This window comes from Streptomyces sp. NPDC018026, from assembly GCF_044327745.1.
GTDB lineage: Bacteria > Actinomycetota > Actinomycetes > Streptomycetales > Streptomycetaceae > Streptomyces > Streptomyces rubrogriseus.
On the sequence record NZ_JBIRFY010000005.1, the window covers coordinates 1 to 113,594 of the forward strand.

Below are 113,594 nucleotides of genomic sequence, written 5' to 3' on the forward strand. Positions count from 1 at the left end.
TGGAAGAGCACCCACGGCACGGGCAAGGGCGGCGACGCCATCACCTCCGGCCTGGAGGTCACCTGGACCAGCACGCCCACCCAGTGGGGCAACGGGTTCTTCAAGAACCTCTTCGAGTTCGAGTACGAGCTGGAGCAGAGCCCGGCCGGCGCCAACCAGTGGGTGGCCAAGGACGCCCCGGAGATCATCCCCGACGCGCACGACCCGGCAAAGAAGCACCGCCCCAGGATGCTCACCACCGACCTGTCGCTGCGCCTCGACCCCATCTACGGGCCGATCTCCCGCCGGTTCTACGAGAACCCGGAGGAATTCGCGGACGCCTTCGCCCGCGCCTGGTTCAAGCTGACCCACCGCGACATGGGCCCCAAGTCCCAGTACCTGGGCCCGGAGGTGCCCGAGGAGACCCTGATCTGGCAGGACCCGCTGCCCGAGCCCGAGGGCGAGGCCGTCGACGCCGAGGACGTCGCCACCCTCAAGACCAAGCTCCTCGAGTCCGGCCTGTCGGTGTCGCAGCTGGTGACCACCGCGTGGGCATCGGCGTCCACCTTCCGCGGGAGCGACAAGCGCGGCGGTGCCAACGGCGCCCGTATCCGCCTCGAGCCGCAGCGCGGCTGGGAGGTCAACGAGCCCGACGAGCTGGCGCAGGTGCTGCGCGTCCTGGAGGGCGTCCAGCGGGAGTTCAACTCCGGCTCCGGCGCCAAGAAGGTCTCCCTGGCCGACCTGATCGTCCTCGGCGGCTCGGCCGCGGTCGAGAAGGCCGCCAAGGAAGCCGGCTTCCCGGTGGAGGTCCCCTTCGCCGCGGGCCGCGTGGACGCGACGGAGGAGCACACCGACGCCGAGTCGTTCGAGGCCCTCGAACCGGCCGCCGACGGGTTCCGCAACTACCTGGGCAAGGGAAACCGGCTGCCCGCCGAGTTCCTGCTCCTCGACCGGGCGAACCTGCTCACCCTGAGCGCGCCCGAGATGACCGTCCTGGTCGGCGGCCTGCGTGTGCTGGGTGCGGGACACCAGCAGTCCCAGCTCGGCGTCCTCACCCGCACGCCCGGCTCGCTGACCAACGACTTCTTCGTCAACCTGCTCGACCTGGGCACCACGTGGACGTCGACGTCCGAGGACCGGACCACCTTCGAGGGCCGCGACGCCGCCACCGGCGAGGTCAAGTGGGCCGGCAGCCGCGCCGACCTGGTCTTCGGCTCCAACGCCGAGCTGCGGGCGCTCGCCGAGGTCTACGCGAGCGACGACGCGGGGGAGAAGTTCGTGCACGACTTCGTCGCCGCCTGGGTGAAGGTCATGAACCTCGACCGTTTCGACCTGGCCTGATCCGCCCCGCCCCGCCCGGGACGCCCCGGGCGGGGCGGAATCCGGTGGCCGCGCGCGGCGCACGGTGCTGGGATGGTCCGATGCTCAGTGACACGCCGGTGACCGTGGACCGCGGGCGGTACCAGGACACCGTCACCCCCTGGGAGGAACCGGCCTGGCGTACCGAGGCCATTGGCTGGATCGAGGCCCGGCTGGCCGCCTGCGGCCTGCGGCCGACGGGACGGTGGCGGGTGCGGCTGCGGCCGTGGTCGGTCCTGCTGCGACTGTGCGTCGGGGGCGGCGGCGCCGTCTGGTTCAAGGCCAACCCGCCGGCCAGTGCCTTCGAGGGCGCGCTGACCGCGGCGCTGGCCCGCTGGGTCCCCGGACATGTACTGGAGCCGCTGGCGGTGGACGCCGCCCGGGGCTGGTCGCTGCTGCCCGACGGAGGGCCGCTCTTCCGGGACGTGCTCGCACGCGAACCGGTCGAGCCCGGCGACTGGGAGGAACTCCTGCGCCAGTACGCGGTCATGCAGCACGCCCTCACCTCGCGCGCGGGTGAGATCGAACGCCTGGGCGTGCCCGCCGTGCCCGCCGGTGCGGCGGCCGGCGTCCTGGACCGGCTCGACACCGCGCCGCTGTCCGCCCGGGACCGGGCCGCCCTGCGGGAACTGCGCCCCCGCCTGCTGGACTGGTGCGCGGAACTCACGGCCCTGGGTGTTCCCGACTCCCTCGACCACGCGGATCTGCACGACGGCCAGTTGTTCCGCCCCGCGCCCGGCAGGTTCACCTTCTTCGACTGGGGCGACGCCGTCGTCGCCCAGCCCTTCTCCAGCCTCGCCGTCCCCGCCCGCCGCGCCGCCGAACGCTACGGGCCGCAGGTACTGCCGCGCCTGCGCGACGCCTACCTCGAACCCTGGACGGGCGAGGGCCGTACCGCCGCGCAACTGCGGCGCGCGGTGAGCCTCGCCTGGCGGCTGAGCGCCCTCAACCGCGCCGCCGCCTACGGCAGGCTCTTCCCCGGTGCGTCCGGCGCCGCCGGTGCCGCGACGGCCGCGGCGGGCGCACGCTGCCTCCTCGGGCTGCTGGACGAACCACCGTTGTAGGGAGGGCTCGTCCGGAGGGCTGGTCCCCGGCGCTCGGGTGCCGTTGTCAGTGGCGGATGCGAGGCTTCGGGTCATGGATGAGGTGGAGTTCATGCGCGGCAGGGTCTACGGCGCGGACCACGACAACCCCGGGCCGCGCGCCGGACGCGTCTACGCGCAGCTGGTGGGCGGGCCCCTGGACGGACTGCTGCTGGACGTCACGGACCTCACGGAAGGCGAGCGCGCCCGCGGCGTGACGCTGGCGACGGAGATAGGCCGCTACGGCGCGGGCGGCCGCTCCGCCTACGCACCGAGGCCGGGCGACACCCGCCGCTTCGACTGGCGGGGCGACGTGCCCTGATCCGGGTGAGCCCCTTCGCACCGGCTGGACCACCAATCCGTTCGCCGACCGGTGTCGGATTACCGTCGTGAGCGACCACGGCACGACCCCACGGAAACCGCCCGCGAGGACCTGGACGCGCCTCGGTCCGGGCGCCCTGAGCGGTCTGCTGGCGGGCGGCGCCGCACTGGCCGTCGCCGAACTGGTGGCGGCGGCGGTACGTCCGCAGGCCGGCCCCGTCGTGGCGGTCGGTGCGGCGGCCGTCGACCGTACGCCGGCCGAGGTGAAGGACTGGGCGATCCGCACCTTCGGCAGCGACGACAAACTGGTGCTCCAGCTCGGCATCCTGGCCGTGCTGGCCCTGTTCGCCCTGGCCGTGGGCGCGTTCGCGGTCCGCCGGCGGCGCGCCGGAGCCGCCGGGGTCCTGGTCTTCGGCGCCGTCGGTGCGGCGGCCGCCCTCGGCAGGCCCGACGCCACCGGAGTCACCGACGCCTTCCCCTCCGTCCTGGGGGCGATCGCCGGCGCGGTGCTCCTCTACTTCCTCTCAGGTCTCCTTCCGGCACCGCCCCGGGACGTGCCGGGGGAGCCGTGGGAATCGGGGGAGTCGGGGGAGGACTGGGACCGGCGCCGCTTCGTGCTCGCGGCGACCGCCGCCGCGGCGGCCTCGGCCGGGGCCGGTGTGCTGGGCCGGGCCCTGACCGCCGCGAGCGGACGGGAGGCGGCCGCCTCCCGCGAGAAGGTCACCCTTCCGCCGCCCGGTTCGCCCGCCCCGGCGGTGCCCCGGCGGGCACAGGTCCGGGTGGAGGGTGTCAGTCCCTTCGTGACCCACACCGGCGACTTCTACCGGGTCGACACCGCGCTGGTGGTTCCCAAGGTGGACGCCACCGCCTGGCGGCTGCGCATCCACGGCGAGGGCGTCGCCCGCGAGCGGACCCTGACCTTCGACGACCTGCTGCGGCAGGAGCTGATCGAGCGGGACGTCACCCTCACCTGCGTGTCCAACGAGGTCGGCGGCCCGTACGTCGGCAACGCCCGCTGGACCGGTGTCCGGCTCGCCGACCTGCTCGAGGAGTGCGGCGTCCGGCCGCCGTCGGCGGGCGGACCGGCGGATCAGCTCGTGGCCCGCTCCGTGGACGGCATGACCATCGGCAGCCCCGTCGAGGACGTCATGGACGGCCGCGACGCGATGCTCGCCGTCGGCATGAACGGCGAGCCCCTGCCCTTCGACCACGGCTTCCCCGTCCGCATGCTCGTGCCCGGCCTGTACGGCTACGTCTCGGCCTGCAAGTGGATCGAGGACATCGAACTGACCACCTTCGACGCCTACGACGCCTACTGGGTCAAGCGCGACTGGGCCCGCGAGGCACCGGTCAAGACCCAGTCCCGGATCGACACGCCCAGGCCCTTCGCCCGGCCGAAGGCGGGCACCGTGATGGTCGCCGGAGTCGCCTGGGCCCAGCACCGCGGCATCGACAGGGTGGAGATCCGCGTCGACGACGGCCCCTGGCAGGAGGCCGACCTGGCCGCCGAGGACTCGCGCGACACCTGGCGGCAGTGGTCGTACGCCTGGCGGGCCGCCAAGGGCGGTCACACCCTCACCGTGCGGGCCACCGACCGGACCGGCGAGGTGCAGACGGACCAGCGCACCCGCACCGTGCCCGACGGCGCCAGTGGACGGCACTCGGTGGTGGTGACGGTCGACTGACGACCCGGAGCGGCCGACCGATACGTGTCACATGTTCCGGCTCTGTCTTGTCTACGTGCTGACTGAGACGAGAACAGAGGGAACCATGCGTGAGATCCTGATCGTTGGTGGCGGCTACGCGGGCTTCTACACCGCGTGGGGCCTTGAGAAGAAGCTGCGTCCGGACGAGGCGCGGGTCACCGTCGTCGACCCGCGACCCTACATGACCTACCAGCCCTTTCTGCCCGAAGTGACGGCCGGATCGGTCGAGGCACGTCACGCTGCCGTGTCGCTGCGCCGGCACCTGCGGACCACCCGGGTCGTCGCGGGGAGTGTGACCGAGATCCGGCACGCGGACCGGACCGTCACCGTCCGCCCGGCCGACGGACCGGCGTACGACCTCTCCTACGACACCCTCGTGGTCACCGCGGGTGCCGTGACCCGCACCTTCCCCATCCCCGGGCTGGCCCAGCAGGCCATCGGCCTCAAGCACGTGGAGGAGGCGGTGGCCATCCGCGACCGCCTGCTGACGGCGTTCGACCAGGCGGCCTCGATGCTGCCCGGTGCCGAGCGGCGCGAACTGCTCACGGTCACCTTCGTGGGCGGCGGCTTCGCCGGCGTCGAGGGCTTCGGCGAACTGCTGTCGCTGGCCACCGCGATGCTCAAGGCCTACCCGGAACTGAGCTTCGAGGAGCTCTCGTTCCACCTCGTCGAGGCCCGCGACCGGATCCTGCCCGAGGTGAGCGACAAGCCCGGAGCCTGGGTGGTGCGCTCACTGGAACGCCGCGGCGCACATGTTCACCTCAACACCCAGCTGGTCTCCGCCGAGGGCGGGCGCGTCGTGCTGTCGAGCGGTGAGGAGTTCGACTCGGGCCTGATCGTCTGGACCGCGGGCAACGCCGCGAACCCGGTCGTCCACCGGCACACGGACCTGCCGATCGACGACCGCGGCCTGGTGCAGGTCCGGGCCGATCTGCGGGTGGTCGCCGGCGGCGAGCCGCTGGCCCACGTCTGGGCGGCCGGAGACGACGCGGCCGTACCCGATCTGGCGTCCCCGGTGCCGGGGACCCGCACCGTGCCGAACGCCCAGCACGCCGTGCGGCAGGGCAAGCGCCTGGCGAAGAACATCCTCGCCGACCTGCGGGGCGGCAAGGTCCGCGACTACCGGCACAGCAGCCTCGGAGCGATTGCCACGCTGGGACTGGGGCAGGGGATCTTCCAGTACAAGCGCATCGTCGTCAAAGGCTTCCTCGCCTGGCTGATGCACCGGGGCTACCACGTGCTGGCCGTGCCCACCTGGGAGCGCAAGGTGCGTGTCCTCACCGTCTGGCTCACCGCCGCGCTGTTCGGCCGTGACCTGGTCTCGCTGGCTGCCGTGCAGCACCCGCGGGACGCCTTTGTCACGGGCGGGGAAGGAGCGCGCAGCGAGCACGCGGTGGACGGCGTCGCGGCCCGCTGAGGCGTGTGAACGATGCTCGACGGTGAGATACACTGTTCACAGTGTTTCTGACACTCCAAGACGCTCCGGACGCCACTCGGTCCCCCGCGAGGCGGCGTCCGGAGCCGTTCAGGGCTGCTGGGCCCGGTAGAGGCCGCGGCCGGCCCGACGGACACGGGAACTGCCGACGAGCCGGTCGAGTGTGCTGCGGACGGCGTTGATGCTGCCGCTGTCGGTATCGCGGCCCAGCGCCGCGGCGACGTCGCGGGCGCGTACCTCGGAGTCGCCGACACCGGCGAAGTACTCCAGGATCTGCTCGGTGAGCCGGCCGTAGTTGCGCTGCTCCTCCTCCGTGCGGGGGGTGCGGGAGGCCCGCTTCGCCGCCTCCGGCCGGGGCCCGGTACCGGTGGCCGCGGGAGTCCGGGGCCGCTCGGCCTTCGTGTCCGCGGAGGCGGAGGCGGTAGTGGTGGCGGTGGTGGTGGCGGCGTCGGTGGGGCCGGTGGGGCCGACCATCAGGACGTCGAGAGCGCCGAGCGCCCGCTGTACGGAGCCGAGGTGCGCCACGACCGCCGCCAACTCCCGCTCCAGGGCCTGCTTCTGGATCTCCAGACGGGCCAGATCCTCCTGAAGGCTCTCTGCGGTGATCTCAACATTGTGCGCCGCACGAGTTCCCGAGACCATGTGTTCCTCTCATCCTCAGCTGTTGTGGACATCATAAGCGGGAGCGCACTCCGCACAAAGATGAACCAATTGTTGCCACTGTCTCACAGAGAGTGCAATGGGTTCTCCGGCGGATTTCCGGCAGGGCACAGCGTTTTGTCACAACTTCACACGGCGTCCGGTCATATGGGAGACAGATGTTCTCAAGCCCTGTTCCAGGAGAACCACCGTGAAAGTGTCTGGTGAGAAGGTCGCCGAATGGGCGGGCGTGCGGCTGGGGTTCCGAGGCCGGGCCCGGGGCGCACTGCGCAAAGCGTTTCCCGATCACTGGTCGTTCCTGCTGGCGGAGATCTGGCTCTACAGCTTCGTCGTCCTCGTCCTCACGGGCGTGTACCTGAGCTTCTACTTCCACCCGTCGTCGGAGCTGGTCACGTACCAGGGGAGCTACGGGCCGCTGCGGGGGCAGCTGGTGTCGGAGGCGTTCGCCTCGACCATGCACCTCTCCTTCGACGTCCGCGGCGGCCTGCTCATCCGGCAGGCCCACCACTGGGCGGCGCTGATCTTCGTCGCCGCCCTGTTCGTGCACATGATGCGCGTCTTCTTCACGGGCGCCTTCCGCAAGCCGCGCGAGCTCAACTGGGTGCTCGCGTTCTCCCTGCTGGTCCTGGCCATGTTCGGCGGGCTCACCGGATACGACCTGCCGAACGACCTCCTGTCCGGCACCGGGCTCGTCGTCGTCAACGGAACGATTCTGTCCGTACCGATCGTCGGCACCTACCTGTCGATGTTCCTCTTCGGCGGGGAATTCCCGGGCGACGATCTGGTGGCCCGCTTCAACGCCATCCACGTCCTGATCATCCCCGCCCTCATGACGGTGCTGATCGTCGCTCTCGTGGCCCTCTCGCTGCGCAGACGACCCGCCCAGTTCCCCGGGCCGGGCCGCACGAACCGGAACGTCGTCGGCGTACCGGCCCAGGTGTTCCTGGTGAAGTCCGCCGGGTTCTTCTTCCTGGTCTGCGGTGTGATCTTCTTCGTCGCGGCCGTCGCACAGATCAACCCCGTCTGGGAGTACGGCCCCTACCGGCCCGACCAGGTCTCGGCCGGCTCGCAGCCCGACTGGTACATGGGTGTGGCCGACGGACTCCTGCGCGTCATGCCGGGCTGGGAGATCAGCGCCTGGGGCCACACGCTCGCCCTCGACAACCTGATCCCGCTGCTGGCGGGCTTCGGACTGTTCCTCGTGATGGGCGCCTACCCGTTCATCGAGGCGTGGGTGACCGGCGACGACCGGGAGCAGCACCTGCTCGACCGGCCGCGCAACCGGCCCGTGCGCACCGCACTGGGCGCCGCCTGGCTGAGTGTGTACCTGGTGGCGCTGACCGGAGCGGCGAACGACCTGATCGCCCTCCGCCTCCACGTCTCCGTCAACTCCGTGACGTGGGCCGTCCGCATCGGTCTGTTCGTCGTGCCCCTCGTTGTGTACTTCGTCGCGAAACGCTGGGCCCTCGGCCTGCAGCGACGCGACCGCGACAAGGTGCTGCACGGCCGCGAGACGGGCGTCGTCAAGCGGCTGCCGCACGGAGAGTACGTCGAGGTGCACGAACCCCTCGGCCAGGAGCAGCTGTACGCGCTCACCGCGCACGAGCAGTACGCGCCGCTCACACCGCCCGAGGGCGGCAACGGCGACGCAGGCGGTCCCACGCGCGTGCAGCAGCTGCGGGCCGGGCTCAGCCGCCGTCTCTACGGAGGCGGTTCGCAGATCCGGAAGCCGACCGAAGACGAGTACAAGGAGATCACTCACTCCTGAGGCTCCGGTGGTCCGGCCGGACGACAGGACGCAAGGGCGGGGTGGCGACGACGCGCCACCCCGCCCTTGCGTCCTGTCCGTTCCGCGGCGGGTCAGGCGGCGGCTGCCGTCCGTTCCTGCCGCACCGCGGAGATGTCGAGTGTCAGCGTCACCCTGTCGCTGATCAGAACGCCGCCGGTGGCCAGCGGGGCGTTCCAGGTGAGCCCCCAGTCGGACCGCCGGAGGGTGGCCCTGCCCTCGAACCCGACCCGGTGGCGCCCGTGGGAGTCGCGGCCGGCGCCCCCGAAGGCGATCTCCATGTCGAGGGGCAGCTCGATGTCCTTGATCCTGAGGCTGCCGACCAGATGGAAGGCGTCGTCCCCGCGCGCGACGACGCCCGTCGAGCGGTAGGTCATCAGGGGAAACGTCCCGGCGTCGAAGAACTCCGCCCCCGTGAGGTGGGCGTCCCGGTTCGGGACACCCGTGTTCAGGCTCTGCGTCTGCACGCTCACGTACGCCTCGGACCGTTCGGGACGGGCCCCGTCGAGTCTGAGGAGCCCTTCGAAGGCGCCGAACGCCCCCCGCACCTGGGAGACCATGGCGTGCCGGACGGCGAAGCCGAGCGTGCTGTGCACGGGGTCGACGGTGTAGACGCCGGTCACACCCTCGTACGGGCCGGCGTGGCGGAGGAGGGTGTTGCGCACGCGGTTCCTGAGCATCACACGCCGCTTCCTTCGTGTTGGGGAGGTGGGGCGGGCGGGCGCCGTCGTCCGGGCCCCGGGAAAGAGAAACGGGGTGGCCCCCGAAAAACAGGGACCACCCCGGCAGGACGGCTCAGCGCTGCTGCGCGGACCAGTCGGCGAGCCGCGTCTCGGCGAGGCTCGCGTCGGGGCCCGGCAGCAGGCTGTCCTCCTGGAGCTGGGCACCGTAGTACGGGGCCTTCGGGTCCGCCACGACCTTGCGGGGGTCGTTCTTGGCGGCGAGGGCCTTGCGGACGAGCTCGTCGAGCTGGAACGCCTCGGGACCGGCCACCTCCACCACGCCGCCCACGGGCGCGCCGACGGCCGTGCGGCCCACGGCGGCGGCCACGTCGTCGGAGTAGACGGGCTGGATCCGGACGGGCGCCAGGTGCACGGTGTCGCCCTCGGTCGCGGCGTCCGTGATGCCCTTCAGGAACTCGAAGAACTGCGTGGCGTGGACGATGGAGAACGGGATCCCGGACTCCTTGATCAGCTTTTCCTGGGCCAGCTTGGCGCGGAAGTAGCCGCTCTCCTGGAGCCGCTCGGTGCCCACCACGGAGAGCGCGACATGGTGCTTCACCCCGGCCTCCGCCTCCGCCTTGAGGAGGTTGGTGGTCGACGTGACGAAGAACTCCATCACGGCGTCGTCCGCGAACGAGGGGGAGTTCGAGACGTCGACCACGACGTCCGCGCCCCGCAGGACCTCGGCCAGCCCCTCGCCCGTCAGCGTGTTGACACCGGTGTTCGGCGCGGCGGGGACGGCCTCGTGGCCGTGCTCACCCAGCTTGGCTACCAGCTTCGAGCCGATCAGGCCGGTCCCGCCGATGACTACAACCTTCATGATGTGGTTCCTCTCCACTCTCTTCAAATCTGTTCACTCGGAATGACCGAAAGGTGTCCGCAGGTGTGACACGGACCGGCGGGTCACTCCGCCAGCTTTCCGTCGGTCGAGACCTCTTCCATGAGCGCGGCGATCTCGTCCGGGACGGGATCGATGCTCTCGTGGGTGACGCCGGTGGCCGGGGACCACACGAGGTTGACCCGCAGCGCCGGATCCGTCTCCGGGTAGTCGCTGCGGTTGTGGCAGCCGCGGGTCTCCCGGCGTTCGAGCGCCGCCTCCAGCGTGGCGCGCGCCGCCAGGGCCGCGGACTTCAGGTCGAACGCGTGGGCGAGGTCCTGGAAGCCCGCGATGTCGGGGTGGACACCCACGTCCTCCATCCGCTTCTCGATCGCGTCCAGCTCCGCGAGGCCCGCCAGCAGCCCGGCCTCGTCGCGTACGACGCCCGCGTGCTCGGTCATGGTGTTGCGGATCGCGCGCTGCAGGGCCCGCACGTTCTCCGGCCCGTCCGCCGCGAGCAGTCCGTCGACCTCCGCCCGTGCCTCGGCCACCGCGGCCGCCGAGCGCGGCTGCGCGGTGAGCCCCTCGGAGTAGGCGGCGGCCGCCCGGCCCACGATGCGGCCGAAGACCAGCAGCTCGATGAGGCTGTTGCCGCCCAGCCGGTTGGCGCCGTGCAGGCCGCTGGACGCCTCGCCGATGGCGTACAGACCGCGTACGTCGGTGCTGTGGTCGTCGTGCCTGACCCAGACGCCGCCCATCGAGTAGTGGGCCGTGGGCGCGATCTCGATCGGCTCGCGGGTGATGTCCAGCATCTGCAGGTCGAGCAGCGTCTGGTAGACCCGGGGCAGCCGGTTCATGATCGTCTGGCGGGGGAGGTGGGAGACGTCCAGCCAGACGCCGCCCTTCTCCGTGCCGCGGCCCTCCCTGATCTCGGTGTAGGAGGCCAGGGCCACCCGGTCACGGGTGGACAGTTCCATGCGCTCGGGGTCGTAGCGGTTCATGAACCGCTCGCCGAGGGAGTTGCGCAGGATGCCGCCCTCACCCCGTGCCGCCTCGCTGACCAGCGTGCCGGCCGCGTTCTCGGGCTCGATGATGCCCGAGGGGTGGAACTGCACCAGCTCCGGGTCGCGCAGCCGGGCACCCGCCTCCACCGCCAGCCGGAAGGAGTCGCCGGTGTTCTCGTCGCGCCGGGAGGAGGTGCGCCGCCAGATGCGGGTGTGGCCGCCCGCGGCGAGGACCACGGCGTCCGCGTGGATGACGTAGCGCCGCCCGTTCGTGAGGTCGAAGCCGTAGGCGCCGAACACGGCACCGTCGTGCACCAGGAGCCGGGTGATGTAGACGCTGTCGAGCATGGGGATGTCCAGCTGCTCCGCCCGCCGGATCAGGGTGCGCTGGATCTCCAGGCCGGTGTAGTCGCCGGCGAAGGCGGTGCGCCGGAACTTGTGCGCACCGAAGAAGCGCTGCGAGATCCGGCCGTCCTCCTCCCGGGCGAAGGCCATGCCGTAGCGCTCCAGGTCGTCGATGCCCAGCGCGGCGCCCTGGGTGACGATCTCGACGGTGCGCGGATCGGCCAGGAGGTAGCTCTCCTTGATCGTGTCGGCGGCGTGCTGCTGCCAGCTGTCCTCGGGATCCATGGTGGCCAGGGCGGCGTTGATGCCTCCGGCGGCCAGGGACGTGTGGGCGTCCTCCTTGGGACGCTTGCCGACGGCGAGGACGTCCACTCCGGCCTCGGCGAGTTCGATGGAGGCCCGCAGGCCGGCCCCGCCCGTACCGATCACCAGCACCATGGTGGACAGACGTTGTTCGGTGATAGCCACGATTGCTCCGATCGCTTGGGTCGTCAGTGATTACGACCGGTCGGTGTCACGGTTTGTGACACGGGACGGGGTCAGGGCAGCAGGCTGTCGAGGGGGACCGCGGGATCGGCGAGGCGCGCGTCGTCGACACCGGCCCGGGACTCGACCAGTGCGCGGATCGGGTCGACGACGTCCCACACGTTGACGTTCATCCCGGCGAGCACCCGGTTGCCCGACATCCAGAAGGCGATGAAACGGCGTGCGTCCCGGTCGCCGCGGAAGACGACCCGGTCGTACCCGCCGGGTTCGGTGTAGCCGGTGTACTCCATGCCCAGGTCGTACTGGTCCGTGTAGAAGTACGGCAGCCGGTCGTAGACCGCGTCCTGGCCGAGCATGCTCAGGGCGGCCGTCTCCGGCTGGTTGAGGGCGTTCGCCCAGTGCTCGACGCGCACGTGGCGGTCCAGGAACGGGTGGTAGGCGTTGGCGACGTCGCCCGCCGCGTGGATGCCGGGCACCGAGGTCCGCAGGTGCTCGTCGGTGACGATGCCGTTGCGCACCTCCAGACCCGCCTGTTCGGCGAGCCGCACGTTGGGGGTGATGCCGACGCCCACGACCACGGCGTCCGCCTCCAGACGGGTGCCGTCGGCGAGGAGCACCCCGTCCGCGCGGCCTCCGGTGCCCGTGATGCGCTCCACCTCCACGCCGGGGCGCAGCCGAACGCCGTGCTCCTCGTGGAGGCGGGCGAAGACCTCGGCCGCCTCCCGGCCGAGCACCTTCAGCAGGGGCAGCTCCCCGTGTCCGAGCACGGTCACCTGCGCCCCGGCCGTCCGTGCGGCGGCCGCGGTCTCCAGGCCGATCCAGCCGTCGCCGATCACCACGATCCGCGCACCCTCGGTGAAGGCGGCCTTGAGCCGTTCGCTGTCCCCGACCCGGCGCAGGTACAGGACGTTCTCGAAGTCCGCGCCCGGCACCGCCGGCCGGCGCGGGGACGAGCCGGTGGCCAGCAGCAGCCTGCTGTAGGACAGGCGGCTGCCGTCGTCCAGTTCCACCGCCCCGGCCCGCGGGTCCAGGGCCCGCACGCCGGTGCCGAGCAGGAGTTCCACGTCGTTGCGGGCGTACCAGTCGGCGGGGTGCACGAAGATCGAGTCCCGTTCCTCCTTGCCCAGCAGGTAGCCCTTGGACAGCGGCGGCCGGACGTAGGGCCGTTCCCGCTCGTCGCCGATGACGACGAGCCGGCCGGTGTGGCCGTGCTCGCGCAGGGCCTCGGCCGCCCGGCCCGCGGCGAGGCCGCCCCCGACGATCACGAAGGTGTTGTCTGGTGACACGGTGTTCCTCTTCTCGGATGTCGCCTGCTGCGGGCACGTCGCCCCGTCCGTCAGACCGGCTGCCCGCGCCTGCTGTGACAGCCGCTCGTCCGGCCGGCGACGGCCCGGCGGTGTCACAACACCACGATCTCTCCGGTCTGAACTGCTGGCCGGTAGCGCCGCGCCGACGGCGAAGGAGGACAGGATGACGTACGTCATCGCGCAGCCCTGTGTCGACGTCAAGGACCGGGCCTGCGTCACGGAATGCCCGGTGGACTGCATCTACGAGGGGAAGCGGACGCTCTACATCGACCCGTCCGAATGCGTCGACTGCCACGCCTGCGAACCGGTGTGCCCGGTCGAGGCCATCTTCTACGAGGACGACCTCCCCGCGCGCTGGGCGCACTACCGGTCCGTCAACGCCGAGTACTTCCAGGCCGCCGAGGACGCGGGGGAACCGCCGGTCACCGGCGGCGACCACCGTCTCGTCGCGGGTCTGCCGCCGCAGAACCGGGAGAAGAAGGAGATCGCCGCCTTCACCGTCCGCAAGGAGGCGGCCGCCGACGCCGATCTCTGGTTTCCCGACTGACCGGGCCGGCGTCCCCCCGTCCGGCGGGTCACGGGGCCAGGGTCACGGTCGTCGGCGTTCCCTCCCCGGCCATCCTCGCGTAGGGACACAGCGAGTCGGCCTTCTCGATGAGGGGCCCGGCGGCCTCCGGCGCGACACCGGGCCACCGGACCACCAGGTCGACGCGGAGCAGATACCCGCCGTCCCCCGGGTCCCGCCCGAAGGCGACGGTCGCCTCGACGGCGATCGTGGTCGGATCGAGTGCCTCCTGCCGCGCGACCAGGCTCAGGGCCCCGTGGAAGCAGGCCGCGAAGGAGGCGGCGAAGAGCTGCTCGGGATTGGTCCCGCTTCCGTCGCCGCCGAGTTCCGCGGGCATGCGCAGGTCGAGGTCGAGGACCCCGTCGTCCGACCGTGCCCTTCCGGAGGCCCTTCCGTGGGCGGCCGCGCCGCCGCGGACGGAAACCGTCGTCGTGTAGATGGCGGAGAAGGAATCACCGTCGAAGTCCTTGTCCGTGGACAGGTCGGGCAACTTGAAGTGTTCGGTCACCTCGTGACTCCCGTGCTCTGCAGGTTTCGGTCAACCAGCAGACCGGTCAGCGGCCCTCCTTGTGACACCGGGCCCAGGGCGCCGTTCCGCGGGGGCCGCGGGGCGCGCTCACGGGGCCAGCGACTCCACGTACCGCGACAGCTTGGCCGGGTTCATCACCCACATGATCCGGTCGATGCCGTCCGCCGAGACGTCGATGGACAGCAGGACCTGGGTGTCCTCGTCCACCTGGACGAGCAGCGCCGGCCGGCCGTTGGCCTCCACCCGGCGGACCCGCGACCCCGGCCAGAACCGGGGCGCGAACGCCAACAGGTACTTGGCGACCCTCGACCGTCCGACGACCGGAATCTTGGACGCGCCCCGCGCCCCTCCGCCGTCGGAGTAGCTGACGACGTCCGCGGCGAGGACCTCCTCCAGCGCCCTGAGGTCGCCGGTCTGCGCCGCGGTGAGGAACACCTCCAGCAGCCGCTGGTGCTCGGACCGGCTGACCCGCTCGCCGCGCTCGGCGGCCAGGTGCTTGCGGGCCCTGCTCACCAGCTGGCGCGTGTTGGCCTGGCTCGTCTCCAGGATCTCGGCGATCTGCCCGTAGGGGTAGTCGAACGCCTCCCGCAGGACGTAGGCCGCCCGCTCCACCGGATTGAGCTTCTCCAGGAGCTGGAGCACGGCCAGCTCGACCGCCTCCGCCCGTTCGGCCCCCAGCTGCGGATCCGTGCTGGTGTCGACCGGTTCGGGAAGCCACGGGCCGACGTACGCCTCCCGCCGCACCCGGGCGGACTGGGCCGTGTTGATCGCGAGCCGGGTGGTCATGGTGGCCAGGAAGGCCGCCGGCTCCACCACCTTGGCGCGGTCGGCGTTCTGCCACCGCACCCAGGCCTCCTGGAGGGTGTCCTCGGCCTCCACGGTGCTGCCCAGCACGCGGTAGGCGATGCCGAAGAGCTGCGGGCGCGCCGCCACGAAGTCCTTCGTCGCCTTGTCGAGCGAGTCGACGTCGTCCCCAGCGCGCATGGTGCCCCTTCCGACCGGCACGTTCCGGCCCGCAGGCCACCCATGCTACAACCGGCACATGGGTCACGCGTGGGCAGACCGGACGTGCCCGTGCACCGTGCGGCACACCGTGTCACCCGGGTCGCAGGGGCGGCCCGAGGGACACGGCGAGGATCTCGGGGTCCGTCCGGGAGGGCAGCGGAACGAACCCGTGCCCGATGAGGTCGCGCAGCAGTCCGGCGCGCGTGGCCGGCCACATCCAGAACGTCTCCGTGTGCTCCCTCAGCAGCCCCTCGGAACCCCGCACCCAGTAGTGGCACCGGGTGCGGACGCGGCCCCGGACGGCCGACATCACCATGTGCCCGCCGTACGCGTGCTCCCCGATCCGCTGCGGCGCGAAGAGGCGCACGACGTCGGTGTCCGGAAGGCGCGAGGGCGGGAGCTGGAGCACGAGCGAACCACCGGGAACCAGCGCACCGGCGAGCGCCGGCCACAGCGCCCGCCGGGCGTCGGGCGCGAGACAGGCCACGGTGTTGTGACAGACCGCCACGTCCGCGACCTCCCGCAGAGCCGCCTCGTCGAGGGCGTGCGGGTGCACCGTGACACGCTGCCGCAGCGCCGATGGCAGTGCGGCCAGCCGCGTCATCAACGGCGCCCGCATGGCCCGTGAGGGTTCCACGGCGTGCACCCCGGCCCGGGACTCGCGCAGGCTCATCTCGGTGACCCGCCCGGTCCCGGCGCCGATGTCGAGCACTCCGACGCGCGCGGCCGCCACGTCCCGGCCGTAGAGGTGCCGGACGCGTGCCGCGTCCTGTTCGGCCTGGAGCACGTCGTAGAACTCCGCGGTGACGGCGTAGTCGTCCGGAGCCAGGTCCAGCGGTGTCACGCCGGTTCAGGCCCCCGGGCCCGTACCCGTGAACAGGTCGCCGCCGAACGCGGCGGTCTCCAGGATCGCCTTGACCGAGGTCAGGTACCGGGCCGCGTCCGCCCCGTCCACCAGACGGTGGTCGTACGACAGCGCCAGGTGCACCATGTCGCGGATGCCCAGCACCGCCGAGTCCTCGTCGGTCGTGACCACCGCGGGGCGTTTGACGGTGGCCCCGATGCCCAGGATGGCGACCTGTCCCGGAGGCACGATGACCGTGTCGAACAGGGCGCCGCGGGAACCGGTGTTGGAGATCGTGAAGGTCGCGCCGGACACGTCGTCGGGGGTGAGGTGGCCACTGCGGGCCCGGGTGGCCAGTTCGGCCGTCGTCCGTGCGATGCCCGCGATGCTCAGGTCGCCCGCGCCCTTGATGACCGGTGTCATCAGTCCCTTCTCGGTGTCCACCGCGATGCCGACGTCCTCGTGGTCGAAGTACGTGATGGTGCCTTCACCCTCGTTGATACGGGCGTTGACGACGGGGTGCGCCTTGAGCGCCTGGGCGGCCGCCCTGACGAAGAAGGGCATGGGCGACAACTTGACGCCCTCACGGGCGAGGAAGTCCTCCTTGACCAGCTCGCGCAGGCGCATCAGCCGGGTGACGTCGACCTCGACGACGGAGGTCAGCTGGGCCTGTTCGAGCAGGGCCTTCTTGAGGTTCTCCCCGATGATCCTGCGGACGCGGCTCATCCCGACCGTCTGTCCTCGCAACGCAGACGCCTCGGAGACGGTCGCCTCGGGGACGGGGACGGGGACGGGAGTTGGGGCTGGGGCTGGGGCTGGGTTCACGGTAGGGGCAGGGGCAGGGGCAGGGGCAGGAACGGGAACGGGAACGGGCGCCTCCGCCGCGGGCGGCGCGGCGGGAGGCGGCGCGTCGGCGGGCGTGGGCGCCGCCGGGGCGGGCGCGGCGTCCGGCGCGCCGATGACCGCCAGCTCCGCGCCGATCTCCACGGTCTCGTCCTCCGCGACCGCGATGGACGTGAGCACGCCGGCCGCGGGGGAGGGGATCTCGGTGTCCACCTTGTCGGTGGACACCTCCAGGAGGGGTTCGTCGGCCTCGACGGTGTCGCCGACCTGCTTGAGCCAGCGGGTGACCGTGCCCTCGGTCACGCTCTCGCCGAGAGACGGAAGTGTTACGGAAAACGCCATGGTGTCGGTTGCTCCTCACACGTGCGCAGGGCGCCGCGGCACCCCTCGATCGTCGTTCCCGGCCCGCACCGCGCGGGCCCGGGTCATCCCTGCGGGCCGTACTGCTCGCGGGCCCTCGCGACCGTCTCCGGAGCGACCTCGCCGGCCCGGGCGAGCTGCTCCAGAGCGGCCACCACAATCGATGCGGCGTCCACCCGGAAGTAGCGGCGCACCGCGTCCCGGGTGTCCGACAGACCGAAGCCGTCCGTGCCCAGGGACGAGTAGTCCTGCTCGACCCACTGGCTGATCTGGTCCGGCACCTGACGCATCCAGTCGCTGACCGCCAGGACCGGTCCCCGCGCCCCCGACAGCGCGCTCGTCACATAGGGGGTGCGCTCCTCGCCGTTCAGCCGTGCCCGGTCGGCGCACAGCGCGTCACGGCGCAGCTCCGTCCAGGACGTCACCGACCAGACGTCGGCGTGCACGTTCCACCGCGACCGCAGGACCTCCTGGGCCTCCAGTGCCCAGTGGATGGCCGTTCCGGAGGCCAGCAGTTGGATGCGCGGACCGGCGTCGGGGGACTCGGCCGGCCGGAAGCGGTAGATGCCCCGGACGATCCCCTCCTCGACCGCCGCCCCGGCGGGCATGGGGGGCTGGCGCTTCGGCTCGTTGTAGACCGTCAGGTAGTAGAAGACGTTCTCGGGCCGCTCGCCGAACATGCGCCGCAGCCCGTCCCGGACGATGACCGCGATCTCGAAGGCGAACGCGGGGTCGTAGCTGATCGCCGCCGGGTTGGTCGAGGCCAGCAGGTGGGAGTGGCCGTCGGCGTGCTGCAGGCCCTCACCGGTCATCGTCGTACGGCCGGCCGTCGCGCCGACGACGAAGCCGCGCCCCATCTGGTCGGCGAGCGCCCAGAACTGGTCGCCGGTGCGCTGGAAGCCGAACATGGCGTAGAAGATGTAGAAGGGGATCATGGGCTCGCCGTGGGTGGCGTACGAGGTCGCCGCCGCGGTGAACTCGGCCATGGAACCGGCCTCGGTGATGCCCTCGATGATGAGCTGGCCGTTCTTGGCCTCCCGGTAGTAGAGCAGCTGGTCCGCGTCGACGGGCTCGTAGGTCTGCCCGTCCGGCGAGTAGATCCCGGCCGTCGGGAACAGGGACTCCATGCCGAAGGTGCGGGCCTCGTCGGGCACGATCGGCACCCAGCGCTGCCCGGTCTCCTTGCCCTTCATCAGATCCCTGACCAGGCGGATCAGCGCCATCGTGGTGGCGACCTCCTGGTTGCCGAAGCCCTTCTGGAGGGCCTCGAACGGCCGGGCCGGCGGCTGCTCGACGGGCCTCGGCACCACCCGGCGGACCGGGGCCGGGCCGCCGAGCTCGGCACGGCGCTCATGCAGGTAGCGCACCTCCGGCGAGTTCTCGCCGGGATGCCAGTAGGGCACCAGGTCGCCGTTCAACGCGCTGTCGGGGATGGGGAGTTCCAGGAGATCGCGCATCTGCCGGAACTGGTCCATGGTGAGCTTCTTCATCTGGTGGTTCGCGTTGCGCGACTTGAAGCCCGACCCCAGGGTGTGCCCCTTCACCGTCTGGGCCAGCACGACGGTCGGCGCCCCCCGGTGCTCGACCGCGGCCCGGTAGGCGGCGTACACCTTCAGCGGCTCGTGTCCGCCGCGCGAGTTCTCGAACAGCTCGGTCACCTGCGCGTCGGTCAGCCCGGCGGCGACACCGGAGAGCGCGTCGCCGGTGAAGAAGTCCTTGCGGACGTACGCGGCGTCGCGCGCGGCGTACGTCTGCATCTGGGCGTCGGGCACCTCACCGAGGCGGTGGACGAGGGCACCGGTGGTGTCGTGCCCGATCAGCGGGTCCCACGCCTCGCCCCACAGGGACTTCACCACGTTCCAGCCCGCGCCCCGGAACCGTGCCTCGAGCTCCTGCACGATCTTCGAGTTCGACCGGACGGGACCGTCCAGGCGCTGGAGGTTGCAGTTCACGACGAAGGTGAGGTTGTCGAGCCGCTCCCGGGCGGCCAGCGACAGCGCGGCCATCGACTCGGGCTCGTCCATCTCCCCGTCGCCGAGGAAGGCCCACACCCGCGACCCCGAGGTGTCCTTGATGCCCCGGGCGTGCAGGTAGCGGTTGAAGCGGGCCTGGTAGACGGCGGCGAGCGGGCCGAGCCCCATGGACACCGTGGGGAACTCCCACAGCCACGGCAGCCGCCGCGGGTGCGGGTAGGACGGCAGACCGTGGCCGTCCGCCTCGCGCCGGAAGGCGTCCAACTGCTCCTCCGACAGCCGTCCTTCGAGGAACACCCGGGCGTAGATCCCCGGCGAGGCGTGCCCCTGTACGAACAGCTGGTCGCCGGAGCCGTCCCCGTCCTTGCCCTTGAAGAAGTGGTTGAACCCGATCTCGTAGAGCCAGGCGGCCGACGCGTACGTGGCGATGTGACCGCCGAGCCCCAGGCGGGAGCCGCGCGTCACCATGGCCGCCGCGTTCCACCGGTTCAGGGCGGTGATCCTGGCCTCCATGGCGAGGTCGCCGTCGAAGTGCGGCTGGGACGACGCCGGAATGGTGTTGATGTAGTCAGTGGACAGCAGTCCGGGCAGGTGCACCCCGGAGCGTGCCGCGTACTCGTGGACCCGCCGGAGCAGGTACCCCGCCCGGTCGGGTCCCGCGTTGCGCACGACGGCATCGAGCGAGGCCTGCCACTCGGCGGTCTCCTCGAAGTCGCGGTCGGGCAGCTGGTCGAGCTCACTCATGACGGCCTTCCTGCCATGTCGTAGGGAGTGGGGCAGCGGTCACCGCTGGGCGAGCCACTGGTCGAGGGTGGTGCGGCCCAGGTGCGCGTCGGTCCCGGGGAGCAGCGCCCGCTCGTCCGGCACCGCACCGAAGAAAGGGGCGTTCGGGTCGGTGATCACACCGCGTGGATCACCGTTCGCCGCCTGGACCTTCGCGGTGAGTTCGTCCAGCCGGAACTGCTCGGGTCCGGCGACCTCCAGGACGCCGAACAGGGGGACTCCGACGGCGGCGTGGGCGACCGCGGCGGCGACGTCGGCCGTCGACACCGGTCGCACCAGCGCGGGCGCCACATGGACGCCGTCCGCGTACACGGTCGAACGCGACAGCGCGTCCACGGACTCGTAGAACGGCGTGGCACGCACGACGGAGTGCGGGATCGGCGAGCGCCGCACCCGCTGCTCCTGGAGGGCCTTCGCGCGGAAGTAGCCGCCCGGTACGCGGTCGGTGCCCACCACGGACAGCGCCAGGTAGTGTTCGGCGCCCGCCGCGGCGGCGGCCGGCAGGAGACGGCCGGCCGCGGTGTCGAAGAAGTCGACACTCGCCCGCTCGGCGCGGGACGGCGCGTCGGTGACGTCCACGACCACCTCGACGCCCCGCAGCGCCTCGTCGAGCCCCTCTCCGGTGGTGACGTCGACTCCCGTGGCGCGTGACACGGGAACGGCTTCCACGCCGTGGTCCCGGAGCCTGGCGACGGTCCGGGAGCCGATCAGCCCGGTGGCTCCTACGACGACGACTCTCATTTCGGGTCTCCTCCCGTCGGGGGCCGGCGACCCCGCTGGTGCGTTTGTGGCGGAGAAGGCGGAATCAGCCGCTCACGACAGGTACGACCGCGCTGGTGCCGTCGGTGTGACACCGCGGAACGTGATCGCCGGTGTCACAGATCTCCCCGGTCCCCGGTCAACAGGGCGAATCACCAACGGTTGTGGAACCCACGGAAGGTGCAACACAGTGTCCGAGAACCACGCAGCGCACACGCACGGAACCGGCGACCACGGGGAGGCGCCCGGCTGGACGACCGCGGCCAGGATGCTGCAGGACGCCTCGCCGATCACCGTCCCGGAGGGCGCGTCGGCGATGACCATCCAGGTCGACTGGGAGCCCGGCGACCCGGGAACCCCTCCGCACCGCCACTCGGGCCCGGCGTTCGGCTACGTCATCGAGGGGGCGGTGCGCTTCGAGCTCGAGGGCGAGCCCGAGCGCGTCGTGGAGGCCGGCGGTACGTTCTGGGAGCCCGGCGGCGACGTGATCCACTACCAGGACGGCAACGCCCTGGCGGACGCGCACACCCGCTTCGTGGTGACCATGATGTGCGCGCCGGGCAAGCCCATGCTCGAACTCGTCGACGAGGAGGAACTGGCGCAGCGCAAGCACCTGCGCGCTCCCCGGCCCGCCGCCTGAACCGCCGGCGTCCCGAGGGACCGGTCGAGACATGACCGTCATGAGTCCCGCGGACACCGTCTTCGGCCTGCTGACCGTCCTGTTCGCGGCCGCGGCCGGCCACGGGCTCCGGCAGCTCGTCCCGTCCCGGAGCGTGGGATGGACCGAGCGGGTCGACCATCTCCTGCACACCGTCATGGCCCTGGCCATGGCGGTGATGCCGTGGAGCTGGGGCCGTGCGCTGCCGGAGTCGCCGCAGACGCTCTTCTTCTCGGCCGCCGCGCTGTGGTTTCCGCTGACCGCGGCGGTCGGCCGGCCCCCCGGCAGCTGGCCGGGCGCGGTCGCCGGGCGGCTGCCGTACGCGGGCGGCATGGCCGCGATGGCGTGGATGAACCACTCCATGGCGGGCTCGCACCACGAGGCACTGGCCGGCGGGCCCCCGGCGCCGCACCACGCCGCCGGGGGCCACGCCGCCGGCGGCGTGGTGCTCGCCGACACGCTCGGCGGGGCGCTGGCGCTGTGGCTGCTGGCGTACGCGCTGTGGTCGCTGACCCGGGACATGCCCGGCCTGGGCCGGGCTCGGCGTACCGCCCCGGCCCACACCGCAGTCCTCGCCCCCGGACCCGTCGGACATCCCTACGGTCACTTCTGGGACGGCTCGATGGCCCTGGGCACGGCCGTGATGCTCCTGATGCCCCACTGAGCGCCCGGGAGGGGCGTCACAGGGCGCCGGCGACGGCCTTCGAACGCATCAGGAAGTCCGACAGATAGCTGTCGTGGGGCACACCCGGTGCCATCCAGTGGGTCGGACGGTGGCCGCCGAGGTACACGTTGGCGACGGTGGGTTCCGCCAGCAGGCGGTCGACCAGCGCGCCGTCGCGCGTCAGCGCCGACAGGACCAGCGTGTCGCGCAGCGGACCGATGCCGTCCGCCCGGCTCCACGGCGCCACCCACACGCAGGGGAAGGGGAGTTCGGTCCGCATCTGCGGGGCGTCGGCCCGGCCCACCAGGTGGACGGCCGGGCGCAGCACCGCACTGCCGTCCCCGAGGTCGTCCGCGATCCCGTCGCCGCCGAGCAGCGCACGGGTGCCCTCGGCCACGCCGCGCAGGTACGAGTCGAGGGCGCGGGCCCGCTCCAGCGGCTGGACCGGCAGTACCGCGCGCTCGTCCCGCGGGGGCAGGCTGGGCAGCGCGGAAAGACGGGCCGCGAGGGCCTCGGCGAGGGGAGCGGGGTCGCCCTCCACGAGCACCGCGGTCGTGTTGACGCACGCGGTGCCCCCCTCGCCGGCCACCGAGGCGACGATCACGTCGAGGTGCTCGCGCCAGTCCGTGTCCGCGGTGACGAGGATCTTCGTCCGGCCCGGCCCCTGCGGAAGCACCCTCGGGTCGTGCGCGTACCGGGCGACCACGTCGTCGCCGCCATACACCACGGCGCGGTCGGCGCCGCGCACCAGGGTGTCGGCGACGGCGTGGTCGGTGGGCAGCAGGACGAGCCGGTCCTCGCGCACCCCGGCCCCGCGCAGCGCCGCGACCAGCCGGTGCGGGGTGAACGGCTCGCGCCGGGAGGGGCGGACGGCGACGCGGTAGCCCAGCGCCAGCGCCTCCAGCCACAGCCGGTGGACGCCGGGGTGGTTGCCGGACGCGTTGACGGCGAACACGTCGCCCCGGCGTGCCCAGACGGCGCCGCCCCCGTGCAGGGACGGATCGCGCCAGTCGGCGACCGTGCCGCGCGGTCCGCCCTGCCCGGCGGACGACCGGGCCCGGCGCACGAAGCGGGCCGTCTCCCGCGTCGCGGTGCGCACCACCGACGCCGGGGTGCCCGAGACCCGGCTCACGAGCCGCTCGTACTCCCGCACGTCCAGGCCCCCGGCGGTGCCCGAGGCGAAGGCGTCGGCGCCCGCGGCGAGCAGGCCGTCCAGGTCGGCCGCGGGCACCGGCCCGGCCTCGCGCAGGGCGGCCAGGGCCCGTCCGACGTACACCGGCGGCACGAGACTCAGCCGGGCCGCCTCGGTGCCCGTCACGTCGGTGATCCGGGCCGCGGCGCGCGTCCGGTAGGAGCCCCGGGGGCCCAGCGCGTCCAGGTGCACGACGTCGGACACCGCCGCGGACGGCTCTCGCGGTACCTCGGCGACCGCCATCAGTAGACCCCCTCGATCACTGCCGTGCCCTCGACCGCGGGCACCGGGGCGACGTCCGCGACGGCGTCCCCCGCCTGGTCCCCGGCGGGGGAGACCCGCAGCGCGGTGTCCCGCTCGGCGTTGTTCGGGATGAGCATCGACCGGCTGACGTGGCTCACCACGACCCGGCCCCGCTCGCCGGCCGCCACCCGCTCCCCGGTGACCGGATCCACCACCGAGAGGAAGACGTAGGGGGAGACCGGGTCGAACACGCAGGGCTCGGACGCCGTGAGGCCGACCCGTTCGATCAGGGCGGTGAGCATCATCGTGTTGCCGTACATGCCGATCAGCCGCACGTCGGGGAAGACCTCGGTGCTCAGCAGCTCACGGGTGTCGGGATCCATGTGCGTACCGCCCCACACGATCGTGTCGACCCTGCTGTTGATGATCTCCAGCAGGTCGTCCTCGCGGGCGAACCGCTCCAGGAGCGGGGTGGTGGCCGCGAGGACACCGATGTCCTGGCCGACCAGCACGCGCCGGCACTGCTCGACGAGGTGGTCGGTGTAGGCCTCCGCCTCGTCGGCCCGGCCCCCGGCGACCAGCTTCCGTACCCACCGGGGGTCCATGTCGATGCTCAGCCCCGGTGCGCCGAGCGCGGCCGCCGCGCGCTGGAGCACGTCGCCGACCAGGTGCGGACCGGTGGGCGCGACGGTCAGCCAGTGGGCGCCGACGGGTACCCCGTGCGCCCGGAGCCGCGCGTCGACCTGCTCCGTGCCGCGCCGCATCCAGTCCTCCAGCTGGACGACCCGTTTGGGCGCTCCGGTCGTTCCGCCACTGTCGAAGACGTTCAGCAGCCGGGCCGCGGATCCGTATCCGCGGGGGACCAGGTCCGTCACCCGCACGTCCCGCAGCTCGTGCGTCAGATCGGGGAAGAGCGCCAGGTCCGCCACGGTCCTGACGTCGCGCCGCGGGTCGAAGCCGAGCTGCCCGGCGCGTTCCAGCCAGTACGGCGACCCGGTCGACGGGTCGAAGTGCCAGTGCATGGCCGCCCGGACGAACTCGTCCGGATCGACCCCGTCCGAGGGACCGGCGTCCAGGATGCTCGGCGTCCCGTACGGCACGGCAGGCTGTGCGTTCGACATGGAAAGGTGTCCTTCCGCACGGTGGCTTCGGCGGTCCGGGACTCCCGGCGGCCGGTCCGTGCACAGTGGGTGTGGTGGGCGGTCAGGAGAGTTCGAGTCCTCCGTCGACCGTGAGCACCTGCCCGGTCAGGTGTGCTCCCCGCGGGTCGGCGATCCGCAGGATCCAGTCGGCGACGTCCTCGGGCAGGCCGATCCGGCCGGCCGGGATGCGCTCGCGCTCCGAGGCGCGCACCTCCCGGATCACCTCTTCGGGGAGTCCGGCCGCCGCCATCACGTTCGTCTCGGTGGGTCCGGGAGCGACCGCGTTCACCCGTACACCCTCGGCGGCGAGTTCGAGTGCCCAGCTCCGGGTCAGCTGCTCCAGCGCGCTCTTCGTCGCGGCGTAGTGCGCGCCGCCCGCCAGCGGCCGGTGGCCGTAGGTGCTGGAGACGTTGACGATGGACCCGGAGGACCGCTTCAGATGCGGCAGGGCCGCGTGGGCGAGCAGGCTGGGCGCCGTCACGTTGACCCGGAAGAGATCGCCGATCACGGAGGCGTCCGTCTCCGCCAGGGGCATCAGCGCCAGTGCACCGGCGTTGTTGACCAGCAGGTCGATGCGGCCCCACCGTTCCACGGCGGTGGCGACGACCTTGCCCGCGGCGTCCTCGTCCCGGAGGTCGAGCGGCAGCGTGGCGATTTCGGGGTGGAGGCGGGCGGTCTCCGCCAGGGCGTCCTTGCGTCGGCCGACGCCGAGGACGCGGGCACCCGCCTCGGCGAGGGCCACGGTCGTGGCACGGCCGATGCCGGATCCCGCCCCGGTGACGATGGCGACGTGGTCCGAGAAGTGCTGCTGGGTGGAGCTGGGCATGGATTCCCCTAGGAAGTTCGATGTTCGTTGAACATCGAACAACGTACCAGACGTTTGACACTGTCTCATGGAACGTCGGAGTGTCAGGTAACACGGTGTGCGAAGTCCGCCTCCGCGCCGGAGGCCGGGGTGGCGCGGAGGCGGACCGTGGACGCCCGGCCGGACCGGGCGGCGGCGTCAGCCGAACTGACCGGGCTGGTAGCTGCCGGCCGGCTGCTGGTTGATCACGTTGACGCGGTTGTACGCGTTCATGATCGCGACGAGCGAGAGCAGCGAGACGAGCTGCTCCTCGTCGAAGTGCTTGGCCGCGTCCGCCCAGACCTCGTCGGGGACGCCGCCCGCCGCGTCCGCGATCCGGGTGCCCTGCTCGGCCAGCTCCAGCGCGGCCCGCTCGGCCTCGGTGTAGACCGTGGCCTCCCGCCAGGCGGCGACCAGGTTGAGCCGCTGCTGGGTCTCGCCCGCGGCGGTGGCGTCCTTGGTGTGCATGTCGGTGCAGAAGCCGCAGCCGTTGATCTGGCTGACGCGGATCTTCACGAGCTCCTGGGTCGCCGTGGGCACCCCCGACTCCGAGGCGACCTTGGCCGCCGAGTTGATGTGCTTGAGGATCTTGCCCGCGTAGGCGTTGCCGAAGAAGTTGAGCCGCGGTTCCATGTCGATCTCCTGGTCGAGAAGGTGGTTACGCCCTACTGACAGGACAGCCCGCGGATGTGTGACAGGGCCCCTCGCGCCGCGTGGACGGTAGCCTGGCGGTCATGCCCGCCCCCTCGTCCTCCACGGTTGCCGCCGACACCTCCCTGCCCCGCCTGCTGGGCGCGCTGAGCGACCCGACCCGGCTGGGGATCGTCCGCGTGCTCGCGGACGGCAACGAGCACGGCTGGGGCGAACTGCGTGCTCCCGTCGCCAAGTCGACCCTCAGCCACCACCTCAAGGTGCTGCGCGAGGCGGGCGTCACCGAGACCCGGCAGGAGGGCACGCGCTGCTTCGTCACCCTGCGCCGGGAGAACCTCGACACCCGATTCCCCGGGCTGCTCCCGGCCGTGCTGTCGGCGGCCCGCACCGACGGCATCGGCGACCACGTGACGGACGAGGGCGCCGCCCGGGACGCGTGACGAACGGCGGTCGGGCTCGTGGTCGGGGGGAACACCCCGTCGAGGGCGAGCGCCACATGACCGGCCGCGGGCGGCCTCCTTCGCCCGCGACCTGACCGACGCGTTCGACGTGCCCGCCGGGGAAATGCCGGTTCTCGGCCGTATGTCACAACCGGGCGGGTTGCGCGGTCCATGTGGTGTGCGGACGGCGTCGGCCGACAGCGGGCGCGACCGCACGGGTTCCCCCGCTTCCCTCTTGGAGCACACCATGGACGCCAGCAAGGAGGCCGCGCGCGGCCTGAGCGACATAGAGACCTTCCTCTACCGGGACGCCCACCTTCGAGCAGCGCGCCGGCGCGTGGCCGAGTTCACCTCCCGGGCACCCGGGCTGACCGAGGAACAGAAGTCCGGCATCGAACAGTGGTATCTCGACGAGCAGGTCCACGTCGCCCACATGGTCACGGACCACATCGCGGACAGCATCAGCACCCTCGAGGAGCAGCACCGCGGCCGGTTCGGGCGGTGGCTGCGCGGGACGATGATCGGGATGGCGCTGATCACCGCGGCGATGGGACTCGCCGTCGCGGTGATCCTGGGTACGTGGGGCTGACCGGAGTTCACCCGGGACCGGCGCGGTACAGACCGCGGCCCGTCCGGTGGATGCGGGAGGTGCCGACGAGGCGGTCGAGCGTGCTGCGGACCGCGTTGATGGTTCCGCTGTCGGTGTCGCGGCCGAGTGCCGCGGCCACGTCGCGGGCGCGTACGTCCACGTCGCCCACGTCGGTGAAGTACGCGAGGATCTGCTCGGTGAGCCTGCCGTAGGGCTTCGGGCCCGGCGGGGGCGCGGCGGAGGGCGCGGCGGGCCGCGGCACGGGGTCCGGCATCAGGACGTTCAGGGCGCCCAGGGCTCGCTGGACGGACGCGCGATGCGCCGTCACCGCGGCCAGCTCCCGCTCCAGGGCCTGCTTCTGGATCTCGAGGCGGGCCAGGTCGTCCTGGAGGCGTTCGGCCGCCGTCTCGGCGTTGTGCGCCGAGTGCGCCGGACGGGCTTCGTGCACTGGGTGCACTTCGTGTGCTTCGTGTGCTGAGCGGGGTACGGAGACCATGTGTTCCTCTCACCCTCGACCGGACACCGGAGTGGTCCCCTTCACATCATATGCGGGCCCGTGGGGGAGTACAGGCTTTACACGCACACGGTGCGGGAGAGTGAGAGGAACGCCGTGTCTACGAGAGGTCGTGCCCTTCGTCGCCCGGGTCGGACACCGAGTGACGCAGCTTGTGCAGACTGTCCGAAACCATCCCGATCCGCACGTCGATGTCGCGGAGTGCCTCGCTCAGCATGCCCAGGCGTGCCTCGAGCAGGGCCGCTTCGGCCGCCAGGGAGACCTTCGCGCCGGCAGGGTCGGTATGGACGTCTCGGCGATCGCGAGCTGTGGACATGCCTGGTCCCTTCCTCGTTGGACAGGCGCGCGCGGGCGTCACGCACGCCACCGGTCAACTGACCGGGCAGCCAGCGGGTTTGTGACAGCGGCGCCGCGGTGGCAGGCCGTCCGGGACCGGTCGTCCTGTGGCATAGTGTTTCGCTCTCACGGATGGCACATGCTGTCCAAGAGTGTTTCTACTGTGAAAGGTGCATCATGGCCGAGCTGTTCTACGACGCCGACGCCGACCTGTCCATCATCCAGGGCCGCAGGGTCGCGGTCATCGGGTACGGGAGCCAGGGCCACGCCCACGCCCTGTCGCTGCGCGACTCCGGTGTCGACGTGCGCGTCGGTCTGCACGAGGGCTCCAAGTCCCGGGCCAAGGCCGAGGAGCAGGGCCTGCGCGTGGTGACCGTCGCGGAGGCCGCCGCCGAGGCCGACGTCATCATGATCCTGGTCCCGGACCCGATCCAGGCCGAGGTCTACGAGAAGGACATCGCCCCGAACCTCAAGGACGGCGACGCGCTGTTCTTCGGCCACGGCCTGAACATCCGCTACGGCTTCATCAAGCCCCCGGCCGGCGTGGACGTCTGCATGGTCGCCCCCAAGGGCCCGGGCCACCTGGTGCGCCGGCAGTACGAGGAGGGCCGCGGCGTGCCGTGTCTCGTGGCGGTCGAGCAGGACGCCTCCGGCAACGGCCTGGCGCTGGCCCTGTCCTACGCCAAGGGCATCGGCGGCACCCGCGCCGGCGTCATCGGGACCACGTTCACCGAGGAGACGGAGACCGATCTGTTCGGCGAGCAGGCCGTCCTGGCCGGCGGTACCACGGCGCTGGTCAAGGCGGGCTTCGAGACGCTGACCGAGGCCGGTTACCAGCCGGAGATCGCGTACTTCGAGTGCCTGCACGAGCTGAAGCTGATCGTGGACCTCATGTACGAGGGCGGCCTGGAGAAGATGCGCTGGTCGATCTCCGAGACCGCCGAGTGGGGCGACTACGTCACCGGCCCGCGGATCATCACCGACGCCACCAAGGCCGAGATGAAGAAGGTCCTCGGCGAGATCCAGGACGGCACCTTCGCCAAGAACTGGATGGACGAGTACCACGGCGGTCTGAAGAAGTACAACGAGTACAAGAAGCAGGACTCCGAGCACCTCCTGGAGACCACCGGCAAGGAGCTGCGCAAGCTCATGAGCTGGGTCGACGAAGAGGCGTAGGGCCGTCCCTGCGGGCACCGCGAACGGGATGTCACAACATCTTCCCCGGTCCGGTCTAGGGGGTGTCGTTTGGATCAGGCCGGCTCCGAGCGACGGCGCCTTGTGGGCGACCCCGGCAAGATCCAAACGACACCCTGGCTCCTGAGTCGGCGCAGGGGGAGGACGGGCGGCCGCCGGGCTCCGACCAGCCGCCCGGGACGACTGCCACGGTCACCGTGTGACGCGGTGCCGGGCGAGAGGAGGGAAGTCGTATGGACCGTGCCGACGACGCGGTGCCGATCTCGGAGTTGCTCGACGAGCGGAAGCACCTGCTCGACGTCGCCTACTGGATGCTGGGCAGCAGCGGGGCGGCCGAGAGTGTGATCGACGAGACATACCGGCAGTGGTACGGGCTGTCCGACGCCGAACGGGCGCGGATCTCCGCTCCGCGTGCGTGGCTCGCGAAGGTGGTGGGCGGAATCTGCCTGGCGCGGCTGGCCCTGCCCGACCAGGAGGCCGTCGCCGAGGGCGACGGCACGGCGGACGCGGCACGCGGCCCGCTGGAGGAGGAGCTCAGCGCGGTCCTGCTCGACGCGCTCGACTCGCTCTCGCCGGCAGAGCGGGCGGCGTTCGTGCTCAACGGGGTCTTCGGGATGGCGCCCGGTGCCGTCGCGGACGTCGTGGGGCAGTCGGAGCCGGAGGTGGCGGAACTGACCGTCCGGGCCCGGAACAGCCTGTCGGCCCACCGCGTACGGCCCACGACCACCGAGGAGCACGACGCGGTGGCCCGGGGGGTCCGCCGGGCCTGTGCGACGCAGGACGAGGGACTCCTGGTGTCCCTGATGGCGCCCGACATCACGGCGTTCTTCGACGGTGGCGGCAAGGTCCGGGCCCTGATCAAGCCGGTGCACGGCCGTGAGCAGGTCGCCCGCAGCCTGCTGGGCCTGCTGCGGGGACACGCGCGCACCGTTCTGCGGGCCCAGTCCGTCAACGGGCGGACCGGTCTCGTGGTGCGCTACCTCCAGCAGGTGGTGGCCGTCATCAGCCTCGACACCTCCGAACACCGGGTCGCACAGGTCTGGGTCGTCCTCAATCCCGACAAACTCCGCTCCTGGAACCAGCCCCGCACCACGGCCCCTTGACCCCTCACACGGCGCCGGAACACGACTCGGCGAACGCGGCGCGCACCGGACTTCGGCCGGTGCGCGCGGGAGGCGGGGCGACGGTGTGCGGCGGCTGCCCGGCGCCGTCCCCTGCGGACGGTGCGACGCGGTCCGGTACGAGAACCGCCTCCAGCGTGACGAGGTCGCCCGTCCTGGCGGCCGAGAGGAAGGCGTCCAGGAGCCGGCGGTGCTCCGTCGCCACCACGGTCGTCCGCGGTGCGGCGAGAAGGTGCTTGCGGGCCCTGCTGACGATCTTCCGGACGTTGACCGGGCTGAGTCCGAGGATGGCCGCGATGTCGGCGTAGGCGTAGTCGAACGCCTCGCGCAGGACGTACGCCGCCCGTTCGGTGGGGGGCAGCTTCTCCAGGACCAGGAGCAGAGCCACCGCCAGCTCCTGCGCGCGTTCCGCGCTCAGTTCGGGGTCGTCGCCCGTGTCGACCGGCTCGGGCAGCCACGGGCCTATGTAGGTCTCGCGGCGGACCCGGGCGGACTGCGCCACGTTGAGGGCCAGCCGCGTGGTGGTGCTCGACAGGAAGGCCACCGGGCTGTTGACCACCGAGCGGTCGGTCTTCTGCCAGCGCAGCCAGACCTCCTGAACCACGTCCTCGGCCTCCACCACGCTGCCGAGCACACGGTACGCGATGCCGAACAGGCGCGGACGGAGCTCCACGAAGACGGAAACGGCCTCGTCGAGAGTGCTCTTCGCGGGCGACGGCTTGAGGTGCATGTCCTGTGGTCTCCGTTCCTCCGAGGGGGAAGCCGTTCGGCGGTGCGTCCACACGGTGTTTCCGCGGGCAGCGCTGTTCCGGGACAGAGATGTACGGAATGTAAGGAATTCTTCCCACTGAACGACACGGTGCTTCCATCGCATCCGCTTCATAGACACAGCAGGTCGGTGGGATGTGACAGGTTTGACCTGTCGAATTTCTTCGACACGGCTGAATCACCGGACGCGGGCGACGCGGCCGGATCTGATCACCCCCGGCACAACGTTGTGATCGTTCGTTATATCGTCTGCTGCGTTCAAGGCGCACCGACCGGATCCGGCGGCGACGAGCGAGCAGCCGACGCCGGTGCGACCCCCCTCGCCCAGAATCGAGAAGTTGATGAGCAGAGACACGGACTCACGCCCGAAGCACGCACTGCGACGGCGGCCCGTGGTGCTCGGCGCGGCGGCCGTGGCGGTGGCGGGTGCCATCGCCGTACCGGTGGTGGCGCAGGCGACGCAGGGTGACTCCACGACCGACACCGCGCTGCAGCAGGACTTCGCGGCAGCGGCGGCCGAGTACGACGTGCCCCAGGAGGTGCTGCTCGCCGTCGCCCACCAGCAGACGGCGTGGGACACCCACCCCGGGCGGCACAGCGCCTCGGGCGGCTTCGGGCCCATGCATCTGACCGACGTCACCCCGGAGATGATCGACGGAGGTGCCGCGGGCACGGCCGGACGCGCGGGGGCCGAGGAACTGGCGAAGGGCGAGGCCAAGCACACCCTGCGGACCGCGGCGGAGCTGACGGGCCTGCCGGCCGAGCGGCTGCGGACCGACCCGTCGGCGAACATCCGTGGCGGTGCGGCGCTACTGGCCTCTTATCAGAAGGAGTTGAACGGGGAGACCTCCGACGATCCCGACGACTGGTACGCGGCGGTCGCCCGCTACAGCCAGTCCACGGTGCGCCAGGGCGCGACCGCGTTCGCCGACCGCGTGTTCGCCACCATGAAGAAGGGTGTCGTCCGCAAGACGTCCGACGGCCAGCGCGTGCGGCTCGCCGCGGACAGCGGGATCAGCCCGGACGTCTCCCAGGTGAACAGGCTCGGACTGCCCGCCGCCCCGGTGCCGGACGCCGAGTGCCCGCCCACTCTGGACTGCGCGTTCGTCCCGGCCGCCCCGGGCAACGGCCAGGTGTCCGACCGGCCCGCCAACGGCATCCGGATCGACCGGATCGTCATCCACGACACCGAGTCGCCCTACGAGTCGGCCATCGCCACCTTCCAGGACCCGGCGAGCAGCACCGCCGCCCACTACGTGGTGCGGTCCGCGGACGGCGCCGTGACCCAGATGGTGCCCACCAAGGACCTGGGCTTCCACGCGGGCAACTACTCCACCAACCTGCACTCGATCGGCATCGAGAACGAGGGCTACGCCGCGCACGGTGCGACCTGGTACACGGAGTCGCAGTACCGTGCCACGGCGGAACTGGTGAAGTACCTGGCCGCGCGGTACGACATCCCGCTCGACCGGCAGCACATCGTCGGCCACGACAACGTCCTGGCCCCGGCGGACCGGTTCATCCACGACCAGCACTGGGACCCCGGACCGTCGTGGAACTGGGAGCACTTCATGGCCCTGGTGGGCGCGCCCGTCAAGGGGCGGCACGGCGTCGGTCCCGTCGGCTCCGCCGTGACCATCGCGCCGGGCTTCGCGCGGAACGAGCAGACGATGGAGCTGTGTCCCGAGGACGACGGCAGCGGCGCCACCGAGGAGTGCACCACCGTGCGCCGGGCGTCGAACTTCGTTCGCCTGCGCACCGAGCCGCACCCCGACGCGCCGCTCTTCGGGGAGCAGACGATCCACCCGGACGCCCCCGGCACCGACCGGATCAGCGACTGGGGCGCCACCGCCCAGGCCGGCCAGCAGTTCGTCGTCGCCGGCCGGAAGGGCGACTGGACCGCGATCTGGTACAGCGGCAGCAAGGTGTGGTTCCACAACCCGCACGGCCGCGACACCGTCCCGGCCCGCGGCGTCACGATCGTGCGGCCCGCCGGTTCCCGGGCACTGAAGGTCTACGGCACCAACTACCCGGACGCCGCCGAGTATCCGGCCGGTCTCTCGCCGTCGACCCAGGCTCCGCTGAGCATGTACGGCGTCCCCGCCGGCCAGGCCTACGTGGCGACGTCGGCCGCTGCCCCGACCGACGACTTCTTCCCCTCCGGCGGCGCGGTCGTCGTCGGCGCCAAGAAGATGTACACCATCCAGTACAGCCACAAGACGGCGCTGGTCTACGCCGACGAGGTGTCCGCCGAGGGACGTCCGTCCCACCACCGCGGCTGACCACGCGTCAAGGGGCTGCCGGACGGCGAAGCGGCCGCGGGCGAAGGCGCGGCCCGGGCCAGGAATCCCCTCCCCGCCAGGGAGGGGAGGATTCGACCTTCGCCGGTGCGGTTCGTCCGGCGCATCGGTGGTCACATGACCGATGCGCCGGCGGTTCAGCCCGCCGACGGCTCGGGGCCGCCGAACAGACCGGCGAGGAACGCGTCCGTACCGAGCCGGGACTGCTCCGTACCGGCCGGGACCAGCCGGTAGGTGGACGCGAGCCACTCCGCCAGCGGCGGCACGGGCAGCTGGAAGAGGGCGGTGGCGCCGTACGAGGAGATCTGCAGCCACGCGGACTCCTGCTCGGCCAGACACTCGGGCCACACCTGGATGTCGCCGATGCCAATCAGGGTGTGCAGCCCCTCGTGCAGCAGGTCGCGGCCGACGTGCCAGACGATCCGCGGACCGTCCTCCAGCACGAATGTGAGGGTGACCAGCAGCGGAGCGTCGGGGTCGTACTGGAACTCGGCCCGTACGTCCGCCCACTCGAGGGTGCCCACCACGCGAGTGAGGTTCAGGGGGAGAAGGGGAAGCACGTGCGAGTCCGTGTGCGGTGTCTGCACACCTTGGTGGTCGCCACTCATGACAGCGGTTCCTTCCGCGGGACGGGAGGGGGGAGGCGGCACCCACTGTCGTCCGGTACGGGGCCGGACACATCGGTCACTTGACCGCATGCGGCGACGGTGGCGCGCCCCGGACGGCAAGCGTTTTCTGTCGATTGTCTTGACGTGTACGCGGCGTAATGAGTTTCATGGGGTCGATGTGGGAGCGCTCCCACGCGCTCGCCGTTCCCCGTGTCCGCCTTACTCAGCCCCTGGAGTCGCCGTGCGCCCAGCGAGACGCGATACACCGAGAACCCTCCCGGCCCGCCTGCTGACCGGACTGGCCGCGCTGATCGGGCTGGTCGTCGTCGGCGCCCTCTGCCCGGGCGCGGCCCTGGCCCAGCCACCCGCGGTACGGTCCGCCGCAGTCCCGTCGGCCGGCGCGCAGGCGGCCGGCCTGCACATCAGTGACGGCCGGCTGCTGGAGGGCAACGGCAACGACTTCGTCATGCGCGGGGTCAACCACGCCCACACCTGGTACCCGGGCGAGACGCAGTCGCTGGCGGACGTCAAGGCGCTGGGCGCCAACAGTGTCCGGGTCGTCCTCTCCGACGGGCACCGCTGGAGCGAGAACGGCCCCGCGGACGTCGCCGCCGTCATCGAGCGGTGCAAGGCCAACCGGCTCATCTGCGTACTGGAGGTGCACGACACCACCGGCTACGGCGAGGACACCGCGGCCGGCACCCTCGACCATGCCGCCGACTACTGGATCGGCCTCAAGGACGTCCTGGCCGGCCAGGAGGACTACGTCATCGTCAACATCGGCAACGAGCCCTGGGGCAACACCGACCCGGCCGGCTGGACCGAGCCGACCGTCGCGGCCGTAAAGAAGCTGCGCGCGGCCGGGCTCCAGCACACGATCATGGTGGACGCCCCCAACTGGGGCCAGGACTGGCAGGGCGTCATGCGTGCCAACGCGCGGTCCGTCCACGACGCCGACCCCACCGGCAACCTGATCTTCTCCATCCACATGTACAGCGTCTTCGACACCGCCCAGGAGATCACCGATTACCTCAACGCCTTCGTCGACGCGAAACTGCCCATCCTCATCGGCGAGTTCGGCGGCCCCGCCGACCAGTACGGCGACCCGGACGAGGACACCATGATGGCCACCGCCGAGCAGCTCGGCCTCGGCTACCTCGCCTGGTCGTGGAGCGGCAACACCGACCCGATCCTGGACCTGGCGCTCGACTTCGACCCGAGCAGGCTCAGCGGCTGGGGCGAACGCGTCTTCCACGGCGTCGACGGCATCGCCCAGACCTCCGAGGAGGCCACCGTCTACGGCGGCGGGGCCCCGGACGACACCGAGGCACCGACGGCACCCGGCACCCCGAGCGCCACCGCCGTCACGGACACCTCCGTCACCCTCGGCTGGACGGCCGCCACCGACGACACCGCGGTCACCGGGTACGACGTCGTCCTGGTCGGCGACGGCACCGCGACCACGGTGGCCGCCTCGGCCACCACCACCGCCACCGTGACCGGACTCACCGCCGCCACCACCTACACCTTCGCCGTCCGGGCCCGCGACGCGGCGGGCAACCGGTCCGCGCCCTCCGCCACCGTGGAGGTCACCACCGACGAGGGCGGCGGCACCCCCGGCGGCACCTGTTCCGTCGGCTACCGCGTCGTGGGCGAGTGGCCCGGCGGCTTCCAGGGCGAGATCACCGTCCGCAACACCGCAAGCGCCGCCATCGCTCCCTGGACACTCGCCTTCGCCTACGCGGACGGCCAGACCGTCACGAACATGTGGGGCGGCACCGCCACCCAGGAGGCCGGCGCGGTCAGCGTCGCCCCCGCCTCCTACACCGCCACCATCCCGGCCGGCGGCACGGTCACCCTCGGCTTCACCGCACAGAAGGGCGCCACCAACACCGCTCCGACCGCGTTCAGCCTGAACGGGGCCGCCTGCGCCACGCCGTGACCGTGACCGAGGGGAGGGTGCGGGTGAGGAACGTCACCACGACACCTCGCGGACGTCGGCCCGGCTCTGCGGCTGCGTCGTGGCGGTGATCTCCGAGCGGTGACGGCTCGCCTCGAAGGTCACCGTCAGGGTCTGCGGCGCGCTCTGCTCCGTACGCACGGTGAAGCCCTGGTTCGGCACCGCCGAGATCAGGCACACCCCGCCACCGCCGAACCGCACGGTCGCCTTGCCGCCCTCGGAGGGCACCGTGTACACCCCCGCCCCGCCCTCCTCGCAGCCCGGGGCTCCCGCGCCCCCGGACGGCCGCGGCGCCGTGGTGCGGGGGCTCGGCGTCGGCGTGGGGGTCGACGTCGCCTCCGGCTCCGGCGGCTCCGCACTGGTACGGGACGGGGCCGGGCTGGGCGCGCGGCTGGTGGGCGACGGGCTGGGAGTCGCCGTCACGGTCTTGGACACGGTCGGCCGGGGCGGGGCCGGGAGCTCCTTCGGCGCCGTCTGCGCGACCGGCGCGGTCGGCCGGGTCGACCCCACCACGAAGTGGATCGTGATGATGACAGCCGTGGCACTGGCCGCCGTGCAGGACAGCCAGATGATCAGGTAGCGAAGGAGGCGGGACACGACACCATAGTGACGGACCGGCTAACGTGCCTGCCCATGGCCTCCGTACTTGTCGTCGAGGACGACCCTGTGATCCGGGCCGCGCTGATCGAGGTCCTCACCGGACACGGCTACGCGGTCAAGACCGCACACCAGGGTTTCGAGGCGCTGCGCGACATCACCCAGAGCCCGCCGGACATCGTGGTGCTCGACCTCGGGCTGCCCGACCTCGACGGACTCGACGTGCTGCGGATGATCCGTGGCATATCCCGCGTCCCGGTGCTGGTCGCCACCGCCCGGGACGACGAGACCGAGATGATCCGGCTGCTGAACGCCGGCGCCGACGACTACATGGTCAAGCCCTTCTCGGGCGGCCAGCTCGCGGCCCGGCTCGCCGCCGTGCTGCGCCGCTCCGCGCCCGCCGACCTCCGGGCGGCGCGTCCGCCCGTCCTTCAGGTCGCCGACCTCCGCATCGACCCCACCGCGCGCACCGCCCACCTCGCCGGCCAGGAACTCCCCCTCACCCGCAGGGAGTTCGACCTGCTCGCCTACCTCGCCGCCAACGCCGACCAGGTCATGTCGCGGCAGCGGATACTCGCCGAGGTGTGGCAGCAGCCGTACGTCGAGGACCAGACGGTGGACGTCCACCTCTCCGCACTCCGCCGCAAAATGGGCGAGAAGCCGCGAAAGCCGCGCTACCTCCACACCGTGCGGGGCATCGGCATCAAGCTGGTCAGCGCGCCATGAGACGTGCCCTCGCCGGGATCGCCCTGGCCGTCACCTCCATGGTGGCGCTGTCGTTCCTCATCCCGCTCGCCCTCCTCGTGCGCGAACAGGCCCGTGACCGGGTCACCACCGCCGCCGAGCAGCGCGCCGCGGCCCTCTCGCCGGTCCTCGCCCTCACCACCCGCCGCGCCGACGTCCAGCAGGCCGTCGCGGAACTCGGCTCCGCCGACCAACTGGTCGTGCGGCTGCCCGACGGCGGCTTCGTCGGCACCCCGCACGCACCCGAGGAGGCCCTCGACCGGGCCGTACGGGGGCGGGAGACGCTCGCGGTGGACACCGCGGACGGCTGGGCCTACCTGCAGCCCGTCGTCCTGCGGGGCGACCGGGTCGCGGTCGTCGAGGCCTACGTGCCCGCCGCCGACCTCACGCGGGGGGTGACGGCCTCCTGGGGTGTGATGGCACTGCTCGCCCTGGGCCTGGTGGGCGGCTCGGTGCTGGTCGCCGACCGGCTGGGCGCCCGGGTGGTGCGCTCCTCCCGGGGCCTCAAGAGCGCCTCGCTCGCCCTCGGCTCCGGTGACCTCGGGGTCCGGGTGGAACCGGACGGCCCGCCCGAGCTCCAGGAGGCCGGAGCGGCGTTCAACACCATGGCCGACCGGGTCGTCGACCTGCTCGCCGTCGAACGCGAGCTGGTCGCCGACCTCTCGCACCGGCTGCGCACCCCGCTGACCGCCCTGTACCTGGAGGCCGACCGGATGGGCGCGACACCGAGCGCCCTACGGGTCACCGAAGCCGCCGGGCAGCTCGAACGCGAGCTGGACTCGATCATCGCGGCGGCGCGCACACCCCTGGCGGCGGCACAGCTCGCCGGGACCGGGGCGGGCACGGCGAAACCGTGCGACGTCGCCGAGGTGGTCGCCATGCGCCTGGACTTCTGGTCGGTCCTCGCCGCCCAGCAGGACCGTCCGTTCGAGCGCTCCCTCACTCCGCGTCCGGCCCCCGTGGCCTTCCCCGAGGACGACCTCGCCGCCGTCGTCGACGCCCTGATCGGCAACGTCTTCCGGCACACCCCGCAGGGCACCCGCTTCGTCGTGCGCGTGGAACGCCGGGACCGGCACGTGCGCCTCACGGTCGACGACGCCGGGCCGGGCGTCGCGGACCCCGGGGCGGCCCACACCCGGGGCGTCAGCGTGGGCGGTTCCACCGGGCTCGGCCTGGACATCGTGGCCCGGGCGGCCCGTACGGCGGACGGCGAACTGACGATCACCCGCGCGCCGCTGGGCGGCGCGCGGGTGACGGTGTCGTTCGCGCTGGCGGACGCGCGGGCGGCCGGAGGCGGTGACCGGTGACGCCTCGGCGGTGGTGACCGGTGACGCGGCGGCGGCGGTGACCGGCGTCAGCGGCCGGTGCCGAAGTCCTGCGTCCACCAGGGTCCGCCGTCGCCGAAGTGGACGCCGACCCCCAGCTCCTTGAAGGAGCAGTTGAGTATGTTCTCGCGGTGGCCGGGGCTGTTCATCCAGGCCTTCATCACCGAGGCGGCGTCCGCCTGGCCCTGGGCTATGTTCTCGCCCAGCGCCGACCACTGGTAGCCGGCGGCCTCGACCCGGCTCGCCATCGTGGAGCCGTCGGGACCCGTGTGGGACATCACACCGCTGCTCGCCATGACGTCGCTGTAGTCGTCGGCGGCCCGGGTCAGCCTGCTGTTCGCGGTGACCGGGGAGCAGCCCGCCGCGGCCCGCTCCTCGTTGACCAGCGCGAGGACCTGCGCCTCGGCACCGCCCGTCGAGCCGGACCCCGACCCGGTACCCGAACCCGAACCGGAGCCCGAGCCGCTGGACGACCCCGAACCGCTGCCGGACCCGCTGCCGCCGGACCGGTCGCCGCCGCTCTTCGTGGTGGCCCTGACCGGAGCCTTGGACGCCGGCGCGGAAGCCTTGGGGGCACTGGTCGTGGGGCTCGCCGACTTCGTCGGCGTCCGCTTCGGCTCGGCACTCGGGCTCGGCGAGCCGCTCGCCGTGGCGCTCGGGCTCGCCGACTCGGAGGCGAGCGGTGCCGCACCGCCCGCCGCATCCTCGGCGTTCGACGCCTGGTCGGCGGCGTTCGCGGTGACCCGGTCGGAGGCCCCGCCGTCGTCGCCGTCGCTGACGGCCAGGGTGATTCCGACGCCCGCGGTCAAGGTGACGGCACCGAGTGCCAGCGCGGTACCGCGGTTCCGGAGTCCGCCGCGCGGGCGGGCGTGGGAGCGGGACGGGCGAGCGGCTCGGCGGGAACCCATACGCAGGACACCTCGGCTTGTCGGTCGGCTGACGGAGCCCCCGTACCCGGTGGACGCGACCGCGCCCACCGGGACTGTGGGGGGTGTTCGAGAGCCTAGGACGCGACCGGCGTGGAAACGCCCGTTCGAAGGTCATCTTCAGAAAGCCTTAAAAGAGCCGCCAAAGTCCGTTGAGGATGTCCGGCGCCCCGTTTCGCCCCGTCCGGTCCCTTACGCGCCCGCCGCCCGCCACCCTCGGTCGGGCCCGGGGCGCTTCAAGGTGAAGGGGGGACACGGGTGCTCGCAGGAGCCCGTCCCGTGCTCCCGATGCTCCGCCGTCCCCCCGACCCCGGCGCTTACCGCGCCGGACGGCCGGACAGCCTGTCGGCGTGCACCGGCAGGTCGCCGGACACCACCGGCGCGCCCGGGGAACGGGTCCTCCCGCCCACCGCCTCCGGGCGCGCCGTGCACCGACCGAGGAGGTACCGGACATGACGTCCAGCGCCGACGAACGACAGCTGCTCGACGAACTGCGTGACCTGCTGGCCGCCACGGTCGAGGACCTGGCCGTGGAGGAGATCGGACCCGACTCCTCGCTCCGGGACGACCTCGGCGTCGACTCGCTGGCCCGGCTGGAACTGGTCGCCGCGATCGAGGACCGCTGGCAGATCGAGGTCCCCCAGGAGCAGGCGGACCGGCTCACGACGGTGCGGCAGATCGCCGCCCACCTCGCCGAGGCCGTCGCCGCCCCCGCGGGCGGCACCGCGTGAGTCCACGACACGCGGCCGACCCGGCCCCCGAGGAGCGGGCCGCCGTCGTCACCGGGCTGGGACTGACCACCTCGCTGGGCGGCGACGTCCCCTCCACCTGGCGGGCCCTGCTGGACGGCGTATGCGGCGTCGAACGCATCGACTTCGGTGGGCCGGAAGGGCCCGCACAGGTGTACCTCGCGGCCCCGGCCGCGGTCGACCCCGGGACGGTCCTGTCGGCCGCCAAGGCGGCGCACTGCGACCGCTCGGCGCAGTTCGCCCTCGTCGCCGCCCGCGAGGCCGTTCGCGACGCGGGGTTCCCCGACCCGTCGGCGCTCGCCGCGGACGGCTCGCGGGTGGCCGTGGTCGTCGGGGTGGGGCTGGGCGGCGTCACCAGCATCCTGGAGCAGAACCACCGCCTGCAGACGCGGGGCGCGGGGCGGGTGAGCCCGCGCACGATCCCGGTCATGCTGCCCAACCACCCGGCCGCCGAAGTGGGGCTCATGGTGGGCGCGAAGGCCGGGGTGCACGCCCCCGTCAGCGCCTGCGCCTCGGGTGCCGAGGCCCTCGCCCAGGCCCTCGGCATGATCCGGGACGGCCGCGCGGACATCGTGGTCGCGGGCGGCACCGAGGCCGCGCTGCATCCGCTGGCCCTGGCCGGGTTCGCGCGGCTGCAGGCCCTCTCCCTGCGCCACGACGATCCCAAGGGGGCCTCCCGGCCCTTCGACGCCGACCGGGACGGCTTCGTGATGGGGGAGGGCGCCGGTCTGCTCGTCGTCGAGAGCGCCGCGCACGCCGCCGCCCGCGGCGCCCGCGTCCACGGCCGGCTGACCGGCGCGGGCGTCACCAACGACAGCCACCACGTGGCCCAGCCGGCGCCCGGCGGTACGGGCTGTGCGGCGGCCGTCGACGCCGCACTGCGCGACGCGGGGCTCGTGCCCGAGCAGATCCAGCACGTCAACGCCCACGCCACCGCCACACCGCTCGGCGACCTCGGCGAGGCGCGGGCGCTGCACAGCGTCTTCGCCAAGGGAGTGGACGAGGTGACGGTCAGCGCCACCAAGGGGGCCTTCGGACACACCCTCGGTGCCGCCGGAGCCATCGAGGCCGTCCTCACCGTCCTCGCCCTGCGGGACAGAACGGCACCGCCGGCCTGCAGCCTCGAACGGGTCGACCCGGAGATCGGCCTGAACGTCGTCGGCCGCGACCCGGCGGCACTGCCCTGCGGGCCCCTCGCGGCCGTCAGCACGAGCATGGGCTTCGGCGGGCACAACGTCGCGCTCGCCTTCGCCGACGCCTCATGAGGGACGACCCTCCGGCCCCCACCGGCGGCACACCGCGCACCGTGCTGATGTGCCCCGGCCAGGGGGCCTACCTCCCCGGTGCCCTGCGCCACCTGAGCGGGGTCCCGTCGGTCTCGCGGGTGCTGCGGACGGTCCACGCCCGCAGCACCGCACTGGGCGGCACCCGCACCCCCGTCGGCCGCCTCCTCACCGACGGCGCCGCGCCCGACCCCGACCTGCTCGTGCGTACCGACCCCCTCGCCTTCGACCTGGCCACGTACGCCGCCGTGGTCGCCTCCGCCGCCGTCCTGCTCGATCTCGCGACGCCGCCCGTCCACGCGGTGCTCGGGCACAGCGTGGGCGACCTCGCGGCGCTCACCGTGGCCGGGGTCATCACGATCGAACAGGGCGTGCGGCTGCTGCACGTCCGCGACCGGCTGCTGCGCGAGGCCGCGCTGCCCGCAGGGGGTCTGCTGGCCACCGACCTGACCGCCGAGCTGGCGGCCGACCTGCTGCGCGCCGGGGGCCTGGCGCAGGTGCGGATCGCCGCCCGCAACGCCCCCGGCCAGACCGTCCTGGCGGGACCCGACGACCAGTTGGCCGCCGTCCGGAGCGCGGTCCGGGCACTCGGCCGCCGCGCCACCCCGCTGACCAGCCGCACCGCATACCACCACCCCCTGCTCGCCGAGGTGCAGCGGGCCTTCCGGCGCCTCCTGCGGGCCCAGCCCGTGGCCCGGCCCACGCTTCCCGTGTACACGGCCGCCGCGCCGGGGCCCGCCCGCACCCCGGCCCAGCTGCGCACGGTTGCGGCCGCCCACCTCTGCGAGCCGCTCGCCTTCCACCGGACGCTGCGCGCGCTGCGCCTGGCCGGCTTCACCACCTACCTCGACAGCGGCCCCCGGGCGCTGCTGAGCAGCCTGGCCAGGGCCGGCCTGCCCGGCTGCACCACCGCCGCCCCCTCCCGCACACCGGCCGGCCTCGACCGCATCCGCCTGCGCCTGACCGCCGCCCTGCGGTGACGCGGCCGGGGAGTGGCCCGGCTCACATGGCGTACGGAGGGCGGCGCCGACACCATGGTCTCGTCACCCGGCAGGCTGAAGGGATCAAGAATGTTCCGCAAGGTGCTGGTCGCCAACCGCGGTGAGATCGCGATCCGTGCGTTCCGTGCGGGCTACGAGCTCGGCGCGCGCACCGTCGCCGTCTTCCCGCACGAGGACCGCAACTCGCTGCACCGGCTCAAGGCCGACGAGGCCTACGAGATCGGGGAGCAGGGGCATCCGGTCCGCGCGTACCTCTCCGTGGAGGAGATCGTGCGCGCCGCCCGCCGTGCGGGGGCCGACGCCGTCTACCCGGGCTACGGGTTCCTGTCCGAGAACCCCGAACTCGCCCGCGCCTGCGAGGAGGCCGGGATCACCTTCGTCGGTCCCAGCGCCCAGATCCTCGAACTGACCGGCAACAAGGCCCGTGCCGTGGCCGCCGCCCGCGAGGCGGGCGTACCGGTTCTCGGCTCCTCCGCGCCCTCCACCGACGTGGACGAACTCCTGCGCGCCGCAGACGACGTCGGCTTCCCGGTGTTCGTCAAGGCGGTCGCGGGCGGCGGCGGGCGCGGCATGCGCCGCGTCGAGGAACCCGCCCAGCTGCGCGAGGCCATCGAGGCCGCCTCCCGCGAGGCCGCCTCCGCCTTCGGCGACTCCACCGTCTTCCTGGAGAAGGCGGTCGTCGAACCCCGCCACATCGAGGTGCAGATCCTCGCCGACGGCGAGGGCGACGTCATCCACCTCTTCGAGCGGGACTGCTCGGTGCAGCGCCGCCACCAGAAGGTGATCGAGCTGGCGCCCGCGCCCAACCTCGACCCGGCCCTGCGGGAGCGGATCTGCGCCGACGCCGTGAACTTCGCCCGGCAGATCGGCTACCGCAACGCGGGCACCGTCGAGTTCCTCGTCGACCGCGACGGCAACCACGTCTTCATCGAGATGAACCCGCGCATCCAGGTCGAGCACACGGTCACCGAGGAGGTCACCGACGTCGACCTGGTCCAGTCCCAGCTGCGCATCGCCGCCGGTGAGACGCTGGCCGACCTCGGACTCGCCCAGGAGAACATCACCCTGCGCGGCGCCGCGCTCCAGTGCCGCATCACCACCGAGGACCCGGCCAACGGCTTCCGCCCGGACACCGGCCGGATCAGCGCCTACCGCTCGCCGGGCGGCTCGGGCATCCGGCTCGACGGCGGTACCACCCACGCCGGTACGGAGATCAGCGCGCACTTCGACTCCATGCTGGTCAAGCTCTCCTGCCGGGGACGGGACTTCACCACCGCGGTGAACCGGGCCCGGCGCGCGGTCGCCGAGTTCCGCATCCGCGGCGTGGCCACCAACATCCCCTTCCTCCAGGCGGTCCTGGACGACCCCGACTTCCAGGCGGGCCGGGTCACCACCTCGTTCATCGAACAGCGCCCGCACCTGCTCACCGCCCGGCACTCCGCCGACCGCGGCACCAAGCTGCTCACCTACCTCGCCGACGTCACGGTGAACAAGCCGCACGGCGAGCGCCCCGAGCTGATCGACCCGCTGACCAAGCTGCCGACGGTGTCCGCCGGTGAACCCCCGGCCGGGTCCCGCCAGTTGCTGGCCGAGCTGGGGCCGGAGGGGTTCGCCCGCCGACTGCGCGAGTCGTCCACCATCGGCGTCACCGACACCACCTTCCGCGACGCCCACCAGTCGCTGCTCGCCACCCGGGTGCGCACCAAGGACATGCTCGCGGTGGCGCCCGTCGTCGCCCGCACCCTGCCCCAGCTGCTGTCCCTGGAGTGCTGGGGCGGCGCCACCTACGACGTCGCCCTGCGCTTCCTCGCCGAGGACCCCTGGGAGCGGCTGGCCGCGCTGCGCGAGTCGGTGCCCAACATCTGCCTCCAGATGCTGCTGCGCGGCCGCAACACCGTGGGCTACACCCCGTACCCGACCGAGGTGACCGACGCCTTCGTGCAGGAGGCCGCCGCCACCGGCATCGACATCTTCCGCATCTTCGACGCCCTCAACGACGTCGAGCAGATGCGGCCCGCCATCGAGGCCGTACGGCAGACCGGCACCGCCGTCGCCGAGGTCGCGCTCTGCTACACCGCCGACCTGTCCGACCCCGCCGAGCGGCTCTACACCCTCGACTACTACCTGCGGCTCGCCGAGCAGATCGTGAACGCCGGAGCGCACGTGCTGGCGGTCAAGGACATGGCAGGGCTGCTGCGCGCACCGGCCGCCGCGACCCTGGTGTCGGCGCTGCGCCGGGAGTTCGACCTGCCGGTGCACCTGCACACCCACGACACCACCGGCGGTCAGCTCGCCACCTACCTGGCCGCGGTCCAGGCGGGCGCGGACGCCGTCGACGGAGCCGTGGCGTCCATGGCGGGCACCACCTCGCAGCCGTCGCTGTCGGCGATCGTGGCCGCCACCGACCACACCGAGCGGCCCACCGGCCTCGACCTCCAGGCCGTCGGCGACCTGGAGCCGTACTGGGAGAGCGTCCGCAAGGTCTACGCCCCCTTCGAGGCGGGCCTGGCCTCCCCGACCGGCCGGGTCTACCACCACGAGATCCCCGGCGGCCAGCTCTCCAACCTGCGCACCCAGGCCATCGCGCTCGGCCTCGGCGACCGCTTCGAGGACATCGAGGCGATGTACGCCGCCGCCGACCGGATGCTGGGCCGCCTGGTGAAGGTCACCCCGTCCTCCAAGGTGGTCGGCGACCTCGCCCTGCACCTGGTGGGCGCCGGTGTCTCCCCGGCGGACTTCGAGCAGGACCCGGACCGGTTCGACATCCCGGACTCCGTCGTCGGCTTCCTCCGCGGCGAGCTGGGCACCCCGCCCGGCGGCTGGCCCGAGCCGTTCCGCAGCAAGGCGCTGCGGGGCCGTGCCGAGGCCAGGCCGGTGGCGGAGCTGGACGCCGACGACCGCACCGGACTCGGCAAGGACCGCCGGGCGACACTCAACCGGCTGCTGTTCCCGGGACCGGCCCGCGAGTTCGACACCCACCGCGCCTCGTACGGCGACACCAGCGTCCTCGACAGCAAGGACTTCTTCTACGGGCTGCGCCCCGGCAAGGAGTACACGGTCGACCTCGACCCCGGCGTCCGGCTGCTCATCGAGCTGCAGGCGGTCGGCGACGCCGACGAGCGCGGCATGCGCACCGTGATGTCCTCCCTGAACGGACAGCTCCGCCCGATCCAGGTCCGCGACCGCTCGGCGGCCTCCGACGTCCCCGTGACGGAGAAGGCCGACCGGTCGGACCCCGGCCACGTTGCCGCGCCGTTCGCCGGCGTGGTGACCCTCGCCGTCGCCGAGGGCGACGCGGTGGAGGCCGGGGCCACCGTCGCCACCATCGAGGCCATGAAGATGGAGGCCTCCATCACCGCCCCGAAGTCCGGCACGGTGACCAGGCTCGCCATCAACCGCATCCAGCAGGTCGAGGGCGGCGACCTCCTCGTCCAACTCGCCTGAGCGGCCGGTTCCTTCACCCGGTGGGTGACGCGCCCCGCACCGAGCGGGGCGCGTCGTCCCTCACGGGAACTGGACGACCTTGGACGGCACGGTGTCCGTCCCCGACGTGGCCGCGCCGGTGTCGTTGACGACATGGCGGTACTGGCCCATGCCGCCCAGCGAGATCACCTGGAGGTTGCGCATTTTGACGCCCGGCTTGACCGGCACCTGGAACCCGTGGTGCTGGACGATGGTTGGGTCGGCGGTGAAGTTGCAGTAGCTGCCCAGCGCCACCGCGTCGTGCTCGTTCACCGAGTCGGCGACCTTGTAGGCCGCGTAGCCGACGATGCCGTCGTGGGTGATGGCGGCCTCGTTCGGGGCGTCGTAGGCCTTCTCGTTCTGGAAGAAGATGGTCCGGCCGCGTTCGCCGCTCCAGTAGACGTCGTACTTGTTGAAGTGCTCGACGAACAGTCCCGTCGCGAGCACGTCGTCGCCGTTGACCCTGAGGCCGTAGTCGGCGCGGTTGGTCTCCCAGCCGACCCCCTCACCGTGGTCGGCCCGCCAGATCCAGGTGTGGTCGATGAGCACGTCGTCGCTCTCGACCACGACGGAGTCGGTGGCCTTGCCGGGGCCCGCGCCGCCGACGCGGATGAACACGTCCTGCATGGTGGTGGGGTTGGCGGAGTGGTCGGCGTTGCCGTCCGGAGTTCCGATGCGCAGCAGCGTGTCGGAGTTCACCGGACCCGCGTCGATGAGGAAGCCCGCGAGCCGCACGCCGTCGACGTCGGCCACGTGCATGGCGTCGACGCCGCCGTCCGGAATGATCGTGGCCAGACCGAGGCCGAGCACGACGGTGTTGGCGCGGTCGACCTCGATGGTCTGGTCGATGTGGTAGACGCCGGGCGTGAACAGCAGGTTGAGGCCCTGGTCGAGCGCGGCGTTGATGGTCGCCGCCGTCGCGCCGGGCTTGACGACGTAGAACTGGCTGAGCGGCAGCGAGGTGCCGCCGGCGTTGGCGGGCCAGGACACGCCGCGCGCGTTGGTGCGCTTGGCGGGGACCCGCACCTTGTACTCGTCGCCGTCCAGGTACAGGAACGGCTTCTCGCGCGAGATCGGCGTGGTGTCGAGCGTGGTGTACGGGCCGGTCTCGAAGTTGCCCGCCGGAGCGCCCTCGACGCCCGTGAACGTCATGTTCCAGACGCCGTTGGTCCAGCCGCCGACCGAGCTGTCCCGGGTGTACCACTGCTGCTGGGAGTAGGGGCCGACGGTGCCGTCGATCTTCGAGTCGGCGATGTAGCCGCCGGAGGCCCAGCCGTAGCCGTTGGGCGCGAGGTTGAGGCCGCCCTTGACGTGGATGCGCCGGAACGGGGCGGCCTGGGCGACGGCCCAGCGGTCGGTGCCGTTGGACGGCGTGATGGCGAGGTTCTCGGCCGAACGCCAGAAGTTCTGCGTCGCGTTGCCGTTGAACCAGCCGGCGTCCACGGTGATGTCACCGTTGATCTGCGTGTCGTCCGGGTTGAGGCCGAGACCGGAGATCGAGGTGTAGAAGCCCAGTTGGGCGTTGATCCCGTTGTAGGTGCCCGGCTTCAGCAGGAACTGGTAGCGCCCGCTGCCGAACTGGTTCGACTCCTGCTGGGCGAAGACCTGGTCGAACTTCTGCTGGAGGTTCGGCGTGGCGGGGTCCACGACGATGACGTTCGGGCCCAGGTCGCCGCCGCCCTCGACCGGGGGAGTGCCGGTGGTGCCGGTGTGCACGGCGACCTCCCACAGCGAGTAGCCGTAGCCGGTGGCGCGGGCCGTGCCGTGGATGCGGACGTAGCGGCCCGAACCGCTGACCTCGTAGGAGGCCTTGCCGCCCGTCGCGCCGGTGACGCTCTTCAGCGTCTGCCAGCTCTGCCCGTCCGAGGAGGCCTCGATCCGGAAGTCCTTGGCGTAGGCGGCCTCCCAGTTCAGGTCCACCTTGCACAGGTCCCGTACGGCACCGAGGTCGACCCGCACCCACTGCGGATCGGAGGCCTGGCTGGACCAGCGGGTGGCGGCGTCGCCGTCGAAGGCCGCGGCGGCCGGTGTTCCGGCGTTCTCGACGGAGGAGGCGGCGGCGGGCCTGCCCTGTGCGGCGTTGGCGGTGTCGCAGGAGCCGCCCGGGGTGGTCCCGCCGGTGGTGCCGAAGACCTGGAACTCCCACAGGGAGTAGCCCCAGGGGGTGGCCCGGTGGACGCCCTGCATCCGGACGTAGCGGCCCTGGCCCGACACGTCGAGGGTGTCGGTGCCGCCGTCGCCGCCGGTGACCGTCTTCGCGTCGGTCCAGGTGCTCCCGTCCTGGGAGAGCTGGATCTTGTAGTCCTTGCCGTAGGCCGCCTCCCAGTCGAGCACGACCCGGGTGACGGAGGCGGTGGCGCCGAGGTCGACCTGGAGCCACTGGTCGTCGCTCGCGGCGGACGACCACCGGGTGTTCGTGTCGCCGTCGACGGCGTTGCCGGACGGCGTTCCGGCGTTCTCGGCCGAGGACGACGTGGCCGTACGGCCCTGGGAGAGGGGAGTGTCGGCCGCGGTGGCCGTCATGGGGGCGGGGAGGGTGACGAGCGCCGCCGTGGCGACGAGCGCGACACCCATGGATCTCAGTCTCATGCGTGAGCTTTCTGGGGATGCGGACAGGACCGACCAACCGCTGTGCGCAGCGGCTTAGTTCAAGGTGTGATTTAAGTGGTGAGGCTTCGATCCGGCAAGACTCCGCACAGGAGTTGTCGCCGTTCAGTGTGCGAGCGGGGCCCGCAGCGCGGGATCGGACGCCGCCCGCCACACCTCGGGCAGCTCCCGCTGCCGGGCTTCGGCACCGGCCCGTTCCCGGCCGTGCAGCACCCCCCACGTGAACGCCGACTCGCCCGCCCCGTGGGCGGCCACGGCCAGCCCGCGCAGGGTGTCCTGGGCGACCACGGCGTCCTGGTGCTCGCCGAGCAACTGCTGCACCGCCTTGGCCTTCTCGCCCAGCCGGGCGACGGGCTTGCCGAGCGCGGGACGCGCGACCTCGGCCGCGTAGCGCAGCCTCTTGGCCGCCTTGCGCGCCTCGTGCAGCTCCGTCTCCCGGGACCGGCCGGCCGGCCGCGCGAGCGCGAGGTCCATGCGCCCGGCGAGACGGCCGTACTCCTTGAGCACCGCCCGGGCCATGGTCCGGGCCGGCTTCCGCCCGGCCCCGGCGCGCAGGGGCGGACGCCGGACCAGTTCGTCCAGAGCGTCCAACAGGCGCAGCTGGCGCGGGCTGCCCAGGGTCTCCCGCAGCCGGGACCGCGCGTCCTCCTCCCGGGACACGTCCCACACCCGCAGCCGGGCGGCGACGGGGCCGAGCACCAGGTCCTCGGGGAGCCCGTCCAGCGCGGCGCCGATGCGTTCGCGCAGCACCTCCTGGTCCCGCGCGGCCCCCAGCTCGCCCGCCAGCCACCTGAGTTCCCCGGCCACGGGATCGGTGACCCGCCGGTCAAGCACCGACCGGTACGAGCGCAGACAGCTGCGCAGCCGACGGCACGTGACACGCATCTGGTGCACCGCGTCGGGCAGCTCGCGGCGGACCGCCGGGTCCAGGCCCACCAGGACACCGACCTGCTCGCGCAGGTAGGAGAGCACGTACGAACCGGAGGACCCGGCGACCACTCCGGCGGGCGGCCGGCGCACACCCGTCTCGCCCACGCCGGTGTCCCGCAGCGCCCGGGCGAGCTTCGACGGACTGCCGGCCCGGACGATCCCCTTCTTGCGGAGCTTCTTCTCGACGGCGTCGAGCAGTCCGGCGTGGACGCCCTCGGCGAGTTCGACCTCCAGCTCGCCCCACTCGGCACACCCGCCGCCCACCGCCGTCGCGTCCGCCCGCACCTCGTCGAGGCTCAGCTCGGCCAGCACCCCGCCCTCGGCGTCGTGCAGCCGCCGCACGGCCCGGGTGGACCGGATCCGCACCACCGGACGCAGCGGGGCACCCCGCGTACGGGACAGCACCAGCTCGCGCAGCGCCGCGGGCACGTCGTCCGACAGCGGGGCCCACACCTCTTCGCGGGTGTCCCCGGTGAGCGGCAGCTTCAGGTGCCAGCCTGCGTCGGGACCGCCCGTACGGCGGCGCAGCGTGGCCGAGGACCCGGCGAGCCGCAGATCCGCCGTGTCGTGGTACACGGCGTCGAGCTCCTCGGGCCCGGCCGCGGTGACCGAGGCGACGGGCCCGACGCCGGTGAGGTCCGGCAACCCTGCGAGGCCACCGGAGGGCGGCTCGTACTTCCGCTCTGTCTCGCGCTTCGACTGGGTCATGTTGAGGTTCTCGACACGATCCGCCGGATCAAACCCCGTTCGCGACGACCCAGGGGCGCGGATCGGTGTAGTACCCGTCGAGGATGACCTCGAAATGCAGGTGCGGGCCGGTCGACAGGCCGGTGGAGCCGACCCGTCCGATCGGGGCACCGGCCTCCACGGTCTGCCCCACCGACGTCCCCAGCGAGGAGAGGTGGCTGTAGGTCGTCTCCACCCGCTTGCCCTGGATGGTCCCGTGGTCGATCACGATCCGGTTGCCGTACGCGCTGGTGAGCGCGGCGAACACGACCCGGCCCCGCCGTGCCGCCACGACCTGCGCGCCCTGCGGCGCGGCGAAGTCCACGCCGGTGTGCAGCTTGGTCACCCCGGTCAGCGGGTGCTCGCGCGACCCGAAGGGCGAGGTGATGGTGAGCGGGCTCACCGGCGCGGTCAGCAGGGCACCGGCCGGTCCGCCCGCGCCGTCGGCGGAGTCCTCCCGGTCCAGCGCCTCGTACCGCGGCACCAGGGCCTGGACCTCGGCGAGGTACGTCTTCGCCGCCGCGGGTACGCGACCCTCCCCGGCCACGGCGTCCGGGCCCACGGCGTACGCGGCGAGGGTCAGCTCCACGAGGTCGCCGTTGACCCGGCCCTCGGTGCGCAGCCCGGTCACCTTCTCGGCCAGGGAGCAGTCCCGCCGGCCCAGCGCCATGATGGCGTCCGCCGGATCGCGGGGCGAGGCGTGCCCGCTGCCGTCGTCGTCCTTGCCCCAGGTCCGCCATTCGCTGTCGGTGAACGCGGCGATGCCCTTCTGCCCCGAGAGTTCGTCCGAGTCGTCGCTCCAGCCCGAGAGCTGGTCGATCTGCGCGGCCAGCACCGACGGCTCCAGGACGGAGCAGGCCGAGGCGGCCTTGCGCAGCCACGGGACGTAGGAGGGGTCGACGTCGGCCGCGGCGGACGGCGCGGCGTCGGAGTCGTCGGGCCACGGGTCCGGCAGCACGCCCAGCGCGAGGAGCCCGGCCACACCGGTGACGGTCACGAGAGCCGGCAGCAGCAACAGGGTGACGGGGCCCGGTCCGCGGCGCTTCCGCCGGGGGCCGGGCTCGGGGCCTTCCGGCCGCTCCGGTTCCTGCCGTGGGTCGTCCGTGTCGTCGGCCGTCGGCGCCACGGTCAGCCGCTCGTCGTTCATCTGGCCGCTCGCCGGGACGTGTTGCTCACGAGGCGACGCTATCGCCACCCCCGCTCCGGTGTCACGAGCCGCCGAGGCAGCGGGAGATGCCCGAACGGGCACCCCCGTCAGGGCGGCGAGGGCCGGACGGCGAGGACCGCGATGTCGTCCGCGCTGTCCGCCCCCAGGCCGATCAGCAGCTCGTCGCAGAACGTGTCGAGGGGCTCGCGGGCCAGGTCGGCGGCGTGCCGGCGCAGCCGGTCGAGGGCCTCGTCGAGGGCCTCGTCGCGGCGCTCGACGAGGCCGTCCGTGTACAGCAGCAGCGTCGAGTGGGCCGGCAGGGCGTCACTGGCCGTGCCGCGGGGCGCGTCGGGGTCCATGCCGAGCAGCAGCCCGGCACCGCCGTCGAGGAAGCGGGTCCGGCCGTCCCGGGTGGTGAGCAGCGGCGGCAGATGGCCGGCGGAGGAGTGAGTCAGCTCCCAGGGGCCCTCCGGAGGCCCCTTGATCAGGCCGTAGACGCAGGTGCCGGTCGCCTCCCGATGGAAACTGTGGTTCGCCAGGTCCAGCCGGCGCAGCACCTCCGCGGGCGGCTCCTCGCGGTCCACCGCGATGCCGCGCAGCATGCTGCGCAACTGGCTCATCGCGATGGCCGCGTCCAGGTCGTGGCCCGTGACGTCGCCGATGACCAGCGCGGTGTTCCCGCCGGGCAGCACGAAGCTGTCGTACCAGTCCCCGCCGACCTGCGCGGTGGTCGAGGAGGCGGCGTACCGGGCGGCCAGACGCAGTCCCTCGACCTTCGGCAGCACCGGCAGCAGCGAGCGCTGGAGCCGTTCGGCGATGGAGCGGGTGTCCTGGTACAACCGGGCGTTGTCCACCCCCAGCGCGAGGCTGTGCACCAGGTCGTCGACCAGCGCCAGGTCCTCCTCCGTGAACGGCCGCCCGCGGGGCGCGCGGGCGAGGGTCAGGGCACCGAAGATCTTGCGGCGGGCCCGCAGCGGAGCGACCACGGCGCTGCCCGCCCGCAACTCCCGGAACAGGTCGGCGTAGGCCCGGTCCAGCGCGCTGCCGGTCTGCCCCGGCTGCGGGGCGCCGGTGAGCAGGAGGGGCCCGGTGCCCCGCAGCACCCGGGCCAGCGGGCCGCGCGACTCCTCGGAGACCCCGGGGAGCATGCCCTCGTACGCCCCCGGGCGCAGCGCCCGGGGATCGCGGTGGACGACACACGCCCGGTCCACCCGGGCGTCGGGAGTGAACAGGTCCACCACGCACCAGTCGGCCAGCCGCCGCGTCAGCAGCCGGCCGGCGCGCTGGAGGCCCTCGTCCAGCTCCAGGGTGTTGTTGAGCTGCGCGCCCAGTTCGGCCAGCAGGGTGAGCCGGTCCAGCGCCGACATGCCGCCCCGGGAGCCGGGCGTCCTGGCCGCCGTCGGCGGCACGGTGGGCGACCGGCCTCCGTCGGGCTCCCCGACGGCCGCCTCCCGGATCCTGCCGGGAGTCCTCGGCCCGTCGAGGAACGTGGTTGCCCGCGGGACGAGCTGTGCGACGAAGACGGTGCGGCCGTCGGCCGTCTCCTGCGTCTGGATGAACAGCCGCACCGGAACGAGCCGGCCGTCACGGTGCAGCGCCGGAAGCGGCACCGAGCGCCCCACGATGCGGGTGCGGCCGGTGAGCAGCATCGAGGTGAACGCCGCCGTGTGCCGCTCGCGCAGGTGCTCGGGGATGAGGACGGTGAGGCGGCGTCCGACGAGTTCGTCCGGGTCCCAGCCCAGCAGGTCCGCCGCGGCCCCGTTCACCGCCACGATCCGGTTGCCCTCGTCGGCGGCGACGGTCGGCATCCTGCTGGCCCGCACCTGGCCGACGTCCCACGGGACGAGTTCGGCGGAGCTGACCTCCGGTTCGCGGGGGACCACGGTCCACGCGGTGGGCCGGCCCCCGGTCAGCTGCCCGGCGATCTCGTCGAAGAGCCAGTTCTGGAAGGCGCGGCCGCGGGGCAGGGCCGGAAGCGTGAGCAGCCGTTCCTCCCGGGCCCGCGCCTCGGCCAGGTCGAGTACGCGGCGCAGTGCCCGCACCGCCGGCAGGGCGTCGGCCGACAGCGGCAGGGGCAGGGCGCGCAGACCGGACTCGGGCACCGGTCCCTCCAGCGCGGCCGACACACCGGCGCTGATGACGTTGTTGACGTCGTTGGCCGCGCCGAGGTCTTCGGGCGGCACCCCGAGGAGGTCTCCCGCGGACGCGGCCAGGGTCAGCTCGCGCAGCACCGCGTGCCGGTGCTGCCGGCACGCGGACTCCAGGGCGGTCGGCATGTCGACCAGCGTCACCGTCCGTTCGGCGGGCCACGGCGGCACCGCGGTCTCCCACCCGGCCGACGGCGGCGGCGGACCGTCGTGCCACAGCTCGAACCACACCGTCTTGCCCGCCTCGCCGCCGTCCGCCCCGTACCGCGAGGCCAACTGCTCCACCAGCGCGAGTCCCTGCCCCGTACCGGCGTACGGCGAGCAGCGCTGCGGTACGAGACCACGGTCCGGCCGCCGGTCCGCGACCCGTACGCGCACCCGGCCCTCCAGGCGCGCCACGCTCACCTCGACCTCGGTGCGCGCGTGCAGCACCGCGTTGGTGACCAGCTCGCTGACCAGGAGCCGGGCCGTGTCCACCAGGTCACCGGCGGCGCCGTCCAGCGCGGCACGCACGAACCGGCGGGCCGCAGCCACGCTTGCCGGCCCGTCGGGGAAACGCCGTGACACCGCCGCCGGCGGATCGGGGCAAACCATGACCACAGTGTGTTGCCGCACGGCCCGCCCCGCAGCGCGCGCCCTCGCCGCGCTTCCCGCTCCCGGCGACGCTCCTGTCCGCCGGTCGGGTGACAGCACCCGGTGCGTGCCCGGGGCGGAGCCCGCCGGCGGCGGCCGGGTACGGAAGTTCGTACCGGCCGGGGGACGCGCCGGGTCTGGCAGGCGGCCGATTACTCCGATAGCTTGCTGATGCGGCCCCGCGTTCTCCCCCGTACGCGGGGCCGCACCAGCACGGCCGGGCGGCGGCTCAGGGGGCGAGTACGCCCCGCAGCCCCGGCTGCAGCCGGTCCCCGTGGGCCCGGACCATGTCGTCGCACAGCTGCCAGATCTCCTCGACCCGCAAGGCGGCCGCCGTCGCCGGGTCGGCCATCGCCGCGTGCCTGATGTGCCGCGGGTCGTCCTCCGTCGCCGCCCGCACCACCAGGTCGGTGGTGCTGAGGTAGGCCCGGTTGAGGGCGGCGAGCTGCGGGGGCAGCGCACCGACGCGGGTGGGCTGGAGGCCCGCGGAGTCGACCAGGCACGGCACCTCGACGGTGCCCCGAGCGGGCAGGTTCTCGATCAGGCCGTGGTTGGGCACATTGCCGTAGACCGTGCGGGGTGTGCCGGTCACCATGCTGTGGATGATCTGCGGCGCGTACTCCATGGTGCCCTCGACGGTGAGCGGCGCGCCGCACGCCAGCGCGTCGCGGGTCCGCTCGTACTCGGCCACGTTCTCGTCGACGATGCCGAGGTAGGCACCGACGGGCAGCCGCAGCCGGTCGATCTCGCTGTCGTGGTGCAGGTACCAGGGGACGTACTCGGAGGAGTGCTCGCTGGTCTCCGTCGGGTAGTGACCCAGCCGCCGGTACATGTCCATGCGGACCCGGCGGCGCAGCTGCGGGTCCTCGGCGATCAGGGCGTCCAGGCGCGGGTGGAGATCCTCGCCCCCGTGCTCCAGACGCAGTATCCACGCCTGGTGGTTGACGCCCGCGGCCCGGTAGGTGACCTCCTCGTAGGGGACCTTCAGCAGCTCGCACAGGCCCTGGACCGTCCAGTACACGGAGTGGCACAGTCCCACCACGCGCGTCAGGCCGGTCGCCTCGGCGAGGTACTGGACGTTCATCGCCATCGGGTTGGTGTAGTTGAGCAGCCAGGCGTCCGGGCAGACCTCGGCGATGTCCTCGCCGAGCGCCTTGAGCAGCGGGAAGGTGCGCAGGGCCCGGAAGATGCCGCCGACACCCAGGGTGTCGCCGATGGTCTGGCGCAGCCCGTAGCGGGCCGGGACCTCGAAGTCGGTACGGGTCGCCTCGCCCATGCCGACCTGCACGATGTTGATGACGAAGTCGGCGCCGGCCAGGGCCTCGCGGCGGTCGGCGTGCGCGGTGACCCGGGGCCGGGCACCGCGTTCGGCGGCGATGTACTCGGCGGCGGCCCGCGCGGTGGCCAGGCGTTCCGCGTCGATGTCGTGCAGCGCGATGTGCGCGGACTTCAGCTCGTCGAAGGCGAAGAGGTCGGCGAGCAGACCCTGGGTGAAGACGACGCTGCCGGCCCCGACGAAGGTGATCTTGGGTGCGGACGGGTGGGCGGTGGTGCTCATGCGGGGTTCTTTCCGTTGCGGGTGGCGGCGGACGGAGGGCGGGTGGTCAGCCCTTGAGTCCGCTGGAGGTGATCGACTGGATGAAGGTCTTCTGCGCGCCGAGGAAGGCGAGCAGGACCGGCAGCACGGTGATGACGTTGCCCGCCATCACGGCCGCCCACTGGGTGTGGTGCTGCCCCTGGAACGTGGTCAGGCCCAGTTGCAGCGTGTACTGCGTGTCGTGGTTGATGGCGATCAGCGGCCAGGTCAGGTCGTTCCACGTGGTCAGGAAGGTCAGCACGGCCACCGTGGCCAGCGCCGGACGCGACAGCGGCAGCACGATCCGCCACAGCACCCGCAGCCGGGAACAGCCGTCGATCCAGGCGGCCTCCTCCAACTCCCTGGGCAGCGAGAGGAAGAACTGCCGCAGCAGGAACACCGCGAACGGCGTGACCAGCGACGGCACGATCAGCGCGCCCAGGGTGTCGATGAGGCCGAGCTTCTTCATCACCAGGAACGTCGGGATCATCGTCAGCTGGAACGGCACCGCCATGGTGGCCAGCATCAGCCCCATCAGCACCCGGGAGCCCGCGAACCGCATCCGGGCGAAGGCGTACCCGGCCAGCGACCCGAAGACCAGGTTCGCGGCGACCGTGACGGCGGAGACGATCAGCGAGTTGACGAACCAGCGGGGGAACATCGCGTTGCCCAGCACGTACCGGTAGCCGCCGAGGTCGATGCCGGACGGCCACAGGGCCGGCGGGAACCGGTTGATCTCCGCGTTGCTCATCACCGAGCTGAGCACCAGCCACACCAGCGGCACGGCGAAGACCAGCGCGAGCGGCGCGAGCAGCAAATGCCAGGGACTGAACGGGAGCCGCGGGCGGCGCCGTACGGCGGCCGGGTGCGTCGCCACGGCGTTCGCGGTGGCCGGCCGGGTGGAGGTCGCCGTCATGATCGGGCCCCTTCGAGACGGTGGCGTCCCCGACGCCGGACGATGCGGACGGCCCCGGCGACCAGACCGAGCGCGACGGCCAGGACGTAAGCGGCCGAGGCCCCGTATCCCGCCGTGGCGTTCTTGAAGGCCTGCTCCCAGATGAAGTAGACGATCACCGTGGTCGAGCCGAGCGGACCGCCCTTGGTGGTGACGTACACCAGGTCGAAGACCTGGAGCGACTGGATGGCCTGCCACAGCACCAGGAAGACGGTGACCGGGGTGAGCGTGGGAAGCGTGACGTGGCGAAGCAGGTGCCGGCGCCCGGCGCCGTCCAGGCGGGCCGCCTCGATCAGCGACTGCGGCACGTCCTGGAGGGCGGCGAGGTAGACCACGACACAGAACCCGGTGCCGCTCCACAGCGTGATCGCCACCAGCACCAGCAGCGCCTGGGAGGGGTCGGACAGAAAGCCCTGCGACGAGACGCCGAGGCGGTGCAGCACCGAGTTCGCGGCGCCGAACTCCGGGTCCAGGATGAACGAGAACAGCACGCCCTGTGCGGTCGCCGACAGCACGAACGGCACGAAGATCAGGGTGCGGTAGAGGCCGACGAAGCGGATGCGCCGGTTCAGGACCAGGGCGAGGGCCAGGCCCAACAGCAGGCTCAGCGGCACGTACAGGACCGTGTAGAGCAGGGTGTTGCGGACCGCCTGGCTGAAGTTCGGGTCCTGGGCGAGGGCGCGGTAGTTGTCCAGGCCCACCCAGCGGCTGGGCGTCACCAGGTCACTGGCCTGGAAGGACAGCAGCAGCGACCAGAGGACCGGGACGATGCTCAGGCCGAGGACGATCAGGACCGCCGGTGAGACGAACGCCCAGGCGGTGCCGGTTTCGCGGCGGCGCTTGCGGCGCAGCGGCCGTGGGTCCGGCGGAGGGCCCTCGACGGTGATGGGACGGGGGAGGCGCGGCATGGCGGTGTGGCTCCTCAACGCGGAATGAGCAGGGCGGCGTTGGCTTCGTCGGCGCAGGCACGCAGCGCCTGCTTCGGACTGCTGCGCCCCAGGAGCACGGCGACGATCGCCTGCCCCAGCGCCTGCGAGACCTCCGGGTACGCCGCGTGGACGGGGCGCACCCGCGCCGTCTCCAACGCCGTGGTGAACACGTTCAGGCCCTCGGTGCGGGCGACCTTGTCCTGCCAGGCGGGCAGGGCCTCGGTGCGGCGGCTGAGCGGGAGGCTGCCGGCCTCGATGTCCCAACGCACGTCCTGCTCGGGCCGGGCCAGCCAGGTCAGGAAGGTCCGGGCGGCTTTCGACCGGGCCTCGCCGTTGTCGAACACCGTCCAGGTGTCCGGTCCCGAGATGGTGACCGGGCGTCCGCTGAAGGAGGGCAGGGGAGCGACGTGGTAGTCGATCCCGGCGGTCTCGATGTCCGGCAGCTGCCACGGCCCGGTGACCACCATGCCCATGCGGCCGGACTGGAACACCTGGTACATCTGCTCGCTGCCGGGCTTGGGGTCGACGTACACGCTCTTGTCCCGGGCCAGGTCGGCCACCACCTCCAGCGCCCGCGCGCCGGTGTCGGCGAAGCCGATGCCCTTGCCGTCGTCGTCCACGACGTCGCCGCCCAGGTCCCAGATCAGCGGCCACAGCCGCCACACGGTGTCCTCGTCGCCCGTGCCCGGCCAGCCGGTGCCGAACCGGCCCCGGCCCGACTCGGTGAGCGTGCGGGCCGAGGAGACGAAGTCCTGCCAGGTCCAGCCGGCCTTCGGCAGCGGCAGACCGGCCTCGCGGAACAGTTTCCGGTTGCAGACCACGGCGAGCGAGTCGAGCACCGCGGGGGCGGCCCTGACCCTGCCGTTGAGCGTGACGGCGTCCCTGGAGGCCGCCCAGTAGTTCTTCCACGGCACGGGTCCCGACCCGACCGTGTCGGTCAGGTCCACGACCTGCGGGCTGCGGGCGACCCGGGCCAGGTCCGACCCGAAGATGTAGGCGATGTCGGGGTAGGAACCGGCGGCGAGGGCGGCCGTCACCTTCTGCAGCATCACGTCGGACAGCACACCGCCGCCCAGCTTCACCCGGATCTTCGGGTGGGCCCGCTCGAAGTCGGCGACGAGTCCTTCCAGGACCTTCTTCGCCGTGTCCGCCTGGCCGTGCCACATCTCGACGGTGACCGTGCCGTCGGCCGCGACGCCGTCGTCCGTACCGGCCCCGCAGCCGGTCACCGCGGTGCCCGCGGCCGCCGCGAGCGCGGCACCCCCGCCGGCCCGCAGCACACCCCGGCGCGAGGGGCGTGCGCCGCGTCGGACCGCATCCATCTGTACCTCCAAGGACTGCACTGGCCGTCGGGTGGTGTCAGCAGGTCTCACGGACGTAGCCGCTGCTGCCCTTCGGCGACACGTCCAGGTCGCGCCGGACGATGCTCAGCTCGTCGCCGAAACCCGCGCACGCCTTCGACAGGCCCTTGGCGGTGTACTCGACGACGATCACCCGGTCGCCGAACTCGGCGGTGTAGTCGCCGCACTCGTCCCACTCGCCGCACTCCTCGGCGACCGCGAAGTCCAGCCCGTTCTGCTCGCGGTTCGGGGCCAGTTCGACGGTGTTCTTCTGCCCGATGGCCAGCCCGTCGGAGTGCGCGCGCTCCGCCAGCAGCTTGATCAGGCCCTGCGCGTCGGCGGCGTCCAGCAGGTCGCCCGCGCGGGTGTAGCTGTCGTAGTTGTCCGGTTCGACGGCCTGGAAGCCCTTGTCCGCGCAGCCGTCGATCCAGGTGCCGACCTGCTCGGCGATGCGCTCGCGCTTGTCGGCGGTGCGGATGTCGAGGAACGCCTCGCCCCAGTCGGTGTCGTAGACGACGTCGCCGTTCGCGTCGCGCAGCAGCAGGTCGTCGTCCCAGTCCTGCTCGGCGCCCGGCTGGGCCTGGAAGGCGTTGACGTAGCAGATGTTGTACAGGCCCGGCGCGGGGGCGGCCGTGTGGTCGCGGCTGACCACCTCGACACCGGCCGGCGGGGTGTAGGCGCCGCCGATCTGGTAGTCGAAGCCCGCATGGGCGGGGGGCGGGGTGTAGGTCGCCGCCTCGGCCGGGGTGCTGCCGGGGACGAGTGCCGCGGCGGTGACGAGGACGGCGGTGGCACCTATGCCGGCCAGTACCGGCTTCCTGGGGGTGTGCACCTGTGTACGGCTCATGGTTCGAGCTCCGGAGGATGGTGGGCACGTCCCCGCCTCGGACGCGCGTGGCCGTCCTGGCGACTCAGTCCGGGCTCCTGGCGCGAAGCCAGCTACCGGCTGGGCGTACCTCTGCCGCCGATCACACGGCATCGGCGTTGATCGGGAGTAAATCGACCGGATATAGGCCCTGTCAAGAGTTCGAAACGAGAGAGGTGATGCATGAAGATGATCGAAATGGGCTCCAAGAGTGCAGAATCAATCATCAGGCGTCGGCTTCCCGATACCCGGGAACGATGGATGCGGGCCGGGCGGGAGCCGTGATCACGGCGCTGCCGCGGGGCTGGTAGCGTCGCGTGGTCGCGGCGGGCGGCGCGAGAGAGGTGTCGGTGCGTGGGAGAGCGGCAGGACCGTGACTGGGTGGCGATGACGCCGGGCGACTTCGACCGGGACGCCCCACTGGTCCTCAACGTGGGCACCGGCCCCGCCACCGTCCCGGCCGAGCCCGACGAGTACGGCACCGCCCCCCTGTTCGGCGAGACGGCACCGGCACCCGGCACCCGGCCGCGCAACCGGCGGGGACGGCCCGCGCCCGGTCAGGAGCGGCTGTTCTGACCGTCCCCGCCGGGGATCACGCGGCGGGTACCTCGTCCACGAACCCGGTACCGGCGGCGCGGTACCCGGCGACCTTGGCCGCGACCTCGGCCGGGGTGAGCACCTGGTCCTTGACGTGCAGGACGTAGTCGACCTGCTGGTCGTAGGCGCGCGGCGTCGTAGACGTCTGGCCGTTCAGGTCGATCAGCCACTGGTTGAAGTTGATCGACATCGGCCGCTCCGGCAGGTACCGCGCGTCATGCGTGCCGAACGGCTGCCCGTCCACGTAGTAGGTGATGGCGCCGGCGTCGATCGTCACCACCAGGTCGTGCCAGCCGGCGTAGCTGCTGCGCTGCTCGGAGTGCTGGTTGACGGCCTGCCAGGGATCGGGGTTGTAGGTCTCCCAGGAGGTCGTGTAGAGGATGTTCGACGGTTCGCCCCACCCGCCGTTCGGCAGGTACTCGAAGTCGTACTCGGCGTAGTCGTCGGCCATCGGGGCCTTGAGGTCGTTGATGGTGAAGAAGGTCTGCACCAGATGGTCCCCGTCGGGCCCGGACCTCGGCGTGTCGGCGAACTTGACCCGCGCCGCGTACGTGCCGTCCTTGAACTTCATCGACTTGGTCAGGACCTCGGTCTGCGTGGTGGACGCGCCGGTGCCGGCCGTGGACGTCTCCAGGTTCATCACCGAGTTGCCTCCGGCGGAGACGAAGGTGACCTTCGACGGGTCCCACGTGGCACCGGGGACGCCGGGCCCGCCGGAGTTGGAGCGCACGCTCCAGCCGTGGGCCGAGATCGCGGGATCCGTGTGCGAGCTGTAGTCGAAGTCGTCGAACAGGGTCTGACCGCCGCCGGGCGGATCGGTCGGGTCCGTGGGGTCGTTGCCCTCGGGAGCCGTTCCCCAGACGGTGGCCCCGGCCAGTTGGGCGGTGACCTTGTCCCAGGTCGCGTACGAGGTCTGGCCGCCGCCGAAGGAGTAGTCGTCGCTCTGCCGCAGCGGCTGCCAGTCGCTCTGGTAGAAGCGCAGTTGCAGGTCACCGGTGTCCGCACCGGGCGCCAGGGTGCCGGCCGCCGTGGTGAAGCCGATCTCCAGGTAGCGGTCGGCCGTCGCGGTCGGACTGCTCAGGGTGCCGAACGTGCCGGTGACGGCGGCGCAGCCGCGCACCGCCCAGGAGCACGCGAAGCGGTAGGAGGCGTTCGGGGAGTCCGCCTTGAAGTAGTAGCGGATCTTCACCTGGCTCAGCGGCACGGTGGACGAGCCGGTGTTGCGGACCTTGAACCAGGGTTCCGTCTGGTCCGCGGTGGCTCCGCCCGCGCTGGTGCGGTACTGGACGGTGAGACCGTCGGCGGCGGGAGCGGCCTGGGCGGGGAGGGCGGTCAGGGCACCGCCGCCCAGCAGAACGGACAGGGCGAGCGCCAGGCGGGCGCGGCCCGCGGTGGGTCGGTTTCTCATGCGGGATCCTTTCGGTACGACTCCCGCCGGAGCGGGAGCGTCGGTGGGTGGTGCGGGGTGTGGGGGAACGGCACGGGGGGACCGGGCGGCGGGGTGGCGTGCGGGACGTCCAGGGCGTCCAGCCGGGCCCGGTGTCCGGCCAGCCGGGCCGTGAAGTCCCGCCAGCCCGACGTGCCGTCCCAGACCCGCTCGGCGAGTGCGCACAGCCGGGGGAAGGTGAGGTACTCGATGTGCTCCGGGGTGCGGACGAACTCCGTCCACAACTGGCCCTGGGCGCCCAGCACCCGGGACGCCGCCTCCGGAGTCGGCGGCGCGAGGTCCACGTCGTGGACGGCGCGCAGGTCCACCACCACCCCGGGCTGGGCGGGCGGTTCCCCGGGACCGGGGCCGCGCGGGTAGTCGAAGTAGGTCGCGCGGTGGTCGGCGTGCACGACCCGGTGCCCGCGCAGTGCCGCCGCCCGGGCGTGCGCCGGGTCGCGCCAGCTCATCACCGTGCAGTCAAGGGGGAGGGCGACGCCGCTCTCGGCCCAGACGACCGGCCTGCGGCCCGCGCGCATCAGGTGCTCGGACAGCCGCGCGATGAACCAGGGGTGCAGCGCGCGGGGCCCCGCGAGCCCCTCACGGGCGGCCAGGGCCCGCGCCGCCGGGCTCAGCTCCCACTCCGTGGTGGGCACCTCGTCCCCGCCGATGTGCACGTACGGCGAGGGGAAGACGTCCATCACCTCGTCCAGGACGGTGCGGAAGAAGTCCAGGACGTGGCCGCCGGTGCCCAGGACGTTCTCGCACACGCCCCAGTGCGTCCAGACGTCCAGTCGGCGGGCGGGGTCGGTGCCCAGCTCGGGGTACGCGGCCAGGGCGGCACGGACGTGCCCCGGAACACCGGTCTCCGGCAGGACGCTCACGCCGCGCTCCGCCGCGTAGGCGACCAGGCCCCGCAGCTCCGCACGGGTGTAGGAACCGCCGTGCGGCACACCGTCGAACCGGTCACTGCCCGCGGGGCCCACCATCGACTCCGCGCGCCGGCCGCCGACCTCGGTCAGCCGGGGGTGCGCCGCCACCGGCATCCGCCAGCCCTGGTCGTCGGTGAGGTGGAGGTGGAAGACGTTCAGCTTGTGCAGCGCCAGCAGGTCGACGTACCGCCGCAGATAGGACACCGGCTGGAAGTGCCGGGCCACGTCGAGCATGGAGCCGCGCCAGGCATGGCGGGGTACGTCGGTGATCTCCACGGCCGGCAGCTCCCACGGGACCCCGCGCACCGGCCGCCCGGACAGGGCCTCGTAGGGCAGGAGCTGCCGCACCGTCTGCACTCCGCGCAGCAGTCCGGCCGGGCGGGCGGCCCGCAGCAGAACGCCCTGAGGACTCACGGTCAGGCCGTACCCCTCCTCGCCGAGGCCGGTCAGGGCGGGGTCGAGGGCGATGACGAAGGTCCCGTCGGCGGCGGAGTCCAGGGGCAGTCCGGTGGCCGGGGCGAGGAGGGTGCGCAGCAGGGCCGCGGCGGGACCGGCCCCCGGGGTGACCCGCAGCCGGGTCGCGTCGTCGAGCCGGAAGCGGCCGGAACGGGTGGACAGACGGCGGGGGCGGGGGACTAGGGCCAGTTCGGGGCGTGGCAGGTCCACGGGGCGGCTCCGGTGGTCGGCGGTGCGGCGACAGTGAGGGCGAGGGGCAGGCGGAGGCGGAGGAGAGGCGGAGGCGGAGGAGAGGCGGAGGAGAGCGCGGAAGGGGGGCAGGGAGGGCGGTCCCGGTCAGCCCTTGACGCCGCCCGAGGCCAGCCCGGCCGTCACGTGCCGTTGCAGGGCGAGGAAGATGATCAGCGCGGGGAGCGCGAAGAGCGTGGCGGCCGCCATGGTGGCCCCCCAGTCGGTGCCGAAGGTCGACTGGAACGAGGAGAGCCACACCGGGAGCGTGCGGCTGTCCTGCTGCTTGATGATGAGGAAGTTGGCGTAGGTGAACTCGTTCCAGGCGGTGATGAAGCCGAACAGCGAGGTGGCCATGAGCCCGGGGGCCAGCAGCGGGAACGCCACCCTGCGGAAGGCCCCGGCCCGGGTGCAGCCGTCGACCTGGGCCGCCTCCTCCAGCTCCGGCGGGATGCCCGCGATGAAGCCGCGCAGCACGACCACCGTGAACGGCAGCGTGATCATGAAGTAGATCAGGGTCAGCGTCGGCAGCCGGTCGAGCATCCCGGTGTCGCGGGAGATGATGTAGATCGGGATGATCAGCGACTCCCAGGGCGCCATCTGCGCGACGAACACCGCCAGCATGAACTGCCGGCGCCCGCGCCAGCGCATGCGGGCCACGGCGTAGGCGGCGCCCAGGGCGACCAGCAGGGCCAGCAGCACGGCACTCAGGGTGACCAGGAGGCTGTTGCGCCAGAACAGCGCGAAGCCGTCGGCGCCGACCGCCTTGCGGAAGTGCTCGAACGTCCAGGCGCTCGGCACCAGCCGGGGATCGTAGGACTGGATGTCCGTCGACGGCTTGAACGCGGTCGTGACCATCCAGTACACGGGGAAGAGGCAGACCACCACGGTGAGCGCGGCGGCGGCGTTCAGCGGGAGGCGGCGCAGGGCGCGGCGCACCCGGGGGCGGGGACGCGGGGTGCTCACGGCTGCTCGCCCTCCTGACGGAACAGTTGGCGGAAGTAGAGGACCAGGACGCCGCTCATCAGCAGGACCGTGAGCATCGAGGCGGCGGAGCCCAGGTCGTAGCGCTGGCCGGCCAGCGCGGTCTGCACGGCGTACACCGGCAGGATGGCGGTGGCCTCGCCCGGTCCGCCGCGGGTCATCACCCAGATCTGCACGAACGCCTTGAACGTCCAGATCACTTCGAGGGACAGCACCAGCATGAAGATCGGCCGGATCAGCGGGAAGGTGACGGACCGGAAGACGCGCGCGGCCCCCGCGCCGTCCATGCGGGCCGACTCGTACAGCTCGGCCGGCACCGTGACCAGCGCCGAGTAGAGCGTGATCGCGGCGAACGGCACGGACTGCCAGACGATCAGCACCACCACGATGCCGAACGCGGCCCCGCCGTGCGCGAACCAGGGATAGCCCTCGTACGACGCGAACCCGAGGCCGGTGAGGGTCTCGTTGACGATGCCGAACTCGGAGTGGAACAGCCACTGGAAGACGGTGGTGGCCGCGACCACCGGCACCGCCCAGACCAGGACCAGGGAGCTGAGCACCACGGTCCTGGCCGCCCGGCCCAGCCGCTCGGTCATCAGCGCGACCATGGTGGACAGCACCATGATGGCCACGACGTTGACCGCCATGAACACGAAGGTGCGGCGCACCACCTCCCAGAACTCCGGGTCGCCGAGCAGCGTCCGGTAGTTGCGCAGCCCGACGAAGTCGGCGTCGCCCAGGATGAGCTGACGCAGCCGGAAGTCCTGGAAGGAGATGAGCACGGCGCGGGCCAGCGGATAGAGCAGCAGGTACAGCATGCCCAGCACGGCGGGGGCGACCAGCAGGTACGGCCACAGGGTCCCCCGGCCCGCCGCGCCGCGCGGCACGCTCCGCTCACGGACGGTCGACACGTCGCCTCCTGGTCTCGTGGTCGTGGTCGTGGTCGTGGTCGTGGTCGTGGGGCCGGGGGCGGTGGGGGTCAGGAGTCGCCGCCCAGCGTCTCGGTGATGGTCCGGGAGGCCTCGGCGGCCGCGGACGCGGCGTCCTCGCCGGTGAGTACGGCCGTCATGTACTCCTTGATCGGGTTCTTGGCCTCGACCGCCGCCCACTGGGGCGTGTTGGGCGTGGCGTGTCCGTTCACGGCGCCGGCCGCCATGGCCGCGGTGCCCGGGTCGTCGGCGACCGCGCCCGCCAGGGTGGTCTTGTTCGGTACGTAGCTCATGGCGACGGCGAGCTTCTTCTGCCAGGCGTCACCGGTCAGTTCGCGGATGAGCGTGAACGCCTCCTCCTGGTGGGCGGCGACGGCCGGGACGACCAGGTCGGAGCCGCCGGTGAAGACGGCGCCCGGACCGTCGGCGGTCTTGCCGGGGACCGGGAAGAAGCCGAGCTTTCCCTTGAGTTCCGGGTTCTTCTCCTCGATGACCTTGGCCCCGCCCGGCACGGCGACGATCTGGGCGACCTGCCCCTTGGCCATCACCTCCGCCTGCGGCGGCCGGGCCTCGTCCGAGTCCTTGGGGCCCTTGCCCAGGGCCTGGAGACGCCGGTAGAAGTCCATGGCGCGCAGCGCCCCGGGGCTGTCGAGGCCGCCCTTCCACCCGCCGCCGGACTTCACGGCCAGGTCGCCGCCCTCGTCCCAGACGAACCCGGACAGCACGTACCAGTTCTGCCCCGGCAGGTAGATGCCCTGGGTCCCGCCCGTGTTCAGCTTGCGGGTGGCGGCGATCCACTGGTCCCTGGTCCGGATCCGGGCGGGATCGATCCCGGCCTTCTCGAACAGGTCGGTGCGGTGGATGACCACCCGGTTGGCCGCGTAGTAGGGAATGCCGTACTGCTTGCCGTCGTACGACCCGGGCTTCGCGAGCCCCTCCAGCCAGTCGCCGCCGCCGAGTTCCGCGACGCGGTCCGAGAAGTCGGTCAGGCCGCCGCTCTGCGCGTACTGGGCGACCTGGGTGTTGCCGACCTCGATGACGTCCGGGGCGTCGTTGCTGGCCAGGGCGGCGGTCACCTTCTCGCCTATGCCCTCCCACTCCTGGATCTGGATCTTCACGTCGATCCCGGGGTGGGCCTTCTCGAAGCCCGTCTCGAACTCCTTCTGGAACTGGGCCGAGACACTGTCACGCATGAGCCAGACGTCGAGGGCGGTCCTGCCGTCCCCAGCGCCGCCGGACGAGGAGCAGGCGACGAGCCCGGAGCCGAGCACCAGCGTGGAGAGCAGGGCGAGCGAACGGTACTTCACGGTTCACCTCTGGGAGAGCTGGAAGGGACGACGCACCCGCACTTGACCAGTAAGGGGCGCAGGACTTACCAGTCGGCGTTGGTCGAAGGTGGCATGGACCAATGAGGGCGTCAACCCCTCACGTATGTACGGGCTTTCGGCCGATCGGACGCGGGAAGTGGCTGGTTCACGTCCGAGGTGGACAGGTAAGCTCGGCTGACCAGCAGACCAGTCACGGGAGTAGTGCATGGAGATCGACGCCGCCGCCTCCGGTGCGGTGCTCAAGCGGGAGCGCGTCCGCGACGCAATCCTGGAACTCGTCGAGGACCGGCGCCCCGGCGACGCGATTCCCTCGGAGCGCACCCTGTGCGCCGAACTGGGCGTGTCCCGCCCGACGTTGCGGGCAGCGGTCGACGAACTGGTGGTCGCCGGACTGCTGGTGCGCGAGCACGGCCGGGGCATGTTCGTCGCCGCCGAGAAGATCACCCAGGAACTGGTCTCAGACCGCCGGGCCTTGAGCCTTCCGCAGGCCGCCGGCGCCTGGACCAGCAGGCTCCTGGAGGTCCGCACCCTGCCCGCGGGCGCCCGGGTGGGGCGCAAGCTGCGCATGTCGCCGGCGGCGCAGATCCACTACGTGGCACGTCTTCGGCTGGTCGACGGCTCACCCATGGCCATCGAGTACCTGCACGTGCCGGCCGACCTCGTCTCGGACCTGACCAGTGAGGAACTGGAGCAGGGGGACCTGTACGAGCACCTGGTCGAGCGGCACGACGTGCGGGTCAGCGAGGCCGTGCAGTCCATCGAACCCACCGTGGTCACCCGCGCCGAGGCCGACCTGCTCGACGTGCCCGAACTCTCCCCGGCGCTGCTCTTCGAGCGCCTGACCACCGACACCCGGGGCCGGCCCGTGGAGTACGTGCACTCCCTCTACCGGGGCGACCGCTACCGGATCGTCTCCCGGCTCACCCTGGGCCCGCGCGACCAGGCACCGCCTTCCGACGAGGGGCACCACCCGGGCATCCCGCCGGGGGACTTCACCACCAAGGACCCCGTCACCCTCTCGACACGCGGGGTGGTGCAGGACGGGATGTAGCGGCACCTCGGGTAAGCGGAAAGACGCGGAACGACGCGGAACGGCGAGGAGCTGCGCGGAAGTGCGCGGAAGTGCTCGGAACTGCTTTGTATCGAGCACGTATTGACATGTCACGGCTGAAGTCGCAGAGTCATGCCCCGAAAGTGTTCGACAGCCCGACGTTGCCCGACCGCGCCCCGACCGTGATGCGAACCGCCACGAGGAGTGTTGCCGTCATGTCCAAAACGCCCGCTGTCTCACGCCGACTGCTCCTGGGCTCCGCCGCCGCCTCCGGCGCCCTCGCGACCGGTATCGGGGCCGCCGCCCCCGCCGCGTCGGCGGCCGGGCAGGCGCCCCGCCGCAGGCCCGGCCAGAAGTCGATGATCGGCGTGCCCTTCGCCGCCCACACAACCGTGCGCGTCGCGGTCGTCGGCCTCGGCAACCGGGGCAGCGGCATGATCACCGGCTGGTCGGCCGTGCCCGGCTGCACCGTGACCGCCGTCTGCGACATCCGCGCCGACCGGGCCGGGCGCGCCGCCGACCGACTGGAGAGCAAGGGAAACCCGCGCCCCGCCGAGTACGGCGGCTCGGCCGACTCCTACGCCCGGATGCTCCGCCGCGACGACATCGACCTCGTGTACATCGCCACGCCCTGGGAGTTCCACTACGAGCACGGCCGGGCCGCGCTGCTCAGCGGCCGGCACGCCGTCGTGGAACTGCCCATCGCGACGGAACTGCGCCAGCTGTGGGACCTCGTCGACACCTCCGAGCGCACCCGCAGACACCTGCTCCTGTCCGAGAACTGCAACTACGGCCGCAACGAACTGGCCATGCTGAAGGCGGCGCACGACGGCCTGTTCGGAGACCTCACCAACGGCCACGGCGGCTACCTGCACGACCTGCGCGAACTGCTCTTCTCGGACACCTACTACACCGACTCCTGGCGACGGCTGTGGCACACCCGCAGCACCGCCTCCTTCTACCCCATGCACGGTCTAGCCCCGATCGCGGCGGCCATGGACGTCAACCGCGGCGACCGCATGACCACCCTGCGCGCCACCACGACGGCCCCGAAGGGGCTGGCCGACTACCGGGCCCGCTTCGTCCCCCGGGACCACCCGTCCTGGAAGGAGACCTACATCAACGGTGACCTGGTCACCTGCCTGATCGAGACGGCGCGGGGCAGGACGATCAGGGCGGAGCACGACGTGAGTTCGCCCCGGCCCTACAGCCGGATCAACACCCTCGCGGGCAGCCGCGGCATCGTCGAGGACTACGCCGGTCCCGCCCCGACCGGCGCCCGCATCTACGTCGAGCCCGACCACGGCGGCCACACCTGGCGCGACTTCGAGGGCTACCGCAAGGAGTACGACCACTGGCTGTGGCAGAAGGTCGGAGACGACGCCGCGAACAACGGCGGCCACGGCGGCATGGACTACGTCCTGCAGTGGCGCACCGTCCAGCTGATGCGCGCAGGGCTGGTTCCGGACATCGACGTCTACGACTCGGCCGCCTGGTGCTCGCCCGTCCCGCTCAGCGTCACGTCGCTGGCCAGGGGCGGCCGCCCCGTCGAGATACCGGACTTCACCCGGGGCGCCTGGAGCGGGCGCAGGCCCGGCCTCGACTCGGCGCCCACCGACATGCCGCCGGTCGGCTGAACCGGCCGCACGGGCCGTCGCGCCCCGCGTGAGGCGCTATCGCGCCAGGACCTCCTCCGGGCCCATGACGACGACCGGCTCCTTGTCCGGGTCCAGGGCGGTCAGCAGGGCGCGCATGTGCTCCTCGCTCAGGGACACGCAGGCGTTGGTCGGCCCGTCGTGGTCCACGTGGATCCAGACCCCGCCGCCCTCGTCCTCGCCCAGGGGGCGGGTCTTGTCCAGCGGGGTGGTGCCGGGCACCCGGTTGTAGTCGATGGCGACCACGTAGTCGAACGACCCCTCCAGGGGTTCGCCCAGGTACCCGGTGCCCGACACGGAGAACTCCGGGTCCTCGTCGTAGGGGAGCCGGGTGCCCGGGTCGGGCAGCCTGCCGCCGGCGTCACTGAGGCCGAAGACGCCGATGGGCGTGTGCAGGTCGCCCGCCTCGTGGTCGTCGGTCCAGCCGCGCAGGCCGTTGTGCGCGGGCCAGGGACCGGCGACCGCGCGCCAGCCCTCGGCCGGGTACTGCTCGTAGAGAACCACCTGCGCCTGAGAGGAGCTCTCGGTCTCGCCGGTGACCACGAGGGCCTGCCGGGTGCCGTCCGGGAGGCGGTCCCGCATGACCGGCCCGACCCCGGGCAGCGGGCGGGGGAAGGAGCGCGGTGGGGCCGGGCGCGGGGCCGCGGAACTCCCGGGTGCGTGCGCGTCCTGGGAAGAGGCGCCCGCGTGCTCCCGGGCGCAGCCGGTGGCCAGCACGCCGGTGCACATGGCAGCGCCGATCACCAGGGCCAGCGCTTTCCTGACGGTCATATCGATCTCCGACTCCGTGTGTGGTCTCTTCATAGCTAGACCACTTCCGGAACCGGGTTGTGCGGCCGCCTCGCCGTCTCCCCCGGATGGCGCAGCGGGGACCCGCGGGGCGGTGGCCGAGGACTCGGGTCGGCAACAAGGTTCCTGCTCGCACCCCTTACTCACTGGTGAGGCTCGGACATGCCGTGTAGCGTCAGCAGCAGATGTCGTGGTTCGCCCAGACCGCCCGCCCAGGAGTGCGGGCGGTTTGCTGTGCAATGCCGGAGGACCAGGACGACCACCTCCGGGTTCGCGCGGTGCGAATCCGATAACGGCTGAAAGGCAAAAGGCATGGCCAGCGGAACTGTCAAGTGGTTCAACTCTGAAAAGGGCTTCGGCTTCATCGCGCAGGACGGCGGGGGCCCCGACGTCTTCGCGCACTACTCCAACATCAACGCTCAGGGCTACCGCGAGCTGCAGGAAGGCCAGGCCGTGACCTTCGACATCACCCAGGGCCAGAAGGGCCCGCAGGCGGAGAACATCACCCCCGCCTGATCGGGAGATCGCCGAGCAGGGCGGGGTCCCGGGGAACGGAACGCTCGTTTCCCGGGGCCCCGCCCTGTGGCATGTCCTCCCGCGGGGCGGCATGTCCTCCCGCGGGACGAGGGGCCTCAGGGGACGCGGCGGAAGAAGTCGAGCAGGGCGGCCGTCAGCTCGGCGGGCGCGTCCTCCTGGACCAGGTGGCCCGCGTGGGCGATCGGCTCCCACCGGGAACCGGGGACGAGACCGGCCAGTTCGCGTCCCCTGGCCACGGGGATCCAGGCGTCGTCCTCGCCCCAGCAGATCAGCGTCGGGACGTCGATGCCGGTGTACCGGTCCTGGATCTCGTCCGTGTACCGCTGGTCCGCCTGGGCGATCTGCCGGTAGAAGGCCGGCTGCCCCGTTTCGCCCAGCCAGGGCTCGACCAGCCGGTCCAGGACCGCCGGGTGCAGTCCCGGACCGCCGGTGGAACCGACGTACTCGCGCACCAGCGCCCGGTGCAGCGCTTCGGGCAGTTGCTCGAAGACCTCGGCGTGGTCGCGGACCAGCCGGAAGAACGGCGACCCCCAGGGTGCCAGCGCGACCGGGTCGACCAGGGCGAGCGCCCGGTACCGGGCACCGTGCAGCAGATGCGCCCGCAGGGCGACGGCACCCCCGAAGTCGTGGGCGGCCACCAGGGGCTCCTCCAGCCCCCAGTGCTCCAGCAGCTCCGCGAAGACCCGGCCCTGCGCGGCCAGCGACACGTCCTGCCCGGCGCTCTTCTCCGACAGTCCGTAGCCGGGCATGTCCCAGACGAACACCTGGTGGTCGCGCCCCAGCGAGCGGGCCACCGCGCGCCAGACGTACGAGGAGAAGGGCGTGCCGTGCAGCAGGACCAGGGGGCGCCCGTCCGGGGCGCCCAGCCGGTTCCAGCGGACGGTGCCCGAACCGCCGGTGAACGCTTCGGGCAACGGCCATGCGGACATGGTGCGGGTTCCTCTCGCTCCGGCGCGGGTCAGGACGTCACGGCTTGCGGGCGAGTCCGCCGTGCTCGCCGATGAGCCCGGGGTCCTCGTCGTCCGCGTCCGGGCGCCACCGGGTCACCGGGACCACGCCGGGCTCCACCAGCTCCAGTCCGTCGAAGAACGCCGTGATCTGGTCGACGGTGCGCAGGATGTACGGAGCGGCACCGCTCGCGTTGTAGCCGTCCTGGGCCCGGTCGAACTCGGGGTCGATGCCGCGCGAGCCGTCGTTGATCGAGAGGTAGCTGCCGGACGGCAGGGCGTCGACGAGCCGGGCGGCGACGGAGCGTGCCCGGTCGTAGTCGGGGATGTGGCCCAGGATGTTGCTGAGGATCAGCGCGATGGGCCGGTCGAAGTCCAGCGTCCGGGCGGCCGCCTCGAGGACGGTGTCGGGGTCGAGCACGTCCGAGTCGATGTACGCGGTCGCGCCCTCGGGCGTGGAGTACAGCAGCGCGCGGGCGTGGGCGAGGACCATCGGGTCGTTGTCGACGTAGACGATCCGGCTCTCGGGCGCGATGCGCTGGGCGACCTCGTGGGTGTTGTCGGCGGTCGGCAGCCCGGTGCCGATGTCGAGGAACTGCCGGATGCCCGCCTCGGCGACCAGGTGGGTGATGTTGCGGCGCAGGAAGGCGCGGCTGCTGCGGGCGACGGTGACGATGCCGGGGAAGACGGCGGTGTACGCGTCGCCCGCCTGCTCGTCGACCGGGTAGTTGTCCTTCCCGCCCAGCCAGTAGTTCCAGATCCGGGCCGAGTGCGGCACGGACGTGTCGATCTTCTGCTGCGCGGTGTGGCCGGGAGTCGTCGAGGGGTCGCTCATGGGTGCGGTCCGTCTTTCAGCCGAGGCGTGGGTGCTTGCCCACAACCTACGTCGCAACGGCCCCTTTCTGTACACCGGTTAACCGACGGGCCCGGACGCGACCGGGCCCGTCGGGACGTCTACTGCGCACTGGCGGACGGGCGCACCACGATCTCGTTCACGTCCACCTCGGCGGGCCGGGAGACGGCGAAGGCGATGGCGTCGGCGATCGCGGACGCCGGAACGGCCACCGAGCGGTAGGACTTCATGTCCTCGCGCGCACGCGGGTCGGAGATGGAGTCGGCCAGCTCCGACTCGGTGACGCCCGGGGAGACCACACTGACCCGGATGTCCCCGGCCGACTCCTGGCGCAGCCCCTCGGACAGGGCGCGCACGGCGAACTTGGTCGCACAGTAGACGGCGGCGGTCGGCACCACCTCGTACGCGCCGACCGACGCGATGTTCACGACGTGCCCGCCGCCCTGCGCCCGCATGACCGGCAGGGCGGCCGCGATGCCGTGCAGCACGCCGCGGACGTTCACGTCGAGCATCCGGTCCCACTCGGCCACCTTCAGTTCCGAGAGCGGCGAGAGCGGCATCACGCCCGCGTTGTTGACCATCACGTCCACTCGGCCCCAGCGTTCGACCGCGGCCGACACGAACGCCCGTACGTCGGCGGCGTCGGTGACGTCGAGCCGCCGGAAGCCCGCGGTGCCGCCGTCCGCGGCGATCCGCGCGGCCAGCTTCTCCAGGCGCTCGGTGCGGCGCGCGCCCAGGAACACCCGGTGGCCGTCGGCGGCCAGGCGCAGGGCCGTCGCCTCACCGATCCCGCTGCTCGCGCCGGTCACCAGGACGACCTTGGAGGTCTGCGTCATGACGATGTCCTTCCGATGGATGGTCCCGCATCTGCTGCGCCGAGTCTGTACGGGACATCGGGGACGCACCAGGACGGTCCCCGCCTGGGTGCGGCACACCCCGGCAACGCGGGACGACGACGTCCGGACGACGCTGCTCCGCCCGCCCGGCGTGCGGGGCGGCCGGGCCGGGTGGCTAACCGACGTTCGCGGCGCCCCGTGCGGACAGAGTGCGGAGCACCTCGAAGCACTCGGCGAGCAGGGGCCGCAGCGGTCGCTCCCGGCCCCCGTCGATCCAGCGCCGGAAGGCGACCTTGAGCACCGCGATCGCCGACTCGGCGGTCAGCTCCGCCGCCGGTTCCTCCACACCGCGCCCGCGCAGCGCGGCGGCGAGCGCGCCGGACAGGGACGCGAGCTTGATCAGCTCCCGCTCCCGCAGCTCCGCGTTGGCGTCGATGACGCCCTGCCGCAGGCCGACCAGGTCACCGCGCTCCTCGAAGACGCCCGCCGCGGCGTCGAGTGCGGCGGCCACCGCCTCCATCGGGCTCGCCGTCGCGGGCGCCGCCGCGACGGCGCCCACGCACAGCTCCTCCAGCCTGCCGGACCCGGCGAAGAGGACCTCCCGCTTGTCGGCGAAGTGCCGGAAGAACGTCCGCTCCGTCAGCCCCGCACGCTTGGTGATCTCGGCCACCGGCGTCTGCTCGTAGCCGCGCTCCACGTACAGCTCCAGCGCCGCCTGCTCCAGGCGGCCGCGCGCGTTCGGCTCCCATCGACCCATGCCGCGGAGTCTACGTGAGGGCAGGCACTGTCATGCGGGGTGCGGTGCCGTGGGGCGCAGGCCGTCCAGCACGAGGTCGAGAAGGCGTTCGGCCTGCTCGCGCTGGTCGGGGCGGGACGAGGTGAGGGCGATGCCCGCGAGGGCGGCGAACATGTCGGTCGACCTGATGTCGGACCGGATCCCACCGGCCGCGACGCCGGCGTCCATGAGGGCCGTCAGGGCGGACTGGATCAGCTGCCGGCTGTCGCCGTAGGGATCGCCGCCCGAGGCGACGACGGCCCGCAGGGCGTCCGCCATCCCGAGCTTCGCCGTGGCGTAGTCGATGAAGCGGCGGGTCCACGCGCGCAGCGCCTCGGCCGGGGGCAGCTGGGCCAGCAGGCCGGGCACGGAGTCGCACAGTCGCGCCACCTCGTTGCGGTACGCCGCCTCGATCAGGGCCTCGCGGGTGGGGAAGTTCCGGTAGAGGGTGCCGCTGCCGACGCCCGCCTCCCTGGCGATGCGCTCGAGGTGCGCGTCCAGCCCCTCCTCGCTGAACACCCGCACGGCGGCGGCCAGGATCTTGTCCCGGTTGCGCTGTGCGTCGGCCCTCAGCGGCCGTTTCGTGGCGTCGGACATGGGCGGCCCTCTCCTCGTCGCCGGTTGCTAAGTGGAGGCGTCCCCGCTTACTGTGGCGGAAGTGGCGGCGCCTCCACTTTCACTCTAGGGCACGACACAGCTCTGCCCATGTCCCCGTCCGGAAGGACTGCCCAACATGTCGGGAATCGAAGGCAAGGTCGTGGCGATCACCGGTGCCAGCGGCGGCATCGGCGAGGTGAGCGCCCTCCTGCTCGCCGAGCGCGGCGCCAAGGTCGTGCTCGGGGCGCGCCGCCCGGAGCGTCTGGAGGACCTGGCCCGGCGCATCGGCGAGAGCGGAGGGGAGGCGGCCTGGATCCGTACGGACGTGACCCGCCGCGAAGACCTCGCCGCACTCGTCGACCTGGCCCGCGAACGCTTCGGCCGGCTCGACGTCCTCGTCGGCAACGCCGGCGTCGGCCTGATCTCACCCCTGGACGAACTCCGCGTCGCGGACTGGGAGCGGATGATCGACGTCAACCTGAAGGGCGTCCTGTACGGCATCGCCGAGGCCCTGCCCGTCTTCCGGGAACAGGGCTCCGGCCACTTCGTCAACATCGTCTCCACCGCCGGACTGCGCATCAGCCCGCTCATGTCGGTCTACGCCGGGACGAAGAACGCGGTGCGCACCGTGTCGGAGGGGCTGCGCCAGGAGGCCGGTGACAGCCTGCGGGTCACCGTGGTCTCACCGGGATTCGTCCACACGGACTTCGCGGACGGCATCCCGGACGCCGGGGCCAGGGCCCGGACCCTCGACACCAGGGACCGGATCGCCATCCCGCCGCAGGCCGTGGCCCGCGCGGTCGCCTTCGCCGTCGAGCAGCCCGACGGCGTCGACGTGGGCGACATCGTGGTCCGTCCCACCGCACAGGACTAGCCCGTTCACCGGACTAGCTACCGGTCGTCGAGCGGGTCCGTGAGGCCCGTGCCGGGGTGGCGCGGCGCCGGTAGACCAGATAGGGGCGGACCAGGTATCCGACCGGTGCGCTCCAGACGTGCACCAGCCGGGTGAACGGCCAGGCGGCGAAGAGCAGGCAGGCGCTCAGCGCGTGCAGCCGGAAGAGCAGCGGGGCGTCGGCGATCGCCTCCGGCCGGGGCTCGAGCGCGAACAGCCCGCGGAACCAGACCGACACCGTGCCCCGGTAGTCGTAGCCGCCGCCGAAGACGTTGTGCGCGGCGGTCGCGGAGATGCCCAGCAGCACGGTCAGGGACAGCAGCGGGAACAGCACCTTGTCGCTGCGGTCGGTGCCCAGCCGGATCCGCCGGGACAGCAGCCGCCGAGCGCACAGCATGCCCAGCCCCGCGACCATCGCCACGCCCGCCACCGAACCGGCCCACACCGCACCCATGTGGTACAGGTGCTCGTCGACGCCCACGGCCTCTGTCCAGGAGGCGGGCACGGCCAGCCCCACCACGTGACCGGCGATCACCATGAACGCCCCCAGGTGGAACAGCGGGCTGCCCCAGCGCAGCCACCGGTGCTCCAGGAGCTGACTGGTGCGCGACGTCCAGCCGAACTGGTCCTGCCGGTAGCGCCACACGTGCCCGGCCGCGAACACGGCGAGACAGACGTAGGGGACGGCGACCCACAGGAAGAGATCGGCTCCGGACACCGACGCGGCGGCGTGGGGCGAGGAGGCGGTGTTCATGAACGTCCTTCGGGGCGGGGGCCGTCCGCGGTGCGCGGGGCCCGGGTGGGCGGGGCGGCCGTCGGCGGCACGAAGGCGGACGTCGGGGCGAACTCGCCGTCCCCGTAGGCCGGGTGGCCGTGACCCGCCCCGTGACCTGCTCCGTGGGCGGCTCCGTATGGATCGAGGCCCACTTCCTCCTCGGGCGGCCCCTCCGCGGCGAGCTTCGCCACTGCCGCCCGGTCCGCGTCGGTCGCGGGCGGCAACAGGCCGAGCAGCGCCGACAGCAGGTGCCGGTACGGGGAGCCGGACTCGGTCAGCGCGTGCCGGATCAGCTCCAGCCCGCGCCGGTGCATCCGCAGCGGCGCCTCGCCCGCGCCGGGACCGGCCAGCGCGGCGAACTCCAGCACGACGGGCAGGTGGTCGGGCAGCTCCGCGCCGTCGGTGTCCCACCCGGCGGCCCGGTAGCGCCGGGCCAGGGTGAGCAGGGCCATGCCCCGGCGCCGGGTGTCGCCGTGCAGGTAGTAGGTGAGGTACAGGCTGCTCCGGCGGCGCAGGTCGAAGGTCTCGACGTAGTGCCGGGCGAGCGCGTCGGTCTCCTGGGCGGTGAACCAGTCCATGAAGGCGTTCAGTTCCGCGGCGGCCGGCGACCGGGGCAGAGCCGCGACGGCGGACGCCAACCGCGGCCGGTGCGCCGCCAGTTCCTCGTCCGGGTACTGCGACAGCAGCGACAGCAGACGCAGCACCAGCGCACGTTCCTCCGCCTCCCGTGGGGACATCGGAGCCCGGCGCCGGACGGCCGCGCGGACCCGGGTGCGGACGATGGCGGGGACGGTGGTGGGCAGCGGGCTCATGCGGGGCCTTCCGTCGAGGTGCGGCGCAGGGTGGGCATGCCGAGGGCGACCCTGCCGCCGGACGGAGCACCGGCCGACTCCACGGGGCAGCCGCTCTCCAGGGCACTGAGCGCGGCCGCGTCCTCCTTGTGCGCGGCCGGAACGACGTAGCGGTCGGCGTACTTCGCCACCGCCAGCAGCCGGTGCAGGTCCCGGGCCTCGGCGGCGTCCAGCCCGACCGCGCCGAGCGCCGCCTCGTCCCCGTCCTCGCCGAGGGACACGGCGCGCATGTACGAGCGCAGCGCGGTCAGTTTCATCAGCACCCCGCCCACCACGTCCGTGTCCCCGGCCGTGAACAGGCTCGCCAGGTATTCGAGAGGGATGCGCAGCCGGGTCACCGCCGCGAACACGTGGTCCGGGTCGTCCTGGTCGCCGCCCGCCACGGTGACGGCGTCCAGGACGGGGGAGAGCGGCGGCACGTACCAGACCATCGGCAGGGTGCGGTACTCCGGATGCAGGGGCAGCGCCACCTTGTACCGCGCGACCAGGTCGTACACCGGCGAGCGGCGGGCCGCCGCCAGCCAGTCCTCCGGGATGCCGGACGCCCGCGCCGCCGCGATCACCTCGGGATCGCGCGGGTCCAGGAATACACCGCGCTGGGCGTCGAGGAGGTCCTGCTCGTCCGGGGTCGCCGCCGCCTCGCCCACCCGGTCGGCGTCGTACAGCAGCAGGCCCAGGTAGCGCAGCCGGCCGACGCAGGTCTCCGAGCAGACGGTGGGCTGGCCCGCCTCGATGCGCGGGAAGCAGAACGTGCACTTCTCGGCCTTGCCGGTGGCGTGGTTGACGTACACCTTCTTGTACGGACAGGCCGTCACGCACATCCGCCAGCCCCGGCAGCGGTCCTGGTCGACCAGGACGATGCCGTCCTCCACCCGCTTGTACATCGCGCCGGACGGACAGGCCGACACACAGGCCGGGTTGAGGCAGTGCTCGCACAGCCGCGGGAGGTGGAAGAGGAAGGTCTGCTCGAACTCGAAGCGGACCTTCTCGGCCCACTCCCCGCTCAGGTTGGGGTCGCCGCCCGCGTGCTCCGGCGCACCGCCCAGACCGTCCTCCCAGTTGGCGCCCCAGGTGATGGCGGCGGGCCGGCCGGTCAGCACCGAGCGCGGCCGGGCGACCGGCAGGTCGGGTCCTGCGGGGGCGCTCACCAGGTTGTCGTAGTCGTAGGTCACCGGCTCGTAGTAGTCCTCGATGACCGGCAGGTCCGGGTTGGAGAACAGGGACAGCAGCCGCCTGACCCGGCCGCCCGAGCGCAGCACCAGCCGCCCCCGGCGGTCCAGGGTCCAGCCGCCCTTCCACTTCTCCTGGTCCTCGTAGCGGCGCGGATAGCCGATGCCCGGCTTGGTCTCCACGTTGTTGAACCAGGCGTACTCGACGCCGGTGCGGTTGGTCCAGGTCTGCTTGCAGGTCACCGAACAGGTGTGGCACCCGATGCACTTGTCGAGGTTCATCACCATGGCGATCTGCGCCATCACCCGTCCGACGGTGGCTTCGCCACGGGGCATGTCAGTACTCCACTCGCTGGCTTCGGCGGCGGATCACGGTGACCTCGTCGCGCTGGTTGCCGGTCGGCCCGTAGTAGTTGAAGGCGTAGGTCAGCTGGGCGTGGCCGCCGGCCAGGTGCGTGGGCTTGAGCAGCAGCCGGGTCAGCGAGTTGTGCATACCGCCGCGCCTGCCGCTGATCTCGGTCTTCGGCACGTTCACGGTCCGGTCCTGGGCGTGGTACATGTACACCGTGCCCTCGGGCATCCGGTGGGTGACCACCGCACGGGCCGCCACCACGCCGTTGCGGTTGTAGGCCTCGACCCACTCGTTGTCCCGGACGCCGATCCGCTCCGCGTCGGCCGTGGACATCCAGATCGCCGGGCCGCCCCGGGACAGGTCGAGCATGTACTTGTTGTCCTGGTAGTTGGAGTGGATGGACCACTTCGAGTGCGGGGTCAGGTAGCGGACGGTGACCTCGGCCCGGCCGTCCTCGTGCAGGTGCTCGTCGCCGTAGTGCCCGATCGCGTGCAGCGGAGGCCGGTAGACGGGCAGTTGCTCGCCCAGCTCGGCCATCCAGTCGTGCTGGACGAAGAAGTGCTGGCGGCCGGTGAGGGTGTGCCAGGGCTTCTTGTGCTCGACGTTGATGACGAACGGCGAGTAGCGGCGCCCGCCGGCCTCCGAGCCCGACCACTCGTAGGACGTGATCACCGAGCGGGGCTGGGTGCGGGTGTCGGCGAAGGTGATCCGCTCGGCCTCGCGCTCGGCGGCCAGCTCCACCAGGCCCTCGCTGCCGGTCTGCCGCTCCAGCTCCCGGAAACCCTCCGTCGCCAGGCGGCCGTTGGTGGTGCCGGACAGGGCGAGGATCGCCTCGCACATGTCGGACGCGGTGGCCAGCGAGGGGCGCCCGGCGCCCGCCCCCTCGCGCACGGTGCCGCAGCGGTGCCGCAACTCCTCGACCTCCCGGTCGGGGTGGACGGTGACGCCCTTCGTGGTCGTGCCGAGGGTGTCCAGGAGCGGGCCGACGGCGCGGATCTTCTGCGCGACGGCCGCGTAGTCCCGCTCGACCACGACCAGCCTCGGCATCGTCCGCCCCGGCACCGGCTCGCACTCACCGGCCCGCCAGTCGCGCACCACGCCGCCCGGCTGGGCGAGTTCGTCCGGGGTGTCGTGCTGCAACGGCACCGCGAGCACGTCGGTGCGGGTGCCCAGGTGCTCGGCCGCCAGCTCGCTGAAGCGGTCCGCGATGCCCAGGAAGGTGTCGTAGTCGGTGCGCGACTGCCACGGCGGTGCGATGGCCGGGGTGAAGGCGTGCACGAAGGGGTGCATGTCCGTACTGGACAGGTCGTCCTTCTCGTACCAGGTCGCCGCCGGCAGCACCACGTCGGACAGCAGCCCGGTCGAGGTCATCCGGAAGTCCATGGTGACCAGCAGGTCCAGCTTCCCCTCCGGCGCCCGCTCGTGCCACACGACCTCCTCGGGCCGCTGCTCCGGCGGGGTCTCGGCCGAGCGGACGGCCGCGTCGGCGCCCAGCAGATGGCGCAGGAAGTACTCGTTGCCCTTGCCCGAGGAACCCAGCAGGTTCGCCCGCCACACGGTGAGCACCCGCGGGAAGTTGGCCGGGTCGTCCGGGTCCTCGACCGCGAACCGCAGCCGTCCGGCCGTCAGCTCGCCCACGACGTGCTCGGCGACCGGGCGGCCCGCGGCGGCCGCCTCGTCGGCCAGGTCCAGCGGATTGCGGTCGAAGCCCGGATGGCCCGGCGTCCAGCCCAGGCGCACCGCCTGCGCCAGGCAGTCCGCGAAGCCCTTGCCCCGGAACCGGCCCTCCCCGAGCGGGGACGCCAACTCCTCGGGCCCGAAGGCCTCGTAGCGCCACTGGTCGGTGTTGAGGTACCAGTACGAGGTGCCCGTCATGTGCCGCGTCGGCCGCTGCCAGTCGAAGGCGAACGCCAGATGCTGGAAGCCGGTCAGCGGGCGGACCTTCTCCTGGCCGACGTAGTGCGCCCAGCCGCCGCCGTTGACGCCCTGGCAGCCGGTCATGGTGGTCAGCGCCAGGAACGCCCGGTAGATGGTGTCGGAGTGGAACCAGTGGTTGGTGCCCGCACCCATGGCGATCATCGAACGGCCGCCGGTGCGCTCGGCGTTGCGCGCGAACTCGCGGGCGATACGGGCCGCCTGCGCGGCCGGCACCGAGGTGATCGTCTCCTGCCAGGCGGGCGTGTACGGCTGGTGCGCGTCGTCGTACGAGGCGGGCCAGCTGCCCGGCAGGCCGGGCCGGGCCACCCCGTACTGGGCCAGCATCAGGTCGAAGACCGTGGTGACCTTCCGGCCGCCGATCCGCCGTACCGGGACCCCGCGCACCATGACCGAGCCGCCCTCGGTGGCGCCCTCGTCGAACCGGGGCAGCGCCACCTCCGCCATCTCCTCGGCCGTCTCCAGCAGGCTCAGCTCGGGCTCGACGCCGTCGAGGTCGAGGTTCCAGCGGCCCCGCCCGGCCTCCCCCCACCGGAAGCCGAGCGAGCCGCCGGGGACCACCGTCTCGCCGGTGGCCCCGTCCAGGAGCACCGTCTTGAACCGCGCGTGCTCCTCCTCGCCGCCGAGGTCGGCCGCGGTGAGGAAGCCGTCCGGGACCAGCCCGTGACCGCTCTCGCGCAGGGTCACCAGGAACGGTGCGTCGGTGTAGGTGCTCAGGTAGTCCCAGAAGTACGGCACCTCGCGGTCGACGAGGAACTCCCGCAGGATCACGTGCCCCATGGCCATCGCCAGCGCCCCGTCCGTGCCCGGGTGCGGGGCCAGCCACTCGTCGGCGAACTTCACGTTGTCCGCGTAGTCGGGCGAGACCGCGACGACCTTGGTGCCGTTGTAGCGGGTCTCGGTGAGGAAGTGCGCGTCCGGGGTGCGGGTCACCGGGATGTTGGAGCCCCACATCACCAGATAGCCCGCGTTCCACCAGTCCGCCGCCTCCGGCACGTCCGTCTGGTCGCCGAAGACCTGCGGGGAGGCCGGCGGCAGGTCCGCGTACCAGTCGTAGAACGACAGCAGCGTGCCGCCGATCAGGGACATGAAGCGCGAACCGGCCGCGTACGACGCCATCGACATCGCCGGGATGGGCGAGAAGCCCGCTATCCGGTCCGGGCCGTATGCCTTGACGGTGTGCACGTGCGCGGCGGCGACCAGCTCGTTGACCTCGTCCCAGTCCGCGCGCACCAGACCGCCCTTGCCGCGGGCCCGCTTGTACGCCCGCGCCTTCGCCGGGTCACCGGTGATCTCCGCCCAGGCCGCCACCGGATCGCCCAGCCGGCGCCGGGCCTCGCGCCACAACTTCAGCAGCGCGCCCCGGACATACGGGTAGCGGACCCGGCTGGGGGAGTAGGTGTACCAGGAGAACGACGCGCCGCGCGGGCAGCCGCGCGGCTCGTACTCGGGGCAGTCGGCGCCGATGGACGGGTAGTCCGTGGCCTGGTGCTCCCAGGTGATGAGGCCGTCCTTGACGTACACCATCCACGAGCAGGACCCGGTGCAGTTCACACCGTGGGTGGAGCGCACCACTTTGTCGTGCGACCAGCGGTCGCGGTAGAAGCCCTCCCAGCGTGCGTCGCCCGCGCCGAACACGGCGCGGCCGTCGGCCGACACCTCCCGGCGGGTCAGCAGCCTGCGGGCGGCCAGCGGCCAGTTCTCCGCGACGCCCGACTGCCGGCGCCGCCCCTCGCGATCGTTCTCCATGGTCCGGAACGCTAGGCCGCGCCCGCCGGGCACACCCGGGGTCGCGCGGCCCCCGCCCGCCGGGCGACCGGCCCCCTTCCCGAGCCCGGCACAGGGACCAACGGCCCTGCGGACAGGGCCGGTCGGCGCAGGGCCCGGCGCGCCCCCGGGTGCATGCTGACGGTGATCGATCGGGCGCCGCCCATCGGTCCGACGCACCCGCAGGCCGCCGGCCGCTGAAATCCCCCGTCCCCGGCCGGGGCACCCGGGTTGCGTCGGGGCGCCCGCCCGGCCGGTCACGCGTCCGGCCGTCCACCACGGCCGGACGCGATCAACACCAGGGGGCTCGCCGCCAGGACGGGCGCGCGACGGAGCACCGCCCGCCGCCGCGTGGCGCGGCCGGCGGGGCCACCCGGCCCGCCGCCGGGGCCGTTCACCCCTCCCCTCGGGCACGGCGGCGACGCAGGGTGTACGGGAAACGGGCAGAGCTTTCGAGAAGGAGCCGCCATGCAGACCCGGGAAGTCGACGCCACCGCCGTCCAGACCCTGCTCGCCGCGGCCGTGGCGGCACCGTCCGTGCACAACACGCAGCCCTGGCGGTTCGGCCTCGACGCGGACAGCCGTACCGTCGAGGTGCACGCCGACCACGCACGGTGGCTCCCGGCCGCCGACCCCGGGCGGCGGGCCCAGCACCTGTCCGTGGGCGCGGCCGTCCTCAACCTCCGTCTGGCCGCCGACCACCTGGGCTGGGACCCGGTCGTCGAGCTCCTGCCCCCGGTCGGCGACCCGAGCCTCCTGGCGACCGTACGACTGGCCGAGCGTCCGCCGAACGGCGTGCGGCGGTGGCCGAACGGTGATCAGCGGCGGCCGGGCGAGCCGCCGCGGCCGGGCGGGCTGTACGAAGCCGTCGAGCGTCGGCACACCAGCCGGATGCCCTTCACCGGCCGCCCGGTGCCCGATCCCGTCGTCGCGGAGATGGTCGCCGCCGCCCGCGCCGAAGGGGCGTACCTGGACGTCCCCGACATCGTCGCGACCCGCCGCCTGCTGCGGCTGACCGCGGCCGCCGAGGCCCGCAACGCCGCCGACGCCGAGCGCGTCGCCGAGACCCGCGCCTGGCTCACCGCGCCGGGATCGGCCTCCCCGTACGGCATCCCCGCGACCGCCCTGGGACCCCGCGACGGCTCCGGGCACGTGCCGATGCGGGACTTCGCCGCCCCGCTGCCCGCGCTCGGCCGCCCGGCCCCGCGCTTCGAACGGCACGTCCAGCTGGCCCTGTTGTGGACCTCGCACGACCGGCGCCAGGACTGGCTGCGCGCCGGGCAGGCCCTGCAACGCGTGCTGCTCACCGCGACCGCGCACGGGGTGCGCACCTCGATGCTGCACCAGGCGATGGAATGGCCCGACCTGCGGGCGGCGATGAGCGGCACCCGGCAGCGCCACCACCCGCACCTGCTGATCCGGTTCGGCTACGGACCCGAGGGCGGCCGCACCCCACGCGCCACCGGGACCCCCGGCCCTCCCGCCGGGGACCCTCCGACCGCCGGCCGGGACCCCCGGCCCATGCCGCCGCACCGCCGTACGCCGCGAGGGTGATCAAGGACGAACTCCGCGACGTAAGACGGAAACGAGGACGGACGGCATGGTCCAGCAGGTGAGCGACGAGCGGGACACGGCACCACCGGAACGCACGGGCGGGTCCGGGCCCGCTCCCGGCCGGGCCTGGCCGATGCTGGCCCTGGCCACGGCCGGGTTCGCGGTCAACTTCTGGGCCTGGGCGCTGCTGAGCCCGCTCGGCCCCCGCTTCAAGGAGAGCCTGGGTCTGAGCTCGTTCGAGCAGTCGCTGCTGGTGGCGGTGCCCGTCGTCGTCGGCTCCCTGGGCCGGATCCCGGTCGGCGCCCTCACGGACCGGTACGGCGGGCGCGTCATGTTCCCGCTCGTGTCGGCGGCCACCATCGTGCCGGTGCTGTACGTGGGCCTGGCCGGGCACTCGTCCTTGGCCGCACTGCTGGTCGGCGGCTTCCTCCTCGGGATCGGCGGCACCTCCTTCGCCGTCGGCGTGCCCTTCGTCAACGCCTGGTTCCCGCCCGAGCGGCGCGGCCTCGCCATCGGCGTCTTCGGCATGGGCATGGGCGGCACCGCGATCAGCGCCCTGTCGACGGTGCGGCTCGTGGACGCCTACGGCACGGCCGCCCCTTTCCTGATCACCGCGGCGGTGCTGGCTGTCTACGCGGTGGCGTCGGCCCTGCTGCTGAGGGACGCGCCCGGACGCACCGTCCCCACCGCGCCGCTCGCCCGGAGGCTCGCCTCGACCCTGCGCCTGGGCACCACATGGCAGGCGTCCGCGCTGTACGCGGTCGCCTTCGGCGGCTACGTCGCCTTCTCCGTCTACCTCCCCACCTACCTGAAGACCGGCTACGGGCTCACCCAGGCCGACGCGGCGAACCGCATGGCCGGGTTCGTGCTGCTCGCCGTGGCGATGCGCCCGGTCGGCGGCTGGCTCTCCGACCGGGTCGGACCGGTACGGGTGGTGACCGGCACGCTGGCGGTGGTGCTGGCCGCGGCGCTCGTCCAGTCCTCGGCGCCCGCGCTGACGCCGGTCGGCACCGCCGCCTTCCTGTCCCTGGCCGCCGCGCTCGGCGCGGGCAGCGGCGCGGTGTTCGCCCTGGTGGCCCTGCTGGCCCCGGCGAACAGGCTCGGGTCGGTCACCGGCGTCGTGGGCGCCGCCGGCGGCCTGGGCGGTTTCGTGCCACCCCTGGTCATGGGCTCCCTCTACGGCACCTACGGCTCGTACGCGCTCGGCCTGCTCCTCCTCGGGGCCGTCGCCGCCGCGGCACTCACCTACACCGCCACCCGGCTGCGCCGCACGGCCACCGACCGGCCCCGCGCCGCCACCGCCGACTGACCCGCCGGGCCGTCCCGCCCGGCTCCCACCCAGCGCCCACCCGGAGGCCCCCGATGTGCGAGTACTGCGGCTGCCAGTCGCTGACCTCGATCGCCGAACTCACCCGCGAACACGACGCGGTGGTCGCGATGGCCGCCGAGTTCCCCGACCGGCTGCTGGACGCCCTCGCCCTGCTGCGCGAGCACATTCTCAAGGAACAGGACGGCGTCTTCCCTGCCGCGCCGGCGACCCTCACCACCGAGCAGTGGGAGGCCGTCGAGGCCGGGCGGGCGCGAGCAGGCAGCGCCCTGCCCCCTCCGGCCGCGTGACCGGAGGGGGCAGGGCAACGCTTCGTCAGGCCCGCGGCTCCGCCGGGTCCGCGGCGTCCGCCAGCCACAGGTCGGGGCCGAACACCTCGTAGCGGATGCGCCGGGCCGGGACACCGGCGGCGAGCAACCGGGCGCGCACCCCGCGCATGAACGGCAGCGAACCGCACATGAACACCGAAGCCCCGTCGGGAAGTTCGAGACCGGACAGGTCCATCAGGCCCTCGCGAGCCTCGGGCTCCTCCGGGCCGGGGCGCTCGTACCAGAACACGGCACGGGCGTCCGGCAGCCGCTCGACCAGTTCCCGCGTCTCCGCGCGCAGGGCATGCTCGGCGGGGGACCGGTCGGCGTGCAGGACCAGCACCGGACGGGTGGACCCCAGCGCGGCGAGGTGGGACAGCATCCCGGTGAGGGGCGTACAGCCGATGCCCGCCGAGACCAGCACGACGGGAGACCGGTCCCCGGCGTCGTCGAGCACGATGTCGCCGGACGGTGTCGACAGGGTCAGCTCGTCACCGCGGCACACGTCGCCGAACAGCAGGTTGGAGACCTCGCCGTCCGGTGCCCCGTCCGTGCCGGCGACCCGTTTGACGGTGATCCGGCGCAGCTCGCCGCCGGGCTCAGCGGACAGGCTGTACTGGCGCAACTGCCGTACCCCGTCGGGCATCAGCATACGCACGCTGACGTACTGGCCCGCCCGGGCGCGGGGCGCGGGCTTCCCGTCGGACGGGCGGATCACGAAGGACACCACGTCCGCCGTCTCCGTGCGGCGCTCCACCACCGTCCAGCGGCGCCAGACCTGGCCGGGCCGCAGCCCCGCCTCGTGGTACAGACGCGCCTCCATGGCGATCAGCGCGCCGGCCATCAGCCAGTACACCTCGTCCCAGGCAGCCGCCACCTCCGCGGTGACCGCGTCGCCCAGGACGTCGGCTATCGCGGCGAACAGGTACTTGTGCACGATCGTGTACTGGTCGTCGGTGATGCCGACGGAGACGTGCTTGTGCGCGATGCGCTCCAGCAGGGCGTCCGGACGGGTGTCCGGGTGGTCGAGCAGCGCGCCCGCGAACGCGGCGATGGAACCGGCCAGCGCCCTGCGCTGGGCGCCGCTGGCCTGATTGCCCCGGTTGAACAGCCCGTCGAGCAGTTCCGGCCGGTCGTGGAACATCGTGGCGTAGAAGCGCGAGGCGATCTCGTCGAGCGCTCCGGTCACGGCGGGCAGCGTGGCCCGGACCACGGACGCGGACTCTGCGGACAGCATGGAACCTCCCGTAAGGGGATGGGGGAGTCGATGACCGCGGCACTGGATGCGGCGGCGACTTCAGGTGTATCAGCGGGCGGCCCGCGTTTTTGCCCCGTCGCGCCCCCGGCGGCGTACGCGGGACCAACGGACGCCGGAACAGGGCCGTTGGTCCCCATCGGGCCGCCTCGCGCCGGGGCTCAAGGTCCCTGGGACAGGCCGCCCTGCGGCCCTGCCCCCGCGCCGTCGGACGGTGTCACACCGTCGGGGAGGGCCGCGCCTCGGTGAGCCGGACGCCGGTGATCAGGTCGGGGACGATCCGGATCGCGTAGTCCATCGACCGGTCCACCCAGGGGCGCAGCAGGGCCTGATAGCGGGTCAGTTCCCCGGGATCGGTGACCGGTTGCGCGTAACCGGTCACCACCACGCTCCAGCCCAGGTGCGTGTCCGGGTCGATGGAGTCGGCCTCGTAGGCGACCACGACCCCCGGATCACCGGCCTTCTGCGTGCGGGAGGTCAGGGCCGCCCCCTCGTGGGTGCGGATCACGATGTCGCCGTCGTCCAGGACGTGGTTGACCGGCCGGATCGTCGGCAGCGCCTGCCGCGTGAAGACGACCCGCCCCAGGGACACGCTGCCCAGCAGCGCGAGGGACTCCTCGGCGCCCAGCTCGATGCTGCGCCGCGGCGCCACCGGGGCCGAGGGGACGTGCTCGCAGGTCATGGCATGCTTTCGTCTCGGTCACAGGTACGGTCGCTTCATTGGAGCGCCGTCCGTGAGCCGTGCGCTAGGGCCGTTCGGCCCCCGGAACGGCTCTGCCCGGCCCGGCGCGGACCCCGCGCGCGAGACGGGGCCCGACCGGCCCTGGTCCTTCGGCCCCGGGCGCTGGAGGATCTCCGTAACAGGAGCCGCCGTCCGCACGGAGGAGCGGCTCGCCACGAGAGAGCAGACGAGGAGCATGTCGATGGCGGACACCGAGCGGCCCGGCCCCGCGGACCCGGTCCGGGTCTTCCTGCTGGACGACCACGAGGTCGTACGGCGCGGAGTGCGCGACCTGCTCGACGACGAGCCGGACATCACCGTCGTGGGGGAGGCGGGCACCGTCGAGCAGGCCCTCGTCCGGGTCCCCGCGCTCCGCCCCCGAGTGGCGGTACTCGACGTACGGCTGCCCGACGGCGACGGGGTGAGCGTGTGCCGGGAGCTGCGCTCCCGTATGCCCGAGCTGGCCTGCCTGATGCTGACCTCCTTCGACGACGAGGAGGCCCTGCTGGACTCGATCATGGCGGGCGCGGCCGGGTACGTGCTCAAGCAGATCCAGGGCTCCGACCTCGTCACCGCCGTGCGCACCGTCGCCGCGGGCCAGTCCCTGCTCGACCCCAGCGCCGCGACCCGGCTGATGGCGCGGCTGCGCGGCGAACAGGCCAGGGAGGAGGCGCCGGACGCCCTGCCGGGCCTGACCGACCGCGAACGGGAGATCCTGGCCCTGATCGGCGAGGGCCTGACCAACCGCCAGATCGGACAGCGCCTGTACCTGGCCGAGAAGACGGTGAAGAACCACATCTCCCGGCTGCTGGCCAAGCTGGGCGTCGAGCGCCGCATCCAGGCCGCGGTGATCGCCACCCAGGCGCAGGACCGGCTCCGCCAGGAAGGACACTGATCCGGAACGGACGGCACCGACCGGGGCCCGTTACCGTGGAACGAGACCGGGGTGGCCGGCTGCCGGCGCGTCGGAAGGATCTGGAGGATCACCCGTGGACAGCCCTGACCAGGCGGAAGCCCGGGTCCGCCTGCCACAGCTGCGGCTGGACGAGCTGCTGGAGGAACTCCAGGCCCGGCTCGACGCCGCCCGGGGCACGCGCGACCGGGTGCACAGCCTGCTCGAAGCGGTGCTCTCGGTGGGCCGTGAGCTGGACCTCGAACACGTCCTGCACAGCATCGTGGAGGCCGCGGCCGCCCTCGTCGAAGCGCGGTACGCCGCCCTCGGCGTGATCGGCCCCGACGGCAAGCGGCTCTCGGCCTTCCACACGGTCGGCGTCAGCGAGGAGCAGATCGCCCGCATCGGCCCCTACCCGGAGGGCCACGGCATCCTGGGTGAACTGATCCGCCACCCCGAGCCCCTGCGGCTGCCCGACCTCGCCGAACACGCCGCTTCGTACGGCTTCCCGGCGCACCACCCGCCGATGCGCACCTTCCTGGGTGTCCCCATCCGGGTCCGCGACCAGGTCTTCGGCAACCTGTACCTGACCGAGAAGCGGGGCGGGGCGCAGTTCGACGAGGAGGACGAGTCGGTCCTGTCGACGCTGGCCGTGGCCGCGGGCGTCGCCATCGACAACGCGCGCCTGTACGAGCAGTCGCGGCTGCGGGAGCGCTGGCTGCAGGCGAACGCGGAGATCACCCACAGCCTGATGTCCGGCAGCGAGCGCGGCGCCGCACTCGGCCTGATCGCGGAGCGGGCCCGGGAGATCACCGGCGCGGCCCTCGCCGTACTCACCATGCCCATGCCGGACACGGACTCCCTGGTGGTGGAGCTGGCCACCGGACAGGGCGCCGAGGACCACCGCGGTCTGGTGCTGCCCATCGACGACAGCCTCACCGGCCTGGCCTTCTCCACCGCCGAGCCGGTCCGCAGCCCGGACATCACCCGGGACGCGCGGGTGTCCGCCGCGGCCCCCCGGTTCACCGGCCTCGGACCCGCGGTGGCCGTGCCCTTCGGCGCCGCGGACGAAGGCGTGCGGGGCGTGGTGCTGCTGGTGCGGCAGGCGGGCAAGGCGGTGTTCTCCGCCAAGGAGACCGAGCCGTTGCAGGGGTTCGCCGCGCAGGCCGCCCTCGCGATGGAGCTGGCGGAGCGGCGCCGGGACGCCGAGCAGATCGCGGTGCTCCAGGACCGCGACCGGATCGCCCGGGACCTGCACGACCTGGCGATCCAGCGGTTGTTCGCCACCGGGATGACGCTCCAGAGCGCCGGCCGCCTGATCGACAACGGCTCCGCGTCGGAGCGGGTGCTGCGGGCGGTGGACGACCTGGACGAGACCATCAAGATCATCCGGTCGACGATCTTCGGCCTCCGGTCGCGCGGCACCGCCGCCGGTGCCGGGCTGCGGGGCCGTGCGGTGCGGGTCGTCGGCGAGGCGGCCCCGGTCCTGGGCTTCGCGCCCAGCCTCCGGATGGAGGGCCTGCTGGACACGGAGGTGCCCGGCCGGATCGCCGAGCACGTGGTCGCGGTGCTGTCCGAGGCCCTGACCAACGTGGCCCGGCACGCGCGGGCCGACCGGGTCGCCGTCGCCCTGGAGACCGACGGCCGCGAGGTGCGGCTGACCGTCACGGACAACGGCGTGGGCATACCGTCCGGCGGGCGCCGCAGCGGGCTGCGCAACCTGGCGGAACGCGCCGCTCAGCTGGCCGGCGAGCTGCGGCTCACCAGCCCCGCGGACGGCGGCACCGTGCTGGAGTGGCGGGCGCCGGTGCCGGACGGGGGCTGAACGCCGGGGCCCGCCGGGTCAGAGCAGCCCGCCGCTGCCGCACGGCCCGTACAGGTCGAGCAGCCGGACCCGGGCCGCGTGCAGCCGGTGGGCGACCACCTTGCCCACCCAGACGGCGACCGTGCGGCCGAACTCGGGATCGCGGGCGCACAACTCCCGCATGACGTCCGCGTCGAACTCCCAGGCGCGCACCGGGGTCGTGGCCTCGCCGCCCAGTTGCCACAGGTACGGCGGGAAGTGCCAGGACCAGCCGACGAGTTCCCCGTGCCCCAGCGTCTCGATCACCGGGGACCGGCGACCGGGGACACGCAGGTCGAGGCTGACCGTCCCGGTCCGGACGATCCAGAACCGGTCGGCACGCCGGCCTTCCTCGAAGAGGCGGGTGCCCTCCGCGACGGAGACCTCCCGCGCGACACGCATGAGGCGCTCGCGGTGGTCGCCGTGGAGGGCCGCGGACAGGGTGGTGGCAGAGGTCATCGCTCCGGCTCCTTTCGTGCGGTCACCGCGGACGGACGGCGGGGGAACCGCTCGGCGCCGCGGTCGGCCCGACGGTCCGGGACCGCCGCTCGTCCGGCCGCCGCTCGCCGTTCCCTTCGGGTGCACGCCGGGGGCTGTCGATTCCAGCGTCCCGCCGCCCGGCCCGGGACACCAGGGGCCGCTCGACCCCGGCCAGGGCCGTTCGGCCCTGGTTCGCCCCCGGGCGCTCAGCCCGCGTCCGTCCCCCTGCCGCCGTCGAGGACCGCGACGGCCAGGGGCCGCTCGCCCACCGGGATCCGGGTCACCCGGCCGGTCGCGACGTCGACGACACTCAGGCCGTTCCAGTAGCCGTCGCGGGTGAAGCCGCCCGAGACGTAGGCGGTGCGGCCGTCGGCCGAGAGGGCGACGGTCTCGTGCGGGCCCTCCAGCGGGACGACCCGCTCGTCGCCGTCGGGCGGGCGGACGGTCAGGGACGGGCCCTCGTCCTCGGACGGGTCGATCGGGCCGGTGCCCACCACGTAGAGCGTGCCGTCGGCTCCCGCCGTGACGCCGTGCTGGTGGGTGTTGGCGGTCATGTCCTCGATCCGGACCCGCCCGGTGCCGGGGTCGACCACCGCCAGGCGCTCGCCCTCGAAGGGCAGCAGCAGGGCCCCGTCGGAGGGGCGTACGGCGGTGTAGTGCGGTTTGAGCCAGGAGCCGAGGCCGCCCTCGGTGCCGTACGGGGCGACCTCGATACGGCGCGCCGTCCAGTCGCCGGTGTCGACGACGCTCACGTCGAACGAGTCGTGGTTGGTCGCGTAGACCTGCCGGCCGTCGCGCGAGACGTCGACGTCGAACGGGCGGCGGCCGACCGGGACCACCCGCGTCACCTCCCGCCGCTTCGTGTCGACGACCTCCAGGGTGCCCTTGCCGCCGGGGACGTTGACCCCGACGTAGACACGGCTGCCGTCGGGGGACAGGGCGATGCCCATGCCGCCGCCCCGGTACTCGCCGGTCGTCACCGGGCCCGTGCCCGTCCGGTAGGGGATGAGGGCGGTGCGCTCGCGGGTACGGGTGTCCACGGCGGCCACGCCCTCCGCGGTCGCCACCCACGCCGTGCCGTCCTCGCCCAGCACGATCCCGTACGGCGCCGTCCCGACCCGTACCGAGCCCAGGTCGGCCGCCTCGCCCCGTCCGGCGGGGTCGACGAAGCTGACGGTGTCGGCGCCGAAGTCCGTGACCAGCAGGGCGCCTTGGGGTGTGCGTGCCGAGGTACCGCCGGAGTCGGAGCCGGGGGTGTGCTGGGCCGTGGTGCCGGGCGGGGCGGACACCGGGGACGCGGCCCCGTCGCCGCCGTCGTCCGACGCGCATCCGGCCAGCGTCGCGGTGACGGCGGCCAGCGCGGCGAGGCGGCCCGCGAGGGAACGCCGAGTCACCGCCCGCCACCCTCGGTGCGAGGGTCGTCGCCGCCCTGCGGCTCGGCCCGCCGCAGCAGGTCCGCGATGGCGTCGAAGCCCCTGCGTTCGGCGTGGGCACGGGCCGTGACACCGTCGCCGTCCGGCAGCGCGGGGTCGGCGCCCGCGGCGAGCAGGGCCGCCACGACGTCCTGGTGCGCGCGGTCGCCGTCGCCGAGGACGACCGCTTCGAGGAGCGCCGTCCAGCCGAGCCGGTTGACGTGGTCGACGTCGATGTCCGTCTCCGCGAGCACGGCGCGTACGTAGGCCACGTGGCCGCGTTCGCTCGCCGGGATCACCGAGACGCCGCCGAAGCGGTTGGTCAGCGTGACGTCCGGACCGCCGGGCAGCAGCGCCCGCATCATCGCGACGCTGCCCGTGACCCCGGTGACCAGCCACGCGCTGTCGTCCCGTGCGTCCTGCGCGTCGACGTCCGCACCGGCCGCGACCAGGACCTCGGCGACCGCGACCCGGTCGGCCAGGGCCGCCAGGAGCAGTGGCGTGCGGCCCTGTTCGTCGCGCAGTTCCCGGTCGGCGCCGGCCCGCAGCGCGGCCCGGGCGGCATCGGCGTCGCCGCGGCGAACGGCGTCCGACAGGGCGAGGTCGGCGGGGGTGGGTGGCTTGGCGGTCATGGTGGGACGGCTCCACGGTGTCGGGGACGTGTTCCTCCATGCTGGACCCGCGGGGCGTCGGCAGGCGTCGACGCACCGGCTCCGCTCCGCCCGCCGGACGGACGACCGCCCTGTCGTCCGATCGGACGACCCGCCGGACGACTCCCGGGCCTCCTTCGGCGGCGGGGCCCGGACACGCCAGTCAGCCGACCGGAAACGGGAGCCGCGCCGCCAGCTCGCCCAGCGCGGCCGTCTCCGCCGGGGTCGGCGTCCGGCGTCCGGTGCCGATCAGCAGCGCGTCCCGGTCGGTGAACGCGGTGGGGAACGCCGTACCGACGACCCCTTCCAGCAGCTCCCGCGAGCGCCCGAGCCCCGCCGCGGGCGGCGGCGCCGCATCCGGGAGGTGCGCGATCAGGTCGAGGTGGTGCAGGGACCACTCCAGTACGTACGCGCAGAGGTAGTCGCCCGCCGTGAGCACCTGGCCCTGGGTGCCGACCCGGCCCGCGGGGTCCGCGAGCGCGGCGGCGCGCCCGGCGGCGGAACCGACGTCGTCCAGGTGGAACTTGAGCAGCCCCGGCTGCTCGTAGGCGGCGGCCAGCCGGACGGTCAGCGCGTCGAGCGGGTCGTCCCCGGTCGGGGGCTCGACGACCTGCCAGTAGGTCACCGCGTCCCGGGTCGGCTCCTCGGCGGTCGGGGTGGCCAGGGTGATCAGGACGTCCTGGGCGTCGACGACCAGGTGGCACACCAGGTCCCGGACGAGCCAGCCGGTGCACCCGGACGGCCGGGCGAAGTCCTCGTCGGAGAGGCCGGCGACCGCGGCGAGCAGGGCCGACCAGGAGTCGGAGAAGAGATCCACGCCCGCCAGCCAACACCACCGCCCGCCCGGTCGCGACCCAATTCGCGCGAGGGGCCCGTCATCGACACCGGAGGAACCGTCGTCGACACGGGGGAACCGTCCGTCGGCTCAGCCGTCGGCGACCGCGGCATCCTCGGGAGGTCCTGTCAACTGCTCGCGCACGTAGTTCCACACCACCGCGATCAGCGCGGCGAGGGGTACGGCGAGCAGGCTGCCCACGATCCCGGACAGGCTGCCGCCCAGCGTCACCGCCAGCAGGATCACCGCCGCGTGCAGACCGAGGCCCCGGCTCTGGAGGATGGGCTGGAAGACGTTGCCCTCCAACTGCTGCACCACCACGATGATCGCGAGCACGATGAGCGCGTCGGTCAGGCCGTTCGACACCAGGGCGATCAGCACGGCCACGAAGCCCGCGAACAGCGCGCCCACGATGGGCACGAACGCGGACACGAAGGTCAGGACCGCCAGCGGCAGCACCAGCGGTACGTCCAGGATCCACAGGCCGAGGCCGATGAACACGGCGTCGAGCAGCCCCACCAGGGCCTGCGACCGGACGAAGGAGCCCAGGGTCTCCCAGCCCCGCAGGGCGACGACCGGGACGTCGGTGGCCAGTCGGCCGGGGAGCTGGCGGGCCAGCCAGGGCAGGAACCGCGGCCCGTCCTTGAGGAAGAAGAACATCAGGAAGACGCCGAGAACGGCCGTGATCAGGCCGTTGACCACCGCGCCCACGCCCGTGGCCACCGCGGTGGTGATGCTGCCGACGCTGTCCTGGATGCGTGCCACCGCCGAATCCATCGCACCGGTGATCTCGTCGTCACCGATGTTCAGCGGCGGTCCCGCGGCCCACTCGCGCAGCCGCTGGATGCCCTCGACCACGCCGTCGGTCAACTCGTCGGTCTGGGAGGACATCGGCACGGCGATCAGCGCCACGATGCCCAGGACGACCAGCAGGAACGCCACCGTCACCACCGCCGCGGCCAGGGCCGGACGCCAGCCGTGCCGCCGCAGGAAGCGGGCCGGAGGCCACGTCAACGTGGTCAGGAGCAGACCGACGAGCAGTGGCCACACCACCGACCACATACGGCCGAGGACCCACAGGGTCACCGCGAGCATGACGAGTATCAGCAGCAACTCGCCCGAGACGCGCGCGCTGGTGCGCAGCGCGGCCCGGGTTCTCGCCGCGCTCAATCCGGCAGACATGTGATCACCTTAAGGGGACGCCCGTACGAGGGAGCCGCCGGTCCAGTATTTCCGAGGTGTGCGGCGTGCGCGGTGAGTTGACGGCGAAGCGTCCGCACCGCGTCGGTCGTGGCGCCGGGCGGACAGATCGTCGGTCAGCCCGTCCGGTGCCGGTTGCGGTACGCGCGCGGAGAGCTGCCGGTGACCCGTTTGAAGGCGGAGCTGAGCGCGCTCTCCGAGCCGTATCCGACGGCGCCGGCGATCGCGGCGAGGGTGTCCGTGCCCCCGCGCAGGCGCGCGGAGGCCAGTTCGATGCGCCAGTGGGTGAGGTAGTCCAGCGGTCCCTGGCCGACGGTGTCCTTGAACCGTGCCGCGAGGGTCGAGCGGGAGACGGCGCAGACCTGCGCCAACTCGGCCACCGTCCAGGGGTGTTCGGGTGCGGTGTGCATCGAGGTCAGGGCGGTGGCCACGACGGGGTCGGCGAGGCCGGTCGTCCACCCCGACCCGGTGCGCGGCTCCCGGGCGAAGTGCAGGCGCAGTACGTGGACCAGCATGACGACCGCGAGGTGCCGCGCCACCAGCGACGACCCCATGGGGCGCCGTCGCAGCTCCTGGTCGATCTGGTCGAGCGCCCACCGCAGGGCGTCGGCCTCCCCGGAGCCCGCCGGTACGTGGACGACCGGGGGGAGGGAGTCCAGCAGCAGGGCCCGGGCCCGGTCGCCGAACGAGAAGCGCCCGCCGACGAGGAGGACCTCCTCGCCCTCTCCGGTGCGCGCCACCCCGTTCTCGGCGCCCGCGAAGACCGTTCCGGCGTCCACCGGAACGGCGTCGGCGTCGCTGGACAGCGTGAACTCCAGCGGCCGGGTGAGCAGGTAGCAGTCGCCCTCGGCCAGCTGGACCGGCTCGTCGCATCCCGCGACGGTGAGCCGGCAGCCGCCGCGCCGGACGGCGTTGAACTTCACGCCGTCCGGCGCCTCGAAGCGCACCGCCCACGAGCCCCCGGCCACGAGACCGGCGGACAGATGGCTCCTGGTGTCGAGGAGGGAGAGCACGTCCTCGAGCGGATCCATCGCGATTCCTTTCCCGAGCCCCGAGCCATGAGCCATAACGAAGGGTCTGGAGTGTGGAGCAAGTTTTCTGGACGGTTCAGTATAGCCAGTCCGGAATCCTCTTCGTACGTTGGTGGGGTGAGCACCGTACGCAACAGGAAAGCCACGATCGTGAACGACACCCCCCGCCTCACCACCCCCTTCCACTCGCACGCCACCGCCACCGAGGTGATCGACGGCGTGGACCTCGACGGCCGGCGCGTGATCGTCACCGGCGGTGCCTCCGGCATCGGCGTCGAAACCGCCCGTGCCCTGGCCGCCGCCGGGGCCGAGGTCACCGTCGCCGTCCGGAACCCGGCCGCGGCGGAGCCGCTCGTCCGCGAGGTCGCCGCCGCGCCGGGCCCGGGCTCGGTACGGGCGGCGGCGATCGACCTCGCCGACCTCTCCTCGGTGGCCGCCTTCGTACGGGGATGGCAGGGGCCGCTCGACGTCCTGGTGGCCAACGCCGGCGTGATGGCGCTGCCCGAGCGCCGGATCACCGCCGAGGGCTGGGAACTCCAGCTGGCCACCAACCACCTGGGCCACTTCGCCCTCGCCCTCGGACTCCACGGGCAGCTGCGGGCGGCCGGTTCCGCCCGCGTCGTGGTGGTCAGCTCGGGCGCGCACCGCAGCGCGGCGTTCGACTTCGACGACCCGCACTTCGCGCGCCGCCCCTACGACCGCTGGGCCGCCTACGCCCAGTCCAAGACCGCCGACGTGCTGTTCGCCGTGGGCGCCCGCCGCTGGCTCGCCGACGGCATCACCGCCAACGCGCTCAACCCCGGCTGGATCAGCACCAACCTCCAGCGGCACGTCGACGACGCGACGATGCGGGCCCTGGGGGCGATGGACGACGACGGGAACATCATCGAGCGGCCCTACTACAAGACGCCCCTCCAGGGGGCCGCGACCTCCGTGCTGCTGGCCGCGTCCCCGCTGGTGGAGGGCGTCACGGGGCGCTACTTCGAGGACAACCGGGAAGCGCGGACGGTCACCGGCGGGGACGGGGAACAGGCCGGCGGCGTAGCTCCGCACGCGCTCGACCCGCACGCCGCGGACCGTCTGTGGGAGTACGCCGCCGGGACCGTCGGCCGGTGATCCGCCCCGGTGTCAGCTTTCCGGGACCTTGACCCAGTCGAGCGTGCGCTCCACCGCCATCTTCCAGCCCGCGTAGCCCTGCTCGCGCCGCTCCTCGGACCACTGGGGCTCCCAGCGCCTGGACTCGCTCCAGTGGGTGCGCAGTTCGTCGGTGTCCCGCCAGAATCCCGTGGCCAGCCCCGCCGCGTAGGCCGCGCCGAGGGCGGTGGTCTCCGCGACGACGGGGCGGCTGACGGGGACGCCGAGGACGTCCGCCTGGATCTGCATGCACAGGTCGTTGGCGGTCACCCCGCCGTCGACCCTGAGCACGTCCAGATGGACCGAGGAGTCCTGCTCCATGGCCACGACGACGTCGCGGCTCTGGTAGCAGATGGCCTCCAGCGTCGCCCGGGCCAGGTGCGCGTTGTCGTTGTACCGGGCGAGGCCGACGATGGCGCCCCGCGCGTCGGAGCGCCAGTACGGGGCGAACAGTCCGGAGAAGGCGGGGACGAAGTACATCCCGCCGTTGTCCTCGACGGTGCGGGCGAGTTCCTCGCTCTCGGCCGCGGTCTTGATGATCTTCATCTGGTCGCGCAGCCACTGCACCGCGGACCCGGTCACCGCGATGGAGCCCTCCAGCGCGTAGACCGGCGGGTTGTCGCCGAACTGGTAGGCCACGGTGGTCAGCAGGCCGTGCTGGGAGCGGACCAGTTCGGTGCCGGTGTTGAGGACCAGGAAGTTGCCGGTGCCGTAGGTGTTCTTGGCCTCGCCGGGCGAGAAGCAGACCTGCCCGACGGTCGCCGCGTGCTGGTCGCCCAGCACCCCCGTGATGGGCACGGCGGCGCGCAGCGGCCGGGAGGTCCGGGTCGTGCCGAACGCCTCGGGGTGCGAGGAGGGATTGATGGTGGGCAGCATGCCGCGCGGGATGCCGAAGAAGCCCAGCAGCTCGTCGTCCCAGTCGAGCGTCTCCAGGTTCATCAGCATGGTGCGGCTCGCGTTGGTCACGTCGGTGGCGTGGATGCCGCCGTCGGGGCCGCCGGTGAGGTTCCACAGGACCCAGGAGTCGGTGTTGCCGAACACCGCGTGCCCCTGCTCCGCGGCCTCGCGGACGCCGTCGACGTTCTCCAGGATCCACTGGATCTTCCCGCCGGAGAAGTACGTCGCGGGCGGCAGCCCGGCCTTGCGGCGGATGACGTCGCCCCGGCCCGACCGCTCCAGGTTCGCCGCGATGGCGTCGGTGCGGGTGTCCTGCCACACGATGGCGTTGTAGTAGGGGCGGCCGGTGCGCGGGTCCCAGACCACCGTGGTCTCCCGCTGATTGGTGATGCCGATGGCCGCCAGGTCCGTCCCCGACAGACCGCCGTTGCGCAGCGCGTTCTGCATCACCGAGTTGGTGCGCTCCCAGATCTCCACCGGGTCGTGCTCGACCCACCCGGAGCGCGGGAGGATCTGCTCGTGCTCCAGCTGGTGCTTCGCGACCTCGTTGCCCCCGTGGTCGAAGATCATGAACCGGGTGCTGGTGGTCCCCTGGTCCACCGCGCCGATGAAGTCCGCCATGTTCGCTCCGTCTCTCCGGCCGGTGTCGGTCCTGGTTCGGGCACCTCCTCGGACAGACTAGGACGGGTTACGGCAATCCGCACATAAAGGGCATGGGGGGCGCCGTGGCTGCCGGTGACGGCGGCGCCGCCACCGGCCGTGGGTCAGGGCGCGATCGGCAGCCGGCGCTTGTGGTCGGTCTGCCGGTAACGGGTGACGATCGTCTGGAAGGTCTCCTCCTTCACCGGCTTGCCCTCCAGGAAGTCGTCGATCTCCTCGTAGGTGACTCCGAGGGCGTCCTCGTCGGCCTTGCCGGGGTCGAGGGTCTCCAGGTCGGCCGTCGGGACCTTCCGGACCAGCGCGGCGGGCGCGCCCAGCGCGTCCCCGACCGCGCGCACCCGGCGCTTGGTGAGGCCCGTCAGCGGTACGACGTCGGCGGCGCCGTCGCCGAACTTGGTGAAGAAGCCGGAGACCGCCTCGGCCGCGTGGTCGGTGCCGACCACCAGGCCGTCGTGCGCCCCGGCCACCGCGTACTGCGCGATCATGCGCTGCCGGGCCTTGATGTTGCCGTGCACGAAGTCCTGGTGGTGGGGGTCCCGGAAGGCCACGTCGGCGGCGAGCAGGGCGTCGAGCGCCGCGTCGCTCGCGGGCTTGATGTCGACGGTCAGCACCCGGTCGGGCCGGATGAAGGAGAGCGCCCGCTGGGCGTCGTCCTCGTCGGCCTGGACCCCGTGCGGCAGCCGCATCGCGTAGAAGAGCGCCTCGTGTCCCGCGGCGCGGGCCCGCTCCACGGCCAGCTGGCACAGCCTGCCGGCGGTGGTCGAGTCGACCCCGCCGCTGATCCCGAGCACGAGGGCGCGCAGACCCGTGGAGGTCAGTCGCTCGGCGAGGAAGGCCACCCGGCGCTCGATCTCCCGTTCCGCGTCGAAGGTCTCCGCGACCTCCAGTTCCCGGGCGATCTCCTTCTGCAGGGCGATGGACGCCGGCTCGCTCAATTCCGCTCCTTGTTCGACGGGCAGGGTGTTCCTCGATTCACCCTACCCAGCGGCGGCGGGGCACCGGTCCACCCCTCGGATCCGGGGAGCGGGAGGTGCGGGGCGGCCGTCAGGAACCGCCCCGCACGCCTGAGGGTCAGTCCAGCGGTTCGATCCGGATGTCGCGGAACCGGACCTTGTTCCCGTGGTCCTGCAGCCGGATCGCCCCGGCGGCCGGTGTCTCGGCCCGGCCCGCCGCGGTGGGCCCGTCGAGGGCGACGTTGTCGTGGACCGTCTCGCCGTTCCACACCACCGTCACCCGCGCGTCGGCGGTCTTGGCGCCGTTCTCGTCGAAGCGGGCGGCCCGGAAGACGATGTCGTACGTCTGCCAGGTCTCCGGGGCCGTCGCCGCGTTGGTGTCGGGTGCCTTCTTCAGGTAGATCGCCCCGGCCTCGTTGGTGTCCGGGGTGGTGTCGCCGTAGGAGTCGAGGATCTGCAACTCGTAGCGGTCCTGGAGGTAGATGCCGCTGTTGCCGCGGTCCTGGCCGGTCACGTCGTCCGGCAGCAGCGGCACCCGGAACTCCACGTGCAGCCTGAAGTCCTGGTAGGCGTCCTTGGTGCGGAGGTCGCCGCAGCACACCTCCATCGACCGCTCCTCGGTCAGAGGCCAGGCCGCCTTCCGTCCGTCCGTGTGCTGCCACTGCTCCTGCGAGGCGGCGGTGCCGTCGAACAGGGCGACCCGGGCGCCGTGCGGGCGCACGGTGATCAGGTCGAGGTTGACGTGGCCGGTGTCGCCGGGGTCGTAGCGGTAGGAGACCGTGTTGTGACCGGCCCGCAACCGTACGCTCTCGGTGCGCGTGGACCAGGTGTCCCAGTCCCCGGTGGACGGGAGCCGCGTCTGGCGCACCTTCTTCCCGCCCGCGTACAGGGAGAGCGACTTGGTGCCCTCGAAGGGGTTCGGGCCGTTGGAGTAGCGCAGGCCCACGTCGTAGGTGCCGGTCTTCGGGACGGTCACGTCGAACGTCGTGGTGACCTCGCCCTCGGTGGCGTAGCGGTCGACGAAGCCGCTGCCGGAGTAGCCGACGTGGTCGGTGTTGATGCCCGCCTTCCCCGTCAGCCGCGCCTCCTCGGCCTCGTACAGGGTGGCGGCCGGCGGCTGCTTGCCGGGCATCTCGTTGAGCGTGTACCAGGCCTCGGTGCTCCAGAGCGTCTCACCGGAGGCCGAGGTGAAGGGGCGCGGGGAGCGCACGTGGACGACGCGGTCCGGCTTCAGGCCGTCCAGCCGCAGCCGCACGGTGCGGCCGTCGTCCGAGAGCGTCGCGGACCGCACGGCCAGCTCCTCCTCGGCGATCTTCGGGCCGCCGTAGTCGCCGGTCGGCGTGTAGCGCCACTGCTGGGCCTCGTAGCGGGAGGCCAGCTCCGCGGCCGTCTCCTCGGACACCGGCTGGGTGTACGTCAGGTCGAAGCCGCCGGGCACCGCCCGCATCTTCTGGACGTCGAAGGTGTTGCCCCCGTTCGGCGTCAGCTTCTGCAGGCCGAACTTCAGCTTGCCCTCCTGCCCCCAGTTGCCGTCGGCGCCCAGGCCGCCGGTGTAGATCGCGCCGTCGGGGCCCATGGAGACCCGGTTGACACCCGCCTCCAGGCCCTGCGTGTAGCGGAAGACGGCACCCTGGTACTGGCCCTTCACCTTCTCCAGGTAGGCACGCTGGAGACCGCCGTAGGTGACGTCGCCGATCAGCATCTGGCCCGCGAACCTGCCCTCGGTGAGGTACAGCGGGGTGGAGGGCGAGTTGCCGATCTCGTTCTGCGGCAGCCACAGCACCGGCTCGGTGACGGGGGAGTCCTCGAAGGGCCCGGCGGGCTTCGTGTAGTGGTTGAAGAAGCGGTCCTGCTTGATCTGGACGAGCTTCGAGGCGGGCAGCCAGCCGCCCTGGTTGTCGGTGGCGAACAGACTGCCACCCGGGCCCCAGCCGATGCCGTTGGGCGTGCGCAGCCCGCCCGCGATCGGGCTGATCTTCCCGGTCTTCTTGCTGACCTTGTACGTCGTCCCGCGGTTCGGCGCGGGCTGCGGGGTGGTGGTGGCGCCGCCGAGGTCGATGGCGACGGAAAGGTTCACGTAGAAGTAGCCGTCCCGGTAGAGCAGGCCGAACGCGAACTCGTGGAAGTTGCCGCCGTAGGGCCAGGTGGCGACCGTGCGGTACTCGTCGGTCACGTCGTCGCCGTCGCTGTCGACCAGCCGGGTCAGCTCGTGCTTCTGCGAGACGTAGAGCGAACCGTCCACGTACTTGATCCCCATCGGCTCGCGCAGCCCGCTCGCCACCTTCTCGACGGTGACCTTGTCGCGGCTGGTCTCACCGGTGACGTTGTCCAGGAGGTACACCTCCCCGGCAACGTTGTCGGTGCCGCCCCAGGTGCTGATCGCCAGGCGCCCGTCGGGCAGCCAGTCCATGCCGGTGACCTGCGGTTCGAAGCCCTCGGGGCGCAGATCGGTGAGGTCGAGGTCGGGGCGCACGGAGGTCAGCGGCAGACCGTCGCCGGGGGTGTCGCGCCCGGCCTCGCACTCCTTGCGGCCCGGCGCCGTCACCCGGACGACCCCGGCGTCGGTGCTCAGCGCCTCGGTGGGCACGACGGTGAACCCGCTCTCGCCGGGCGGCATCCAGGACAGCTGCAACTGCTGGCCGCCGCCGCGGTCGAAGTGCTCGATGCGCAGCGGGTGCGCTCCGGCGGTGAGCTGGACCGTGCCGTCCTTGGGCTCCGCGCCGTGCAGCCCGTCGTGGTCGATCACCGTGGCGTCGTCCAGGGTCAGCCGGGAGCCGTCGTCGCTGACGAGCCGGAACACGTAGGTGCCGTCACGCGGCGCCACCAGGTAACCGGACGCCTGGGAGACGAAGTTGTCGGCGATGCCGCCGAAGTCGGCGGTGGTGGACCAGTCGACCGTCGGCATCAGCTCGTCGTGGTTGGGGGTCTGGCCCGGCTTGAGGGTGCACAGCTCGTTCAGCGGCGTCTGGACGTCGAACACGCGCAGCGTGACGCCGGGTTCCTGCGGCGGGATGTCGGCGGGGGCCGCCGAGGACGCCGGGGCGGCCCAGGCGCCGCCGAGCGCGACGGCCGACGTCAGCAGGAGGATGAGGTGTCTTCGGGCACGCGAGAACAGCCGTGGGTGCATGGGTCCTCCGGGTGGTGGGGACCGGACCGTGCCGGATATCGCTCCGGTCTTGTGCGATGTGACGGACGTTCCGCCGCCAAGGTAGGAGACTTCCGCTTGACATGTCCATACTTTGTCATCGGCGTGTTCAAAGTCCCCGCCGTCAAGTCCCGGGCCGGCGGGGTGTGTTCACCCGTCGGCTCAGCGGCCCCTGCGCACCCGGGCCGCCGCGCGTGCCTCCGCGGCCCGGCGCGCCTCGACGGCCTTGCGGGAGCCCTTCGCGGCGCCGGCCGGACGGGTGCCCATCCCGCGGAAGGGGGCGTTGCCGCTCTCCTTGCCCCGCCCGGCCGGCGGGCGCTTCGCGCCGGTGAGGTCCGTCAGCTTCTGCTCGCCCGACCGCACCGGGGTCACCGTCGGCCGGATCCCGGCCTCGGACATCATCCGGTTCACCTCGCGCCGCTGGTCCGGGGTGACGAGCGTGACCACGCTCCCCGCCCGGCCGGCCCGCGCCGTACGCCCGCCGCGGTGCAGGTAGTCCTTGGCGTCGGCCGGCGGGTCGACGTTGACGACGAGATCGAGGTCGTCGACGTGGATGCCCCGCGCCGCGACGTTGGTGGCCACCAGCACGGTGACCCCGCCCTCGACGAACCGGGCGAGGGTGTGGGTGCGCTGCGGCTGCGACTTCCCGCTGTGCAGGGCGCCCGCGGACACTCCGGCGTCCCGCAGCTGCCGGGTGAACCGGTCGACCCCGGCCTTGGTGTCGAGGAACATCAGCACCCGGCCGTCGCGGGCGGCGATCTCGGTCGCGGTCGCGTACTTGTCGGCCGGGTGGACGGTCAGCACGTGGTGCTCCATCGTGCTCACCGAGGCCGACGCCGGGTCGACCGACACGGGGACCGGGTCGTGGAGGTGGTCCCGCACCAGCCGGTCGACGTCGCCGTCGAGGGTGGCCGAGAACAGGAGCCGCTGCCCGTCGGATGGGACCTGGTCCAGGATCCCGGAGACCTGCGGCAGGAACCCCAGGTCGCACATCTGGTCCGCCTCGTCCAGCACCGTGATCCGCACCTGGTTCAGGTGGCAGTCCCGGCGGGAGACCAGGTCGGTCAGCCGGCCCGGCGTGGCGACGACCACTTCGGCGCCGTCGCGCAGCGCCTGGATCTGCCGGTTGATCGACAGCCCGCCGACGACCGTGGTCAGGCGCACGCCCAGCGCCCGCGCGTACGGCGCCAGCGCGTCGCTCACCTGCTGGGCCAGTTCCCGGGTGGACACCAGGACGAGGGCCAGCGGCCGCTTCGACTCCGCGCGCCGGCCCGCGGTCCTGGCGAGCAGGGCGAGCCCGAAGGCCAGCGTCTTGCCCGAGCCGGTCCGGGCCCGGCCGAGGACGTCGCGCCCGGCCAGCGCCTCGGGCAGGGTCGCCGCCTGGATCGGGAACGGCCGTGTCACCCCGAGGGAGGTCATCGTCTCCACCAGCACGGGCGGCAGTCCGAGGCCGTCGAAGGATGCGGTCGGCTTCGCGTTCATGGGGGACCTTTCTGATCAGGCGCCCGGAACGCGACCGGGTCCGTACCCCTCGGTACGGACCCGGGCGCCTCGAAGCGTGCGCCCATTTTACCAGCGGGCGTCCCCCCGCCTCACGGCCGAGGGTGCGGGGCCTGCTTGGACTCGACCCGGCCGAGAGGGTCGGGACCGGCGTCCAGCGCGTCCCGTGCCGCCTGCCAGGCGGTGTCCCCCGGATACAGCGTGGAACGCAGGTAGGCCCAGGTGAGCCGCTGCACCGCGGCGACTCGGGCGGGGTCCTCGTCGGTGGTCTCCGCGACGTCGTATCCGGCCACTCCGCCGAGCCCGTGCTCCGCGCCGAACAGGGTCAGCAGGGACTTGGGGCCGGGGGAGAGCGAGTACGGGTCGGCGTGCCACTGGGGGCCGGACACCGTCAGGTGGGCGGAGTCGTCCCGGTCGCCGGCGACGACGAGCGCGGGCGTGGTCATCCGGGAGAAGTCCGTGCTCAGGAAGAAGGGCATGCTCGCGGCGGCGGACTCGCTGAGGGCGTCGCCGCCCCGGCCGGGAGCGGCCAGCAGGACGCCCGCCCCGATCCGGGGCTCGGTCAGGTCCACCTCCGTGCCGTCGTCCGGATCGGTGAGCCGGGCGCCGAGCAGCAGGCTCGCGGTGTGTCCGCCCATCGAGTGCCCGGCGACCGCGACCCTGCTCCGGTCCAGTCGGCCGGACAGCTGTGGGACGGCCTTCTCCAGGAGGTCGAGCCCGTCGAGGACATGCGTCATGTCCTCGGCGCGCGACCGCCAGAACAGGGGTGCTCCGGGGGTCCCGGGATCCAGCGCCAGCGACCGCGAGCTGAGGTGGGTCGGCTGGATCACGACGAAGCCGTGTGCCGCCCAGTGGTCGGCGAGCGGGGCATAGCCGTTCAGGGAGGAGAGGTGGTTCGAGTAGCCCTGGCCGTGCGAGAGCAGGAGCACCGGGAGGCCGGTCCCGGTCACGGGCGCGGAGACCCGCACCTGCAGGTCCACGGGGCGTCCCGGGGCCGGGAGCACGACCGGGGCCACGGAGAGGACGGGAGCGGACGGGGGGACGAAGTCGGTCGGGCGGGTCTGTGCGCTCATGATGCGGATGTCCGTTCGATGAATCGACGGCGGAGGCGGCGAGGCCGTTCGGGAGGAGGCGCGTCGGCGCGACTGAAGCGGGACGCTGTCCCGGTTAAATATACGGAACAGTGTCCCGTTTGGTCAACGCGTGCGTTCCGGAGCCGGCGGTGACCCGCTCCGCTCCGCCCGCAGCCGGCGATGGCTCCACCCGAGCAGCGCGAACAGCACGAAACCCGAGATGATCAGACTCGCCCCGGTGGCCCATCCGGAGTACGGCAGCTCGGGCACGAGGCCCCAGGCCGCGCCGGCGGCGAGGAGGAACAGGCCCACGAGCACGGAGCCGGCGATACGCCATCGGGAGGAGACGCTCTCCTCGGCGGCACGCATCGCCCGGACTCGGACCGGGGCGACGAACCGGTCCAGCGCCGGAACGGCGCGCGCCAGCAGCACCACTCCGGCGAAGACGAGCAGCAGGCCCGGCCCGGGCAGCACCAGCAGTGCGACGCCGATCAGCAGCAGGACGGCACCGAGGGCACCCAGGGCGGTGCGCCGGATCGACTCGACACCCCGCGCCATGGCGCCCCACTCTCCTGCGGTCGGCAAGGACTCCGGTTCCGTCGGCGTGCCCAGCCTAGGCAGGGATCGGGGCGCGGGCGATTCAAGAGCGGCCGCAGCGGCGGCCGCCGAGCCGGATGCCCGGCCGGTGCGGGCCGTGGTGCCCTCGTCCCGCGGGCCCGGCCGGAGGCGGGGGCCGCTCGCGTCCGTCAACGCCCGATGTGACCGGGGAAGTTGTGGTTGCGCCCCATCGACGGGCAGGGACTTCGCTGCTAGACCTGCACCACCCGTACCACCTGCACCCGCCTTTCAAGGAGGAGCATGTGAGACCACGTCGCGCGGTCGTCCGGACCGCCTCGGCACTCGTCGCCGCCCTCGCCCTCACCGTCGGCCTCGGGGGCACCGCCGTCGCGGCGCACGAGGCGGAGGCCGGGCCGTCCGCCACCGGGAACGGTCCCGTCACGCACGAGGAGAACGACCGCGTCCCAAAGGGCTCGGTCTGGACCCAGCACTACTTCCCGTCCTCCGACCGCTCCGGCACCCGGCTGCACGCCGACGTCCTGCTGCCCGAAGGGCTGAAGCGGAAGGAGAAGGTGCCGGTCATCCTGTCGATCGGCCCGTACTTCGCCCACGCGGGCCAGACCGGCCCCGAGGGCTGGTCCCGCACCGGCCCCTCCGCCCGCTTCCAGGACTTCATCGAGGGCACCGACCTGTTCGACCAGGGGTACGCCTTCGTCATGGTGGACCTGCGCGGGTTCGGCGGCTCCACCGGCTGCCTGGACTGGGGCGGGCCCGGCGAACAGGCCGACGTCGAAGCCGCGATCGACTGGGCCGCGAAACAGCCGTGGTCCACCGGCGCGGTCGGCATGTACGGCAAGTCGTACGACGCCGTCACGGGGCTCATCGGCAACAACCTGGACCAGCGGGCGCTCAAGGCCGTCGTGGCCCAGGAACCGCTGTGGGACATGTACCAGTACATCTACTCCAACGGGGTGCCCCGCCCGAACGTCACCGGTACCGCCGGTGCCTACAACTCCATCGCCTCGATGCCCCCGATGGCGGACGACGACCCGCGGTACCAGGCCGCCGCCCGTTACGAGGAGAGCCACCCGGAGTGCCTCACGCAGAACTCGGCCGGATACCGGATATCCGACCAGCGGGACGAGCACTGGACCTCCCGCGACCTCGCGAGGATGGCCCGGGGCAGCGACACCCCGCTCTTCGTCACGCAGGGCTTCGTCGAGAACAACACCAAGCCCGAGGAGATGGAGGAGTACCTCGACAACCACCGCGGCCCCGAGCGCGGCTGGCTCGGCCAGTGGGACCACGTGCGCGGCGGCGACCGGGTCGAGGACGGACGCCTGGCGATGGGCCGGGCGGGCTGGTACGACGAGACCCTCTCCTTCTACGACCAGTACCTGAAGGGGACCAGGCCGACGGTGCGTTACCCGGCCTACGCCGTCGAGGACTCCACCGGCGCCTGGCGGGCCCAGCGCACCTGGCCCGTCACCGGACGGACGGTCACGCTGCCGCTCGGCGGCGGCTCCTACGTGGACGACGGCGGGGCGTCCGCCCGCGCGGCCCTGACCGCGTCCGGCAGCCCGGCGCCGAAGGCTCCGCCGCAGCCGTCCGGCAGGTGGGACATGGAGAACGCGCCCGCCACCGAGCAGCCCGCCCCGGCGGGGCTGGCCGCGGAACTGGCGAAGCGTCAGCGCACCGGTGAGGTCGCCTCCAGCTTCTTCGTGTGGTCGAAGCCGCTGAGGAGCACCACGCGCGTCACCGGCACCCCGCAGGTGTCCCTGACCGCCCGCGGCGAGGGCAACGTCATGCTCAAGCTGTACGACGTCGCCCCCGACGGCACCGCGGTCATGTTCGACGAGCAGGTCTCCCTGGTGAAGTCCGGCCGGATGAGCGTCGACCTGAAGGCGACCGACTGGACCCTCGCCGCCGGGCACGTCCTGGCGGTGGAGATCGGTTCCATCCAGACCGGCTCCTGGCGCGACACGCCTTCCGGCGGGACGGTCGAGGTCGAGGGGGCCAGGCTCAGGCTGGCGCTGGACGACCCGGCCGACGACGTCGCCACCGCCGGTGACCGGTCGCCGTACCTGGACACGTATCTGCGCCAGTACACGGTGAGCCTGCCGGCCGGCCCGGGAACTTTCTCGGTGGTTCCGGGCGGCCGGTCGTGACAAGCTGGGCTCCTGTTGTCCGAGCCCAGGAGGTCGCCATGACGGAAGAGTCTTCATCGCAAGCAGGTTCGGAACCGGCGGAGGCCGAGGGCACCGCCCTGACACCCGATGCCGACGGTCAGTACAACCTGAAGGACAAATTCCGCGAGGCGCTGGAGCGCAAGCGTGGCAAACAGGCGGAGGCCGCCGCCCTCGCCGCGAACGCCGACGTGGCGAAGATCCGGGGCACCCACGGTCCGGCCGCCAGCCAGCGGTCGTTCCGGCGCAAGAGCGGCTGAGGCCGCGCGGAAACCCGTAACCCGGCAGGGCCCGACCGTGACGGCACGGTCGGGCCCTGCCCGTCATGAGTGTCCGGCCGCGGCGCTCAGGGGCGGGCGGTCAGGTAGCCGCCCATCGAGGTGAAGTACTCCGTCGCGGCCAACTCCCGCCCGTCCTGCGTCCGTACGCGCCTGATGGCGAGGCCGCGGTTGCCGCCCCGGCGCGCGTCGGCCCCGGCGACGATCACCACACCCTCGCCCTCGCGGTAGAAGATCCGGCCGGGCGTGCCGCCGTAACGGCCCTCGGAGACCACGGCGGCGAGGATCTCCAGCCGCCTGCCCCGGTGGAAGGTGAAGGCGCTGGGGTACGGCTCGGACTGGGCCCGCACCAGCCGCTCCAGGTCCTCGGCCGGCCAGTTCCAGTCGACGCGGATGTCCTCGGCGGACCGCTTGTGGAAGAAGCTCGCCCGGGACCTGTCCTGCTTGGTGAACTCCGTCTGCCCGGCCGCGATGAGTCCGAGGGCGCCGACGGTGACCGGGGCGATGAGGTCCACGGTCTTGTGGAACAGGTCCGTGGCGGTGTCGGCCGGGCCCACGGGTACGGCCTCCTGGCGGACAATGTCACCGGCGTCCAGCTCGTCGTTCATCATGTGCGCGGTGACGCCCACCTCGGTCTCGCCGTTGATCAGCGCCCAGATCAGCGGGGAGAACCCGGCGTACTTCGGCAGCAGCGAGTCGTGCACGTTGAGCGTGCCGTGGCGCGGGAGGCCGAAGATGCGCGGGGGGATCCAGGTCCGCCAGTTGTTGGCGACGATGATGTCCGGATCGGCGTCCTTCAGGCGCTCGAACAGCTCGTCGTCGTCCGGGCGGTTGCGGATCAGCACCGGGACGCCGTGCTCCTCGGCGAGGTCGGCGACGGAGTCGCTCCAGATCTTCTCGTACGCGTGCTCGCTCCTGGGATGCGTGACCACGAGGACCACGTCGTGTTCGGAGTCCAGCAGGGCTCGCAGGGTGCGGTGGCCCCAGGTCTGGTAGCCGAACATGACGACCCGCATGGGGTTCCTCCTCAGGGCAGGGGGCTGACCCGGGCAGTTAAGCAAGGCTTACCTTAGTGTGCAACACCGCCCCAGGACTCCCCAGTTGGCTCGAATCAGCCTCTGGTGTGCCCTATCGACAGCCGTATCTCATTAGCTTAGGCTCACCTAAGTTTCCGGCGCACGATGGGAGTGACATGTCACAGGTTCTTCCTGCTGACTCAACGCTGGTCCACGACCTCATTGGTATCGGTTTCGGACCGTCCAATGTCGCCATGGCGATCGCGATCCGCGAACACAACGCGCAGGCCGGCGGGCAGGAGGAACTCGACGCCCGCTTCTTCGAGCAGCAGCCGCGCTTCGGCTGGCACCGCGGCATGCTGATCGACGACGCGACCATGCAGGTGTCCTTCCTCAAGGACCTGGTGACCCTGCGCAATCCGGCCAGCGAGTACAGCTTCCTGTGCTACCTGCAGAGCAAGGGGAGGCTGATCGACTTCATTAACCACAAGAACCTCTTCCCGCTCCGGGTCGAGTTCCACGACTACTTCGAGTGGTCCGCGGCCAAGGTCGACGACATGGTCTCCTACGGCCACGAGGTCGTCGGCGTCGCACCCGTGGTGCGGGACGGCGTCGTGGACCACCTGGAGGTGACGGTGCGTTCGGGGGAGGGGCTCGGGGTCCACCGGGCGCGCAACCTCGTCGTCGGCACCGGGCTGCGCCCCCTGGTGCCGGACGGCGTGGAGCGCGGCGACCGCGTCTGGCACAACTCCGAACTGCTGGCCAGGGTCGACACGCTGGAGGGCACCTCGCCCTCCCGGTTCGTCGTCGTCGGCGCCGGACAGAGCGCCGCCGAGAACGTCGCCTACCTGCACCGCCGCTTCCCCTCGGCGGAGATCTGCGCGGTCTTCGCCCGCTACGGCTACAGCCCCGCCGACGACAGCGCGTTCGCCAACCGGATCTTCGACCCGGCGGCGGTCGACGACTACTTCACCGCGCCGGACGGCGTCAAACAGCGACTGATGGACTACCACGGCAACACCAACTACTCCGTGGTGGACATCGACCTGATCGACGACCTGTACCGGCAGATGTACCGGGAGAAGGTCCTCGGCACCGAGCGGCTGCGCTTCCTCAACGTGTCCCGGCTCTCCGACGTCAAGGAGACGCCGGACCGGGTGCGCGCCACCGTGACGTCGCTGGTCACCGGCGAGGAGAGCCACCTGGACGCCGACGTCGTGGTCCTCGCCACCGGCTACGGACCCGCCGACCCGCTCGGCCTGCTCGGCGAGGTCGCGGACCGCTGCCTGCGCGACGACGAGGGCCGGGTGCGCGTCGAGCGCGACTACCGCGTCGCCACCGACCCCGCCCTGCGCTGCGGCATCTATCTGCAGGGCGGCACGGAGCACACGCACGGCATCACCTCGTCGCTGCTCTCCAACACCGCCGTCCGGGTCGGCGAGATCCTCGAGTCGCTCCTGGACCGGGGCCTCAAGTCCGCATCCGACGAGGCCCGTACGGTCGCCGACGGGACCGGCACCGGCGCGCGTTAATGTACGGCACCATGACCACGCCCGAGGTGGAGCGTCCCGAGCCCACTCCCAGAGGCCCGACGGAGGCGCGCCGGCGCCGCGTTGCCGGTCTGGGGCTGCTCGCGGCGCTCCTCCTCGTCGCCGCGGCGGCCTCACTGGCCGTCGGCGCGCGTGCGCTCAGCCCCGCCGAGGTCTGGCACGGGCTGTTCGCGGCGCCCGAGCCCGACCAGCGCCTCACCGAGATCAGGCTCATCGTGCAGACCGTGCGGGTGCCCCGCACGGTCCTCGCCGTCGTGGCCGGTGTCGCGCTCGGCGTCGGAGGGGCGCTGATCCAGGGGTACACCCGCAACCCCATCGCCGACACGGGGCTGCTGGGGGTCAACTCCGGCGCCTCGTTCGCCGTGGTGTCGGGGATCGCCGCCTTCGGGTTCACCAGCCCGTTCCAGTACGTCTGGTTCGGCTTCGCGGGCGCGGCGGTCGCCGGTGTCGTCGTGTTCGGGCTGTCGAGCATCGGCCGGGGAGCGGGCAACCCGCTGACGCTCGCGCTGGCCGGGCAGGGTGTCACGGTGTTCCTGGCGGCGATGACCACGGCGGTCGCGCTGACGGACAAGGCCTCGCTGAACGCCCTGCGGTTCTGGAACGCGGGCTCGCTGACCGGGGTCGGCTTCGACGTCATCTGGCCCGTGTCGGCCTTCATCGCCGCCGGGCTGCTGCTGGCGCTGACCACGCTGCCCTCGGTCAACCTGCTCAACCTGGGCGACGACGTGGCACGGGGACTCGGCGTGAACATCGCGCTGACCCGCACCGTCGGCATCGTCGCCATCACCCTGCTGGCCGGGGCGGCGACGGCGGCCTGCGGCCCCATCGCGTTCCTCGGGCTCATGGTGGCCCACGTGGCCCGGTACCTGACCGGCCCGGACTACCGCTGGCTGGTCCCGTACGCCGGTCTGCTCGGCGCCGTGGTGCTGCTGGTCTGCGACATCGTGGGGCGCCTGGTCGTACGGCCGGGGGAGTTGGACGCCGGGGTCGTCGTCTCGCTCCTCGGCGCACCGTTCTTCGCCGTCCTGGTGTGGCGCGGGAAGTTCAAGAGCGCGTGAACGGGGCGGACGTGAGGGCGGACGGGGCGGATGCGACGGTGGACGTGAAGACGGACGTGAAGGCGGACGTGCGGACTTCGGTGGCGCCCGGCGTGCGGTTCGGCGGCCTGTCGTTCGTGTGGCGGCCCTGGATCGCGGGCGTCACCCTGCTGCTGGCGGTGGCGGGCTTCCTGGTGTTCTGCCTGTCCATCGGGGTCGGGGACTTCCCCATCGCCCTGCCCAGGGTCGTCGCCACCGTCTTCGGCGGGGGCGAGCAGGTCGACCGGTTCGTGATCATGGACCTGCGGATGCCCCGGGCCCTCGCCGGGCTGGTCGTGGGCGTCGCGCTCGGGGTGTCCGGCGCCCTCACCCAGTCGATCGCCCGCAATCCACTGGCCAGCCCGGACGTCCTCGGCATCACCAGCGGCGCCGGCGCGGTCGCGGTGTTCCTGGTGACGGTCTCCGGCGGCGCCGCCACGGCCGTGGCCGACTCCGTGGGCCTGTCGGCGGCGGCGCTCGCGGGCGGCCTCGGCACGGGGCTGCTGGTGTACTTCATGGCGTGGCGCCGCGGGATCGACGGCTTCCGGCTCATCCTCATCGGCATCTCGGTGAACGCGGTGATGCAGGCGATCACGACGTGGCTGCTGGTCACCGCCGACATCAGGGACGTGGCCCGGGCCCAGGCGTGGCTGGTCGGCTCGCTGGACAACCGGTCCTGGGGCGAGGTCCACGTCGCGCTGTGGTGCACGCTCGCCCTGCTGGTCGTCGTGGCCTCGGTCGCCTTCCAGTTCAAGCCGCTGCACTTCGGCGACGAGGTCGCGGCCGGACTCGGGGTCCGGTACGGGACGGTGCGCGCGGTCCTGCTGCTGTGCGCGGTGCTGCTGGCCGGTGTGGCGGTGAGCGCGGCCGGACCGGTGCCGTTCGTCGCGCTGGTGGCGCCGCAGGTGGCGATGCGGCTGGCCAGGTGCCCGACCCCGCCGCTGGTGGCCTCCGGCCTGGTGGGGGCGCTGCTGCTGACCGGCTCCGACCTTCTCGCGCGCACCGCCCTGCCCGTCTCGCTGCCGGTCGGCGTGGTCACCGCCGCCATCGGCGGACCCTTCCTCGTCTATCTGCTGGTGCGGGCGAACCGCAGATAGCTGGTACAAAGTAAGGCGAGCCTAATCGAGGGGGCCTTGTGGTCGTTCAGTCCATCACCGGGACCGAAACGGAAGTTGACGGCGCCGCACGCCTGGCGGCCAGGGCCGTCACCGTCGGGTACGGGTCCCGGTCCGTCATCGACGGCCTCGACGTGGCGATCCCGCCCGGAGTGATCACCACCATCATCGGACCGAACGGCTGCGGCAAGTCGACCCTGCTGCGCACCCTGTCCCGGCTGCTCAGGCCGACCGGCGGCACGGTCGTGCTGGACGGCGAGGACATCGCCGGGCTCCGGACCCGCGACGTGGCCAAGAAGCTCGGCCTGCTGCCCCAGGCACCGGTGGCCCCGGAGGGGCTGACGGTGTCCGACCTGGTCGCCCGGGGCCGCCACCCGCACCAGAGCTGGCTGCGGCAGTGGTCCTCGGACGACGCCGACGTCGTACGGCGGGCGCTGGCCATGACCGG

General features: G+C 72.6%; 98 protein-coding genes and 1 pseudogene (1 of these 99 running past the window's edge). 39 read left to right on the forward strand and 60 right to left on the reverse strand.

The features are described from left to right. The 5 genes from ACH4D3_RS17285 to ACH4D3_RS17305 all read left to right on the forward strand — a co-directional run. Positions 1-1,320 (forward strand): peroxidase family protein (locus ACH4D3_RS17285; protein WP_398322791.1); only part of this gene is annotated, 1,320 nt, incomplete at its 5' end. Between the two features lie 80 nt (positions 1,321-1,400). Continuing rightward, positions 1,401-2,402, forward strand: a complete 1,002-nt coding sequence (locus ACH4D3_RS17290) for an aminoglycoside phosphotransferase family protein (RefSeq protein ID WP_398322794.1) — start codon at positions 1,401-1,403, stop codon at positions 2,400-2,402. Positions 2,403-2,475: 73 nt separating this feature from the next. Further along, positions 2,476-2,742, forward strand: a complete 267-nt coding sequence (locus ACH4D3_RS17295; protein WP_398322797.1) for a hypothetical protein — start codon at positions 2,476-2,478, stop codon at positions 2,740-2,742. Between the two features lie 67 nt (positions 2,743-2,809). Beyond that, positions 2,810-4,426, forward strand: coding sequence for a sulfite oxidase (locus tag ACH4D3_RS17300; RefSeq protein WP_398322800.1), 1,617 nt, complete (start codon positions 2,810-2,812; stop codon positions 4,424-4,426). 85 nt (positions 4,427-4,511) lie between these two features. Beyond that, positions 4,512-5,864 (forward strand): NAD(P)/FAD-dependent oxidoreductase, encoded by a 1,353-nt coding sequence (locus ACH4D3_RS17305; protein WP_398322802.1) that lies wholly within the window; start codon positions 4,512-4,514, stop codon positions 5,862-5,864. Between the two features lie 108 nt (positions 5,865-5,972). Here the strand turns inward: ACH4D3_RS17305 and ACH4D3_RS17310 are convergent, their stop codons facing one another. Beyond that, positions 5,973-6,524, reverse strand: coding sequence for a hypothetical protein (locus tag ACH4D3_RS17310; protein ID WP_398322805.1), 552 nt, complete (start codon positions 6,522-6,524; stop codon positions 5,973-5,975). 208 nt (positions 6,525-6,732) lie between these two features. Here ACH4D3_RS17310 and ACH4D3_RS17315 point away from each other — a divergent pair, with 208 nt between their 5' ends. Further along, on the forward strand, positions 6,733-8,310 hold the full coding sequence (locus ACH4D3_RS17315; protein WP_398322808.1) for a cytochrome bc complex cytochrome b subunit: 1,578 nt from the start codon (positions 6,733-6,735) through the stop codon (positions 8,308-8,310). Positions 8,311-8,402: 92 nt separating this feature from the next. On the opposite strand, the gene ACH4D3_RS17320 is transcribed toward ACH4D3_RS17315, so the two are convergent. From ACH4D3_RS17320 to ACH4D3_RS17335, 4 genes are all read right to left on the reverse strand, one after another. Beyond that, positions 8,403-9,008 carry a YceI family protein gene (locus tag ACH4D3_RS17320; protein WP_398322811.1) on the reverse strand — a complete coding sequence of 202 codons (606 nt, stop codon included), beginning with the start codon at positions 9,006-9,008 and terminating at the stop codon, positions 8,403-8,405. A gap of 115 nt (positions 9,009-9,123) precedes the next feature. Beyond that, the gene (locus tag ACH4D3_RS17325) at positions 9,124-9,870 is read right to left on the reverse strand and encodes an SDR family oxidoreductase (protein ID WP_398322814.1); all 747 of its coding nucleotides are present in this window, start codon (positions 9,868-9,870) and stop codon (positions 9,124-9,126) included. Positions 9,871-9,953: 83 nt separating this feature from the next. Further along, positions 9,954-11,654 (reverse strand): L-aspartate oxidase, encoded by a 1,701-nt coding sequence (locus ACH4D3_RS17330; protein ID WP_398323593.1) that lies wholly within the window; start codon positions 11,652-11,654, stop codon positions 9,954-9,956. 101 nt (positions 11,655-11,755) lie between these two features. Next, positions 11,756-12,988: an NAD(P)/FAD-dependent oxidoreductase gene (locus ACH4D3_RS17335; protein WP_398322817.1), complete on the reverse strand. Its 1,233-nt coding sequence runs from the start codon at positions 12,986-12,988 to the stop codon at positions 11,756-11,758. A 184-nt stretch (positions 12,989-13,172) separates the two neighbouring features. Between ACH4D3_RS17335 and fdxA the strand changes: the two genes are divergently transcribed. Further along, positions 13,173-13,556, forward strand: coding sequence for a ferredoxin (gene fdxA / locus ACH4D3_RS17340; protein WP_398322820.1), 384 nt, complete (start codon positions 13,173-13,175; stop codon positions 13,554-13,556). A gap of 28 nt (positions 13,557-13,584) precedes the next feature. Here fdxA and ACH4D3_RS17345 read toward each other — a convergent pair whose 3' ends face one another. The 6 genes from ACH4D3_RS17345 to ACH4D3_RS17370 form a co-directional block, all read right to left on the reverse strand. After that, positions 13,585-14,082 carry an Ohr family peroxiredoxin gene (locus tag ACH4D3_RS17345; protein WP_398322823.1) on the reverse strand — a complete coding sequence of 166 codons (498 nt, stop codon included), beginning with the start codon at positions 14,080-14,082 and terminating at the stop codon, positions 13,585-13,587. A 108-nt stretch (positions 14,083-14,190) separates the two neighbouring features. Next, the gene (locus ACH4D3_RS17350; protein ID WP_398322826.1) at positions 14,191-15,087 is read right to left on the reverse strand and encodes an RNA polymerase sigma-70 factor; all 897 of its coding nucleotides are present in this window, start codon (positions 15,085-15,087) and stop codon (positions 14,191-14,193) included. Positions 15,088-15,199: 112 nt separating this feature from the next. Next, positions 15,200-15,952: a class I SAM-dependent methyltransferase gene (locus ACH4D3_RS17355; protein ID WP_398322829.1), complete on the reverse strand. Its 753-nt coding sequence runs from the start codon at positions 15,950-15,952 to the stop codon at positions 15,200-15,202. A 6-nt stretch (positions 15,953-15,958) separates the two neighbouring features. Beyond that, a complete protein-coding gene (locus ACH4D3_RS17360; protein ID WP_398322832.1) occupies positions 15,959-17,137 on the reverse strand; it encodes a 2-oxo acid dehydrogenase subunit E2 in 1,179 nt (392 codons plus the stop codon). A gap of 83 nt (positions 17,138-17,220) precedes the next feature. Further along, positions 17,221-19,872, reverse strand: a complete 2,652-nt coding sequence (gene aceE / locus ACH4D3_RS17365; protein ID WP_398322835.1) for a pyruvate dehydrogenase (acetyl-transferring), homodimeric type — start codon at positions 19,870-19,872, stop codon at positions 17,221-17,223. A 39-nt stretch (positions 19,873-19,911) separates the two neighbouring features. Then, the gene (locus tag ACH4D3_RS17370; protein WP_398322838.1) at positions 19,912-20,652 is read right to left on the reverse strand and encodes an SDR family oxidoreductase; all 741 of its coding nucleotides are present in this window, start codon (positions 20,650-20,652) and stop codon (positions 19,912-19,914) included. Positions 20,653-20,860: 208 nt separating this feature from the next. Here ACH4D3_RS17370 and ACH4D3_RS17375 point away from each other — a divergent pair, with 208 nt between their 5' ends. Continuing rightward, positions 20,861-21,310, forward strand: a complete 450-nt coding sequence (locus ACH4D3_RS17375) for a cupin domain-containing protein (protein WP_398322841.1) — start codon at positions 20,861-20,863, stop codon at positions 21,308-21,310. 31 nt (positions 21,311-21,341) lie between these two features. Next, positions 21,342-21,992 (forward strand): DUF5134 domain-containing protein, encoded by a 651-nt coding sequence (locus tag ACH4D3_RS17380; protein ID WP_398322844.1) that lies wholly within the window; start codon positions 21,342-21,344, stop codon positions 21,990-21,992. A gap of 16 nt (positions 21,993-22,008) precedes the next feature. Here ACH4D3_RS17380 and ACH4D3_RS17385 read toward each other — a convergent pair whose 3' ends face one another. The 4 genes from ACH4D3_RS17385 to ACH4D3_RS17400 form a co-directional block, all read right to left on the reverse strand. Next, the gene (locus tag ACH4D3_RS17385) at positions 22,009-23,427 is read right to left on the reverse strand and encodes an aldehyde dehydrogenase family protein (protein WP_398322847.1); all 1,419 of its coding nucleotides are present in this window, start codon (positions 23,425-23,427) and stop codon (positions 22,009-22,011) included. Beyond that, positions 23,427-24,548 carry a phenazine antibiotic biosynthesis protein gene (locus ACH4D3_RS17390; RefSeq protein WP_398322849.1) on the reverse strand — a complete coding sequence of 374 codons (1,122 nt, stop codon included), beginning with the start codon at positions 24,546-24,548 and terminating at the stop codon, positions 23,427-23,429. The genes ACH4D3_RS17385 and ACH4D3_RS17390 overlap by 1 nt, the downstream gene beginning before the upstream one ends. Before the next feature lie 82 nt (positions 24,549-24,630). Continuing rightward, positions 24,631-25,395: an SDR family NAD(P)-dependent oxidoreductase gene (locus tag ACH4D3_RS17395; RefSeq protein WP_398322852.1), complete on the reverse strand. Its 765-nt coding sequence runs from the start codon at positions 25,393-25,395 to the stop codon at positions 24,631-24,633. A gap of 177 nt (positions 25,396-25,572) precedes the next feature. Next, complete coding sequence (locus ACH4D3_RS17400) at positions 25,573-26,046, reverse strand: carboxymuconolactone decarboxylase family protein (protein ID WP_398322855.1); 474 nt, start codon at positions 26,044-26,046, stop codon at positions 25,573-25,575. A 101-nt stretch (positions 26,047-26,147) separates the two neighbouring features. On the opposite strand from ACH4D3_RS17400, the gene ACH4D3_RS17405 reads away from it, so the two are divergent. After that, positions 26,148-26,504: an ArsR/SmtB family transcription factor gene (locus ACH4D3_RS17405; protein ID WP_398322858.1), complete on the forward strand. Its 357-nt coding sequence runs from the start codon at positions 26,148-26,150 to the stop codon at positions 26,502-26,504. Positions 26,505-26,751: 247 nt separating this feature from the next. Then, on the forward strand, positions 26,752-27,093 hold the full coding sequence (locus tag ACH4D3_RS17410) for a hypothetical protein (RefSeq protein ID WP_398322861.1): 342 nt from the start codon (positions 26,752-26,754) through the stop codon (positions 27,091-27,093). Between the two features lie 7 nt (positions 27,094-27,100). Here ACH4D3_RS17410 and ACH4D3_RS17415 read toward each other — a convergent pair whose 3' ends face one another. After that, a complete protein-coding gene (locus tag ACH4D3_RS17415; protein ID WP_398322864.1) occupies positions 27,101-27,541 on the reverse strand; it encodes a hypothetical protein in 441 nt (146 codons plus the stop codon). A gap of 166 nt (positions 27,542-27,707) precedes the next feature. Next, complete coding sequence (locus tag ACH4D3_RS17420) at positions 27,708-27,923, reverse strand: hypothetical protein (RefSeq protein ID WP_398322867.1); 216 nt, start codon at positions 27,921-27,923, stop codon at positions 27,708-27,710. Positions 27,924-28,120: 197 nt separating this feature from the next. Here ACH4D3_RS17420 and ilvC point away from each other — a divergent pair, with 197 nt between their 5' ends. Together ilvC and ACH4D3_RS17430 are read left to right on the forward strand one after the other, a co-directional pair. Further along, positions 28,121-29,119 carry a ketol-acid reductoisomerase gene (gene ilvC, locus ACH4D3_RS17425; RefSeq protein ID WP_398322870.1) on the forward strand — a complete coding sequence of 333 codons (999 nt, stop codon included), beginning with the start codon at positions 28,121-28,123 and terminating at the stop codon, positions 29,117-29,119. Positions 29,120-29,370: 251 nt separating this feature from the next. Then, a complete protein-coding gene (locus ACH4D3_RS17430; protein ID WP_398322873.1) occupies positions 29,371-30,240 on the forward strand; it encodes an RNA polymerase subunit sigma in 870 nt (289 codons plus the stop codon). A 100-nt stretch (positions 30,241-30,340) separates the two neighbouring features. On the opposite strand, the pseudogene ACH4D3_RS17435 reads toward ACH4D3_RS17430, so the two are convergent. Further along, a pseudogene (locus ACH4D3_RS17435) lies at positions 30,341-30,988 on the reverse strand (sigma-70 family RNA polymerase sigma factor); the annotation flags it as partial. Positions 30,989-31,367: 379 nt separating this feature from the next. Here ACH4D3_RS17435 and ACH4D3_RS17440 point away from each other — a divergent pair. After that, complete coding sequence (locus ACH4D3_RS17440) at positions 31,368-33,308, forward strand: N-acetylmuramoyl-L-alanine amidase (RefSeq protein ID WP_398322876.1); 1,941 nt, start codon at positions 31,368-31,370, stop codon at positions 33,306-33,308. Between the two features lie 155 nt (positions 33,309-33,463). Here ACH4D3_RS17440 and ACH4D3_RS17445 read toward each other — a convergent pair whose 3' ends face one another. Further along, complete coding sequence (locus tag ACH4D3_RS17445) at positions 33,464-33,853, reverse strand: SsgA family sporulation/cell division regulator (RefSeq protein ID WP_398322878.1); 390 nt, start codon at positions 33,851-33,853, stop codon at positions 33,464-33,466. A 322-nt stretch (positions 33,854-34,175) separates the two neighbouring features. On the opposite strand from ACH4D3_RS17445, the gene ACH4D3_RS17450 reads away from it, so the two are divergent. Next, the gene (locus ACH4D3_RS17450; protein WP_398322880.1) at positions 34,176-35,876 is read left to right on the forward strand and encodes a cellulase family glycosylhydrolase; all 1,701 of its coding nucleotides are present in this window, start codon (positions 34,176-34,178) and stop codon (positions 35,874-35,876) included. Between the two features lie 33 nt (positions 35,877-35,909). Here the strand turns inward: ACH4D3_RS17450 and ACH4D3_RS17455 are convergent, their stop codons facing one another. Further along, positions 35,910-36,131: a hypothetical protein gene (locus tag ACH4D3_RS17455; protein ID WP_398322882.1), complete on the reverse strand. Its 222-nt coding sequence runs from the start codon at positions 36,129-36,131 to the stop codon at positions 35,910-35,912. Between ACH4D3_RS17455 and ACH4D3_RS17460 the strand changes: the two genes are divergently transcribed. From ACH4D3_RS17460 to ACH4D3_RS17470, 3 genes are read left to right on the forward strand one after another with little or no spacing between them, the layout of a single operon-like run. Continuing rightward, complete coding sequence (locus ACH4D3_RS17460; RefSeq protein WP_398322884.1) at positions 36,124-36,474, forward strand: hypothetical protein; 351 nt, start codon at positions 36,124-36,126, stop codon at positions 36,472-36,474. The two genes, ACH4D3_RS17455 and ACH4D3_RS17460, sit on opposite strands and share 8 nt — an antisense overlap. Before the next feature lie 53 nt (positions 36,475-36,527). After that, positions 36,528-37,217, forward strand: a complete 690-nt coding sequence (locus ACH4D3_RS17465) for a response regulator transcription factor (RefSeq protein WP_398322886.1) — start codon at positions 36,528-36,530, stop codon at positions 37,215-37,217. Further along, on the forward strand, positions 37,214-38,542 hold the full coding sequence (locus ACH4D3_RS17470) for an ATP-binding protein (protein WP_398322888.1): 1,329 nt from the start codon (positions 37,214-37,216) through the stop codon (positions 38,540-38,542). The genes ACH4D3_RS17465 and ACH4D3_RS17470 overlap by 4 nt, the downstream gene beginning before the upstream one ends. A gap of 47 nt (positions 38,543-38,589) precedes the next feature. Here the strand turns inward: ACH4D3_RS17470 and ACH4D3_RS17475 are convergent, their stop codons facing one another. Beyond that, the gene (locus tag ACH4D3_RS17475; RefSeq protein WP_398322889.1) at positions 38,590-39,468 is read right to left on the reverse strand and encodes a CAP domain-containing protein; all 879 of its coding nucleotides are present in this window, start codon (positions 39,466-39,468) and stop codon (positions 38,590-38,592) included. A gap of 470 nt (positions 39,469-39,938) precedes the next feature. Between ACH4D3_RS17475 and ACH4D3_RS17480 the strand changes: the two genes are divergently transcribed. The 4 genes from ACH4D3_RS17480 (at position 39,939) to ACH4D3_RS17495 (ending at position 45,963) form a co-directional block, all read left to right on the forward strand. After that, complete coding sequence (locus ACH4D3_RS17480) at positions 39,939-40,217, forward strand: acyl carrier protein (protein WP_398322891.1); 279 nt, start codon at positions 39,939-39,941, stop codon at positions 40,215-40,217. Continuing rightward, positions 40,214-41,500 (forward strand): beta-ketoacyl-[acyl-carrier-protein] synthase family protein, encoded by a 1,287-nt coding sequence (locus ACH4D3_RS17485; protein WP_398322893.1) that lies wholly within the window; start codon positions 40,214-40,216, stop codon positions 41,498-41,500. Before ACH4D3_RS17480 ends, ACH4D3_RS17485 begins: the two co-directional genes overlap by 4 nt. Continuing rightward, complete coding sequence (locus ACH4D3_RS17490) at positions 41,497-42,498, forward strand: ACP S-malonyltransferase (protein ID WP_398322895.1); 1,002 nt, start codon at positions 41,497-41,499, stop codon at positions 42,496-42,498. The genes ACH4D3_RS17485 and ACH4D3_RS17490 overlap by 4 nt, the downstream gene beginning before the upstream one ends. A gap of 90 nt (positions 42,499-42,588) precedes the next feature. After that, a complete protein-coding gene (locus tag ACH4D3_RS17495; protein ID WP_398322897.1) occupies positions 42,589-45,963 on the forward strand; it encodes a pyruvate carboxylase in 3,375 nt (1,124 codons plus the stop codon). A gap of 60 nt (positions 45,964-46,023) precedes the next feature. Here ACH4D3_RS17495 and ACH4D3_RS17500 read toward each other — a convergent pair whose 3' ends face one another. From ACH4D3_RS17500 to ACH4D3_RS17540, 9 genes are all read right to left on the reverse strand, one after another. Further along, complete coding sequence (locus ACH4D3_RS17500; protein ID WP_398322899.1) at positions 46,024-48,570, reverse strand: discoidin domain-containing protein; 2,547 nt, start codon at positions 48,568-48,570, stop codon at positions 46,024-46,026. A 123-nt stretch (positions 48,571-48,693) separates the two neighbouring features. Further along, positions 48,694-50,226 (reverse strand): CHAD domain-containing protein, encoded by a 1,533-nt coding sequence (locus tag ACH4D3_RS17505; protein ID WP_398322901.1) that lies wholly within the window; start codon positions 50,224-50,226, stop codon positions 48,694-48,696. Positions 50,227-50,254: 28 nt separating this feature from the next. Further along, entirely contained in the window at positions 50,255-51,391 is a 1,137-nt protein-coding gene (locus tag ACH4D3_RS17510) for a M23 family metallopeptidase (RefSeq protein WP_398322903.1), read from the reverse strand. A gap of 107 nt (positions 51,392-51,498) precedes the next feature. After that, positions 51,499-54,132: a SpoIIE family protein phosphatase gene (locus ACH4D3_RS17515; protein WP_398322904.1), complete on the reverse strand. Its 2,634-nt coding sequence runs from the start codon at positions 54,130-54,132 to the stop codon at positions 51,499-51,501. A gap of 268 nt (positions 54,133-54,400) precedes the next feature. Beyond that, positions 54,401-55,729 carry an alpha-glucosidase/alpha-galactosidase gene (locus ACH4D3_RS17520; protein WP_398322905.1) on the reverse strand — a complete coding sequence of 443 codons (1,329 nt, stop codon included), beginning with the start codon at positions 55,727-55,729 and terminating at the stop codon, positions 54,401-54,403. Positions 55,730-55,775: 46 nt separating this feature from the next. Beyond that, positions 55,776-56,663, reverse strand: a complete 888-nt coding sequence (locus ACH4D3_RS17525; protein WP_398322906.1) for a carbohydrate ABC transporter permease — start codon at positions 56,661-56,663, stop codon at positions 55,776-55,778. Continuing rightward, entirely contained in the window at positions 56,660-57,610 is a 951-nt protein-coding gene (locus ACH4D3_RS17530) for a carbohydrate ABC transporter permease (RefSeq protein WP_398322907.1), read from the reverse strand. The genes ACH4D3_RS17525 and ACH4D3_RS17530 overlap by 4 nt, the downstream gene beginning before the upstream one ends. Before the next feature lie 14 nt (positions 57,611-57,624). Beyond that, on the reverse strand, positions 57,625-58,953 hold the full coding sequence (locus ACH4D3_RS17535) for an extracellular solute-binding protein (RefSeq protein ID WP_398322909.1): 1,329 nt from the start codon (positions 58,951-58,953) through the stop codon (positions 57,625-57,627). Positions 58,954-58,990: 37 nt separating this feature from the next. Next, positions 58,991-59,818 (reverse strand): endo alpha-1,4 polygalactosaminidase, encoded by an 828-nt coding sequence (locus ACH4D3_RS17540; protein WP_398322911.1) that lies wholly within the window; start codon positions 59,816-59,818, stop codon positions 58,991-58,993. Between the two features lie 372 nt (positions 59,819-60,190). Between ACH4D3_RS17540 and ACH4D3_RS17545 the strand changes: the two genes are divergently transcribed. Next, entirely contained in the window at positions 60,191-60,412 is a 222-nt protein-coding gene (locus tag ACH4D3_RS17545; protein ID WP_398322913.1) for a hypothetical protein, read from the forward strand. A 16-nt stretch (positions 60,413-60,428) separates the two neighbouring features. On the opposite strand, the gene ACH4D3_RS17550 is transcribed toward ACH4D3_RS17545, so the two are convergent. The 5 genes from ACH4D3_RS17550 to ACH4D3_RS17570 form a co-directional block, all read right to left on the reverse strand. Further along, positions 60,429-61,841 carry a cellulose binding domain-containing protein gene (locus tag ACH4D3_RS17550; RefSeq protein WP_398322915.1) on the reverse strand — a complete coding sequence of 471 codons (1,413 nt, stop codon included), beginning with the start codon at positions 61,839-61,841 and terminating at the stop codon, positions 60,429-60,431. Then, entirely contained in the window at positions 61,838-63,457 is a 1,620-nt protein-coding gene (locus ACH4D3_RS17555) for a beta-N-acetylhexosaminidase (protein WP_398322917.1), read from the reverse strand. The genes ACH4D3_RS17550 and ACH4D3_RS17555 overlap by 4 nt, the downstream gene beginning before the upstream one ends. Before the next feature lie 126 nt (positions 63,458-63,583). Then, on the reverse strand, positions 63,584-64,441 hold the full coding sequence (locus ACH4D3_RS17560) for a carbohydrate ABC transporter permease (protein WP_398322919.1): 858 nt from the start codon (positions 64,439-64,441) through the stop codon (positions 63,584-63,586). After that, complete coding sequence (locus tag ACH4D3_RS17565) at positions 64,438-65,370, reverse strand: carbohydrate ABC transporter permease (RefSeq protein ID WP_398322921.1); 933 nt, start codon at positions 65,368-65,370, stop codon at positions 64,438-64,440. The genes ACH4D3_RS17560 and ACH4D3_RS17565 overlap by 4 nt, the downstream gene beginning before the upstream one ends. Before the next feature lie 68 nt (positions 65,371-65,438). Continuing rightward, positions 65,439-66,695: an extracellular solute-binding protein gene (locus ACH4D3_RS17570; protein ID WP_398322923.1), complete on the reverse strand. Its 1,257-nt coding sequence runs from the start codon at positions 66,693-66,695 to the stop codon at positions 65,439-65,441. 226 nt (positions 66,696-66,921) lie between these two features. Between ACH4D3_RS17570 and ACH4D3_RS17575 the strand changes: the two genes are divergently transcribed. After that, complete coding sequence (locus ACH4D3_RS17575; RefSeq protein ID WP_398322925.1) at positions 66,922-67,767, forward strand: GntR family transcriptional regulator; 846 nt, start codon at positions 66,922-66,924, stop codon at positions 67,765-67,767. Positions 67,768-67,982: 215 nt separating this feature from the next. Further along, the gene (locus ACH4D3_RS17580) at positions 67,983-69,404 is read left to right on the forward strand and encodes a Gfo/Idh/MocA family protein (protein ID WP_398322927.1); all 1,422 of its coding nucleotides are present in this window, start codon (positions 67,983-67,985) and stop codon (positions 69,402-69,404) included. Positions 69,405-69,440: 36 nt separating this feature from the next. Here ACH4D3_RS17580 and ACH4D3_RS17585 read toward each other — a convergent pair whose 3' ends face one another. Then, positions 69,441-70,193 carry a hypothetical protein gene (locus ACH4D3_RS17585; protein WP_398322929.1) on the reverse strand — a complete coding sequence of 251 codons (753 nt, stop codon included), beginning with the start codon at positions 70,191-70,193 and terminating at the stop codon, positions 69,441-69,443. Positions 70,194-70,523: 330 nt separating this feature from the next. On the opposite strand from ACH4D3_RS17585, the gene ACH4D3_RS17590 reads away from it, so the two are divergent. Then, positions 70,524-70,727 carry a cold-shock protein gene (locus ACH4D3_RS17590; RefSeq protein WP_003978336.1) on the forward strand — a complete coding sequence of 68 codons (204 nt, stop codon included), beginning with the start codon at positions 70,524-70,526 and terminating at the stop codon, positions 70,725-70,727. A 116-nt stretch (positions 70,728-70,843) separates the two neighbouring features. Here ACH4D3_RS17590 and ACH4D3_RS17595 read toward each other — a convergent pair whose 3' ends face one another. The 5 genes from ACH4D3_RS17595 to ACH4D3_RS17615 form a co-directional block, all read right to left on the reverse strand. After that, positions 70,844-71,677 (reverse strand): alpha/beta fold hydrolase, encoded by an 834-nt coding sequence (locus ACH4D3_RS17595; protein ID WP_398322931.1) that lies wholly within the window; start codon positions 71,675-71,677, stop codon positions 70,844-70,846. 37 nt (positions 71,678-71,714) lie between these two features. After that, positions 71,715-72,530: an SAM-dependent methyltransferase gene (locus tag ACH4D3_RS17600; protein ID WP_398322933.1), complete on the reverse strand. Its 816-nt coding sequence runs from the start codon at positions 72,528-72,530 to the stop codon at positions 71,715-71,717. Positions 72,531-72,649: 119 nt separating this feature from the next. After that, on the reverse strand, positions 72,650-73,384 hold the full coding sequence (locus tag ACH4D3_RS17605; protein ID WP_398322935.1) for an SDR family oxidoreductase: 735 nt from the start codon (positions 73,382-73,384) through the stop codon (positions 72,650-72,652). A 175-nt stretch (positions 73,385-73,559) separates the two neighbouring features. Further along, complete coding sequence (locus ACH4D3_RS17610) at positions 73,560-74,141, reverse strand: helix-turn-helix domain-containing protein (RefSeq protein ID WP_398322937.1); 582 nt, start codon at positions 74,139-74,141, stop codon at positions 73,560-73,562. 30 nt (positions 74,142-74,171) lie between these two features. Next, a complete protein-coding gene (locus ACH4D3_RS17615) occupies positions 74,172-74,756 on the reverse strand; it encodes a TetR/AcrR family transcriptional regulator (protein WP_398322939.1) in 585 nt (194 codons plus the stop codon). A 136-nt stretch (positions 74,757-74,892) separates the two neighbouring features. On the opposite strand from ACH4D3_RS17615, the gene ACH4D3_RS17620 reads away from it, so the two are divergent. Beyond that, positions 74,893-75,630, forward strand: a complete 738-nt coding sequence (locus ACH4D3_RS17620) for an SDR family oxidoreductase (RefSeq protein ID WP_398322941.1) — start codon at positions 74,893-74,895, stop codon at positions 75,628-75,630. A 13-nt stretch (positions 75,631-75,643) separates the two neighbouring features. Here ACH4D3_RS17620 and narI read toward each other — a convergent pair whose 3' ends face one another. Genes narI through ACH4D3_RS17640 form a run of 4 tightly spaced genes read right to left on the reverse strand, consistent with a single transcriptional unit; the run spans position 75,644 to position 82,479 of the window. Further along, entirely contained in the window at positions 75,644-76,402 is a 759-nt protein-coding gene (gene narI / locus ACH4D3_RS17625; RefSeq protein WP_398322943.1) for a respiratory nitrate reductase subunit gamma, read from the reverse strand. Next, positions 76,399-77,235, reverse strand: coding sequence for a nitrate reductase molybdenum cofactor assembly chaperone (gene narJ / locus ACH4D3_RS17630; RefSeq protein WP_398322945.1), 837 nt, complete (start codon positions 77,233-77,235; stop codon positions 76,399-76,401). The genes narI and narJ overlap by 4 nt, the downstream gene beginning before the upstream one ends. Next, positions 77,232-78,779, reverse strand: a complete 1,548-nt coding sequence (narH, locus tag ACH4D3_RS17635; protein WP_398322947.1) for a nitrate reductase subunit beta — start codon at positions 78,777-78,779, stop codon at positions 77,232-77,234. The genes narJ and narH overlap by 4 nt, the downstream gene beginning before the upstream one ends. Before the next feature lies 1 nt (position 78,780). Then, positions 78,781-82,479, reverse strand: a complete 3,699-nt coding sequence (locus ACH4D3_RS17640; protein WP_398322949.1) for a nitrate reductase subunit alpha — start codon at positions 82,477-82,479, stop codon at positions 78,781-78,783. A 486-nt stretch (positions 82,480-82,965) separates the two neighbouring features. Here ACH4D3_RS17640 and ACH4D3_RS17645 point away from each other — a divergent pair, with 486 nt between their 5' ends. The 3 genes from ACH4D3_RS17645 to ACH4D3_RS17655 all read left to right on the forward strand — a co-directional run bounded on the left by ACH4D3_RS17645 (position 82,966) and on the right by ACH4D3_RS17655 (position 85,668). Then, entirely contained in the window at positions 82,966-84,051 is a 1,086-nt protein-coding gene (locus ACH4D3_RS17645; RefSeq protein WP_398322951.1) for an Acg family FMN-binding oxidoreductase, read from the forward strand. A 133-nt stretch (positions 84,052-84,184) separates the two neighbouring features. Further along, positions 84,185-85,360, forward strand: a complete 1,176-nt coding sequence (locus ACH4D3_RS17650; RefSeq protein WP_398323595.1) for an MFS transporter — start codon at positions 84,185-84,187, stop codon at positions 85,358-85,360. Between the two features lie 53 nt (positions 85,361-85,413). Then, the gene (locus tag ACH4D3_RS17655; protein ID WP_398322953.1) at positions 85,414-85,668 is read left to right on the forward strand and encodes a hypothetical protein; all 255 of its coding nucleotides are present in this window, start codon (positions 85,414-85,416) and stop codon (positions 85,666-85,668) included. A 25-nt stretch (positions 85,669-85,693) separates the two neighbouring features. On the opposite strand, the gene ACH4D3_RS17660 is transcribed toward ACH4D3_RS17655, so the two are convergent. Then, complete coding sequence (locus ACH4D3_RS17660) at positions 85,694-86,923, reverse strand: globin domain-containing protein (RefSeq protein WP_398322955.1); 1,230 nt, start codon at positions 86,921-86,923, stop codon at positions 85,694-85,696. Between the two features lie 235 nt (positions 86,924-87,158). Next, positions 87,159-87,623: a pyridoxamine 5'-phosphate oxidase family protein gene (locus tag ACH4D3_RS17665; RefSeq protein WP_398322957.1), complete on the reverse strand. Its 465-nt coding sequence runs from the start codon at positions 87,621-87,623 to the stop codon at positions 87,159-87,161. Between the two features lie 241 nt (positions 87,624-87,864). On the opposite strand from ACH4D3_RS17665, the gene ACH4D3_RS17670 reads away from it, so the two are divergent. Both ACH4D3_RS17670 and ACH4D3_RS17675 read left to right on the forward strand, forming a co-directional pair. Then, a complete protein-coding gene (locus ACH4D3_RS17670) occupies positions 87,865-88,557 on the forward strand; it encodes a response regulator (protein ID WP_398322959.1) in 693 nt (230 codons plus the stop codon). Positions 88,558-88,651: 94 nt separating this feature from the next. After that, positions 88,652-90,379 carry a GAF domain-containing protein gene (locus ACH4D3_RS17675; protein ID WP_398322961.1) on the forward strand — a complete coding sequence of 576 codons (1,728 nt, stop codon included), beginning with the start codon at positions 88,652-88,654 and terminating at the stop codon, positions 90,377-90,379. 18 nt (positions 90,380-90,397) lie between these two features. On the opposite strand, the gene ACH4D3_RS17680 is transcribed toward ACH4D3_RS17675, so the two are convergent. From ACH4D3_RS17680 to ACH4D3_RS17705, 6 genes are all read right to left on the reverse strand, one after another. After that, a complete protein-coding gene (locus ACH4D3_RS17680; RefSeq protein ID WP_398322963.1) occupies positions 90,398-90,856 on the reverse strand; it encodes a Crp/Fnr family transcriptional regulator in 459 nt (152 codons plus the stop codon). A 227-nt stretch (positions 90,857-91,083) separates the two neighbouring features. Further along, complete coding sequence (locus ACH4D3_RS17685) at positions 91,084-92,271, reverse strand: hypothetical protein (protein WP_398322965.1); 1,188 nt, start codon at positions 92,269-92,271, stop codon at positions 91,084-91,086. Beyond that, positions 92,268-92,921 carry an ankyrin repeat domain-containing protein gene (locus tag ACH4D3_RS17690; RefSeq protein ID WP_398322967.1) on the reverse strand — a complete coding sequence of 218 codons (654 nt, stop codon included), beginning with the start codon at positions 92,919-92,921 and terminating at the stop codon, positions 92,268-92,270. The genes ACH4D3_RS17685 and ACH4D3_RS17690 overlap by 4 nt, the downstream gene beginning before the upstream one ends. A 181-nt stretch (positions 92,922-93,102) precedes the next feature. After that, positions 93,103-93,756: a maleylpyruvate isomerase N-terminal domain-containing protein gene (locus ACH4D3_RS17695; protein ID WP_398322969.1), complete on the reverse strand. Its 654-nt coding sequence runs from the start codon at positions 93,754-93,756 to the stop codon at positions 93,103-93,105. Between the two features lie 108 nt (positions 93,757-93,864). Then, positions 93,865-94,956: an AI-2E family transporter gene (locus ACH4D3_RS17700; protein ID WP_398322971.1), complete on the reverse strand. Its 1,092-nt coding sequence runs from the start codon at positions 94,954-94,956 to the stop codon at positions 93,865-93,867. 134 nt (positions 94,957-95,090) lie between these two features. After that, positions 95,091-96,005: a cupin domain-containing protein gene (locus ACH4D3_RS17705; protein ID WP_398322973.1), complete on the reverse strand. Its 915-nt coding sequence runs from the start codon at positions 96,003-96,005 to the stop codon at positions 95,091-95,093. A gap of 150 nt (positions 96,006-96,155) precedes the next feature. On the opposite strand from ACH4D3_RS17705, the gene ACH4D3_RS17710 reads away from it, so the two are divergent. Further along, positions 96,156-97,121, forward strand: a complete 966-nt coding sequence (locus tag ACH4D3_RS17710) for an SDR family NAD(P)-dependent oxidoreductase (protein ID WP_398322975.1) — start codon at positions 96,156-96,158, stop codon at positions 97,119-97,121. A gap of 12 nt (positions 97,122-97,133) precedes the next feature. Here ACH4D3_RS17710 and glpK read toward each other — a convergent pair whose 3' ends face one another. From glpK to ACH4D3_RS17740, 6 genes are all read right to left on the reverse strand, one after another. Next, the gene (gene glpK, locus ACH4D3_RS17715; protein WP_398322977.1) at positions 97,134-98,657 is read right to left on the reverse strand and encodes a glycerol kinase GlpK; all 1,524 of its coding nucleotides are present in this window, start codon (positions 98,655-98,657) and stop codon (positions 97,134-97,136) included. A gap of 143 nt (positions 98,658-98,800) precedes the next feature. Further along, positions 98,801-99,631, reverse strand: a complete 831-nt coding sequence (gene nadE / locus ACH4D3_RS17720) for an ammonia-dependent NAD(+) synthetase (protein WP_398322979.1) — start codon at positions 99,629-99,631, stop codon at positions 98,801-98,803. Between the two features lie 136 nt (positions 99,632-99,767). Further along, positions 99,768-102,776: a family 16 glycoside hydrolase gene (locus ACH4D3_RS17725; protein WP_398322981.1), complete on the reverse strand. Its 3,009-nt coding sequence runs from the start codon at positions 102,774-102,776 to the stop codon at positions 99,768-99,770. Positions 102,777-102,956: 180 nt separating this feature from the next. After that, a complete protein-coding gene (locus ACH4D3_RS17730; RefSeq protein ID WP_398322983.1) occupies positions 102,957-104,276 on the reverse strand; it encodes a DEAD/DEAH box helicase in 1,320 nt (439 codons plus the stop codon). 110 nt (positions 104,277-104,386) lie between these two features. Beyond that, the gene (locus ACH4D3_RS17735; protein WP_398322984.1) at positions 104,387-105,367 is read right to left on the reverse strand and encodes an alpha/beta hydrolase family protein; all 981 of its coding nucleotides are present in this window, start codon (positions 105,365-105,367) and stop codon (positions 104,387-104,389) included. A gap of 123 nt (positions 105,368-105,490) precedes the next feature. Beyond that, complete coding sequence (locus ACH4D3_RS17740) at positions 105,491-105,925, reverse strand: PGPGW domain-containing protein (RefSeq protein ID WP_398323597.1); 435 nt, start codon at positions 105,923-105,925, stop codon at positions 105,491-105,493. A 302-nt stretch (positions 105,926-106,227) separates the two neighbouring features. Between ACH4D3_RS17740 and ACH4D3_RS17745 the strand changes: the two genes are divergently transcribed. Further along, a complete protein-coding gene (locus ACH4D3_RS17745) occupies positions 106,228-108,093 on the forward strand; it encodes a CocE/NonD family hydrolase (RefSeq protein ID WP_398322986.1) in 1,866 nt (621 codons plus the stop codon). A 38-nt stretch (positions 108,094-108,131) separates the two neighbouring features. Beyond that, positions 108,132-108,371, forward strand: coding sequence for a DUF5302 domain-containing protein (locus ACH4D3_RS17750; RefSeq protein WP_003978364.1), 240 nt, complete (start codon positions 108,132-108,134; stop codon positions 108,369-108,371). A gap of 86 nt (positions 108,372-108,457) precedes the next feature. On the opposite strand, the gene ACH4D3_RS17755 is transcribed toward ACH4D3_RS17750, so the two are convergent. Beyond that, a complete protein-coding gene (locus ACH4D3_RS17755) occupies positions 108,458-109,405 on the reverse strand; it encodes a methionyl-tRNA formyltransferase (protein ID WP_398322988.1) in 948 nt (315 codons plus the stop codon). Positions 109,406-109,581: 176 nt separating this feature from the next. On the opposite strand from ACH4D3_RS17755, the gene ACH4D3_RS17760 reads away from it, so the two are divergent. The 4 genes in view from ACH4D3_RS17760 to ACH4D3_RS17775 are tightly spaced (at most 38 nt apart) and all read left to right on the forward strand, a layout consistent with a single transcriptional unit that may run on beyond the window. After that, complete coding sequence (locus tag ACH4D3_RS17760) at positions 109,582-110,937, forward strand: lysine N(6)-hydroxylase/L-ornithine N(5)-oxygenase family protein (RefSeq protein WP_398322990.1); 1,356 nt, start codon at positions 109,582-109,584, stop codon at positions 110,935-110,937. An 11-nt stretch (positions 110,938-110,948) separates the two neighbouring features. Continuing rightward, complete coding sequence (locus tag ACH4D3_RS17765; RefSeq protein ID WP_398322992.1) at positions 110,949-112,013, forward strand: FecCD family ABC transporter permease; 1,065 nt, start codon at positions 110,949-110,951, stop codon at positions 112,011-112,013. Beyond that, positions 112,010-113,128 (forward strand): FecCD family ABC transporter permease, encoded by a 1,119-nt coding sequence (locus ACH4D3_RS17770; RefSeq protein ID WP_398322994.1) that lies wholly within the window; start codon positions 112,010-112,012, stop codon positions 113,126-113,128. Before ACH4D3_RS17765 ends, ACH4D3_RS17770 begins: the two co-directional genes overlap by 4 nt. 38 nt (positions 113,129-113,166) lie before the next feature. Further along, on the forward strand, positions 113,167-113,594 hold the 5' portion of the coding sequence (locus tag ACH4D3_RS17775; RefSeq protein ID WP_398322996.1) for an ABC transporter ATP-binding protein. Its footprint extends 412 nt past the window's final position; the window shows 428 of its 840 coding nt (coding positions 1-428); the start codon lies at positions 113,167-113,169; the stop codon falls past the right edge of the window.

Bases quoted from the DNA above. Each gene is read 5' to 3' on its own strand.
- ACH4D3_RS17765 (WP_398322992.1), top strand. From the start codon at position 110,949: ATGACCACGCCCGAGGTGGAGCGTCCCGAGCCCACTCCCAGAGGCCCG.
- ACH4D3_RS17730 (WP_398322983.1), bottom strand. From the start codon at position 104,276: ATGAACGCGAAGCCGACCGCATCCTTCGACGGCCTCGGACTGCCGCCC.
- ACH4D3_RS17525 (WP_398322906.1), bottom strand. From the start codon at position 56,663: ATGACGGCGACCTCCACCCGGCCGGCCACCGCGAACGCCGTGGCGACG.
- ACH4D3_RS17500 (WP_398322899.1), bottom strand. From the start codon at position 48,570: ATGAGACTGAGATCCATGGGTGTCGCGCTCGTCGCCACGGCGGCGCTC.
- ACH4D3_RS17360 (WP_398322832.1), bottom strand. From the start codon at position 17,137: ATGGCGTTTTCCGTAACACTTCCGTCTCTCGGCGAGAGCGTGACCGAG.
- ACH4D3_RS17430 (WP_398322873.1), top strand. From the start codon at position 29,371: ATGGACCGTGCCGACGACGCGGTGCCGATCTCGGAGTTGCTCGACGAG.
- ACH4D3_RS17295 (WP_398322797.1), top strand. From the start codon at position 2,476: ATGGATGAGGTGGAGTTCATGCGCGGCAGGGTCTACGGCGCGGACCAC.
- ACH4D3_RS17585 (WP_398322929.1), bottom strand. From the start codon at position 70,193: ATGACCGTCAGGAAAGCGCTGGCCCTGGTGATCGGCGCTGCCATGTGC.
- ACH4D3_RS17405 (WP_398322858.1), top strand. From the start codon at position 26,148: ATGCCCGCCCCCTCGTCCTCCACGGTTGCCGCCGACACCTCCCTGCCC.
- ACH4D3_RS17530 (WP_398322907.1), bottom strand. From the start codon at position 57,610: ATGCCGCGCCTCCCCCGTCCCATCACCGTCGAGGGCCCTCCGCCGGAC.
- ACH4D3_RS17750 (WP_003978364.1), top strand. From the start codon at position 108,132: ATGACGGAAGAGTCTTCATCGCAAGCAGGTTCGGAACCGGCGGAGGCC.
- ACH4D3_RS17510 (WP_398322903.1), bottom strand. From the start codon at position 51,391: ATGAACGACGAGCGGCTGACCGTGGCGCCGACGGCCGACGACACGGAC.
- ACH4D3_RS17620 (WP_398322941.1), top strand. From the start codon at position 74,893: ATGTCGGGAATCGAAGGCAAGGTCGTGGCGATCACCGGTGCCAGCGGC.
- ACH4D3_RS17385 (WP_398322847.1), bottom strand. From the start codon at position 23,427: ATGGCGGTCGCCGAGGTACCGCGAGAGCCGTCCGCGGCGGTGTCCGAC.
- ACH4D3_RS17735 (WP_398322984.1), bottom strand. From the start codon at position 105,367: ATGAGCGCACAGACCCGCCCGACCGACTTCGTCCCCCCGTCCGCTCCC.
- ACH4D3_RS17575 (WP_398322925.1), top strand. From the start codon at position 66,922: ATGGAGATCGACGCCGCCGCCTCCGGTGCGGTGCTCAAGCGGGAGCGC.
- ACH4D3_RS17470 (WP_398322888.1), top strand. From the start codon at position 37,214: ATGAGACGTGCCCTCGCCGGGATCGCCCTGGCCGTCACCTCCATGGTG.
- narH (WP_398322947.1), bottom strand. From the start codon at position 78,779: ATGCCCCGTGGCGAAGCCACCGTCGGACGGGTGATGGCGCAGATCGCC.
- ACH4D3_RS17705 (WP_398322973.1), bottom strand. From the start codon at position 96,005: ATGGATCCGCTCGAGGACGTGCTCTCCCTCCTCGACACCAGGAGCCAT.
- ACH4D3_RS17420 (WP_398322867.1), bottom strand. From the start codon at position 27,923: ATGTCCACAGCTCGCGATCGCCGAGACGTCCATACCGACCCTGCCGGC.
- fdxA (WP_398322820.1), top strand. From the start codon at position 13,173: ATGACGTACGTCATCGCGCAGCCCTGTGTCGACGTCAAGGACCGGGCC.
- ACH4D3_RS17505 (WP_398322901.1), bottom strand. From the start codon at position 50,226: ATGACCCAGTCGAAGCGCGAGACAGAGCGGAAGTACGAGCCGCCCTCC.
- ACH4D3_RS17600 (WP_398322933.1), bottom strand. From the start codon at position 72,530: ATGAGCGACCCCTCGACGACTCCCGGCCACACCGCGCAGCAGAAGATC.
- ACH4D3_RS17610 (WP_398322937.1), bottom strand. From the start codon at position 74,141: ATGGGTCGATGGGAGCCGAACGCGCGCGGCCGCCTGGAGCAGGCGGCG.
- ACH4D3_RS17645 (WP_398322951.1), top strand. From the start codon at position 82,966: ATGCAGACCCGGGAAGTCGACGCCACCGCCGTCCAGACCCTGCTCGCC.
- ACH4D3_RS17550 (WP_398322915.1), bottom strand. From the start codon at position 61,841: ATGAGAAACCGACCCACCGCGGGCCGCGCCCGCCTGGCGCTCGCCCTG.
- ACH4D3_RS17740 (WP_398323597.1), bottom strand. From the start codon at position 105,925: ATGGCGCGGGGTGTCGAGTCGATCCGGCGCACCGCCCTGGGTGCCCTC.
- ACH4D3_RS17680 (WP_398322963.1), bottom strand. From the start codon at position 90,856: ATGACCTCTGCCACCACCCTGTCCGCGGCCCTCCACGGCGACCACCGC.
- ACH4D3_RS17660 (WP_398322955.1), bottom strand. From the start codon at position 86,923: ATGCTGTCCGCAGAGTCCGCGTCCGTGGTCCGGGCCACGCTGCCCGCC.
- ACH4D3_RS17490 (WP_398322895.1), top strand. From the start codon at position 41,497: ATGAGGGACGACCCTCCGGCCCCCACCGGCGGCACACCGCGCACCGTG.
- ACH4D3_RS17370 (WP_398322838.1), bottom strand. From the start codon at position 20,652: ATGAGAGTCGTCGTCGTAGGAGCCACCGGGCTGATCGGCTCCCGGACC.
- ACH4D3_RS17325 (WP_398322814.1), bottom strand. From the start codon at position 9,870: ATGAAGGTTGTAGTCATCGGCGGGACCGGCCTGATCGGCTCGAAGCTG.
- narJ (WP_398322945.1), bottom strand. From the start codon at position 77,235: ATGAGCCCGCTGCCCACCACCGTCCCCGCCATCGTCCGCACCCGGGTC.
- ACH4D3_RS17395 (WP_398322852.1), bottom strand. From the start codon at position 25,395: ATGCCCAGCTCCACCCAGCAGCACTTCTCGGACCACGTCGCCATCGTC.
- ACH4D3_RS17670 (WP_398322959.1), top strand. From the start codon at position 87,865: ATGGCGGACACCGAGCGGCCCGGCCCCGCGGACCCGGTCCGGGTCTTC.
- ACH4D3_RS17615 (WP_398322939.1), bottom strand. From the start codon at position 74,756: ATGTCCGACGCCACGAAACGGCCGCTGAGGGCCGACGCACAGCGCAAC.
- ACH4D3_RS17725 (WP_398322981.1), bottom strand. From the start codon at position 102,776: ATGCACCCACGGCTGTTCTCGCGTGCCCGAAGACACCTCATCCTCCTG.
- ACH4D3_RS17320 (WP_398322811.1), bottom strand. From the start codon at position 9,008: ATGCTCAGGAACCGCGTGCGCAACACCCTCCTCCGCCACGCCGGCCCG.
- ACH4D3_RS17580 (WP_398322927.1), top strand. From the start codon at position 67,983: ATGTCCAAAACGCCCGCTGTCTCACGCCGACTGCTCCTGGGCTCCGCC.
- ACH4D3_RS17650 (WP_398323595.1), top strand. From the start codon at position 84,185: ATGCTGGCCCTGGCCACGGCCGGGTTCGCGGTCAACTTCTGGGCCTGG.
- aceE (WP_398322835.1), bottom strand. From the start codon at position 19,872: ATGAGTGAGCTCGACCAGCTGCCCGACCGCGACTTCGAGGAGACCGCC.
- ACH4D3_RS17760 (WP_398322990.1), top strand. From the start codon at position 109,582: ATGTCACAGGTTCTTCCTGCTGACTCAACGCTGGTCCACGACCTCATT.
- ACH4D3_RS17310 (WP_398322805.1), bottom strand. From the start codon at position 6,524: ATGGTCTCGGGAACTCGTGCGGCGCACAATGTTGAGATCACCGCAGAG.
- ACH4D3_RS17290 (WP_398322794.1), top strand. From the start codon at position 1,401: ATGCTCAGTGACACGCCGGTGACCGTGGACCGCGGGCGGTACCAGGAC.
- ACH4D3_RS17655 (WP_398322953.1), top strand. From the start codon at position 85,414: ATGTGCGAGTACTGCGGCTGCCAGTCGCTGACCTCGATCGCCGAACTC.
- ACH4D3_RS17605 (WP_398322935.1), bottom strand. From the start codon at position 73,384: ATGACGCAGACCTCCAAGGTCGTCCTGGTGACCGGCGCGAGCAGCGGG.
- glpK (WP_398322977.1), bottom strand. From the start codon at position 98,657: ATGGCGGACTTCATCGGCGCGGTGGACCAGGGGACCACCAGCACCCGG.
- ACH4D3_RS17400 (WP_398322855.1), bottom strand. From the start codon at position 26,046: ATGGAACCGCGGCTCAACTTCTTCGGCAACGCCTACGCGGGCAAGATC.
- ACH4D3_RS17380 (WP_398322844.1), top strand. From the start codon at position 21,342: ATGACCGTCATGAGTCCCGCGGACACCGTCTTCGGCCTGCTGACCGTC.
- ACH4D3_RS17690 (WP_398322967.1), bottom strand. From the start codon at position 92,921: ATGACCGCCAAGCCACCCACCCCCGCCGACCTCGCCCTGTCGGACGCC.
- ACH4D3_RS17330 (WP_398323593.1), bottom strand. From the start codon at position 11,654: ATGGTGCTGGTGATCGGTACGGGCGGGGCCGGCCTGCGGGCCTCCATC.
- ACH4D3_RS17440 (WP_398322876.1), top strand. From the start codon at position 31,368: ATGAGCAGAGACACGGACTCACGCCCGAAGCACGCACTGCGACGGCGG.
- ACH4D3_RS17475 (WP_398322889.1), bottom strand. From the start codon at position 39,468: ATGGGTTCCCGCCGAGCCGCTCGCCCGTCCCGCTCCCACGCCCGCCCG.
- ACH4D3_RS17410 (WP_398322861.1), top strand. From the start codon at position 26,752: ATGGACGCCAGCAAGGAGGCCGCGCGCGGCCTGAGCGACATAGAGACC.
- ACH4D3_RS17495 (WP_398322897.1), top strand. From the start codon at position 42,589: ATGTTCCGCAAGGTGCTGGTCGCCAACCGCGGTGAGATCGCGATCCGT.
- ACH4D3_RS17305 (WP_398322802.1), top strand. From the start codon at position 4,512: ATGCGTGAGATCCTGATCGTTGGTGGCGGCTACGCGGGCTTCTACACC.
- ACH4D3_RS17595 (WP_398322931.1), bottom strand. From the start codon at position 71,677: ATGTCCGCATGGCCGTTGCCCGAAGCGTTCACCGGCGGTTCGGGCACC.
- ACH4D3_RS17590 (WP_003978336.1), top strand. From the start codon at position 70,524: ATGGCCAGCGGAACTGTCAAGTGGTTCAACTCTGAAAAGGGCTTCGGC.
- ACH4D3_RS17520 (WP_398322905.1), bottom strand. From the start codon at position 55,729: ATGAGCACCACCGCCCACCCGTCCGCACCCAAGATCACCTTCGTCGGG.
- ACH4D3_RS17540 (WP_398322911.1), bottom strand. From the start codon at position 59,818: ATGAGCCGTACACAGGTGCACACCCCCAGGAAGCCGGTACTGGCCGGC.
- ACH4D3_RS17350 (WP_398322826.1), bottom strand. From the start codon at position 15,087: ATGCGCGCTGGGGACGACGTCGACTCGCTCGACAAGGCGACGAAGGAC.
- ACH4D3_RS17480 (WP_398322891.1), top strand. From the start codon at position 39,939: ATGACGTCCAGCGCCGACGAACGACAGCTGCTCGACGAACTGCGTGAC.
- ACH4D3_RS17465 (WP_398322886.1), top strand. From the start codon at position 36,528: ATGGCCTCCGTACTTGTCGTCGAGGACGACCCTGTGATCCGGGCCGCG.
- ACH4D3_RS17535 (WP_398322909.1), bottom strand. From the start codon at position 58,953: ATGGATGCGGTCCGACGCGGCGCACGCCCCTCGCGCCGGGGTGTGCTG.
- narI (WP_398322943.1), bottom strand. From the start codon at position 76,402: ATGAACACCGCCTCCTCGCCCCACGCCGCCGCGTCGGTGTCCGGAGCC.
- ilvC (WP_398322870.1), top strand. From the start codon at position 28,121: ATGGCCGAGCTGTTCTACGACGCCGACGCCGACCTGTCCATCATCCAG.
- ACH4D3_RS17640 (WP_398322949.1), bottom strand. From the start codon at position 82,479: ATGGAGAACGATCGCGAGGGGCGGCGCCGGCAGTCGGGCGTCGCGGAG.
- ACH4D3_RS17515 (WP_398322904.1), bottom strand. From the start codon at position 54,132: ATGGTTTGCCCCGATCCGCCGGCGGCGGTGTCACGGCGTTTCCCCGAC.
- ACH4D3_RS17665 (WP_398322957.1), bottom strand. From the start codon at position 87,623: ATGACCTGCGAGCACGTCCCCTCGGCCCCGGTGGCGCCGCGGCGCAGC.
- ACH4D3_RS17390 (WP_398322849.1), bottom strand. From the start codon at position 24,548: ATGTCGAACGCACAGCCTGCCGTGCCGTACGGGACGCCGAGCATCCTG.
- ACH4D3_RS17700 (WP_398322971.1), bottom strand. From the start codon at position 94,956: ATGTCTGCCGGATTGAGCGCGGCGAGAACCCGGGCCGCGCTGCGCACC.
- ACH4D3_RS17755 (WP_398322988.1), bottom strand. From the start codon at position 109,405: ATGCGGGTCGTCATGTTCGGCTACCAGACCTGGGGCCACCGCACCCTG.